Raw genomic sequence first — 110818 nt, forward strand, 5'->3', positions numbered from 1 at the left:
CAAGCCCCTCGACCTCGACCTGATCGCGCGCCTCGCGCGCGAGCACGAGGTGCTGATCACGATCGAGGAGGGCTCGATCGGCGGCTTCGGCTCGTTCGTCATGCACGCGCTCGCCGAGAGCGGCGCGCTCGATCGCGGCCTCAAGGTCCGCGCCATGGTGCTGCCCGATACCTTCATCGACCAGGACAAGCCCGCCAAGATGTACGCCAAGGCCGGCCTCGACGCGGACGGCATCGTCGAAAAGGTGTTCGCGGCGCTGGGTGGAGCGGAGGCCGCGAAGCACGCGGGTGGTCAGGCGCGCGCCTGACGCGCGCCCTCGCCCGCCGATGGCCCTCAGCCCTCCGACGCGGCGAGGCTCTTGGGCGTCACGAAGCGATCGAGCCGCCCCTCCCGCGGCACGATCTCGCCCCAGCTCTCCGCGTCGAGATCGATGACGGCGATGCCGGCCGTCGAGAATTTCTGCTTCATCCGCGCGAAGGCGTAGCGGTCGCCGAAGCCGATCAGGCTGCGCGCCAGGTCCTCCATGCCGGGATTGTGCCCGACCAGCATGAGCGTGCGCACGCTGTCTGGACCCTCGCGCACGACGCCGAGCAGGCGCTCGGCCGGCGCCTCGTAGATGCGGGGCTCCTCGCGGGTCTCCACCGGCCCGAGCGCGGCACCGGCCAGCGCGAAGGTCTCCTGCGTGCGTCGCGCCGAGGAGACGAGGACGAGATCGGGCAGGAGCGTTTCCGCCGCGAGGTAGGCGCCCATGCGCGGCGCGTCGGCGCGACCGCGCTCGTTCAGCGGCCGGTCGTGGTCGTCGACCCCGTCGGGATAGGCGGACTTGGCGTGGCGAAAGAGGATCAGGCGTCTCATGGGCTCGTTCTAGCACGCGCCTCGTCGGCTCGGCCACCGTGCGCGGGCAGGCTCGCGTAATAGGCGGCGAGCGCCGCGATCTCGGGATCGGTGAGGTCCTCGGCCGCCATGTGCATGACGTGCGCGAACGGCGTCCCGCCGCGGTCACCCGCCCGCCAGGCTTCGAGCTGAAGTGAGAGGTATTCCTCGTACTGCCCTGCGATGAAAGGATAATAGGCGGACGTTCCGGGTCCGTGGCAGCTGTCGCAGGCGGGAATGCCGCGCGCCGGCACGCCGCGGGCCGCGATCTCCGCGCCGAGCGCCCGCGCCTCCTCGGAGCCGACCGCCTCGACGGCGCCGTCACCCGGAGCGAGCGCGGAATAATAGGCGGCGAGGTCGCGCATCTCGGCATCCGAGAGGGCGACAGCCACGGGACGCATGAAGCCGCTCTGGCGCTCGTCCTCGGCATAGGCGCGCAGCGAGGCGTAGAGGTAGGTCTCCTTCTGCCCCGCGAGCTTGGGGAACGCGCCCTCGCCTCCTCCTCCACCCTCGCCGCGCCCGAGCCCGTCGAGGCCGTGGCAGCGGGCGCAGCTCTCCACGAGCTGCTCGCGCGCGCCCTCCCCGACCCTGTCGAGGAGCCCGCGAATCCGCGTGCCGCCACCGGCGGCGGCACCGGTCGAAACCTCCATCTCCGGCGCGGCGCGCCCGGCGTCGAGGCCCGCCATCGCGCGCCATTCCTCGGGCGTCATCCCCGGCAGCCGGCGCAGGAAGGCGACCATGGCCCAGACCTCGTCCTCGCGATGGTCCGCGGGCCAGGCGGGCATGGCGGAGAACTTGATGCCGTTCTGCAGGATCCAGAACAGCTCCTCGTCGGACCAGTCCGGCACTCGCTCCTCGAGCCGCGGCGGACGGGGCGTCATCGCCCGCGCGATCGCCGAGCGTGCCTCCCCCGGCGCGCCGTGGCAGGGCGCGCAGCCGCTGGCGAAATGCGGCGCGCCGCGGAGCGCCAGGACGGGATCGGCGAGGTCCACGTCCGCCGGCTTCTCGACGCCCACCGCCGCGCGGGTCTCGACGCCCTGGCGCATGGCGAAATGCAGGAACCAGGCGGTGACCGACCAGTGCCCGGAGCGCGCCGAGATCGGCGCGAGCCCGGCCCAGGCGTAGAGGAAACCGCCGAGCGCCGCGATCACGAGGAAGGCGAGGATCGTCGTCAGGCGGCGCTTCCAGGACAGGCGCTTTGAGGAGAGGCGCCTGGCCAGCTTGTAGGCGCGCATCTTCATGACCGCGCCTCCTCGCGCAGGAGGTCGGCGAGGAGCCACAGGGCACCGGCGAGATACACGCTCCCGCCGACGGCGAGCATCATCACGCCGCCGACCTGCTGGTCGAAGACGCCCAGGCACGCCTCGTAGAGCGGGCGCGGCGCGAGCGCGAGGAGCACGCCGAGAAGGCCCATATGCATGGAGGTGAGGAGGAGCGCGCCCACACCCCCCGCCGCGCGCTCCCGGCGCACCCGTGCGGCGCCGCCGAGCGCGGACATCCACACGAGGAAACCGACGGCGAGGAACGAGGCCTGCTCGGCCACGAAGATCTCCGGGCGCATGCGCGCGGCGTCGTGCGCCACCGGCGCATGCCAGCCCCAGATCACCACGAGCTCGAGGAACGCCGCCGGCAGCGGCGCGAACAGGAGCGGCAGGCGCGCCGCCGGATCGTAGCGCGACCCCGCGAGCGCCAGCGCGATCAACGGCGCGGCGATCGCGACGACCATGAGATGCATGACCATGTGCGCCCAGAACCGCGTCAGCGCGAGCGCGGGCAGAGGGCCGATCCAGGCGGCCAGCAGGATCGCGATCCCGCCGGCGAGGAGGAGGAGACGCGGCGCGCTCATCGAGATCTCCTCATCGGCACGTCTCCGTGAACACGACGACCATCGCCACGAAGATCACGGCGACGAAGCTCAAGGCCGCGAGCAGGAACGTCGAGAAGCCCAGGAAGCGGTGGCGGTCCGCGGCCGTGTCGAAATCGTGCGGCGCGGTGGCGTCGCCGTAGGAATGGTGGCGAAAGCCCCGGACGCCGATCATGGCGATCGCGACGAGGGCGACGCCCGTATAGCCGGCGAGCAGCCAGCGTGCGCCCTCGAGGCTGCCGTCGCGCCCGGCGATCTTCGCGCACCAGATCGCGGCGGTGACGTAGGAGGCGAGGAAATGCGCCGCCCAGATCGCCGGCGCGGCCGGGATCATGAACATGGTCTCCCGGCGCGCCTGCAGCTCGTCGGGCGCGTCCTCGTTGCGGATCGGGTCGGAGCGTTCGTCCATGGCGCCCCTCACGAGAGCAGCGGGAAGCCGGCGATCGTCGCGACGGTGACGGCGATCGTGGCCAGCATGAAGTGCCAGTAGAGCGCGACGTTGGCGATATCGATGTCGCGGCGCGCGGTGAGGCGCCCGGCGGCGGCGCGGGCGATGCAGTAGAGCTGCATGACGAGCCCGATGGCGCCGTGAATGCCCGTCCAAAGGACGAGCACCCACACCGTCGCCTCGTAGGCGTGGACCGTCGGGTCCATGCCGGTGAGCCAGGGACCGGCCGCGAGGGCCGCGACGCCCGCGATCGTCGAAAGCGCCCCGAGGGCGAGCGCGGCGATGCCGCCGCCGCGATGCTCCCGCCGGATCAGCCCGCGCGCGGCGAGCGTCGCCGCCCAGGCGAGCGCGAGGAGCCCGAGAGAGACGAGCGGCCAGAAGGTCCCCGGCCCGTCCGCGCCCGCGGGCGGGAATTGCGGGTGGACGGTCCAGAAGAAATAATAGCCGAAGACGAGGCCGGCGAAGGCCGTGGCGTCGCCGATCATGGTGATGAACATCGCCCACCAGCCCACCGAGGCCGGCCCGGAGGCGTAGAGCGGGACGGTGACGCCGAGCCCGATGTCCTTCTCCTCCTTCTCGGGCTCGAGCGCGGTGCCGGTCCACAGCCAGATCAGGATCGTCGCGAAGCCGATCGCGCCGCACAGGAGGGCGAGGACGTAGAGCTTGAACGTCGCCAGCACGAAGAGCCCGCCCGCGCCCGCCGCCGCGATCAGCGTCAGCCAGGTCGGGCCCGGCACGCGCAGGCACTGGATCGGCACGGCATCGATGACGGTGGTGATGATGGTCTCGCGCTTCACCTCCTCGGCGTCCGGCAGGTAGAAGCGGCCGTGGTCGTAATCGTCGAGGAAGTTCTCCTGGTCCCACAGCGGATAGCGGCTCGACACGGCGGGGATCGTGCGCGCACCCCAGGGCTCGGGCGGGATCTTCGCCGCCCATTCGATGGTCCCGGCGTTCCAGGGGTTTCGCGGGGAGAGCGGCTGGCGCGATTTCGGCCGCACCACGTCCCACAGGAAGACCGCGAGGCCGGCGGCGAGCGTGAACGCGCCGATTGTCGAGATCATGTTGAGGAGCTCGAGCCCCATCCCCGCCTCGTAGGTGAAGACCCGGCGCGGCATCCCCCGCAAGCCGGAGATGTGCATCGGCCAGAAGGCGAGGTTGAAGCCCACGAAGGCCAGCCAGAACGCGATCGTGCCGAGGCGCGGCGAGAGGCTTTTGCCGTTCACGAGCGGGAAGAAATAGTGGATCGCGCCCAGGATCGGGAAGACGACGCCGCCGACGAGCACGTAGTGGAGGTGCGCCACGATGAAGTAGGTGTCGTGCACCTGCAGGTCGAAGGGCACGAGCGCGACCATCACGCCGGTGAGCCCGCCCAGCACGAAGACGGCGAAGGCGCCCGAGACGTAGAGCAGCGGCACGTTCGTCGTCGCGCGCCCCACCAGCATCGTGGCGATGAAGCAGAAGATCTGCACGCCGGTGGGGATCGCCACCGACACCGAGGCCGCCGAGAAGAAGCCCAGCGACACGTTCGGCAGGCCCGTCGCGTACATGTGGTGGACCCACAGGCCGAACGAGATGAAGCCCGTCCCCACCGCCGCGAGCACGACCCAGGAATAGCCGACGAGCGGGCGCCCGGCGAAGGTCGGGATCATCGTCGCGACGAGCGCGATGGCGGGCAGGAAGATGATGTAGACCTCCGGATGCCCGAAGATCCAGAACAGGTGCTGCCACAGGAGCGGATCGCCGCCGCGATCGGGGTCGAAGAAGGGCCAGTCGAAGGCCCGCTGCATCTCGAAGAGCAGGTCCCCCGCGATCAGGGGCGGGAAGGCGAAGAGGATCATGCCGGCGACGACGAGCACGTACCAGGCGTAGAGCGGCATGAGGTTGATGCGCATGCCGGGCGGGCGCGTCTTCAGGGCGCCGACGATGAGCTCGACGGCAGCCGCGATGGAGGCGATCTCGATGAAGGAGAGGCCGAGCAGCCAGATGTCGGCGCCGTAGCCGTCCTGGTATTCCGTCGTCAGCGGCGGATACATGAACCAGCCGCCCTTTGGCGCGATGCCGAAGAACAGGGATCCGCACACGAACACGCCGCCGATGAGGAAGCACCAGAAGCCGAAGGCGGAGAGACGCGGGAACGGCAGGTCGCGCGCGCCCAGCATCTGCGGCAGAACGAGGATCGAGAACGCCTCGAAGGACGGCACCCCGAACAGGAACATCATCACCGAGCCGTGCAGGGTGAAGATCTGGTTGTACTGGTCCGCGGTGACGAGGTCGTTGTCGGGCACCGCGAGCTGCGCGCGCATGATCAGCGCCAGCACGCCCGCGAAGAGGAAGAAGACGAAGGCGCAGATCGTGTACCAGAGCCCGACCTCGGTGTTGTTGACGGCCGACCAGTAGCGCCAGCCCTTGGGCGTCTCCCACGCCTTGGAGAGCCGGCGCTCCTGCGCCGCCTTCACGCTTTCGCCGGGGCGCGTGCGGGCCCAGTCGAGGAGCTTCGCGCGCGCATTCATGTCAGGCCGTCCAGGTAGGCGGCGAGCGCCGCGAGATCGTCGTCGGGGAGCATGCCGAAGGGCGGCATGTTCGCGTCGGGCTTCACCTCGTGGGTGCGCGCGATCCAGTCCACGTAATCCTCGGGCGTGTTGGGCAGCGCGCCGGCGCCGAGCGTGCGGCGCGAGCCGACATGGGTGAGGTCGGGCCCCACGACGCCGTTCGCCTGCGTGCCGCGGATGGCGTGGCAGGCGCCGCAGCCGTATTCGCGGAAGACCGCCGCGCCCCGCGCTTCGAGCGGGCCCTCGGGTTCCTGCGCGGGCGCGCCCTGGCGGGCGAGCCAGCCCTCGTAGGCGTCGGGCTCGAGCACCAGGACGGCGAAGTTCATGAGCGCGTGCGAGGTGCCGCAATACTCGGCGCACGCCCCGCGGAAGACGCCCGTTCGCGTGGGCTCGAGCACGATGATCGTCTCGCGCCCGGGGATCATGTCGGTTTTGCCCGCGAGCGCGGGAACCCAGAAGGAATGGATCACGTCCGGGCTCGTCAGCCGCAGGACGGCGGGGCGCCCGACGGGGAGCGCGAGCTCGTTCGCGACCTCGGTCGCGCCGCCTTCCTCGGAGGCGTAGCGCACGCGCCACCACCAGCGCAGGCCCTCGACCTCGATCTCGACGGCGCCCTCCGGGATCGGCGGCTTCACCTGCGGCATGAGCCACAGCGAGTAGGCGAGCACGCCCCCGAGCAGGATCGTGGGGAGCACGGCGCCGCCGCCGACGATCATGAGCCGCACCCTGGCGACGTCGTGAGCGCCGGGCCGGACGTAGGCGGCGTAGACCGACAGGCCCAGGACGACGAACCAGATCAAGGTGGCGCTGCCGAACAGCCACCAGGAGAGGTCCGCGATTCGCTCCGCGCTGCGGCCTGCCGGCACCAGGACCGAGGTCTCGCCGAGGAGCGTGGCGATCGAATCTTCGGTTTGCGAGGCCATCCGGTCCTTCCGGGGGGCCGCGCGGCAGGAGCCGGCGGGCGGGACGGGTCGAGTTCGACCGTCAAGCCGCGAGGGCGCCGAACCGTTCCCGAGCTGCTCGCCTCCTGCGAGGCGGACGGATCAGACGACGCCGCTCTCGCGCAGCGCCGCGATCTCCTCGGGCGCATAGCCGGCCTCGGCGAGGACGTCGTCCGTGTGGGCGCCGAGATCGGGCGCGGGGCGCTCGACGCGGCAGGGCGTGCCCGAGAGCTTCACGGGAAAGCCCGTCATGCGCACGGTGCCGTGGCCCGGATGGGGGATGTCGAGCACCATCTCCTGCGCCGCCACCTGCGGATCCTCGACCATCTCCGCCAACGTCTGCACGCGCCCGCAGGGCACGCCGGCGGCGTTGAGGCGCGCGATCCAGGTCTCCTGCGTCTCGCCGCGCATGGCCTCGTCGATGAGCGCGTTCAGCTCGGAGCGGGTGGCGACGCGGTCGGCGTTGGTGGCGAAGCGCGGCTCCGCGAGGAGATGCTCGAGGCCGATCTCGCTCAGGAAGCGGCGCAGCACCGCCTGCGTGGAGGGCGCGACCGCGACGCCGCCGTCGGCCGCTTGGAAGAGGCCGTAGGGCGAGGCGATCGGATGGTCGTTGCCCGTCACCGGCGGTGGCGTGCCGGTGGCGAGCTGGGACGCGGAGAGATAGGCCAGCATGGAGACCATGCCCATCATGAGCGAGGATTCCACCGCCTGCCCGCGCCCGTCGCGGTCGCGCACGCGCAGAGCCGCGAGCACGCCGAAGGCGGCGTAGAGCCCCGCCACGAGATCCGTGATCGGCGGGCCGCAGCGCAGCGGGCCGGTCTCCGGCGTGCCGTTCACCGCCATGAAGCCGGACATGGCCTGGGTGATGAAGTCGAAGGCCGGACGCTCCGCATAGGGGCCGGTCGAGCCGTAGCCGTTGACGCTCGCCACGACGAGGCGCGGGTAGAGCCGCTCGCGCTCGGCGGTGCCGAGACCGAGCTTGTCGAGCACGCCGGGGCGGAAGTTCTCGACGAGCACGTCGGCGCCCGCCACGAGGCGGTGCAGGACGGCTTTGCCCTCGTCGGAGCGCAGGTCGAGCGTGATGGAGCGCTTGTTGCGGTTGAAGCTCGCGAAATACCAGGACATGCCCTCGATGATGGCGCCCTGCCGGCGCACCTCGTCGCCCTCGCGTCCCTCCACCTTGATGACGTCCGCGCCGAGGTCGCCCAGCAGCATCGAGCAGAACGGCCCCGAGAGGATGCGGGTCAGGTCGACGACGCGCACGCCCGCGAGCGGCTGCGCCATCGTGCCGGTCTGCTCTCCCGAGGTACCCCGTGCCATAGCGCTCATCCCGCCGCCGTCGCGACGTCGTCGACGGAATGGCGCGCGAAGCGCGGGCCCGCCTTCATTACCTGCCCGGGCAGCTCGCGGCCGATGGCGCGCTCGGTGCGCTCGGCGGCGGCGATGAGCGCGTCGAGGTCGATGCCCGTCTCGTATCCCGTTTCGTGCAGCAGGTAGACGAGATCCTCCGTGCAGATGTTGCCGGTGGCACCCGCCGCGAAGGGGCAGCCGCCCAGACCGCCGACGGAGGAATCATAGCGCGTCACCCCTTCCGCGAGGCCGACCATGACGTTGGCGAGCCCGACGCCGCGGGTGTTGTGGAAGTGCAGCGTCGGCTTCATCTCGGGCACCGCCTCGCGCAGCGCGGCGAGAACGGCGCGCACCGTGCGCGGCGTCGCCATGCCCGTCGTGTCGCCGAGGTTGAGATCGACGATGCCGAGGTCGCGGTAGAACCGCGCGATCCGCACCACCGCCTGCGGGTCGACCTCGCCCTCGAAGGGGCAGCCGAACACGGTGGCGACGCCGCCCTGCACGCGCTTTCCCGCCGCCGTCGCGATCTCGACGACGGGGGGGAAGCGCGCCAGCGTCTCGTCGATGGAGGCGTTGACGTTCTTGCGCGAATGGGTCTCGGAGGCCGAGCAGAACAGCCCCATCACGTCGACCTGCGTGCGCGCCGCCCGCTCCGCCCCGCGGGCATTGGGCACGAGCGCGGTGAGCACGAGGCCGGGCGTGCGCTCGATGCCGGCCAGCACGTCCTCGGCATCCGCGAGCTGAGGCACGGCGCGGGGCGAGACGAAGGACGTCGCCTGGATCTTCTTGATGCCGGCCTTGGCCAGCGCGTTCGCGATGGCGATCTTCTCCTTCGTGGGGATGAACGCCCGCTCGATCTGGAACCCGTCCCGCGGCCCGACCTCGCACACCTCGACGAAGGCGCCCTCCGGAACGGAGACCGGAGCGGTCGCGGCAGGATGATCGGGAACGGCGTTCGCGGGCACGGCATCGTCTCCCTCTCGATGGTCGGCGCGGGAGAATGACACGGCATGGCCGGACGTCTAAGGGCACATTCGCGCATCCCGTTCGCCCGCGAAAGCCCGACCGTTCCTTCGATAGCCGCGGATCAGGCGGCGACCCGTCGGTAGAACTCGTCCGACTGCGTCGTCTCGATGACGCGCGCAGGGACGAGGAGGCCCAGCCGAGCACCGAGGAGCTGCTTGTCCCGCACGACCGCGACCAGCGCCGGCGGACGCTCGCCCGCCGCTATGTCGCGAAACGCTGTCGAGGCCTTGTTCACGGAATGGGGATGCGTGGTCACGGCCTGGAACGCCGTCGCCGCGCCATCGCTCCTGACGAGCGCGGAAAGGCACCACTTCAGCGTCGACGAGCCCTCGAGGTCCGCCGCCACCTGAACCTGGGCGGTACCGAAGATCGATTGCAGGCGCTGAGCGAGCTCCTCGGCGAGATCGTCCTCGTCCTCGTCGAACGCCCGCGAGGCGACGACGTCGACCACGCGCCAGGACGTCTCTGCAACGTCCCACATGGCGCGCTCGAGCATCTCCTGTCCGCAGACGACGGAGAGCATCCGCTCTCCCACATCGACGTCCCGCTCGTCGGCGATTCGGATCGCCGTCCGGCGGAAAGCACGCGGGCCGGCGAGGTCCTCGCACTCGCGGTAGGCGAACCCGGCGTCGCTCACCCGGAACATGTGCCCCGGAGCAGGCTCCACCCGGACGGTGACGAACGATCCGTCGGCATAGACCATCGGCAGCCCGACGAGAAAGCCGCCACGCTCACGGCGAACGCGCACGAGATCGGCCGCCGCGCGCGTCACGACGGCGTCGAAGGTTTCGGTGGTCGGCTCGCTGATCGTCATGGGAAGAGATCATATGACCACGGAGGCGGCGGGACAACGTGCATGTTGCTGATTCTGAAAGCTTTTCCGACCCATCGGCTGAGATCCTCGAAACTCTGCAGCGGCTCCTCTACCGGCTGAGCGCAGGGGAGCTTTCCGCGGCGCATGCGCTCCTCGGCCTCGACGAAGTTGAGATCGAAAGCGTGGTGATGCGTCTCCGGCACCCGCCGACCAGCCCAGGGGCCGCCGCAGCGACGTGGGTTCGAATGCCCGCCCTTGCGGTCGCGCCAGTCTACTCGCGCGAGCCGGATGCGTCGGGCGCTCGCCTGATCGAGAAACGCCAGCTCGAAGGTCACGTGCCGGTCCGGTAGGCGGGCGTACGCTCCGCCGGATAGCGCCAGCGAAGAATAGACGACGCCGTCGATCTCCACGGGCACGTGGATGCGCGTGTACGCATCCTCCCCGTCCGCCTCCGTCCAGAGCGGTGCGTAGGCGAGACTCTTGTCGGAGAGAACGAGGCGACGCAACGACATGGTAAGTCGATACCGCAGATGCACTTCAGAGTCGATACTCGACAGTCGTTCGCGTGCAGAAGCGGCACCTCGTCGCAGACGGGCTTGACCGCCCGCGACCGCGCATGTCTTCTTCTCGGAACAACGAGCGAGCCGGGGAGAATTCCGGCTCCCACATCAGGGAGGACCATCATGATCGCAAAGCGCCTTGCGCAGGCGGCTCTCGTCGTGCTCGTCGCGACGCCGGCCGTGGCTTTCGAGCCCCAGAACGCCGAGTGCATCGCCCCCGCCAATCCCGGCGGCGGCTGGGACTTCACCTGTCGCACGGTGGGCCGCATCCTCGACGAGCTCGATCTCGTCGACGGCTCCGTCCAGGTGACGAACATGACGGGCGCGGTGGGCGCCGTCGCCTTCGCCAACGTGGCCTCCAAGCGCGCCGACGACCCCAACCTGATCGTCGCGACCTCGACGGTGGGCATCACCCAGATCGCGCAGGGGCGCTATCCCGGCGACGTCGACACGATGCGCTGGCTCGGCATGCTGGGCGCCGACGTCGGCACGCTCATGGTCGGCAAGGACGCCGAATACGCGGACGCCAACGCGCTGCTCGAGGCGGTGAAGGCGGACCCGTCCTCCGTCGTGGTCGGCGGCTCCTCCGCGATCGGCGGCTGGGACCATCTGCGCTTCCTCATGCTCGCGCAGGAGGCCGGCGTGCCGGCCGACCAGCTCGGCGACATCCGCTGGGTCGAGTTCTCCGGCGGTGGCGACGCGGTCACCCAGATGATGGGCGGCCACATCGACGCGGTCCTCACCGACATCGGCGAGATCGGCGGCTTCATCGAGTCCGGGGACGTGAAGGCGCTCGCCGTCATGTCCGACGAGCGGCTGCCGGCCTATCCCGACATCGCCACGGCGACCGAGCAGGGCATCCCGGCGACCGGCTACAATTGGCGCGGCTTCTACATGGGCGGCGACACGTCCGACGAGGCCTATGACGGCTGGGTCGAGATCCTCTCGGACCTCTACGAGAGCGAGGCCTGGCAGGAGGCCGCCGTGAGCTCCGGCCTGACGCCGATCTGGCGCGGCGGCGCGGAGTTCGAGGAGTTCGTCCGCGAGAGCGAGGCCCGCACGCGCGACATCTCCAAGGCCATCGGCGTCATCGACTGACCCGGGAGCGAGGCTCGTGGCGCAGGCTCGCTGGAGCGACCGGATCGCGGGGGTGATCTTCCTCGCCCTCGCGATCTGGCTCTACGTGGAGGCCGGATCCTACGCGGTGCGCTTCGGCGACCCCGCGGGACCGTCCTTCTTCCCGCGCCTCGTCGCGGTCCCCATGGGCCTCCTCGCGCTGGTCCTGATCCTGCGGCCCGACGCGGACCCGACCTGGTTCCGCTGGCCGCAGATCCTCTCTCAGGCGGCGATGCTCGCCGTCCTGTTCGGCTATCCGCTCGCCATCGAGCCGCTGGGCTTCCCGCTCTCGACGCTGATCGCCTCGGCGCTCCTCGCCAAGATCCTGGGCGCCACCTGGCTCCAAGCGCTGGCGCTCGGCGCGGGGCTCGGATTCGGCCTGTTCTTCCTGTTCGACGCGGTCTTCGGCCTTCCGCTGCCGACGGGGCCGCTCCTCGGCTAGGCGACAGCCCGGCCGCTTCCGACGAGGGCCTCCCGCGTGGACATTCTCGGCTATCTGCTCATCGGCTTCTCCGAGGCGCTCACGCCCCAGAACCTGGCGCTGGCGCTGATCGGCTGCTTCGTCGGCACGATCGTCGGCGCGCTGCCGGGGCTCGGCCCGGTGAACGGCGTGGCCGTCCTGATCCCGCTCGCCTTCTCCATGGACCTGCCGCCCGGCTCGGCGCTGATCCTGCTCACGTGCGTCTATTACGGCTGCATGTATGGCGGGCGCATCTCGTCGATCATGCTCAACATACCCGGCGACGAGCCGGCGATGATGACGTGTCTCGACGGCTACCCGATGGCCAAGAACGGCAAGGCGCCGGAAGCGCTCGCCATATCGGGCATCGCCTCGTTCGTGGGCGCCTTCATCGCCACGATCGGCCTGATGCTGTTCGCGCCGCTCCTCGTGCGCTTCGCGATCCATTTCGGCCCGGCCGAATATTTCGCCCTCTTCGTCATGGCCTTCGCCACGATCGGCGGCATCACCGGCGCGAACCCCGCCAAGACCTTGATCGCGGCGACGATCGGGCTCGCGCTCGGGGCGGTGGGCATCGACCCGCAATCGGGCGTGCCGCGCTTCACCTTCGGGTCGTTCCACCTCTTCGACGGCTTCCACCCCATCGTCGCGCTGGTGGGCCTGTTCGCCATCTCGGAAGTGCTGATCATGCTCGAGATGAAGGCGCACGAGCGCTCGCAAGCCATCAAGGTGAACCGCGCCTTCGCCCGCTGGAGCGACATCAAGCCGACCTTCCCCGCGATGCTGCGCTCGTCGGGCGTCGGCTTCGTCGCGGGCGTGCTGCCGGGCGCGGGCGCCTCGCTCGGCTCCTTCCTCGCCTACACGATGGAGAAGCGGTACTCCGACAAGAAGGGCACCTTCGGCAAGGGCGACCCGCGCGGCGTCGCGGCGCCCGAGGCCGGCAACAATTCCGCCGCCGGCGGCGCGCTCGTGCCCATGCTCGCGCTCGGCGTGCCGGGATCGGGCACGACGGCGGTGCTGCTGGCACTCCTCATCTCGCTCAACATCCAGCCGGGGCCGCTGCTGTTCCAGAACCAGCCCGACATCGTCTGGGGGCTGATCGCCTCGCTCTTCATCGCCAACGTCGTGCTGCTGGTGCTGAACCTGCCGCTGGTGGGCCTGTTCACGCGCATGCTGGCGATCCCGCTCTGGGCTCTGATGCCGCTCGTCGTCATGGTGTCCTTCGTCGGCATCTACTCGATCTCGAACTCATCCTTCGACCTTCTGGTGATGGTCTCCTTCGGCGTCGTCGGCTTCGTCCTGCGCAAGCTCGACATCTCCCTGGTCCCCGTGGTGCTCGGCCTGCTGCTGTGCCGCGAGATGGAGAGCGCGCTGCGGCGCGCCCTCTCGATCTCGGGCGGAGACCCGTGGATCCTCGTCGGCAGCGGCATCTCCATCGGCCTCTACGTCGCGACCGCCCTCTTCCTCGTCACCGCGATCGTGCTCTCCATGCGCAAGCGACGCGCGGCGAAGGTGAGCCGCGAGGTGGAGGACGAGTACGTGGGCGACTGACGCACTGCCCCGGTCAGGGCGGCTCGCGGCGTCGGCGCGACAATTCGCGATACAGCGCCTCTCGGGACACGCCGATCTCGGCCGCCACGTCCTGCCAAGCGCCCTTGGCCGGCAGCGCACGGCCCTCGCGCAGCCACGCGTCGAGGCGCTCAGCGACGGTGCGCAGCGTCAGGATCTCGGCGCGCATCCGCGCGGCCTGCACGGCGCGGGCGAGATGCGCGGCCCAGACCTCGGCCAGGAGACGATCAGCCGCGAGCCGCTCCAGGAACCGCGCGACCGGAACCGCGCGGACGACCGTCGCCGTCACGGCGCGCGCATCGCAATGATACCTAGCGGAATAGGCCGACGCTTCGGCCAGAACCTGGCCCGGACGCGCTCTCTGCTGCATCACCGACACGCCTCCATCGGTCAAGCGCGTGAGGTCCACTGCTCCTTCGACGACGAAATACATGATGCGGACAGGATCGCCATCGTGAAACAGCCACGACCCTGCGTGAAGCGGTCGTGTCTCTGCGACATCGAAGAGCGAAGCGAAGGAGTCTGACATGATCGCTATCATAGAGGAATGCGGTCTCGTGTGTCATCCTCACCCTCGACACAACGAGGGACCCTTGCTCATGAAGCTGTTGCGCGCCTTGTCGTTCGGTCTCGTTCTCGCAGTCGGCCCTGGGGTTGCGCTGGCCCAGAGCGGCTCCGCCAGCCCTTCGCCGTATGCGGGATTCGAGACACGGGAGATCAAGAGCCTGTCGGAAACGGACATCGAGGAGCTTCGCAGCGGCGGTGGCTGGGGCCTCGCTCTCCCCGCAGAGCTCAACGGGGTGCCGGGACCGGCGCACCTCCTGGAGCTGCGCGATCAGATTCCGCTCTCCGCCGAGCAGGTGACCGCCATCGAGGAGATCTACGAGACGCTTCTCGTCGAGGCCGCCGCCGCCGGCGAACGCTTGATCGAGGCGGAGGCGGCGATCGAGGACGCATTCCGCACGGGCGGGTTCGACGACGCGACGCTGCGCGAGCTGATCGCCGATGCCGAATCGGCGCGGGCCGAGCTGCGGTACATCCATCTCTCGCGCCATCTCTCCACGCCGCCGCTCCTCAGCGCGCGGCAGGTCGCCCGCTACAACGTGCTGCGCGGATACGGCGTCGACCCCTGCTCCAACGTGCCCGAAGGGCATAACGCCGCAATGTGGAGGCGTCACAACAATTGCAGCTGAGCTGGTGTCCGGCGCCCCCTCGGCACCGGCGCCGCGTCCAGCGGCATAGGTATCGCACTCGATCGCCCTCTTCGGCGCGCGTTTGTACCCGGGAACGTGAGCACGAGAGCGTCGGCGTCGCAATGATGCCGGCGACGTATACCCTCGCCCCGAAACACTACTCTTCATTGCTCTTCGACGCAACCAGAACGGACCGCCGGTTACCGGAAATCGTACGCGGCGTCCCAGCTTCCCGCGGAAGTGAGCACATGATCTGCAAGATCAGGCGCCTGAGGGCGTCGGTAGACGAGTGCGCGATCTTCGATCTCTCGGCAGTCGAGCTTCCGGGACGGTGCTGCTTCATCTACGGCCCGTCCGGCATCGGGAAGTCGACCTTCCTGAAGGGGCTCGCCAGCGGCAACGCCGACGCCGAGTGCGACGGGGTCTCGTTTCGCAAGCTGATCGAGTTCGGCGAGGCGATCCGCACCATCCGCTACGTGCCGCAGCACCCCCCGCGCTTCGACTTCGGGGTCCAGACCTTCCTGCGCAACATCCTCAAGTCGAACCGCAATGTCGTCGGCTGCGAGAGCACCCTCGAGACGGTGGTCCGCGAGTTCGACCTCGAGCCCCTGATGCGCACGCGCATGACCCGCCTCTCGGGCGGTCAGCTGCAGCGCGTCCACCTCGCCGCGGCTCTGGCGTCGAACGCCGAGCTCCTGCTGCTCGACGAGCCCACGGCGGCGCTGGATCGGCGCAACGGCGAGATCCTGACCCGGCTCCTGCGCGAGTACGTCTCGGATCGTGGCGGGCACATCGTCTGCTGCACCCACGACACGCTGCTCGGCTCGCTCTGCGAGTACGACCACCGGTTCCACGCGATCGAGTTTCCCAGCTTCCTACCGATGCCGATCGCCAACGAGGACAAGGTCTACAATGTCTAGGACAGTGCGCGCCGTGCTCCTCGCCGTGCTCCTCGTCGCCCCGCTTTCCGCACGGGCGCAGGTCGACGGGATCACCTTCGGGCTGACGACCACGCAGGAAGCGTCCGGCGTCGCCGCCGCAATCCAGGCAGCCCTGGCCGAGCAATTTCCGCAGACGCGCTTCTCCTACGCGGTTGCGGGGACCTCCTCCACGCTGCGCTCGCTGGAGGAGGGCTTCCTGCCCTTCGCGGTCACGCACAACGCCGCCGCGGAGGAGGCGCTCGCCGCGAAGGGGGGCCACACCCGCTACCCCGTCTTCGCGAACGACTTCCTGCTCGTCGGGCCCGCGAACGCGGATTTCGAGTGCTCGGACGGGATCGCGGCCTGCCTCGGGACCATCGCCTCGCGCCGTCTCTCCTTCCTGTCACGGGGCGACCGGTCGGGCACGCACCTCTACGAGCTGTCGCGCTGGACCGCCGCGGGCATCGATCCCGAGACGCTCGACGGCTACCGGGTCGCCACCGGCGGCGCCGCGAACAGCCTGAGGATCTGCTCCGTCCAAGGCTGCTTCACCATCGCCGACGAGGCGACCTACGACGGCGGCGGCTACGCGCGTCTCGTCGAGATCGCGCGTGATCCCGCCAGCAACGTCTATGCGCTGATGACGTCGGTCGAGGCCGAGACGGGCGAGCTCGCGCCCGTGGTCGAATGGCTGAGGGACGCGCTGCCGGCGCTGTCCACGGGCTACGGCTATCGCGAACTCTCCGCCGATTGAAATCCTACCTGCAGTGGAGGCTGGTGATGCTCACGCAAAGCGAACTGCTCCGATACAACCGTAACATGAAGCTGACCGAGATCGGGCTCGAGGGCCAGGAGCGCCTGCGTTCCTCGCGGGCTCTCGTGCTCGGCGCCGGCGGTCTGGGCTCGCCCACGCTCCTCTACCTCGCCGCGGCGGGCGTCGGCACCATCGGCATCATCGACGAGGACGTGGTCGACGAGACCAACCTCCAGCGCCAGGTGATCCATCGGACGGATCAGGTCGGCCTCAAGAAGGTCGACAGCGCCGCCGACGCCATCCGGCGGCTGAACCCGCACATCACCATCAAGAAGTACGACAAGTTCCTCAACGCGGAGAACGCCGAGGAGATCGTCAGCTATTACGACATCGTCATCGACGGCTGCGACAACCTCACGACCCGCTACGTCCTCAACGATGCCTGCAAGATCGCCGGCATCCCCTTCGTCTACGCCTCGATCTACCGGTTCGAGGCGCAGGTGACGGTGTTCGGCCTCGACGACGGTCCCTGCTACCGCTGCCTGTTCCCGGAGCAGCCCGCCGACGTGCCGACCTGCGGGGACGCGGGCGTGCTCGGCACCTTGCCGGGGATCGTCGGCTGCATGCAGGCGACGGAGGCGATCAAGTATCTCGCCGGCTTCGGCGAGCTGCTGTCCGGCCGCATGCTCAATGTCGACCTCATCAGCCACGAATACGATCACGTCAACGTGCCGCGCCGCGCCGACTGCCCTGCCTGCAACGGCGCGCTCGAGAAGGTCGGCGACCTGCCCACCGACGCGGTCTGCGGCGTCTCTCTGCCGGTGGCGACCGAGCCGGTCGCCGTGCCGGTGATCTCGACGACGGCCCTGCGCAAGAAGATCTCCGCCGGCCGCGCGACCCTGATCGACGTGCGCGACAACTACGAATTCATGTATTCGCACCTGCCGTCCTCGATCTCGCTCCCGATGACGATGATGAAGAAGAACGACGCCAACGGCTCGTATCTGGAGAAGGTGCTCTCTTCCGCCAGGGGCGAGGAAGTAATCTTCTACTGCAAGTCCGGCATCCGCTCCAGGAACGTGCTGCGTGCGCTGAAGGACAAGCTCGATCAACGTGGCATCGCGGCAAGCTCGCTTCAGGGCGGCGTGCTGCAATGGCAGCGCGAGAACCCCGACTTCCCCGTCCTGTGAGGAGCGCCCGATGGCCGAGATCGTTACCGAAGAGCGTTATGTCCGCCAGATCCCGATAATGGGGGTCGAAGGTATCCAGAAGCTCAAGCAGAGCCGCGTCTTCGTCGGACGCTGCGGCGGCGTGGGCGGCACGGTGATCAACTACCTGATCCGATCCGGCGTGGGGCACCTCGTCTGCGCCCACGGCGGCAAGATCGTTCCCGAATACCTCAACCGCATGCAGCTTGCCTACGAGTCCGACGTGGGGCGTCCCTGCGTCGACGCTTTCAAGGACAAGACGGACGCCATCAACCCGGCGGCGAAGATCACCTACGTGCCGCAGAACATCACCGAGATCGAGAACCTGGACGAGATTCTCGGCGGGGTGGACATCGTGATCGACGCGCATCCTCTCTTCGAGGAGCGCTACGCGCTCAACGCAGCCGCCCTCAGGCTGGGCGTGCCGATGGTGAGCGGCGCCATGTACGGCGACGAGGGCTACGTCTTCACGATCATTCCGCGCAAGACCGCCTGCCTGCGCTGTCTCTATCCGGAGCGGCCCAAGTTCTGGAACGACATCAAGGTGTTCCCCGCGCTCGGCATGGGCCCGGGCATCGTCGGCTGCACGATGGCGCGCGAGGCGATCGAGCTGCTGCTGAAAGGAACGAGCCCGCTCAGCGGCAGGATGATGCATTTCGACCTCACGGACATGGATTTCGCGGTGCTCGAGATGCCCAAGACGACCTGCAACCACTGACTACGCGACCAACTACGACCTCAGTCGACAGACCACCGCATCACAGAGGAAAGGACCGGCCAGATGCTCAACGTCAAAGTCGCGACGCGCCTGCGCGAGATCTACGAAATTCCCCCGGGCGCCTACAAGGTCGAGGCCGACACGGTCGACTCGGTCATCGCCAAGCTCGATGCGGACTTTCCCGGCATCCGCGGCGACGTGCTGCTCCAGGAGGGCGGCGTGCGTCCCGACGTCGTGATCTATCTCGACGGCGAGCCGCTCGCGGCGACCGAGACGGCCCGCTCCGTCGCCGGCGTGTCGACCATGCGGATCGTTCAGGCGATGGCGGGAGGCTGATCTTGCTGCAGATCGCGCTCTTCACGATCTTCGTCAGCGCGGCGGCGGCGACCATCGCCGTCGCGCTGGCGATCCTGCTGTCGTTGACCATCATCCGGCAGCAATCGCGTCTGGCGCGTATAGTCCTCGTCACGGCGCAATCGTTGAACGCGATCCCGCCCACGGTCGTCGGGGTCTTCTTCTATTATCTCTGCGCGAATTCCGAGTGGATGGCGAACTTGCTGTTCACGCCCACGGGCATGATCGTCGGCCAGATCATCCTCGGCCTGCCCATCGCATATTTTCTGTTCGCGGCGCTCATCTCCGAGAGCATCATGAAGCTCAGCGACCTCGGGATGCGCGACGTCAACGGCGCGGTGGCGTTCCACCGCCCGGTGCTGTTCCTCACGGTGATCTGGGACATCAAGGCGCGGGTGATCACCAATGCCTTCGTCATCTTCGGACGCCTCGTCGGCGAGGTCGGCGCCATCCTGATCATCGGCGGCGGCATTCGCGGCTCCACCGAGACGCTGTCGACCAACATCGTCATGCAGACGCATATGGGGGACATCGAGACGGCTCTGCAGAGCGGCATGCTTCTGCTCGGCATCGTCGTCGTCACGCGCCTCGTCATTCTCGCTTTCGAGGGGAAGACGGTGTGAGCGCGTCATGACCGAGCTGGCGCTTCTCTTCGCGAGCTGCTTCCTGGTCGCCATCGTGCCGGGGCCGCTGGCCTTGATCACCTTTCACGGCGGGACCGATGGCTGGCGCCCGTTCCTGACCGGTCTCTCCGGCCAGCTGCTCGGTCTCGCTCTGGTGGGAACGACGATCATCGCCGCCGGCTCGGTGACGGACATCCTGGCGAACCCTTGGTTCGAGCGTGCCGCCGCGCTCTGCCTGATCGCCCTCGGGATCATCATCTGGCGCGGCAAGAAAAGCGGCAGGGCAGGCGCGCTGTCGTTCGCGAGCACGTTCGGCATGGCGGCGACGAATCCGAAGGCCATCCTCGGCTTCGGACCGGCTCTGGTTTTGTATCACGGCACCGCCGGCCCGGTCGGTGCCGCCTCCCTCATGCTGACGATCGGGGCGCTCTGGGCCGCGGTCTCCGCGGCGATGGTCATCTACTATATCCTGGGTCGCACCCTGCGAGACGCACGAGCCCTCGTCTGGGTGCGGCGCGGGGCCGCCCTGATCCTCGTCGCGGTGGGCTTGTTGCTGCTGCTTCGCTGAGCGCCCGCCCGGATAATCTGCGCCTCGATCAGCCGTCTTGCCCGGCCTTGTGCGCGAGGCGGATCGGCTCGGGCAAGCGGTATTTCTCCGTCGTGCGCATGACCAGCGCCACCGCGCCGTCGAGATCCGCCCGGTGGCCGGGGGAGATGAACATCGGGTTCATGCGCGTGCGCGTGCGCACCGCCATGCCGATCGTCTCGCCGTCGTCGCTGAGCGGCGCCATGGCGCCCTTGTCCTCCGGCAGGAGGTCGAAGCGCCCGCACAGGCGGGTCTTGCCGCAGCCGATCGTGGGCTTCTCCAGGAAGAGCCCCATGTGGCAGGCGGTGCCGAAGCGTTGGGGATGGGCGATGCCCGCCCCGTCGAACAGGAACACGTCCGGCTCGCGCTCGAGCTTGGCGAGCGCGTCGACGAGGGCGGGGCCCTCGCGGAAGCTCGTCATCGCCGGGATGTTGGGCAGGCGCACCGCGGCGCGCCCGTGCACGGTCTCCACGGGCTGCAGGCCCGGGAAGGTGGCGACGACCACGACGGCGTGCGCCTCGTCGTCCTTGATGACGACGTCGGACCCCGCGATCAGCGTGATGGCGTCGAGGTCGAGCGGCGTCGCGACGTCGATCTCGCCCTTGAGCGCCTCCTGGAGGCGCATGGCGGCGTCGGCGTCGAGATCCCAATCGTGGCGGCGTTCGAGCTTCATGGACGCGCAAACGCCGCGAGGCTTCGCAAAGTTGCGGATGCCCCTCCCGCCGCGACCCGATGCGTCAGGGCGCGAAGCGGAAATGCATGACGTCGCCGTCGTGCACCACGTATTCCTTGCCCTCGAGCCGCATCTTGCCGGCCTCGCGCGCGCCCGCCTCGCCCTTGAGCGCGACGTAGTCGCCATAGGCGATGGTCTCGGCGCGGATGAAGCCCTTCTCGAAATCGGTATGGATGACGCCGGCCGCCTGCGGCGCGCGGGTGCCGTCGACGATGGTCCAGGCACGCGCCTCCTTGGGCCCCACCGTGAAGTAGGTGAGGAGCCCCAGCAGCTGGTAGCCCGCGCGGATGACGCGGTTTAGCCCGGGCTCGGCGAGGCCGACCGCCTCGAGATACTCCGCCTGCTCGGCTTCGGGGAGGATGGCGATCTCGCTCTCGATCTTGGCGGAGACGACCACCGCCTTGGCGCCCTCCTCCTCGGCGCGGGCGAAGACGCGCTCGGAGAAGCCGTTCCCCGCGTCGGCCGAGGCTTCCTCGACGTTGCAGACGTAGAGGACGGGCTTGGCCGTCAGGAGCTGGAGCATGTCGAACGAGCGCCGCTCCTCGGCCTTCACCTCGACGAGGCGCGCGGGCTTTCCGTCGCGCAGGAGCACGAGGGCGCGGTTGACGAGGTCGATCTGCTCCTTGGCCTCCTTGTCGCCGCCCTTGGCGCGCTTCTCCAGGCCGGTGACGCGACGCTCCAGGCTGTCGAGATCGGCCAGCATCAGCTCGGTCTCGATGGTCTCGATGTCGGCGACGGGGTCGATCTTGCCCTCGACGTGGGTGATGTCCTCGTCCTCGAAGCAGCGCACCACGTGGGCGATGGCGTCGACCTCGCGAATGTTGGCCAGGAACTGGTTGCCGAGCCCCTCCCCGCGCGAGGCGCCGCGCACGAGCCCGGCGATGTCGACGAAGGTGAGGCGCGTCGGGATCACCTGCGCGGACTTGGCGATCTCGGCCAGGGCGGAGAGCCGCTCGTCCGGCACCGCGACGTCGCCGACGTTCGGCTCGATCGTGCAGAACGGATAGTTCGCCGCCTGCGCCGCGGCCGTCTGCGTCAGCGCGTTGAAGAGCGTGGACTTGCCGACGTTCGGCAGCCCGACGATGCCCATGCGAAAGCCCATGGCGGTGTTCCTGTCTCGTCGTTCAGATGTCCCGCAGGACGGTGTCGATGTCGGCGGCGAACGGGTCGACGATCAGCATTCCGTCGATCGATCGTCCGTCTTGAAGGTCTTCTGTCAGAACCATCTCGCAGCCGAAGTCCAGCGCAGAGGCGAGCATGACCGAGTCCCACCAAGAAAACCTGTGAAGCAAGAGCAGATCCATCGCGGCTCGCGTCGTGTCTGCATCCATGCGCGCGCGGCAGAACTCGGAATAGTCACGAGCCTTGTCGAGGACGTCGAGAAGCGGGAGGAACGTTTAGCGGCGTGTCAGCACCGAGACGAACTCGTTGATGATCTGCGGGCTGACTACGAGAGCTTCACGCGCTGCGAGCCGCTCAATCCATGCGGTCGCGATCACCGCCTTCGAGGGATCGTCCGCCTGCAGCGGGTAGATCAGGACGTTCGTGTCGACGAAGACGCTCTTCATAAATCTCGTCCCGCTTCGGCAGCGGCCCTCCGCCCAGCTTCCATTTCGGCCCCTTCAGGACGTCGGCGACGACGTCCGCTTGGCTGCGCTTGCGACCGAGCTTCATTTCCACCGTCTCCGACACGAACCGCGACAGGCTCTTACCCTGCTTCGCCGCCTCCACGCGGGCGCGGGCGAGGACGTCCTCGTCGAGGGTGATCGTGACGTTCTTCATGGCCGGCTCCGCTCACGAGGCACGAGGTTCGTGTTCCAGTGATGTCGTGCAATCGCAGTCGGGTGTCAATGCGGGCGCGAGCCGAGCTCCACGCTGGCGAGGCTCACTTCTCCCCCGGCCGCTTCACCTCGCCCCAGCCGCGGCCCTCCATGGCGAGGTGAACCTTGTTCTGGAAGGAGGCGTCGTCGCCCTTCGCCAGGAGCTCGGCGTGGTCCGCGACCGCGCGGCACAGGTCCTCCACCCAGGGCGCCTCGGCCTTGGCGAAGTCGTTGAGCACGTAGCCGTGGACGAGCGCCTTTTCGCCGGGATGGCCGATGCCCAGGCGCACGCGGCGGTACTCGTTGCCGCATTGGGCGGTGATGGAGCGCAGGCCGTTGTGGCCGGCATTGCCGCCGCCCTTCTTCATGCGCAGCTTCGCCGGCGGCAGGTCGAGCTCGTCGTGGAGGACGGCGAGATCGTCGAGCGGGATCTTGTAGAAGCGCATCGCCTCCGAGACCGCACGCCCGCTCTCGTTCATGTAGGTGAGCGGCTTGAGCAGGAGCACGCGCTCGCGCCCGATCACCACCTCCGACGCCTCGCCCTGGAAGCGCCGGCGCCAGGGCGCCGCGTTGTGCACGCGGGCGATCTCGTCGACCGCCATGAAGCCGATATTGTGCCGGTTGCCCGCATAGCGCGCGCCCGGATTGCCCAGCCCGACCACGAGGCGCACGGGACCCTCCCCGGAAAAGACGACGCGCTCCGGCATCTCGGCCGGAGCGCGCGAACCTATCAGACGTGACAGGAGGGCGCGGATCAGCCCTCCTCCTCCTCGCCGCCGGCGCTCTCGGCCTTCTCGGCCGCTTCCTGCTGCAGCGCCTCGCGCACGCCCGCGGGCACGGCGATGGTGGCGATGGTGAAGTCGCGGTCCGTGATCACCGGGGTGACGCCCTTCGGCAGGGTCACCGCCGAGATGTGCAGGCTGTCGCCGATGTCGAGGGTCGCGATGTCGACCTCGATGGCATCGGGGATCTTGTCGGCCGGGACGTTGAGCTCCACCGTGTGGCGCACGACGTTGAGCGTGCCGCCGCGCTTGATGCCGACGGCCTTCTCCTGGTTGACGAAGTGGACGGGCACCTCGACGGCCACCGTCTGGCCCTTCGCGACGCGGAAGAAGTCCACGTGCAGCGGCATGTCCTTGACGGGGTCGAGCTGGTAGTCGCGCGGGATCGCGTGCTCGGTCTCACCGTCGACCGTGATGTCGAACATCGTGGTCATGAAGCCGCCGGCGTAGATCAGCTTCCGCGTCTCGTTGAAGTCGATCTCGATGGCGCGGGGCGGCTTGCCGGCGCCGTAGACGACGGCGGGGATACGGCCTTGACGGCGAGCTTCGCGGGCGGCCCCCTTGCCGACCCGATCGCGCGCCACGGCCGTGAGAGTCTTGGTCTCGGACATGGTCGTGTTCCTATCGTGCTCTGGAAACGCCGAAGGCCGCCATCGCGGCGGCCCGGCGCGCGCCCGTGCCTCCAAGGGTGTCTAGCGGGCGCGAGCGGCTTATAGGCGGCTTCGGCGGGAAGGGCAAGACGCGCGGGCGCGAGGCGGCGCAGGCGCGGGGTTGACGCGCCGCACCCATGCTGCATGTTGTGCGTCCTCACCTTTCGCCACCTGTGCGCTTCGCCGCCAGCGGCACGCGTCGTGATCGGCCGAAGGCATGAATCGATTCAAGGAGCGATTGTGCAGCTTATGACCGCATCCTCCCCGTCATCCGCCCCCAGCCCCATCCCCCTGGCCGCGGCCGTCGCGCTGTCCTTCTTCGTCTGGGGCGTGCTCGGCGTGCTCGTCGGGTCGATCCTGCCGGAGGTCACCGCGGATCTGGCGCTCTCGTCCTTCGAGGCGGGGCTGATCTTCGTCGTCTGGTCCTTCGGCTTCGCCACGGGCTCCGCGGCGGCGGAGCGGCTCCTGCGGCTCGCGGCCGCGCATCGGCTGCTCCTCGTCCTGTCGACGGCGACGGGGATCGCGGCGCTGGCGCAGACGCAGGCGCCGACGTTCCTCGTCTTCGGTGCGCTCTACACGGCGCTGGGGCTGTTCGGGGGGGCGGTGTTCACCGCCTCCCACACACTGTTCGGCACGCTCTTCCCGGCGCGGCGGACGTCCGCGCTCGGCGTGCTGGACCTCGTCTTCAGCGGCGGCAACATCGTGGCGCCGCTCCTCGTCGTCGGGCTCGTGGCGAGCGAGGCGTCCTGGCGCGTCTCCTTCGGGCTCATCGGCGCGGCCTTCCTCGTCTGCGCGCTCGCTTTCGCCTTCGGCGGGCGCGCGGCCGCGGCCGAGAGCGCTGCGTCCGACGCCGACGCGCAGGACACGCCCGGCGCCGAGGCGACGAAAGCGGCGGCGGCGAAGCCGGCGGACAAGGCCCTCCTCGCGGCGCTCGCGGCCGGCGCCTTCGGGCTCGGCGCGACGGAATGGGCGCAGCACGTCTGGTTCGTCACCTTCGCGCTAGAGGCCGGCGCGGACGACGCCTTCGCCCGCATCGCGCTCTCCACCTTCACGGCGGGCATGGTGGCGGCGCGCATCGCCGCGATCGCGCTGGGCGATCGGATGCGCAGCGCGATCGTGGTGCGCGGGCTCCTCGCGCTCGCGCTCGCGGGTCACGCCGCCATGCTGACGGCGCCCGGCGGCGTGCCGCTCCTCGTCGCGAACCTCGCGCTCGGGCTCGGCGTCGGCGCCATGCTCCCCGTCTTCCTCGGGCTCGCCATGGACACGGACCCCGCCCGCGCCGCCGCTTCCTCCGCGGTGATGATCGTGAGCCTCACCATCGGCGGCCAGCTCGCCTCGTTCACGGTGGGCACGCTCGCGGAGTTCTTCGGCGTCCTCGTCGCCTTCCCCGTCGCCTTCGGCGCCGTGGCGATCATGGCCGCCGGGTTCGAGGCCTTCCGCATCCTCGCGGCGCGCAGAAGCGCTGATGCGAGCCGCACGACGGTGACCGCGCGCGGATAGATCGTTCCAAAAAATCGAACGAAACGAGCAGAACAATGAATTTTCCAGATCGCGGATAGGCGGCTATTCCCGAGGCGACGCGCAACTCATCCGCGAGCCTCGAGCCCATGATCCTCGATTTCCTGGCCACCTTCGGCGCCCAGCTCCAGAAGCCCACCCTCGCCTTCCTCATCGGCGGCATGGTGCTCGCGGCTCTGGGCAGCCGTTTCGAGATCCCCGACGCGATCTACCGCTTCGTCGTCGCCCTCCTCCTGCTGCGCATCGGGCTCGGCGCGGGCATCGAGATCCGAGAGGCGGACTTGGCCGAGCTCATCGTGCCGGCGATCCTCGCCATGGTGCTCGGCGCCGGTATCGTGCTGCTCGGCCGGTTCACGCTGGGCAAGCTGCCGGGCGTGCGCGTCGAGGACGGCGTCGCGACGGCGGGCCTCTTCGGCGCGGTCTCCGCCTCGACGCTGGCCGCCGGCATGGTGATGCTCGACGCCGAGAGCGTCGCCTTCGAGGGCTGGGTGCCGGCTCTCTATCCCTTCATGGACATCCCCGCGCTGATCACCGCGATCGTGCTGGCGCAGCTCCACCGCAAGCGCAAGGAGGGCACGGAGGGGCGTGTGGCGCTGTGGCCGATCATCGTCGACAGCCTGCGTGGCGCCGCGCTCTCGGCGCTCCTGCTCGGCCTCGCGCTCGGCCTCCTCGCCCGGCCGGAATCGGTCTACGAGAGCTTCTACGATCCGCTCTTCCGCGGCCTCCTGTCGATCCTGATGCTGGTCATGGGCATGGAAGCCTACAGCCGCCTCGCCGAATTGCGGCGCGTGGCCCACGTCTACGCCGCCTACGCGGTGGCGGCCCCGCTCGTCCACGGGCTGCTGGGCTTCGGCGCCGGCTACGTCGCCCACGTCCTCACCGGGTTCTCCCCCGGCGGCGCGGTGCTGCTGGCGGTCATGGCGGCGTCGAGCTCCGACATCTCCGGCCCGCCGACCCTGCGTGCGGCGATCCCCACCGCCAACCCCTCCGCATACGTTGGCTCCTCCACCGGCATCGGCACGCCCGTGGCGCTGCTCTCCATCCCGCTCTGGCTCGCGCTCGCCGAGACCGTCTTCCCCGCTTGAGAGGTCATCAGCCCATGACGACACCGGCCACCAAGATCTCCATCGTCGCCGAGCGCTTCCTGCTGCCGCAGATCGAGCGCGTCCTCGAGGCCGAGCGCGTGAGCGGCTACTCGATCTTCCCCGGCGGCGGGAAGGGCGCGCACGGCATTCACCCCGTGGACGGGGCCTCGCTGGTGCGCGAGTTCTCCATCGTGAAGCTCGAAGCCGTCATCCTCGATCGCCCCGCCGCCGAGCGCATCGCCGAGGCGCTGGCGCGCGAGAGCTTCCAGCGCCATTCCGGCATCGTCTGGCTCGAGAGCGTGGAGGTGGTGCGGGCGGAGAAGTTCTGAGCGGGTGCGGCAGGCGCGGCTCAGAACGAGCGCGTCAGCCCGCCGTCGATCCGCAGGTTCTGGCCCGTCATGTAGGCGCCCTCCTCCGAGGCGAGCCAGGAGATCAGCGAGGAGACCTCCGCCGCGCGGCCGTAACGCCCCATGGGGATGCGCGCGCGGCGGTCCTCCTTCTCCGGCAGGCTGTCGATGAAGCCGGGCAGGACGTTGTTCATGCGGATACCGTCGGGCGCATAGCGGTCGGCGTAGAGCTTCGTCCAGGCCGAGAGCGCCGCACGGAAGACGGCCGAGGTCGGGAAGACCGGGTCGGGCTCGACGGCGGCGAAGCTCGAGACGTTGACGATCGCGCCGCTCTTCTGCGCCTGCATGATCGGCGTGATCAGGCGCACGGGCCGCACGACGTTGAGGAGGTAGACCTCCATGCCGGCGTGCCAATCCTCGTCGGGGATATCGAGGAGGTCGCCCTTGGGCCCGTGCGCGGCGGAGTTGACGAGCACGTCCACGCGCCCGTAGCGCTCCATGGCGCCGTCGACGAGGCGCTGCAGATCGGCGGTCTCGAGGTTCGAGCCCGTTACGCCGAAGCCGCCCAGAGCCGCGCCGAGCGCCTCGCCCTTGCCGGACAAGGAGAGCACGCCGACGCGAAACCCCTCTGCCGCCAAGCGCTTGGCGGCGTCCGCTCCCATGCCGGATCCACCGGCGGTGACGAGGGCGACCTTCACGTCCGGCATCGGCGTTCCCTCCAGATCAATCGAACAGGCTCGACACGGAGCTCTCCGTCGCCGTGCGCGAGATCGCCTCGCCGAGCAGCGGCGCGATGGAGACCACGCGGATGTTGCGGGCGACCTTCACCGCTTCCGTCGGCTGGATCGAATCGGTGATCACCAGCTCCTTGAGCTTGGAATTCGCGATGCGCGAGACCGCGCCGCCGGAGAGCACGCCGTGGGTGATGTAGGCGGAGACCTCGTTGGCGCCGTTGGCGAGGAGCGCCTCCGCGGCGTTGCAGAGCGTGCCGCCGGAATCGACGATGTCGTCGATGAGGATGCACGAGCGCCCGCGCACCTCGCCGATGATGTTCATCACCTCGCTCTCGCCCGGCCGGTCGCGGCGCTTGTCGACGATGGCGAGCGTCGTCTCGAGGCGCTTGGACAGCGCACGGGCGCGCACCACGCCGCCGACGTCCGGCGAGACCACCATGCGCTCGCCCTCCGGCATGCGCTCCTTGATGTCGCGCGCGAGCACCGGTGCGGCGAAGAGGTTGTCGGTGGGGATGTCGAAGAAGCCTTGGATCTGGCCCGCATGCAGATCGAGCGTCAGGACGCGGTCGGCGCCGGATTCGGTGATGAGGTTCGACACGAGCTTCGCCGAGATCGGCGTGCGGCCCGCGGTGCGGCGGTCCTGCCGGGCGTAGCCGAAATACGGGATCACCGCCGTGATGCGCCGCGCCGAGGAGCGGCGGCAGGCGTCGATCAGGATGAGCAGCTCCATCAGGTGGTCGTTCGCCGGGAAGGACGTCGACTGCACGATGAAGACGTCCTCGCCGCGGACGTTCTCCTGCAGCTCGACGAAGATCTCCATGTCCGCGAAGCGCTTGACCGAGCAGCGGGCCAGCGGGACGTCGAGATAGGCGGCGATCGCCTCGGCGAGCGGGCGGTTGGAATTGCCGGCGAGGAGCTTCATCCGGGGGAGCCTTCGTCTTGGGCGCGATCGTGCGGGCGCGCGCATGCGTCGCGAGCGGTCATATCGGGAAGGATGCCCGCGGGCAAGAAGGCGCGCCGCGCGACCCACGCCGCGCGGCGGGGGAACGGGGGCGCTCGACATGAGAGGGTCGCCGCGGGCGGATGTCAACCCTGGGCTGTTTGTCATTGAACACCCGCGGCATCCGCACCCTTCCCCCCTCGCCTCGGCTCGCATACATCTGCGGCGATGATCGACGAGACCGATTCAGCCGCGACGCCGAGCCCCGACGCGCCCCTCCCCCCGGAGGCCGAGGACGCGGAAGGCACGCGCGCGGCCTTCGACTTCGAGGCGCCCGCCGAGCTGGCCGCCGGCATGTCCGTGATCCGGCGCTTCTGGGAGACGCTGCCCAACGCGCCGGGCGTCTACCGCATGATCGATGCTTCCGGCGAGGTGCTCTACGTCGGCAAGGCGAAGAACCTGAAGTCGCGCGTGGGTTCCTACGCCCGCGGCTACGCGCATTCGAACCGCATCGCCCGCATGATCGTCGACACGGCGGCGATGGAGTTCGTCACGACGCAGACCGAGACCGAGGCGCTGCTGCTCGAGACGAACCTCATCAAGCAGCTCAAGCCGCGCTACAACGTGCTCCTGCGGGACGACAAGTCCCTACCCTACATCCTCGTCACGCAGGATGCCGACCGCGCGCCGCAGCTCGTCAAGCATCGCGGGGCGCGCAACCGCAAGGGCGCCTATTTCGGCCCCTTCGCCTCGGTCTGGGCGGTGAACCGCACGATGACCGCGCTCCAGCGCGCCTTCCTGCTGCGCACCTGCACGGACAGCTATTACGACAACCGCTCGCGCCCCTGCCTGCTCCACCAGATCAAGCGCTGCTCCGGGCCGTGCACGGGCGAGATCTCGAAGGAGGGCTACGCCGCCCTCGCCGAGGAAGCGCAAGCCTTCCTGGCCGGGCGCTCCACGGCGGTGAAGGAGCGCCTCGCTCACGACATGCAGGCGGCGGCGGAAGCGCTCGAGTTCGAGCGCGCGGCGCGCTACCGCGACCGCATCGCCGCGCTCTCGGCCATCCAGGGGTCGCAGGGCATCAACACGCAATCGGTGGAGGAGGCCGACGTCGTCGCCATCGACGAGCAGGCCGGCGCCTATTGCGTCGAGGTGTTCTTCTTCCGCAACTGGCAGAACTGGGGCAACCGCGCCTATTTCCCGAAGGCGGAGAAGGGCCTGGCGCCGGAGGAGGTGCTCTCCTCCTTCGTCTCGCTGTTCTACGCCGACAAGCCGCCGCCACGCCTCCTCCTGCTGTCCCACGACATCGACGAGCGCGAGCTGGTCCAGAAGGCGCTCACCGCGCGCGCCGGCCACAAGGTGGAGGTGCATGCACCCAAGCGCGGCGAGCGCCGCTCGATGGTCGAGGCCGCCTCGCGCAACGCCAAGGAGGCGCTCGGCCGGCGCCTCGCCGAACGCTCCTCGCAGGCCAAGCTGCTCGGCGCGCTCGCCCAGGCCTTCGGCCTGAAGGAGGCGCCGCGGCGCGTCGAGGTCTACGACAACTCCCACATCATGGGCACGAACGCGGTGGGCGGCATGATCGTCGCCGGCGTCGGCGGCTTCATGAAGCAGCACTACCGGACATTCAACATCAAGTCGCAGGACCTCACCCCCGGCGACGATTTCGGCATGATGAAGGAGGTGCTCGGCCGCCGCTTCGCCCGGCTGGTGAAGGAGCATCCCGACCGGCTCACGAAGGCACGCGACGCCGCCGCCGAGGACGAGCCGGAGGCCGCGCGCGAGATCGACGAGGCGCTGCTCGCCGCGGGCGCGGACGAAGCGCCGGACGACGAGATCGGCGGCGAGGAGGAGGAGCTCGAGACCGCCGCGGCGAGCGACGACGAGTTCCCCGCCTGGCCCGACCTCGTCCTCATCGACGGCGGCGCCGGCCAGGTGGCCGCTGCGCGCAAGGCGCTGGCCGAGATCGGCGTCACCGACGTCGCGTTGGTCGGGATCGCCAAGGGCCGCGACCGCGACGCGGGGCGCGAGACCTTCTTCTGCGAAGGCAAGAGCCCCTTCAAGCTGCCCCCGCGCGACCCGGCGCTCTACTTCATCCAGCGCCTGCGCGACGAGGCCCACCGCTTCGCCATCGGCACGCATCGCGCCAAGCGCAAGCGGGCCATGACGCAGAACCCGCTCGACGAGATCGCCGGCATCGGCCCCGCCCGCAAGCGCGCGCTGCTCCACCATTTCGGAACGGTGAAGGCCATCCAGCGCGCCGCGCTCGAGGACCTGATGAAGACGCCCGGCGTCAACGCCGCGACCGCGAAGGCGGTCTACGATCACTTCCACGAATGAGAAAGACCCCGCACGCCGCGCGTGCGAGGCCTTTCATGTCATCGGCGATCAGCCTCACGCGAGCGAGCGCGCCTCGCCGGCCAGCGCCGCCTGGGCCGCCGCGAGGCGGGCGATGGGCACGCGGTAGGGCGAGCAGGAGACGTAGTCGAGCCCCAGCCCTTCGCAGAAACGGATCGAGGCCGGGTCGCCGCCGTGCTCGCCGCAGATGCCGAGCTTGATGTCGGGGCGCGTCGCGCGCCCCCGCTCGGCGGCCATCGCGACGAGCTCGCCCACGCCCTCCTGGTCGAGCGTGACGAAGGGGTCGAACTCGATGAGCCCCTTCTGCACGTAGGGCCCCAAGAAGGAGGCCGCATCGTCGCGCGAGATGCCGAGCGTCGTCTGCGTGAGATCGTTCGTGCCGAAGGAGAAGAATTCCGCGCTCTGCGCGATCTCTCCCGCCCGCAGCGCGGCACGCGGCAGCTCGATCATCGTGCCGACCTGGTACGCGAAGGTCGCGCCCGTCTCAGTCATCACGGCCTTGGCCATGGCGTCGATGCGGCCCTTGACGAGATCGAGCTCCGGCTTGGTCATCACGAGGGGCACCATCACCTCCGGCGTCACCGGCGAGCCGGTGTCGGAGGCGGCCTTCACCGCGGCCTCGAAGATGGCGCGGGCCTGCATCTCGGCGATCTCGGGATAGGCGACGGCGAGGCGGACGCCGCGGAAGCCGAGCATGGGGTTGGCTTCCGACAGCTCGGCGGCGCGCCGCTTGAGCTTCTCCGCCGGCGCGCCGATGGAGCGGGCGACCTCCTCGAGCTCCTCGTCCGTGTGCGGCAGGAACTCGTGGAGCGGCGGGTCGAGCAGGCGGATCGTGACGGGCAGGCCCTTCATGATCGTGAACAGCTCGACGAAGTCCGCCCGCTGCATGGGGAGCAGCTTGGCGAGCGCGGCGCGCCGACCCTCGGCGTCGTCCGCGAGGATCATCTCGCGCACGGCGACGATGCGGTCGCCCTCGAAGAACATGTGCTCGGTCCGGCACAGGCCGATGCCCTCGGCGCCGAAATTGCGGGCGGTGCGGGCGTCGAGCGGCGTCTCCGCATTGGCGCGCACACGCAGGCGCCGCACCCGGTCGGCCCAGGTCATCAGCTTGGCGAAGTCGCCCGACAGCTCCGGCTCGAGCATGGGCACCGCGCCGACGAGCACCTGGCCAGCGCCGCCGTCCACCGTGACGATGTCCCCCTCGCCCAGCGTGCGCCCGGCGACCGTGAGCGTCTTCGCCTTGGCGTCCACTCGGATCGAGCCCGCGCCGGAGACGCAGGGCTTGCCCATGCCGCGGGCGACGACGGCGGCGTGCGAGGTCATGCCGCCGCGGGTGGTGAGGATCGCCTCCGCCGCGTGCATGCCGTGGATGTCCTCCGGCGAGGTCTCCACACGCACGAGGATGCACTTGCGCCCCACCTTCTTGACGGCCTCGGCGGCTTCCGACGTGAACACGATCTCGCCCGACGCCGCGCCGGGCGAGGCCGGCAGGCCGCTGGCGAGGAGGTCGCGCTCCGCCTTCGGATCGATGGTGGGATGCAGGAGCTGGTCGAGGGCCTGCGGCTCGACGCGGCCCACCGCCTCCTGCTCGGAGATGACGCCCTCCTCCACGAGGTCGCAGGCGATCTTCAGGGCGGCGCGCGCCGTGCGCTTGCCGTTGCGCGTCTGGAGCATCCAGAGCTTGCCCTTCTCGATCGTGAACTCGAGATCCTGCATGTCGCGATAATGGCCCTCGAGCTTGCCGCAGATGGCGACGAGCTCGGCATAGGCCTGCGGCATCACCGTCTCCATGGACGGCTTGTCTGCCCCGCTCTCGACCCGCGCCGCCTCGGTGATGTCCTGCGGCGTACGGATGCCGGCCACCACGTCCTCGCCCTGGGCGTTGACCAGGAACTCGCCGTAGAGGCGGCTGTCGCCCGTGGAGGGGTTGCGGGTGAAGGCGACGCCCGTGGCGGACGTGTCGCCCATGTTGCCGAACACCATCGCCTGCACGTTCACCGCCGTGCCCCAGGAGGCCGGGATCTGGTGCAGCTCGCGATACTTGTTGGCGCGCGGGTTCATCCAGGAGCCGAACACGGCGCCGATGGCGCCCCACAGCTGGTCCTTCGGGTCCTGCGGGAAGGGCGCGCCGAGCTTCTCCTGCACGATCGCCTTGAAGCGCTCGATCAGCGACTTCCAGTCCGCGGCGGAGAGGTCCGTGTCGAGCTCGTAGCCCTTGCGATCCTTGTAGGCCTCGAGCGCGTCCTCGAAATCGTGGTGCTCGAGACCCAGCACCACGTTGGAGTACATGGTGATGAAGCGCCGGTAGCTGTCGTAGGCGAAGCGGTCGTCGCCGGCGTCCTGCGCCAGCGCGTCCACCGTCGCATCGTTGAGGCCGAGATTGAGGACGGTGTCCATCATGCCCGGCATCGAGGCGCGCGCGCCGGAGCGTACCGAGACGAGGAGCGGGTTCTTCGCGTCCCCGAAGGCGCGGCCGGCGATCCCCCCGACCTCGGCGAGAGCGGCGTTCACCGCGTCCTCCAGCTCCGGCGGATAGGTGCGGTCGTGGTCGTAGAAATAGGTGCACACCTCGGTCGTGATGGTGAAGCCGGGTGGGACGGGGAGGCCCAGGTTGGACATCTCGGCGAGGTTCGCACCCTTGCCGCCCAGGAGGTTGCGCATCGCAGCCTCGCCCTCGGCCTTGCCGTCACCGAAGGTGTAGACCCATTTCGTCATCGTCCACCTCGTCGTCTGTGCGCGCTGCCTGAGCGGAAACGCGCGACAGCCATAGCCCCCTGAACGGCTTTTGCCAAACAGCTAGGGCGCCCGAAGCGAATTGGCAGTCGGCAAAGGTGGAATGCGCGACACGCCGCCACGCGGGGATGGAACCATCCCGGCGGGCGAGCGGGCGCCGCCTCAGAAGCGCGGGCCGGTGAGGCCCGGGACGTCGAGCCGGCCCGGCGCGGCGTCCGGATCGATCCGGGCGCGCTCCTGCGCCTGTGCCCGGTCGAAGTCGAGGGAGCGATCGACGCGCTGCGCGGGAGCCGGCGCGGTCGATCCGTGTTGCGGCTGCGGCTTCGGCGCGAGCCGGAGATCGGGGCGCAGAGCGGGCTGGTCGGGCGCAGGCCGAGCCGGGCCTCCCGTGACGTCCTGGAACATCGCCTGCCCGAGCGAGGGCAGCCCGTCGTTCGCGGCGAGGGAATCGTAGGCGCCCGGCCCGTCGTCGCCCGGTGCGAACGCGCCAGGCGCGACGGGTGGCGTCGCGACGCCGCGCGCGAGGGCCGAGACCGAGGTGCTGCGCAGCGTCCCCATGCGCGAGGCCGCAGGATCGGACGGGGCGAAGGGCTCGATCGGCGCGAAGCGGAAGGGCGAGGTGTCGAGCACGCCCGTCGCCATGAAGAGCTGGATGCGGTCGCGGACCTCCTCGGGCGTCTCGCGCGAGAGCGTCGGCGGGGCGGCGTTGCGCGCAGACGTGCGAGCGGCTCCGGGCGCGTTCCCGACGAGCGCGGGCTCGCTCGCGGCCGCGCGATCGCCGGCGGCCGTGCGGCTCGCGTCCGGCGGTCCGACGAGCCGTCCGGTCGGCTCCGGCGGCCCCGAATCGACGAGAGCGGCGAGGACGCGCGGGTCGATCGTCACGTGCGGAGAGGCGTCGGCCTGGCCGGGTCGAACGGACGGCGGCGGCATCGCGGAGGAGGGTCGCGGCATGCCGGTCGACGGCGGCTGCTGGGGCGCGCCCACGGGTAGCCGCGTCGCCGCCGGCTGCGACGGTCCCTGCCGCTTCAGACCCTGCGAGGCGCTCGATACGGTATCCTGCAGGGTGCCGGTGGTCGGGGGAGCGTCGAGCCGCGGGCGGGCCCGAGCCTCGGCTGGAAGGTGAGCGGTCGCCTCGGCCTGGACGTGCGCCGGCTGCGGTGGCGTTGGCGCGCGGGCGGGGCCGGGCGGCGTCTCCTCGCTCTGCGGCTGCGGAACGCGACGCTTGCGATTCTGGTCGCGCTCACGATCGCGCGCGACGGCCAGGCGCCGATCGGCATGGAGGACGTCGAGGAAGTCGCGGCTGGCATTGTCGAGGGATTGCGGGTCCCTCGGATCCACAGGAGGTATGGCGGGTGGATTGTAGATGCCTTGAGCGGACAAGAGTACCGTCCCGGAGTCGAACCACGACACCGAGACGATAAGACTTAATTGTAAACGCCGCGACTAGGGAAAAGCCGGATTTGTCAGCCTCCAGAGGATTTTAGTTAATTCTCTTATCTATTGATCCGCTTCTATGACCATACGTAAGTTATAATTCATGCCCTATTGTTATCAATTTCACCCTTGTATCTGCGAAAAATCAGCCACCGCGAGCGTCGCGCGGCGCAGGCTGGCGAGGAGCCGCAGGCGGTTGGCGCGCAGCGCGGGATCGTCCGCGTTCACCGTGACCTCGTCGAAGAACGCATCGACCGGCGCGCGAAGCCGCGAGAGCGCGCGCATGGCGCCGGCGAAGTCCTCCGCCGCCACGGCTGACGCCGCCTCGGCCTCGGCGCTCTCGAGCGCCGCGAGGAGCGCCTTCTCCGCCGGCTCGCCACGCGACGCGACGAGGGAGGCGTCCGGCGCTGCGTCGTAGGAGACGCCGTCCTTCTTCTCCTCGATGCGCAGGATGTTCGCCGCCCGGCGATAGCCGGCGAGCAAGTTCGCGCCGTCGTCGGTCTTGAGGAAGGCGTCGAGCGCCTTCACGCGCTCGACGATCATCAGGAGGTCGTCCTGGCCCGGCAGCGCGAAGACCGCGTCGATCAGGTCGTGCCGCAGGCCCTCCTCGCGGAGATGGACCTTCAGGCGATCGGCGAAGAAGGCGAGGAGGTCGGCGCGGATGGGGGCGTCGAGCGGCGGAAGCACTCGCGCGAGCGCCAGCCGCAGCCTATTCTCCAGCACCAGCCGCACCACGCCCAGCGCCGCCCGCCGAAGCCCGAACGGGTCGCGCGAGCCCGTGGGCTTCTCGTCGATGGCCCAGAAGCCGGCGAGCAGGTCGAGCTTGTCGGCGAGCGCCACCGCCACGGAGACCGGCGCGGTGGGCACGCGGTCGGAGGGGCCGAGCGGCTTGTAATGCTCCTCCAGCGCCGCGGCGACGGCGGCGTCCTCGCCCTGGAGGCTCGCGTAGGTGCGCCCCATCAGCCCCTGCAGCTCGGGGAACTCGCCCACCATCTCGGTAACGAGATCGGCCTTGGAGAGCCGCGCAGCCCGCCCCGCGAGCGCCGGATCGGCGCCGACGACGGGCGCCAGCGCCTCGGCGAGCGCCGCGATGCGCCCCACGCGCTCGGCCACCGTGCCGAGCTTCTCGTGGAAGACGATGGTCTCGAGCTTCGGCAGGCGCGCCTCGAGCGGCACGGCCTTGTCCGTCTCGAAGAAGAAGCGCGCGTCCGACAGCCGCGCGCGCACGACGCGCTCGTTGCCGGCCACGATCGCAGCTCCGCCGTCCGTCGCCTCGATGTTGGCGACGAGCACGAAGGCGTTGGCGAGCCGCCCCGTCTCGCGGTCGCGCAGCACGAAGCACTTCTGGTTGGCGCGGATCGTGGCGCGGATCGCCTCGGGCGGGATCTCGAGGAAGCGCTCCTCGAAGGAGCCCAGCATGACGACGGGCCATTCCACGAGGCCGGCGACCTCCTCCAGCAGCCCCTCGTCCTCGACGAGCGCGAGCCCGCGGGCGAAGGCGAGATCGCGCGCGTCGTGGGCGATGACGTCCTTGCGCTTGTCGGCGTCCACCTCGACCTTGGCCGCGCCGAGCTTCGCCGCCCAGTCGTCGAGGCGGCGCACGCGGATCGGGTCGGGCGCATGGAAGCGATGGCCGTAGGTGACGTCCCCGCTCTCGATGTCGCCGACGGTGAAGCGCACGATCTCGGGCTCCTCGGTCTCCGGCCCGAAGGTGCAAACGATGGCGCGCAGCGGGCGCACCCAGGCGAACGCGCCCGGCTCTACGGAGGCCGCGCCCCAGCGCATGGCCTTGGGCCAGGGGAAGCGGCGCAGGATGTCGGGCAGGATCTCGGCCAGCACGTCGGGCGTCGGGCGCCCGGGGCGCTCGATGTGCGCCACGTAGAAGTCGCCCTTCTTCGGGTCGCTCTCGATCGTCGCCTGGTCGATGGAGCCGAGCCCGGCCGCCTTGAGGAAGCCCTCGATCGCCTTCTCCGGCGCCCCGACCCGCGGCCCCTTGCGCTCCTCGCGCACGTCCTGGCCCTTGGCCGGCAGCCCGGCCACGTGAAGCGCGATGCGCCGCGGACCGCTGAACCCCTTCGCTCCCTCGTAGAGGAAGCCGCGCTCAACCAGCGCATCGGTCACGAGCCGCCGCAGATCCTCCGCCGCCTTGCGCTGCATGCGCGCGGGGATTTCCTCGGAGAAGAGCTCGAGCAGGAGATCGGGCATGAGATCGGCCTCTGGCGCGGCGATGAGATCGGTGCCGTCGCGGATAGAGGGGCGTGGGGCGGGATGCAAGGGGGGAGGATGGTGGGGGCTTCGGGGAGGATGGTGGGGGAGCCTCTCCGGCTCGCCCCCTCCGGTCCGCTACGCGGCCCACCTCCCCTGCGGGGAGATGTCGGCGGCGTGCGCTTCAGGGACGTCGGCGCATGGACGTCGATGCCGAGCGCCACCCCGGCACCGCCCCACGGGGCGGTCGGCGAGCGGAGCGAGACGGGTGGGGGCGAACGATCGCTCCAGCGGCTGCCCCTCCCCCGAGCCCCCCTACTCCGCCGCCACCTTCTCCCGCACGTCCGCCGGCTCGTACAGGCCGCCTTCGCCCATCACCATGTCGACGCGGCGCTCGTGGAAGGCGTTGAGGGTGGAGCGGTGGCCGATGGAGACGATGGTGGTGCGGTCGAGCTCGCGCTTGAGCACGCCGTAGATCGCCTCCTCCGTCGCCTCGTCCATGGCGGCGGTGGCCTCGTCCATCAGGAGCCAGTCGGGCCGGGCCAGCAGCGCGCGGGCGGCGGCGAGGCGCTGCTGCTCGCCGAGCGAGAGGGTCTGGGCCCAGATGCGGTCCTCTGAGAGGAGCGGCGCGAGATGGCCGAGGCGCACCGCCTCGAGGGCGGCGATGATGGTCGCGTCCTCGTAGACGTCCTCGCCCTCCGGATAGGCGACGGCGCCGCGCAGGGTGCCGCCGGGGAGGTAGGGGCGCTGCGGCAGGAGCATGATCGAGGCCCCGCGCGGGCGCTTCACCGCGCCCTCGCCGAAGGGCCAGATGCCCGAGATCGCGCGAAACAGCGTCGACTTGCCCGTGCCCGAGGGCCCCGCGAGCAGCACCGAGGTGCCCGGCGCGAAGGAGAGCCCCTCCGCCCGCACGATGGCCGTGCCGTCGGGCAGGCGCACGACGACGCCGTCGAGGCGCAGGTCCTCGCCGTCGTGGTCGAGGAGCGCGACCTCGCCCGTCTTCTTCGCCGCGTTGCGGGCGCGGTCGATGGAGCCCTCGAAGGAGGTGAGCCGGTCGACGACGGCCTTGTACTCGGCGAGCGTCTGGTAAGCGTTGATGAAGAAGGACAAAGCCCCCTCGACGCGGGCGAAGGCGCCCGCGGTCTGCGTCATCACGCCGAGCTGGATCGTGCCTGCGAAATAGAAGGGCGCGGCGATGACGTAGGGCACGACGGAGTTCGAATAGTCGTAGAACGAGGTGAAGGCGATGAGCCGCTTCGACACGCCGACCTGACGGAAGAAGTTGTCCATCACCAGCCGGAACTGGCGCCCCAGCGAGGCGCGCTCCGCCCGCTCGCCGCGCAGCAGCGAGACCTGCTCGGCGTATTCGCGCATGCGCGCCAGCGAGAAGCGGAAGTCGGCCTCGTACTTCTCCTGCAGGAAGTTTAGCGAGATCAGCGGCCGGCCGATGAGATGCGTCACCCAGGTGGCGACGACGGCGTACACGAGCGCGATCCAGAACAGGAGCCCCGGCACCTCGACGCTGGTGCCCGGGAAGGTGAAGTCCGCCGAGATCGTCCACAGGATCACGGAGAACGAGACCAGCGTCGAGACCTGGGCGAGGATGCCGAGCGTCAGCGAGAGCGTGAGCGAGGTGAACTTGCGCACGTCCTCCTGGATGCGCTGGTCGGGGTTGTCCGTCTGATTCCCGAACACCTGCATCCGGTACTGCGTCGCCTCCGACAGCCAGCGGGAGGTGTAGTGCTCGGTCAGCCAGGCGCGCCAGCGCATGTCGAGGGTCATGCGGATGGCGTATTGGTAGATCGCCATGGTGACGGCGATGACGACCCACATCACCCACACGGTCAGCAGCAGGCGCCAGAACTCCGCCTCGTTGCGCTCCTGGATCGCGTTGAACCAGTCGCGGTTCCAGTAGGAGAGCCGCACCGAGATCGCCACGAGCGCGAACTGCATCGTCACCACGATGGCGAGGATGCCGGTGCCGATATAGCGCTCCTGCGCGCGCACCGTCGGGAACGGCCAGATGCGGACGGTGCCGACCTCGCGGGAGGTGAAGTAGGGGTCCGTCAGGATCGTGATCTGGCGGATGACGGGAAGCCGCCCCACCGCCGCCACCACGGCGGCGAAGACGCCCGCCGCCGCCGGCATCGAGACCGGGGGCACGAACTCCGCCATGAACTCGGGCATCGCGCCGAAGGCGGCTGCGACGTAGAGCGTCGTCAGCAGCACGTGCGCGCCGGCGATGAGCGCGATCAGGATGCGGATGAAGGTCGAGACGTCCCGCGCCAGGTAGAGCACCACCGCGAGCGTGAGCGTCGCGAGCGGCACGAGGGGGGAGACGGGGATCTCGGTCATGAGCGCGAGCCCCATGAGGAGGGCGCCCGCGACGGCGAAGAGTGCGCTGGTCTTGACCATGGACATCCTGATCCGCAGCCGGCTTCACGGCGGTGGACGCGACGCGCGTGAGATGCGCGCCCATCGAAGGTTAATCCATGGCCGCCTAAACCAGAAGCGCGGAACGCCCCCTGCGCGAATCGCCGCAGGGGACGTGCCCGTTTTCAATTCCCGCGTGCGTCTCGCATATAGCCGAGATTAGCGCAGAAGAGCGGCTCCTCCACCAGGGGGTGCTCGCCCGCGAGATAGGCGGCGCAGGCGGCCTTCTCGCCGCAGGCGGCGCAGGTCGCCTCGGCATCCGCGTGCGCGGCGCGCGCCGCCTCGTCCTGCGCCTCGCCGCGCGAGACGCCGAGCCGGCGCATCATCTCCATGATCAGCAGCGTGTGCGTCTCCACCCGCGCGTGGAGCGCACCCGCGCCCGTTTCACCCTCGTTGCGTCGCATGGACCTTCCTCGAACCGCGCCCCACGCGCAGACAGGTAGGCCCGCGCCCGCGCCCCCGCCTTGATCCAGGGCAAGGGCGCGCCCGCTCAGAACCGCACCGGCCGGTGCTGGAAGGCCCAGGTCTCGGTGAGCGGCTCGCCGCCATGCGCGAGGTAGGCGCGCAGCTCGACCGGGCGGTAGGGGTCGCTCGCGTCGGTGTCCGGCACGTCGATGTCGAAGACGAGGCGCCAATGGTCGTGGCCGCGCACCCGCAGGGCATAGACGCCCGACACGGTTCCCGCGCCGGCGGCGACGATCGGCTCGACGCCGTCGCCGGAGCCGAGCTCGGCGAGGCGCCCGCCGGCGAAGTCGACGACGATCTTGTTGCCGCGCGGCGGCCGCACCGAGCCCGGCGCGCCGGGGCGCCCGAGCCGGGTCGCGACGGCGCGGCCGAGGGTCGCCTCCCGCGGCTCGTCGGCGGCCCAGTGCAGGCGATAGGCGAAGGCGCGCTCGTCGCCCGCCGCGGGGAGCCGCTCGGGATTCCAGAAGGCGACGATGTTGTCGTGGATCTCGTCGTCGGTCGGGATCTCGACGAGCTGCACCGCGCCGCGTCCCCATTCGCCCAGCGGCTCCACCCAGACGCTCGGGCGCTTCTCGTAGAAGACGCCGTCGTCCTCGAAATTGGCGAAGGCGCGGTCGCGCTTGACGAGGCCGAAGCCGCGGGGGTTCTCGTCGACGAAGCTCGAGGTGACGACGACGGGCGGATTGTTCAGCGGCCGGATCAGCCGCTCGCCGGCGCCGGTCCACAGAGCGAGGCCGTCGGAATCGTGGATCTCGGGCCGCCAGTCGGTGGCCGCGTGGCGGTTCGTCTCCGAGTACCAGAACATGGAGGTCAGCGGCGCGACGCCGAGCTGACGCACGCCCTCGCGGAAGAACAGGCGCGTGGTGACGTCCATCGTCGTCGCCGCGCCGCGGCGGATCTCGATGCGGTAGGCGCCGGCGACGCTGGGGCTGTCGAGCAGCGCGTCGATGACGAGCACGCCAGCCGGCCGCTGGTCGATCCAGAAGCTCGTGAAGCGCGGGAATTCCTCCGCGCGCCCGGCGACGGTCGTGTCGATGGCCAGCCCGCGGGCGGAGAGGCCGTACTGGTCGAACGGGTCGGAGCTGCGGAAGTAGGAGGCGCCCATGAAGGCGAGCCAGTCGCCGGGCCTGCCGTCGGCGTGCTTCACGCGAAAGCCCGCATAGCCGAGATCGGCGGGGAAGCTCTCCGCCGTGAAGCGCCCGGGCGCGAAGGAGAAGGCGTTCGGCGAATAGAGCACCGCCTGCGCGCCGGCATCGGTGACGACGCTGAGCGTCACCGGCGAGGGCGCGAACTTGTGCAGGTGGAAGAGGCCGATCGGATGGGCGTCCGCCTGTCCCGCGAACAGCGCCGCCTCCTCCCGGAAGCGGATGCGCTGGTAGTCGTCGTAATCGACGCCGGCGACGGTCTCGGCGGCGGGTGTCGGCGGCGGTACGTAGGCGCGCCCGGCGAGCTCGCGGGCCATGCGGGCGAGGCGGTCGAAATCGTAGGCGCGCGGGGGTCCGAGCGGCACGAGGCCGGCCTGGGCCCAGGCCGCACGCGGCAGCGCCGCGAGGCCGGCGAGGCCTGCGAGGCCACGCAGAAACGACCGGCGCGCGGGCGTCGGGGAGGTCGAGGAGAGCTGATCTGCCATGGGAGGTGACGCCTCGGCGCCGATTGGAGGAGAACGGCCGCGGGCTCGCGGGCGCGCTTCCATAGCCGAGGTTCTCGCGCCGCGCCACGGGGTTCGCAGAGGGGATTTCGGATACCGTGCGGCAGGCTTGCGACTCGACGCCGTTCTCGATTTGCTCCATGGTCGCGCGCATGACTCGCATCGAGGAAGACTGGCCGTACGACCCCGGCAGCGGCGCGCCCGGGCGTGATGCCGGCGCGCCGAACGCATCGTCGCTCTCCGCCCGTGCTCGCGCCGGCGCGGCCCCGCGCGCGACCTATCTCGACGGCCTCAACCCCGAGCAGCGCGAGGCCGTGGAGACGACGGAGGGGCCCGTCCTCGTGCTCGCAGGCGCCGGCACGGGCAAGACGCGCGTGCTCACCACGCGCATCGCCCACCTGATCGCGACGGGCAAGGCGCGCCCCTCGGGCATCCTCGCCGTGACCTTCACCAACAAGGCCGCGCGCGAGATGAAGGAGCGCGTCGCCGCCCTCGTCGGCGGGGTGGCCGAGGGCATGCCCTGGCTCGGCACGTTCCACTCGATCTCGGCGAAGATCCTGCGCCGGCACGCCGAGCTCGTGGACCTCACGAGCGACTTCACCATCCTGGGCATGGACGACCAGCTGCGGCTCCTCAAGCAGGTGATCCAGGCCGACGGCGACATCGACGAGAAGCGCTGGCCGGCCCGCCAGCTCGCAGGCGTCATCGACGATTGGAAGAACCGCGGGCTCGAGCCTCACCGCGTCCCGAAGGGCGAGGCCGCCTCCTTCGCCTTCGGCAAGGGCATCGCGCTCTACGAGCAGTACCAGGAGCGGCTGAAGACGCTCAACGCCGCCGATTTCGGCGATCTGCTGCTGGAGGCGCTCAGGCTGTTTCGCGAGCATCCGGACGTGCTCGAGAGCTACCAGGACCGCTTCCGCTACATGCTGGTGGACGAGTACCAGGATACCAACGTCGCCCAATATCTCTGGCTGCGGCTGCTCGCGCAGAAGCGCGCCAACCTCGCCTGCGTCGGCGACGACGACCAGTCGATCTACGGCTGGCGCGGGGCCGAGGTCGACAACATCCTGCGCTTCGAGCACGACTTCCCGGGCGCCAAGGTCGTGCGGCTCGAACGCAACTACCGCTCCACCGGCCACATCCTGGCGGCGGCCTCCCATCTCATCGCCCACAACGAGGGGCGGCTCGGCAAGACGCTGCGCACCGACGACGAGCCCGGCGAGAAGGTGATCCTCACCGGCGCCTGGGATTCGGAGGAGGAGGCGCGGCTCATCGGCGAGGAGATCGAGAGCCTGCACGGCAAGGGGCACAACCTGTCCCAGATGGCGGTGCTGGTGCGCATCTCGGCGCAGATGCGCGAGATCGAGGACCGGTTCGTGCAGCTCGGCCTGCCCTATCGCGTCATCGGCGGCCCGCGCTTCTACGAGCGCGCCGAGATCCGCGACGCGCTGGCCTACCTGCGCCTCGTCGCGCAGCCGGCGGACGATCTCGCCTTCGAGCGGATCATCAACACGCCCAAGCGCGGGCTCGGCGACGCGACGGTGCAGATCCTGCACAACCATTCCCGCGCCGCCCGCATCCCGCTGCTCCAGGCAGCGCGGTTCCTGGTGGAGACCGACGAGCTCAAGCCCAAGCCGCGCGGCGCGATACGCGAGTTCGTGCGCCAGATCGACGAGTGGGCGAAGGCCATCGACGCCCTGCCCCACGCCGAGCTCGCCCGCCGAGTGCTCGACGAGAGCGGTTACACGGAGATGTGGCAGCGCGACAAGTCGGCGGACGCGCAAGGGCGGCTCGAGAACCTCAAGGAGCTCGTGCGCTCCATGGAGGACTTCCCCGACCTCGCCGCCTTCCTCGAGCACGTGTCGCTGGTGATGGACGTCAACGAGGGCGAGGGCGAGGACAAGGTCTCGCTGATGACGCTGCATGCGGCCAAGGGGCTCGAGTTCGACACGGTGTTCCTGCCCGGCTGGGAGGAGGGTCTCTTCCCCTCCCAGCGCGCGCTCGACGAGAGCGGCCGCGCCGGGCTCGAGGAGGAGCGCCGCCTCGCCCATGTCGGCCTTACCCGCGCGCGCCGGCGCCTGATGATCTGGTTCGCCGCCAACCGCCGCATCCACGGCATGTGGAACGCCACCGCGCCCTCGCGCTTCATCGACGAATTGCCAGAGCGCTCGGTGGACGTGCGCGAGGCGCCCGCGCAGTTCTCGGGCGGCGGCTACGGCGGCTCGCGCTTCGACCAGATCGCGGCGCCCTTCGGCTCGACCTATTCGACCCCCGGCTGGCAGCGGGCGCAGGCGAACACGCGCGCCCAGGCCGAGTTCGGCGCGAGCGGCGTGGGGCGCGGCCGCGGCGGCTTCTCCGAGCCCAGGCGCGGGCCCCTCGTCATCGAGGGCGAGCTCGTGGCGAAGTCGACGGGCGCGCCCTCCGCCTTCGCGGTGGGCACGCGCGTCTTCCACGTGAAGTTCGGCCCCGGCTCCGTGGCCGCGGTGGACGGCAACAAGCTGACCGTGGATTTCGACAAGGCCGGGCGCAAGATGGTGCTCGACAGCTTCGTCGAGGCGACGTGAGCGCCGCCGCCCGAATTGCGGCGGCGGAGCGCCTCGGCTAAGCACCGGCTCTCACGATCGCCCGAGGGGGAGCGCGCGGATGCCCGACATGACCGATCAGACCAAGCTCGTCGTGCTCGCGCGCCGCATCGCGGAGGCGCTGGAGCGCCTAGCCCCGCCCCCTCCAGCACCCTTCGATCCGGCGGCGGCCGACGCCTTCGTGTGGAAGCCGGACCGGGCGCACCTCGCGCCGGTGCCGAAGGTCAACCGCGTGGCGCTGCGGCTCTTGCAGGGCATCGACCTCGTGCGCGACATGCTCCTCGACAACACGACGCGCTTCGCCCGCGGGCTGCCGGCGAACAACGCGCTCCTGTGGGGCGCCCGCGGCATGGGCAAGTCCTCCCTCGTGAAGGCCGTCCACGCCGAGGTGAACGCGAGCGGCACGGCGGAGCGCCCGCTCAAGCTCGTGGAGATCCACCGCGAGGACATCGAGAGCCTGCCCGACCTGATGGCCCTCGTGCGCGACGACCCGCATCGCTACGTCGTCTTCTGCGACGATCTCTCGTTCTCCTCCGACGACACGTCCTACAAGGCGCTGAAGGCGGCGCTGGAGGGCGGCGTCGAAGGGCGGCCGGACAACGTCGTCTTCTACGCCACCTCCAACCGCCGCCACCTGATGCCGCGGGACATGGTGGACAACGAGCGCGCCACCGCCATCAATCCCGGCGAGGCGATCGAGGAGAAGGTCTCCCTCTCGGACCGGTTCGGGCTCTGGCTCGGCTTCCACAAGTGCTCGCAGGATGAGTACCTCGCCATGGTCTTCGGCTATCGCGACGCGCTCGGCCTCGACGGTGCCGACCCCGACCAGGTGCGGCGCGAGGCGCTCGAATGGGCGACGACACGGGGCGCGCGCTCCGGGCGCACCGCGTGGCAATACATCCAGGACCTCGCGGGGCGCATGGGTCGCCGGCTCTGAGGAGGGTCGCGCGCAGGGCGCGGAAAGGCTAAGGTACGGGTTCGTATCGAACCCGGCGACATCGTGCGGGTTGATGGTGCCCGCACGCCGACCGGCGTGCTCTCGCGAAAGCACTCGCCCCCATGTACCCCTCAGCCCTCGCTTCCTTCGCCAGCTTCCAGCGTCCCTGGCTCGATCTCTGGCTCGCCTCGGCGCGCCTCGGGATCGAATCGCAGGCCGTCGTGGGGCTGCGCCTCTTCGGCATGGCGACGGGCTCCGTCCCGGCCGCTCACGAGGCGGGCCTGATGGTTCCCGAAAAGCTCGGGGCGCTCGCCGACGCGCAGTACGTCATCGCCCGCGCCGCCCTCACGGGCCGCGGCTCGTACGCGGCCGAGGACGTGGTGCGCCTCTACCGCCGGCGCGTGCGCGCCAACCGCCGGCGGCTGACGCGGCTCGGCTGACTGGCCGGCTCAGGCGGCCTCGAGCGACCAGCGCGTCTCGCCCTCGGAGAAGAGCGGCACGAGCTCGCCGTGCTCCGGCACCTCGAGCGCACGCATGACCGGGCGCGCCCGCTCGACATAGGTGACGCGCCGCTCGGACGGGGCGCGGCCGTAGAAGGCCGGGCCGTTGAGCGAGGCGAAGGCCTCGAACCGATCGAGCGCGTCCTCCTCGGCGAAGACGCCGAGATAGGCCTCGATGGCGACGGGCGCCGAGAACACGCCGGCGCAGCCGCAGGCGCTCTCCTTGTCGTGGCGCAGATGCGGCGCCGTGTCGGTGCCCAGGAAGAACTGCCGCTCTCCGCTCGTCGCCGCCTCGCGCAGAGCCAGGCGATGCTCCTCGCGCTTGAGGATCGGCAGGCAGAACATGTGCGGACGCAAGCCCCCGGCGAAGAGGGCGTTGCGATTGTAGATCAGGTGCTGGGGCGTGATCGTCGCGCCCATGCGCTCGGGATGGGCGCGCACGAAGGCCACCGCCTCGCGGGTCGTGACGTGCTCCATCACCACCCGCAGCTTCGGGTAGCGCGCCACCGTCGGCGCGAGCACGTCGTCGAGGAAGCGGTGCTCGCGGTCGAACATGTCGACGTGCGGACCCACCACCTCGCCGTGGGTGAGGAGCGGGATGCCCGCCTCCTCCATCGCCGCGAGCACGCGATCGAGCTTGCGGATGTCGCTGACGCCGTGGGCGGAATTGGTGGTGGCGTTCGCCGGATAGAGCTTGGCCGCGGTGAAGACGCCGTCCGCGTGCCCGCGCACCAGGTCCGCGGGGTCGGTGTCGTCGGTGAGGTAGCAGGTCATCAAAGGCGTGAAGTCGCAGCCTTCGGGCACGGCGGCGCGGATGCGCTCGCGATAGGCGGCCGCCATGGCGGCGCTCGTCACCGGCGGAGAGAGGTTGGGCATCACGATCGCGGCGTGGACCGTGCGCGCGGTGTAGGGCACGACGGTGCGCAGCATGGCGCCGTCGCGGAAATGGACATGCATGTCCGCCGGCTGCCGGATGGTGATCGTGCGCATGCGTCCCTCCATCATGCCCTGCCGCGAGCGCGGTCGCGGGAAACGGGACGTACGCTCTCCAGGCGGCGCCCGCAATTCGGAAAAGCCGCCGGATGAGCCCGCGGCGGCCCGCATCCCGCCGGGGACGCGATGACGGCGAGCACGACTTGCCCCCGCGCGCGGCTGCGGCCAGGATCGCCGCGAAACGAGAGATGGAGACGCGCCGATTCCGAGCCCCGAACTCCGCGCCGTCACGGACGCCGACGAGACGTCGCCCGCCCCCGAGACCGGCCAGCGCATCCGCCTCTCGGACGTCGGCGCGCGCCTGCGCGCCTTCCGCATGGGCCGCGGGCTCACGCCCGAGGACGTGGCGGCGCGCATCGGCATCTCGCGCGCGGCGCTCTACCGGGCGGAGCAGGGCCAGATCCCCAAGATCGAGACGCTGGCCGGCATCGCCGACGTGCTCGACACCTCGCTCGCGAGCCTGCTCGGGGCCGGCATCGAATACGTACCGACCGCGGTGGCCTTCTTCGAGCGTATGCGCCAGCTCGAGGAGGCCTCGCACGAGGTGGTGGGCCTGTTCGGGCCGGTCTCCTACCTTCTGACGTCGGACGCCTACGACGACATGCTCGCGGAGGTGCTGCGGGAGGGTCCGCGGGCCGGGCGCGGCCCCAACGAGAACGACGGCGCGGCGCTGGAGACGCTGCTCGGCGTCCTGCGCGAGCGCAAGGCGTGGTTTCGCGCGGCAAAGCCGGCGATCGTCAGCCTGATCTCGTCCTCCGACATCGAGCGCTTCCTCGCCCACGGCGCCGTGGGGCGCTACGACCTCGACGAGGCGACGATCCTGCGCCGACGCCGCGACGCGCGCCGCGAGGTCGAGCACATCACCGCCCTCGTCGCCGACCCGCCGTCAAACGTCGAGATCGGCATCGTGCTGGAGCCGACGCCGGCGACGACCTTCCAGATCTTCCGCCAGGCGGACCGCTCCGTGCTGGCGATCTCGCCGTTCCGGCTTGGCGAGCAGCCCAACGTCAGCCTGGGCGTCGCGCTGATCACCTCCGCCCCCGAGCCCATGGCGCTCCACGAGGAGATCGCCGCGCGGCTGCGTGCCAGCGCGCTGCAGGGCGAGGCGGCGCTCGGGCACCTGCGGGCGCTCCTGGATCGGCACGGCGTGCAGCACGCCTAGAAGATGGGCAGACATCTGCTCGTTCGCGCGTCTCATTTTTGAGACTTTTCGGTTGACAGGGGCGCGGCGACGCTCTTCCCTAGTCGCTTCCGGAGCGGAAGAAGCAAGGGAACACCCTCGATGATCTCCAGGCGCACACTCGTCCTCGCGGCCGGCCTCGCCGCCGCCATCGCCGCCGGTCCCGCGGCGGCCCAGGAATTCACCGCCCGCATCGGGCATCTCGAGTCGCCCCAGCAGGCCCGCCATCAGGGCCTCGAGATGGTCGCCGACCTCGTCGCCGAGCGCACCGACGGCGCCGTCGTGTTCGAGCTCTATCCCGCCGGCCAGCTCGGCCAGGCGCGCGAGATGAACGAGGGCGTCCAGCTCGGCGTGATCGAGGGCACCGTCTCCCCCGCGGCATTCCTCGCGGGCTTCAACCCCGCCGTCTCCATCCTCGACGTGCCGTTCGTCTACCCGGCGGACCGCGAAGAGGCGACCGCGCTGCGCACCGGCGCCTTCGGCCAGGCCGTGCTCGACAGCTTCGAGCCGCGCGGCTTCGAGGCCATCGCGATCTGGCCGAACGGGCGCAAGAGCTTCACCTCGAACAAGCCGCTCGAGAGCGTCGAGGCCTTCGAGGGCCAGCGTTTCCGCGTGATGGATTCGCCCGTCCTCATCGAGCAGTTCAACGCGGTCGGCGCTTCCGCCGTCGCCCTGCCCTTCGGCGAGCTCTACACCGCGCTGCAGACGGGCGTCGTCGACGGGCAGGAGAACGCCCTCGATACGATCGCCACCATGAAGTACAACGAGGTCCAGGAGAACCTCCTCGTCTCCGGCCACGGCGCCAACGAGGACATCGTCCTGTTCAATCCCGGCTGGTGGGCCTCGCTCCCGCAGGAATACCGCGATGTGATCGTCGCGGCCTTCGACGAGGTGCGCCCGCAGGTCGAGGAGATCAAGGAGGCGTCCCAGGAGGCCGCTCTCCAGCGCCTCACGGAAGCCGGCATGAACGTGCGCGAGCTCACCGACGAGGAGCGCGCCGCCCTGCGCGAGACGATGTATCCCCGCGCCCGCGACGCCTATCTCGAGCTCGCCGGCGAGGCCGGCCAGACCATCGTCGACACCTACGAAGAGCAGTACGCGGACGTCACCGGCGAGTGATCGCCGAAGGCGGGCCTCCTTCCCTGTAGGGGAAGGTGGCTCGGCGAAGCCGAGGCGGATGGGGCGCGCGGGACGCGCGTTCCGCGGAGCGGAAGCCTCGGTGTCCGCTCCGCACCGGTCATTTCGGCTTCGCCGAACGCTTCGCGCCCCATCCGTCACGCCGCTTCGCGGCGCGCCACCTTCCCCTACAGGGAAGGAGGAAAGTCGAGCCGCTTGAAACCGGGAGCCACCCTTCGCGGGGCCCCGAGCCGGAGACCGAGAGACGTGATAGCGTTCCTGCGGGCGATCGCGACGGTGGAGCGGGTGCTCCTCGCGTCGATCATGATCGCCATGACGCTCCTCTACAGCGGCGCCGTCCTCGTGCGCGAGGTCTCCGACGAGCTCTATCGCGAGCTCGCCTGGGTGGACGAGGCCACGCGCTGGCTGATGGTGTGGATGGTCTTCCTCGGGCTCGGCCTCGCGCTCGAGCAGGGCAAGCACGTGGCCATGACCTCGCTGCTCGCGACCTTCTCGCAGGGCACGCGGCGCATGGTGCGCCGGGCGATCGACCTCGTCGGTCTTCTCTTCTCGCTCGCCATCGTCTGGTTCGGCTGGGACATCACCCGCCTCGTGCTCGGCACCGGCCAGGTCAGCCCGACGCTGGGGCTGACGACCGCGATCCTCTATCTCGCCCTTCCCGTCGGCTTCGGCCTCCTCGCGCTGCGCTACCTCGCGGGCCTTCTCGGCATCCAGGAGCGCGCGCTGGAGCACGAGCATCCGGAGCGTCCGTCATGATCGTCGCCGGGCTCTTCGCGCTCGCGATCCTCCTCCTCGTCCTGGGCTTCGAGATGCTGCTCGTGCTCGGGCTGCCGGGGCTGATGATCAAGGAGATCTGGTTCGACCGCCTGCCGGACATCGTCATCGGGCAGAAGATCGTCGGCGGCATCAACCATTCGACGCTCCTTGCCATCCCCTTCTTCATCTTCGCCGCCGAGCTGATGGCGAGCGGGCGCATCGCGCGCGACCTCACCACGCTGGTGAAGGCCTTCCTCGGCCACCGCGCCGGCGGCATTGGCCACACCACGATCGGCGCCTGCGCCGCTTTCGGCGCCGTCTCGGGCTCCGCGCCCGCCACCGTCGCGGCGCTCGGGCGCATCATGTATCCGGAGCTGATCAAGTCCGGCTACAAGGACCGCTTCGCGCTGGGCCTCATCGTCTCCTCCGCCGAGACCGCGCTCCTCATCCCGCCCTCGATCACGCTGATCATCTACGGCTGGCTCACGGGCACCTCGATCACGGGTCTCTTCGCCGGCGGGCTCGTGATCGGGCTCGTGCTGGCCTTCGCTTTCGCGCTCTACGTGATGTGGGATTCGTACCGCATGGGCCGCGAGGCGACGCCAGCGCCGTCCCTGCGCGAGCGCATGCGCGCCACCGGCGCCGCCGGCTGGGCGCTGGGGCTGCCCGTCATCATCCTGGGCGGCATCTACGGCGGCATCTTCACGCCCACCGAAGCCGCCGCCGTGAGCGTCGTCTACGCGGTCTTCGTAGAGGCCGTGGTGTACCGCGAGCTGACCTTCTCGGGCCTCTTCGGCGTCGCGGGGCGCGCGGCGGTGACGAACACGGTGATCTTCATCCTGCTCGGGATGGGGAGCCTCGTGTCCTACTTCATCACGCTCGCCCAGCTGCCTGGGCTCGTGATCGACTTCATGCAGACGATCGAGGCGAACTGGATCGTCTTCCTGATGATCGTCAACGTGCTGTTCCTCGTCGCCGGCATGTTCATCGACCCGAACTCGGCGCTGCTCGTCCTGGTGCCGGCGCTCTATCCCGTGGCGATGACCTTCGGCATCGATCCCGTGCATTTCGGGCTGATCGTGTGCCTCAACATCTGCATCGGGATGATCACGCCGCCCTTCGGGCTCGACATCTTCGTCGCGTCCTCCACCCTCGAGAAGCCGGTTGCGACCATCATCGCGGGCGTCTGGCCCTTCGTGCTGATCAACCTCGCGACCCTGATGGTCGTCACCTACGTGCCCCAGCTCTCGACCTTCTTCCCCGAGCTGATCCTCGGCTGAGGAGAGCGCTTCCCATGATGATGCCCATGCTCGATCACGACGTCGTTCCCCCGGCGGCCCCCGCGCATCCCGCGCCGGGCCGCCCCGTGGAGCTCGAGGCGGTGGTGCGCGAGCACGTCGCCGTCAACGACGAGTACCGCTACCTCTCCCTCGACCTGCCAGAGGGCGCGCCGCACGCGAAGCCGGGGCAGTTCTACCACCTGCTGTGCCCGACAGGCGACGGGCTCGAGCCCTTCTTTCGCCGGCCGATGAGCGTCTACCGCGTCGAGCCCGAGAAGAACCGCCTCGGCTTCCTCTACAAGGTGACCGGCACCGGCACCGCCGCCATGGCGCGGCTGTGGCCCGGCGACACGTTCAACCTCTTCGGCCCCCTCGGCATCGGCTTCACCCTGCCGGCGGACAGAGCGCCGATCGTGCTGCTCGGGCGCGGCGTCGGGCTCGCCACGATGGGCCCGCTCGTGCCCTTCGCCCGCGAGAACGGGCACCGCGTCACCGCGATCCTGAGCGCGCGCGCCCCCGATCTCGTGATGTCGGTGGACGAGATGCGCGCCGCCGGCGCCGACGTGATCACCGTGACGGACGCCGAGGGCACCTCCGCCGTCCCGCACGTAGAAGGCATTCTCGAGGATCTCGTGGCGAAGGGCGCCTGCGCGGCGCTCTACGTCTGCGGCTCGAGCCGGCTTACGCGCCTCGCGCAGGCGGTGGCGGCGCGCCACGACCTGTTCGGCGAGGTCGCGCTCGAGCAGCAGATGGCCTGCGGCGTCGGCGTGTGCTTCTGCTGCGTCAGGCCCTTCCGGGAGAACGGCGAGACGGTGCACCGGCGGGTGTGCTGCGAGGGCCCGGTCTTCCCGCTGGCGGAGGCGCTCGCATGATCGATCTCTCCGTCTCCTGCGGCGGCCTCGCCCTCGCGAACCCGGTGATGCCCGCCTCGGGCACGTTCGGGCTGGAGCAGGCCGGCATCTTCGATTTCGAGCGCCTCGGCGCCTTCGTCACGAAGACGATCACGCCCGACAAGCGCATGGGCAACCCGACGCCGCGCGTGTCGGAGGTGCCCAACGGCATGCTGAATTCCATCGGCATCCCCTCGAAGGGCGCCGCCGCCTTCGTGCGTGACGTCATCCCGCGCTTTTCGCAATGGCGTCCGCCCCTCGTCGTGTCGATCTCGGCGAACACGCCCGACGCCTTCGCCGACCTCGCCCGCACGGTGAGCGTGGAGGGCGTCGCCGCGATCGAGATCAACATCTCCTGCCCGAATCTCGAGGACGACGGCAAGGCCTTCGCCATGCGCCCGGAGAGCACGCGCGAGATCGTGCGACGCCTGCGCGACGCGACCGCCCTTCCCCTCTGGGCGAAGCTGACGCCCAACGCGGGAGACGTCGCAGCGGTGGCGCAGGCGGCGCAGGACGGCGGGGCGGACGCGCTCGTCGTGGCCAACACCATCCTCGCCATGAGCGTCGACGTGACCACCCGCCGCCCCAGCCTCGGCAACGTCATGGGCGGGCTCTCGGGGCCGGCGGTGAAGCCGATCATCCTGCGCATGGCCTATCAATGCGCGCGTGCCGCGACGATCCCCGTCATCGGCTGCGGCGGCATCTCCACCGCGAGGGACGCGCTGGAATTCCTGATCGTCGGCTGCCGCGCGGTGCAGGTGGGCACGGCCTCCTTCGTCCATCCGAGCGCGCTCGTCGACGTCGTCGACGGGCTCGAGGCGCATTGCCGCGAGACCGGCATCGCACGCATCGAGGACGTGATCGGCTCCCTCGACCTCACCCAGGCCGAGCACGACATGATGGGCGGAGCCGCGCCGGCGAGCGATCCCGCGGCCTATGCGGAGGCGCACGCATGAACCTGCGCACCGACCCCGCCGCCACGGCGAGCGATCTCGCGAGCCTCGATCCGCGCGCGCTCGCCGAGCGCATCTTCGCCGATGCGGCCGCGATGTCGCCCGACCGCGTCGGCCTCTCGCGCCCGGCCTACAGCGCCGTCGAGAGCCGCATGCTCGCCTATCTCGAGGAGACCGCCCGCGGGCTCGGCCTCGAGACCTGGCGCGACCCCGGCGACAACCTCGTCGTCGCAGCGCCCGGCGACACGGACCGGGCGGCGCGGGCCGGCTATCTCGGCTCGCATGTCGACACCGTGCCGGAGGGCGGCAATTACGACGGTCTCGCGGGCGTCGTCGCGGGGCTCCTCGCGCTCCTCGCGAACGTGCGCGAGGGCACGAGCGCCGGGCGCGTGCCGCTGCGGGTGCTGGCTCTGCGCGGCGAGGAGAGCGCCTGGTTCGGGCGCGCCTACATGGGCTCGCTCGCGCTCTTCGGCCGCCTCGGCGGCGGGGCGCTCGCGGCCAAGCGCCGCGACGGCGTCGGCACGCTCGCCGATGCCATGCGCGAGACCGGGCTTCCCGTGGAGCGCATCGCGGCGGGCGAGACGCTCGTCGACCCGAAGGCCTTCGCCTTCTTCGTCGAGCTCCACATCGAGCAGGGTCCCGTGCTCGTCGAGCGCAAATGGCCGGTGGCCGGCGTCACCGGCATCCGCGGCAACATCCGTCACCGCGAGATCCGCTGCCTCGGCGAAGCCGGCCATTCCGGCGCGATCCCCCGCTGGCTGCGGCGCGACGCCGTCTTCGCCATGTGCGAGCTCGTCATGCGCATGGACGAGCATTGGGCGACGATCCAGCAGCACGGCGGCGACCTCGTGCTGACGACGGGCATCGTCCAGACGGACGCCGCCCACCACGCCATGTCCCGCATCCCCGGCGAGGTCTCCTTCAGCTTCGAGGCGCGCAGCCTCGACGCGGGCACGCTGGAAGCCGTCGAGCGCCTCGCGCACGCGGAAGCGCGCGCCATCGAGCGCGACCGCGGCGTGCGCTTCGAGTTCGACGCCCCCGTGCGCTCCGCGCCCGCGAGCCTCGATCCCGCGATCCTCCAGGCCATCCTCGCCGAGATGGAGGCGCAGGGCCTGGCGGCGGAAACCGTGCCGAGCGGCGCCGGCCACGACGCGGCCGTGTTCTCCCAGGCGGGCGTGCCGAGCGGCATGCTCTTCGTGCGCAACACCAAGGGGTCTCACAATCCACACGAGCACATGGAGATCGACGACCTCATGGTCGCCGTCGGCGTCATGAGCCGTCTGGGCCGGACGCTCGTGGAGCGCGCGAAATGATGCGTGGGCAAAGCGCACGGGGCGTTGGACGTCCCTCGGTTCAGCGGCTAGATGAGGCGCCGCGCGCCGATGGAGGGACGATCCCGTGACGAATTTCACCGACAAGGCTCTGATCGCCGAGCTCACCGCCAAGATGCTGCTCGAGGTGCAGGCGGTGCATTTCCGGGCCGACGAGCCCTTCCGCTTCACGTCGGGCTGGGCGAGCCCGGTCTACATCGATTGCCGCAAGCTGATCTCGTACCCGCGCATCCGCAACACGCTGATGGACTTCGCGGCCTCCGTGATCCTGCGCGACATCGGCTTCGAGTCGCTCGACGCCATCGCCGGCGGCGAGACCGCGGGCATCCCCTTCGCCGCCTGGATCGCCGATCGCCTGTCGATGCCCATGCAATACGTCCGCAAGAAGCCCAAGGGCTTCGGGCGCGACGCTCAGATCGAGGGCGACTTCCGCGAGGGCGCGCGCATCGTGCTCGTCGAGGACCTCTCGACGGACGGGCGCTCGAAGATCCGCTTCTGCGAGGCGCTGCGCGCCGCGGGGCTGACGGTGGAGCACACCTTCGTGATCTTCCACTACGACATCTTCCCGCAGACCAAGGAGACGCTCAGCGAGCACGGCATCACCATGCACTCGCTCGCCACCTGGTGGGACGTGCTCGCGGTGGCACGCAAGCAGGGCTACTTCGCTGCCGAGACCCTCAACGAGGTCGAGGCCTTCCTCAACAGCCCGATGGAATGGTCGGCGGCGCACGGCGGGGCGAGCAGCTTCCCGCAGAGCTGACCCTCAGGAGCAAGACACCATGCTGGACGACGTCAAGCGCATCCTCGTCGACGGTCCCCTCGGCGTGCACACCGCCGAGGAGTTCATCCAGGCCTGCCTCGCGCGCGCGGCAGGCCCCGGCGACACGGACGCCGTCCCCCTCTTCGTCCTGGCCCGCCTCGCCCAACCCTTCTGCGACTTCTACGCGGACCAGGCGCTGAGCGAGGCGACCGCGCGCGCGTTCCGCGACCGCATGGTGGCGACGATCGACGCCTGCGACGCGGCCGCCGACCCCGCCGCCCGCGACGCCGCCCTGGGGAACGCCATCCGCGAGGCGCTGGCGAGCGCCTGAGCCAGACCGCCCGCCCCGTCCTGCGCGACCCACACCCCCGACCCCTCTCCACAAGGGAGAGGGGGGAACCGCTCGCGCGTCCTCGCTACCCGCCGCCCTCACAATTCGCTGAGCCGGATGCTCGTCTCCGAATGGGCGATCCCGGGCACGGCGCGGATGTCGTTGATGACGGCGTCCAGCGCCGCGAGGTCGCCCGTGGCGATCTCGCACACGAGGTCCCAGCGGCCGTTGGTCGTGAAGATGCGCACGACGGAGGGCAGGCGCTTGAGGCGGGCGACGACGGGCTTCAGGTCGCCCGCTCGGACCTCGAGCGTCATGAAGGCGCGCACCGCCGCCGTCTCCACGTCCTCGCGCAGGCGCACGGTGAAGCCGAGGAGCACGCGCCGCTCGATCAGCTTGTCGATGCGGTTCTGCACCGTGCCGCGCGACACGCGCAGCCTCTGAGCCAGGCTCGCCACCGGCAGGCGCGCGTCCGCGCGTAGCAGCGCGATGAGCGCGCGGTCGAGATCGTCGAGGCTCTCCATGGCCGCCCTCCTCCTCCCCTCGGCTGGCAAATCGCGCAGTGCGGCTGGCGATCTGCTCGCTCGGGGGAACATGTTTGACACATCTCTGTCTTTCTGTTGAGCCACCCTCGTCGGATAGTCGGCGCGACCGGAGAAGAGACATGGCCCACCCGCTGGGGGCGATCGAGATCGCCCGCACCGAGATCACCCTGATCGGATGCCCGTTGGAGGCCGGCGCCGGCGTGCGCGGTTCCGTGATGGGGCCCGCCGCCTATCGCGTCGCGGGCCTCGTCGAGGCCCTTCGCGGGCTCGGCCACGCGGTGCGCGACGAGGGCGACATCCCGACGCCCCGCCCGGTGGGCGGGGAGACCGCGCTCAACCGCCTGGCGGAGACCTGCCGAAACGCTCGCGAGATCGCCGGCTGGACCCGCGCGATCCACGATCGCGGCTACGCGCTGATGAAGCGCGGCGGCGTGCCGGTCTTCCTCGGCGGGGACCACGCGCTGTCGATGGGCTCCGTCGCCGCGGCGGCGCGCATCGCCGAGGAGCGCGGGCAGGACCTCGTCGTGCTCTGGCTCGATGCGCACGCCGATTTCAACACGCCCGCGACCTCGCCATCGGGCAACATGCACGGCATGGCGCTCGCCTACCTCACCGGCGAGCCGACGCTCGCGCCGGTCATGGAGGACATCACCCCGGTCGACCCGACGAACGTGCATCTGTTCGGCCTACGCTCGATCGATGCGCAGGAACGCCAGATCGTCGACGAGAGGGGCGTCACCGTCTCCGACATGCGCATCATCGACGAGTTCGGTGCCGCCGCCCTCATGCGCGACTTCCTGGCGAGCCTGGAAGCGGACCGTACGCACCTGCACGTCTCGCTCGACGTCGACTTCCTCGACCCGAGCCTCGCGCCGGGCGTCGGCACGACCGTGCCGGGTGGGGCGACCTATCGCGAGGCGCATCTCGTGATGGAGCTCCTCCACGAGAGCGGCCTCGTCGCGTCCGTCGACCTCGTCGAGCTCAACCCCTTCCTGGACGATCGCGGCAAGAGCGCGCGGCTGATGACGGAGCTCGTCGCGAGCCTGTTCGGCCGCACCATCCTGGACCGCAAGCCGATCCGCGCCACGCCCTGAGGCCAGCCATGACGGAGACCGCCATGACCCACCATGCCCGCGACCTGATCGCCATCGAGACGCGCCTGGGCGCGCACAATTACAAGCCGCTCGACGTCGTCATCGAGCGCGGCGCGGGCGTGTGGGTGTGGGACGTGGAGGGGCGGCGCTATCTCGATTGCCTCTCGGCCTATTCCGCGGTCAACCAGGGCCATTGCCACCCGAAGATCCGCGAGGCGATGATCGCGCAGTCGGAGAAGCTGACGCTGACCTCCCGCGCCTTCCGCAACGACCAGCTGCCGCTCTTCTACGAGGAGATCGCGGCGCTCACCGGCGCGCATACCGTGCTCCCGATGAATTCCGGCGCGGAGGCCGTCGAGAGCGCGGTCAAGGCGGTGCGCAAGTGGGGCTACGAGGTCAAGGGCGTGCCCGCCGGGCAGGCCGAGATCGTCGTCGCGCGAGAGAATTTCCACGGGCGCACGCTCGGCATCGTGGGCTTCTCCACCGATCCCGACGCGCGCGGCGGCTTCGGCCCCTTCGCGCCGGGCTTCGTCGCGGTGCCCTTCGGCGACGCCGCCGCGCTCGAGGCGGCGATCGGGCCGAACACCGTCGCCGTGATGCTCGAGCCGATCCAGGGCGAGGCCGGCGTCGTCATCCCGCCGGACGGCTATTTCCGCCGCGTGCGCGACCTGTGCACCGCCCACGGCGTGACGCTCGTCCTCGACGAGATCCAGACCGGGCTCGGCCGCACGGGCAAGCTGCTCGCCGAGGAGCACGAGGGCATCGAGGCGGACGTGACCCTCGTCGGCAAGGCGCTCTCGGGCGGGTTCTACCCCGTCTCGGCGGTGCTCTCGAATTCAGAGGTGCTGGGCGTGCTCAAGCCTGGCCAGCACGGCTCGACCTTCGGCGGCAACCCCCTCGCCTGCGCCATCGCGCGCGCGGCGCTGAAGGTGCTCGTCGAGGAGGGCATGATCGAGAATTCCGCCGCCATGGGCGCGCGCATGAAGGCGGGGCTCGAAGCCATTCGCTCGAACCTGGTGCGGGAGGTGCGCGGGCGCGGGCTGATGCTCGCGGTGGAGCTGCATCCCGAGGTCGGCGGCGCGCGGCGCGTCTGCGAGGCCCTGCGCGAGCGCGGCGTTCTCGCCAAGGACACGCACGAGCACACGATCCGCCTCGCGCCCCCGCTCGTCATCACGAGCGAGGAGGTCGACATGGCGGTCGACGTCATGGGCGAGGCGCTGCGCGCGGTCGCCTGATCCTCAGGCGGTGCGGCGCTCGAGCACCGCGTTGAGCGCGATCAGCGCCAGCACCGTCGCGACCAGCATGACCGGGATCGCCTCGAGCGAAAGCACGTCCGCCAGCACGCCGCCGAGCGCGGGGAAGATCACGCCGCCCAGCATGGCGGCGGAGACCTGGAAGCCGACCGCATGCGCGGTCAGCGCTTCGCCGAGGCGTGCGGGCGTGCGCGACATCAGCATCGGGAAGATCGGCGCGCAGGCGAGGCCGAGCAGCACGATGCCGGCGAGCGAGAGCGCCGTCGGCGCGAAGGCGAAGGCGGCGGCGCCGACGGCCATGCCCAGCAGGCCCAGGCGAACCGAGCGGTCCTCCCCGATCCGGTCCGCGAAGAGGCCGAAAGCGACGCGACCCACGAAAAGCCCGCCCCAGAAGAGGCCCGTCATCGTCCCGGCGAGCTCGACGGAAAGCCCCCTGCCCTCGGTCAGGACGGCGAAGATCCACAGGCCCGCGCCGAACTCGACGCCGACATAGAGGCAGAACATCGCGACCTGCAGCTGGACGAGCGGATTGGCCAGCGCCCCGCGCGTCGTCACGCGCGTCTGCGGCGGCGCGCCCTCCGCCGCGATCGGCTCGCCCGCATCCGCGCGCCAGAGGCCCCGCGTCGAGAGGAAGAGCAGCGCCATCGCGCCCATGATGACGGCGATGGCAGCGTAGCCGAGCCGCCAGGTGTCGGTGGCCAGGATCGCGCCCGTCATCAGCAGCGGCCCGCACGCGGCCCCGAAGCCGAAGGCGGCGTGGAGCCAGTTCATGTGGCGCGCGGAAAAGCGCTTGGCCGCGTAGGCGTTCAGCCCCGAATCGATCGCGCCCGAGCCGAGCCCGACGAGGGGCGCCGCCGCGAGGAAGACCGGGAAGGCCGGCGCCGCCGCCACCGCGACGAGGGCCGCCGCGACGAGCCCGGTGCTGCCCGCGAGCAGCCGGCCGACGCCGAAGGCCTCGAGCAGGCGCCCCGCGAAGAACGACGAGACGAAGAAGCCGCTCGCCGTGCCCGCCATGACGAGCCCGAGCCCGCTCTGCGGCAGCCCGAAGGCTTCGCGCACGAAGGGCCAGGAGACGCCGTGGGCGGCGTCCGGCAGAGCCAGCGAGACGAAGCCGAGATAGGCGACGACGACGAGGAGCGCGCGGGGGGCGGCGCGGGCGGACGAGGACACGGGGGAGAGCGCCTTTCGGTCGGGACCGTTCGACACCTAGACCCGCGTGCGGCGCTTGGGAAGCGTCCCGGACGCATCCACGCGGACGTCAGAGGGCGGCGCGCGCCAGCCGCTCGATCGCCGCGGCGGAGCCGGCATTCGCCCCGTGGCGCAAATCGAAGGTGAGGCGCACGCGCCCACCCTCGGCCTCGACGATGGTGCCCGCCAGCGGCGGCACGTCGGCGAGGCGGAAGGAGACCGGCTGGCCGGGCGCGAGCGCGGCCTCGGCATCGAGCTCGACCAGCGCCCCCGTCGTCGAGATGTCCCGCGCGCGCCCGGGGAGAACGCCGGTGGAGACGCGCAAGTCGCAGGCGAGATCCACGGCGACGCGCGCCTGCGCACGCCGCTCGCCGACAGGCGCGGCACGCACCGCCGCGATCAGCCGGTCCGCGAGGTCCCGCACGGCGCGGGCGAGATCCTCCGCCGTCGCCGCGATCCGCCCCGCCACGGCGGCGATCTCGAGGGCGAGGCGGCGCAGGGCGGCCACGTCCCGCGCGCCGCTTTCGGGCGCCGACGCGGAAGCGTCCGCGCCGCGCCGGCGCAGGTCGGCCGCGAGCGCGGCGGTATCGGCCGAACGCTCCTCGATGGTCGCGACCAGCTCCTCGATGCCGGCCCAGGCTTCCGCGAGGATGGCGCCGAGATCGGAGACGCGCCGCGCCGCCTCGCCGAAGCCGCGCGCGGACGCGCCGGCGCGCACGGCCGCGAGCGAGACCGAGAGCGCGGTGGCGGCGACCTCGCCGACGAGGGCCGCGACGGGCGGTGCCGCGAGATCGAGCGCCGGGCGGATGTCGACCTCCGAGAGCCCGTCGAGCGCCTCGGCGATGTCCGCCTCCTCGCGGGCGAGACGGCGGGCCGCGGTACGCGCGCGGGGCGCGAGCTCGTCGAGCGCGTCGGCCTCGCGGCGGATGGCGTAGGCGAGGCGGAACACCGCCTCGCGGGTCTGGGCCGAGACGCCGTCCGCAATCGCGTCCGCCTCGTCGTCGACGCTGCGCCAGGCGACGGCGTGCGCGTCTTCCTGGCGGGTGGGCGTGAGAGTGCTGTCGTCGAGCATCAGGTCGGCGCGGCGCGCCTGCGCCGCCGCGTCGCCGGAAAAGCCGAGCGTCGCGAAGGATCGGCGCATCAGAGCGAACCGGCGTCTGACCTGGAAATCGAGCATGAGGCTCACATGGGGTTTCGGGCGTTGCCACCTTAGCGCCATGACGGTTCCGGAATCCTGAATCGATCGTGGAAAACATCCGATACCGTGCATTTTGTCGCAGATGCACGCCCAGGCAGAAGAGGAGAAAGCCGCCATGCTCACCTTTCCCACCGGCGACGCCCCCGCGCTCACGCGCGACGACGTGAAGACCGGGCTCGCCGAGAACACCATCGCCCTCGTCGACGTGCGCGATCCTCGGGAATTCGCGGAGGGGCACATCCCGGGCGCGATCTCGCATCCGCTCGACGGCTTCGATCCGACCCGCCTGCCGCGGGACGAGCGGCGCATCGTCTTCACCTGCTCGGCCGGCGTGCGCTCGCAGCACGCGGCGCATCTCGCGCAGGCCGAGGGCATCGTCGATGCGGGGCACTATCAGGGCGGCTTCCAGGATTGGATCATGGCAGGGGAGCCGGTGGAGCGCGAGGGCGCCTGAGCCGGCTTTGAATCGTTTCGGTTGACAAGCGCGTACGGTGCGCCACCCTGGGCACATGTTCCCTTTCTCACCGGAGAGTGCCATGCGCCCCATGAAGTTCGGCGTCGGTCAGGCCGTTCGTCGCGTCGAGGACGTGCGCTTCGTCACCGGGACCGGCCGCTACACGGACGACATCGCGCCCGCGGGCCAGCTCCACGCCGTGATGGTCCGCAGCCCCTATGCGAGCGCGACCCTGCACGTCGGCGATCTCGCTGCCGTCCGCGCCATGCCCGGCGTGAAGCTCGTCCTCGCGGCGGGCGACGTCGAGGCGCTCGGCCCGATGCCCTGCCTCGGCCCCGCCCGCAACGCCGACGGCACGAAGATGGGCCTGCCGACCTATCCCGTGATCGCCACCGACCGCGTGCGGCACGTGGGCGACGTCGTCGGCATGGTGGTCGCGCAGACGCTGGCGCAGGCGCGCGAAGCCGCGGACGCCTTCCCGGCGGAGTACGAGGCCGAGGATGCGATCGTCGGCATCGCCGGCGCGGAAGCACAGGACGCCAAGGCGGTCTGGCCGGAATTCGGGACGAATCTCGCCTACGACGCCTCCGTGGGCGACGCGCCGGGAACGCAGGCCGCGTTCGCGAAGGCGGATCGGGTCGTCTCGCTCACCCTCGTCAACAACCGCCTCGTGACGAACTATCTCGAGCCGCGCGCCTGCCTCGCCGAGATCGAGGAGGGCACGGGCCGGCTCGTCCTCACCGTCGGCTCGCAGGGCAGCCACGACGTCCGCGACGTCGTGGCGCGCGTGATGGGCCGCGATGCCGCGACGATCCGCGTGGTGACGCCGGACGTCGGCGGCGGCTTCGGCACGAAGCTGTTCACGACCCGCGAATACCCGCTGTGCGCCTTCGCCGCCGAGCGTCTTGGCGCGCCCGTGAAGTGGGCGGCCGATCGCGGCGAGCATTTCGTCGGCGACTCGCAGGGCCGCGACAACCGCACCCTGGCCGAGATGGCGCTCGACGCCGACGGGCGCTTCCTCGCCATGCGGGTCACGATCGACGCCGACATGGGCGCCTACCTCTCGCAGTTCGCGCCCTCGATCCCCGTCGGCGGCGCCTACATGACGCCGGGCGCCTACGACATCCCCGTCGTCCACGCCCGCATCCGCGGCTGGTACACGAACACGGTGCCCGTCGACGCCTATCGCGGCGCGGGGCGGCCGGAGGCGGCCTACGTCGTCGAGCGCCTCGTCGATCACATCGCCCGCGAGATCGGCACGACGCCCGACGCGCTGCGGGCGAAGAACTTCATCCGTCCCGAGCAGATGCCCTACCGCACCGCGACGGGGCGCACCTACGACAGCGGCGAGTTCGAGGCCCACCTGCGCGGGGCCATGGAGATCGCCGGCTGGGAGGGCTTCGAGGCACGCGCGGCCGAGGCGCGCGAGCGCGGCAAGGCGCGCGGCATCGGGCTCGCCTCCTACATCGAGGCCTGCGCCTCCGGATCGCCGGAGGACGCGATGGTGCGCATCGAGCCGGACGGGACGGCGCTCGTGACGGTCGGCACGCAATCGAGCGGCCAGGGGCACCTGACCGCCTACGCGCAGCTCGTCTCGCAGCATCTCGACCTGCCGGTGGAGAAGATCCGCGTGCTGCAGGGCGACACCGATGTCGTCGCGACCGGCGGCGGCACGGGCGGCTCGCGCTCGATCCCCGTCGGCGGCGCGGCGGTGGCGGGCGCCTCCGAGCTCGTGGCGAACCGTCTGCGCGAGCTCGCCTCAGAGGCGCTGGAGGCCTCCGCGGCCGACCTGGAGATCGCCGAGGGCACCGTGCGCGTCGCGGGCACCGACCGCGCGATCGGCTTCGCCGAGCTCGCCGCCAAGGCGCCCGACGGGATCGCGGCGACGCACGGCTACAAGCCGCCCGCCGCGACCTATCCCAACGGCACGCACGTCTGCGAGGTCGAGGTCGACCCCGACACGGGCACGGTGGACGTCGTCGCCTATTCCATCGTCGACGATTTCGGCGTGACCCTGAACCCGCTCCTCCTCGCCGGCCAGGTTCACGGCGGCGTCGTGCAGGGCATCGGCCAGGCGCTGCAGGAGCACGTCGTCTACGACGAGGGCGGCCAGCTCGTGACCGCCTCGTTCATGGACTACCAGATGCCGCGCGCGGCTGACGTGCCGAACTTCGTCTTCGAGACCCGCAACGTACCCTGCGCCACCAACGTGCTCGGCGTGAAAGGCGCGGGCGAGGCGGGCACGATCGGCGCGGCGCCCGCCGTCATGAACGCCCTCGTCGACGCCCTCGCCCGCGGCTTCGGCGTGACGCATATCGACATGCCGGCGACCCCGCAGGCCGTGTTCGCGGCGATCCACCGGCGCTGAGGCGCTCAGCCGGCGCCCGAACCGCGGGCCCGCGCCGACGAGGCGCGGGCCCGCTTTGCTTTCGTTCGTGCCGGCGCGTCAGCGCTCGGCCAGCGCGAGGCGCAGGCCCAGCAGCCCGAAGGCGCCGGCGAAGCCGCGCTTGAGCCAGGTGACGACCCTCGGCTTCGCGATCACGTAGGAGCGCGTCGCCGAGGCGAAGGCGCCGTAGCCGACGAAGACGATGAAGGTCAGCGCCATGAAGACGAGGGCGAGACCCAGCATCGTCAGCGTCGCGTTCGGCGTGCCCGCCGGCACGAATTGCGGCAGGAAGGCGAGGAAGAACAGCGACAGCTTCGGGTTGAGGATGTTCAGGAGAAAGCCGTTGCGGACGATCTTCAGCGCGGGCGTCGGCGCCTTGTTCTCGGAGACCTCGAGCGCTCCGCCCTCGCGCAGCATGCTGAACGCCATCCACAGGAGATAAGCGACGCCGAGATACTTCACGATCTGGAAGGCGAGCGCGCTGGTGTGCAGGAGGGCCGCGAGGCCGACGATGCTGGCTGCGATGTGCGGGACGATGCCCAAGGTGCAGCCGATCGCGGCCAGCACGCTCGCGCGCCAGCCGCGGCCGAGGCCGTAGGCGAGCGTGTAGAGGACGCCCGTCCCGGGCAGGAGGATGACGATCAAGGAGGTGAGGAGATAGTCGAGGCTCACGAGGCGCGCTCCCGTTGCGGATACGCCAGCTGATCACGTGCGGGCTGCTTCTGCAACGCGACCGTCGTGCGCTACGCGTTTTCCCACCCCTCCCCTCGCCTCGCCTCGCTCGCTCGTCCCGCTCAGCAGCCGATGGCGCGGCGGATCTCGTCCACCTGGCGGCGGGACCGGCAGACGGTCTCGCAGGGAATGCCGTCGCCGTCGCCGTCGGCGCGCCGATAGCCGTCGCACCACATGATGACGGCCTCCTCGCAGGTTCGCGCGGAGCTGCAGGTCCGGCGCTGCGCGAGCAGCATGGGAGCGCTCTCGCCGGCGGCGCGCAGAGTCATCGGGGCGGAGACGTCGGTCGCGGTGCCGAGAGAGGCGGCGGAGACGGCCGACGGAGCGGCCAACAGTGCGAAAGCCGCCAAGGCGAACGCGCAGGAGATGTATCGCATGAGAGAACCCCCAGGTTTTTGACACCAGAGGTTTTATCAAGTCGCGTTCTTCGCACAACCAGTAAATCTACCTACGCGCGAAACGCCTCGCCTGCGCAACCTCGGCCGTGGCGGGTACCAGCGCCTCGACGATGTCGGCCGGCGTCGCGAACAAACGAACCGGGCGGGTGGCACGCAGGATCGCGTCGGGGTCGTTGTATCCCCACGACACGGCGCCGAAGGCGAGGCCGGCGGCGGCCGCCGCCTCGCCGTCGCGGATCTCGTCGCCGATGCAGATCACGCGCTCCGGCGCGACCCGCGCGCGCCGCGTCACCGCGCGGAACACGCGCGCCTTGCCGAAGAGCTTCGCGCCGCAGGCGAAATGCGTGACGAGGGCGGCGTCCCGTGGCCCCAGCGCCCGCCGCACGGCGGCTTCGCCGTTGGAGCTGACGAGTGCGAGGACGATCCCCGCCTCGTGGAGCGTGCGCAGCATCGCGCTCGTCCCCGGGAAGAGGGAGATCTGCGTCTCGGCGGCGCGGGCGTGGACGTGGCGGGCGATGAGCGGCAGCTTCCAGGCGGGGATGCGCAGGCGTGCGACGATCTCGCGGGCCGAGAGCCCGCGCATGGCCTCTACGTCGAGCGGTCGTGGCAGCTCCACGTCGAATCGCGCGGCGAGCTCTTCCAGGATGCCGAGAAACCACGGCAGCGTGTCCGCCAGCGTCCCGTCGAAGTCGAAGACGGCGAGCGACCACGGTGCTCGCGCGAGCGGAGCGACGGCGTCGGCGGGGATCGGTCCCGTCTGCATGGCGGCCTCCTGCGACGATTGTGCGCCGCACAAGGTATTCGCGCAAGAACACGCCGCATCCGGACGGACCCCGACCGGCGAGAAGACTTTGCACCGATGCAATTGATTCGACCGAACTGGAGGCGCATTATCCGCACATCGGCAACCAACCAAGCGGATGCCCACCATGTCCAGCGCAGTTTCACACGAGGCGAGCGCCGCGCTCGCACCCATCAGCCCGGCTCCCGAGCCCATCGCCGCGGGCGCACGGATCGGGCACGTGCACCTGAAGGTCTCCGACCTCGACCGGGCGCTCACCTTCTATCGCGACGTGCTCGGCTTCTCGCTGATGCAGCGCTACGGCCGCGACGCGGCCTTCGTCTCGGCCGGCGGCTACCATCATCACATCGGGCTCAACACCTGGCAGAGCCGCGGCGGCGGACGTCCGGCGCCGGGCACGACGGGGCTCTTCCACGTCGCGATCCTCTATCCCACCCGCGCGGACCTCGCGCGTGCGGTGCGACGCATCGTGGAGGCCGGCGTGCCGCTGGCGGGCGCCTCCGATCACGGCGTCAGCGAGGCGGTGTACCTGGAGGATCCGGACGGCAACGGGATCGAGCTCTACGTCGATCGCGCACCCGACGAATGGCCGCGCGACGAGACCGGCGCGCTCGCCATGACGACGCGCCGGCTCGACATGGAAGATCTGCTCGCGCAAGCGGAGTGAGGGCGCCTCAGCCCTCCCCGCGGCCCTCTTCCGGCTCGCCCGCGGGCGCGGGCAGCGCGCTCGCGGCGGCGGCGGCCTCCGCCTCCTCGCTCGGCACGGCCGGCGGCGGCTGGTTCGCCGCCTCCTCGGTCTTGGGACCGACGCGCCGGTCGAGATAGAGGCCGACCTCTTCCATCAAGGTCTCGATCTTGCCGTCGAAGAAGTGGTTCGCGCCGTCGATCACGGCGTGCTCGATCTGGATGCCCTTCTGGGTCTTCACCTTCTCGATGACGGCCATGACCTCCTTGACCGGAGCGACGCGATCCTCCGAGCCGTGGACGAAGAGGCCCGAGGACGGGCACGGGGCGAGGAACGAGAAGTCGTAGCGGTTCGCCATGGCGCCGATGGAGATGAAGCCCTCGATCTCGGGGCGGCGCATCAGGAGCTGCATGCCGATCCATGCGCCGAAGGAGACGCCGGCGATCCAGCAGGAGCGCGCGTCCGGGTTCACCGACTGCGCCCAGTCGAGGGCGGCGGCCGCGTCCGAGAGCTCGCCCGCGCCGTGGTCGAAGGCGCCCTGCGAGCGGCCCACCCCGCGAAAGTTGAAGCGCAGGACGGAGAAGCCGCGCTGCACGAAATCATAGTAGAGGTTGTAGACGATCTGGTTGTTCATCGTCCCGCCGAATTGCGGGTGCGGGTGCAGCACGATCGCGATCGGCGCGCCCTTCTTCTTGGAGGGCTGGTAGCGACCCTCGAGCCGCCCGGCGGGGCCGGCGAAAATTACCTCAGGCATGCATCGTCCTCTCGACCGTGGGCGCGAAGACCGTCGCGAAACGGCTCGCGTCCGCGCGCACCGCGGAACGCGGGAAACCGCGTAGGCGAGCCTTGACTTGGCCGCACACGCCTCCCTAAATCACTCTTAGAATAATTCTAACCGCTTAGAACCGTTCTAAAGTGAGCGTCGCCCGCGGTCCCGGCGGACCGTCGTGATGTGGTGGCGAGCCTGTAGCACGGCAAGCGGGGTGAAGAGCAAGGCTTTCGTCGCGCACCCGCCGCGGCGAACGCCGTCAGGAGCCGAGAGCGAAGACACGCATGCGCGAGCGCCTCTATCTCGACTGGAACGCGACCGCCCCCTTGCGGGACGAGGCGGCGCGTGCGCTCGTCGAGGCGCTGGCGCGCACGGGCAACGCCTCCTCCGTTCACGCCGAGGGCCGCGCCGCGCGCGCGGCGCTGGAGGAGGCCAGGGCCGAGGTCGCCGCGCTCGTCGAGGCGCCGGCGGCGGCAGTGGTCTTCACGAGCGGCGGCTCGGAGGCGAACAATCTCGTCCTCGCGCCGGGCTTCCGCCGGGCCGGCGGCGAGCGGGCCGAGCTCCTGCTCGTCGGCGCGGGCGAGCACCCTTGCGTCCTCGACGGCCACCGATTCCCGGCCGAGGCGGTGGAGCGTATCCCGCTCGATTCGCGCGGCGTGGCCGATCTCGCCTGGCTCGAGGCGCGGCTTTCCGCGCATGGCGGGCGTCCGGCCCTGGTCTCCCTGCAGCTCGCCAACAACGAGACCGGGGTGATCCAGCCGGTCGCAGAGGCCGCACGGATCGCACGCGCCCATGGCGCGTTGATCCACACTGACGCCGTTCAGGCGCCGGGCAAGACGGCGGTCTCCATACGGGATCTCGGCGTCGACGCCATGACGCTCTCCGCCCACAAGATCGGCGGGCCGCAGGGTGCCGGCGCGCTCGTTCTGGCGTCGGAGGGCTACGCGCTCGATCGCCTCGTGCGCGGCGGCGGGCAGGAGCGCGGCCATCGCGCGGGCACCGAGAACGTGCCGGCGCTCGTCGCCTTCGGCGCCGCCGCACGCGCGGCTCGCGAGAACGCAGAAGTCGAGACGGCGCATCTCGCGCGCCTCGGCGACGCCTTCGCCGCGGCGATCCGCGAAAAGGCGCCCGGTGCCGTGATCTTCGGCGAGGGCGCGCCGCGGCTCGCCGGCACGGTGCTCTTCGCAGTCCCCGGCCTTCGGGCCGAGACGGCCTTGATCGCCTTCGACCTCGCGGGCGTCGCGCTCTCGTCGGGCTCGGCCTGCTCGTCGGGCAAGGTGAAGCGCTCGCACGTGCTCGACGCCATGGGCATCGAGCCGGTGCTGGCCGAGGGGGCGATACGGCTCTCGTGCGGTCATGCGACGCGTGAGGATGCCGTGATCCATTTCGCGTCGGTTCTCGAAGACCTAGAGGAAAGACGTGCACGCCGCGCTCGCGCGGCATGATCGATGTTCGAGTTCGAGGAAAAGCCGTTCCGCGGTCCTTGAAACCGTGAGAGGAGGGTGACATGCCGGCAGTTCAGGAGACGATCGATCGCGTCAAGGCGATCGACGTAGATCAGTACAAGTATGGATTCGAGACGATCCTCGAGGTCGACAAGGCGCCCAAGGGCCTCTCCGAGGATATCATCCGCTTCATTTCCGCGAAGAAAGGCGAGCCCGCCTGGATGCTCGACTGGCGGCTCGACGCCTACAAGCGTTGGCAGACGATGCAGGAGCCTAACTGGGCTCGCGTATCCTACGACAAGATCGACTACAACGACATCTACTACTATGCCGCGCCCAAGCTGAATGCAGCGCCCAAGAGCCTCGACGAGGTCGATCCCGAGATCCTCAAGGCCTACGAGAAGCTCGGCATCCCGCTGCGCGAGCAGGAGATCCTGGCCGGCGTCGAGCCGACGAACCGGGTCGCCGTGGACGCCGTGTTCGATTCGGTGTCGGTCGCGACGACGTTCAAGAAGGAGCTCGCCGAGGCGGGCGTGATCTTCTGCTCGATCTCGGAGGCGATCCGCGAGCATCCCGAGCTCGTGCGCAAGTATCTCGGCACGGTCGTTCCCGTGACGGACAACTTCTTCGCGACGCTCAACGCCGCCGTGTTCACGGACGGGACGTTCGTCTACGTGCCCAAGGGCGTGCGCTGCCCGATGGAGCTGTCGACCTACTTCCGCATCAACGAGAAGAATACCGGCCAGTTCGAGCGCACCCTGATCATCGCCGACGAGGGCAGCTACGTCAGCTACCTCGAGGGCTGCACGGCGCCCCAGCGCGACGAGAACCAGCTCCACGCCGCCGTGGTCGAGCTGATCGCGCTCGACGACGCCGAGATCAAGTATTCCACGGTGCAGAACTGGTATCCCGGCGACGCCAACGGCAAGGGCGGCATCTACAACTTCGTGACGAAGCGCGGCGATTGCCGCGGCAAGAACTCCGTCATCACCTGGACCCAGGTGGAGACGGGCTCGGCCATCACCTGGAAGTACCCGTCCTGCATCCTGCGCGGCGACGGCTCGCGCGGCGAGTTCTACTCGATCGCGGTGTCGAACGGCATGCAGCAGGTCGACTCGGGCACCAAGATGATCCATCTCGGCAAGAACACGACGAGCCGGATCATCTCGAAGGGCATCTCGGCGGGTCGTTCCCAGAACACCTATCGCGGCCTCGTCTCGGCGCATCGCAAGGCGTCGGGCGCGCGCAACTTCACCAATTGCGACTCGCTGCTGATCGGCAACCAGTGCGGCGCGCACACCGTGCCCTACATCGAATCGAAGAACGCCTCGGCGGTCTTCGAGCACGAGGCGACCACCTCCAAGATCTCCGAGGACCAGCTGTTCTACTGCATGCAGCGCGGCCTCGACGAGGAGGAGGCGACCGCGCTCATCGTCAACGGCTTCGTCAAGGACGTCATCCAGAAGCTGCCGATGGAGTTCGCGGTCGAGGCGCAGAAGCTGATCGCCATCTCGCTCGAGGGCTCGGTGGGCTGATCGCCGGGCTCGCCGCATCGGCCCGGACGGTGCGGGCGCGCCGGGAGACCTCTCCTGCGGCGCGCCCCCGCCCGAGCCGCTCTCGAAGACATCTGAACGTACGGACGTAACGACATGATCGAAATCAAGAATCTCGTCGCCGAGATCGAGGGCAAGCGCATCCTCGACGGCCTGAACCTCACCATCCACGACGGCGAGGTCGCCGCCATCATGGGCCCGAACGGGTCCGGCAAGTCGACGCTCTCCTACATCATCGCCGGCAAGGAGGATTACGAGATCCTCGACGGCGAGGTGCTGCTCGACGGCGAGAACGTCCTCGAGATGGAGCCCTCCGAGCGTGCCGCGGCCGGCGTGTTCCTGGCCTTCCAGTACCCGCTCGAGATCCCCGGCGTCGCAACGATGACCTTCCTCAAGGCCGCGCTCAACGCCCAGCGCCGTGCCCGCGAGGAGACCGAGCTGACGACGCCCGAGTTCATGAAGGCGGTGCAGGACGCCGCCGGCAAGCTCGAGATCCCGCGCGACATGCTCAAGCGCGCGCTCAACGTCGGCTTCTCCGGCGGCGAGAAGAAGCGCATGGAGATCCTCCAGATGGCGCTGCTCGAGCCGCGCTTCTGCATCCTCGACGAGACCGATTCCGGCCTCGACATCGACGCGCTGCGCGTCGTTTCCGAGGGCGTCAACGCGCTGCGCGCGCCCAACCGCTCCTTCCTCGTCATCACCCACTACCAGCGTCTCCTGCAGTACATCGTGCCGGACACTGTGCACGTGATGGCCAACGGCAAGATCATGCGCTCGGGCGGCAAGGAGCTCGCCGAGGAGCTCGAGGCCAACGGCTACGCCGACTACAAGGCCCAGGAGGCCGCGTGATGGCCGAGATCGCGATGATGAAGACGCAGGCGGAGACGGCGCTCGCCGATCTCTTCGCGCGTTCCAAGAGCCTGCTGCCGGGCGACGCCCGCTCGCGCGAGGACGCCTTCCACCGCTTCGCCGTGAAGGGCCTGCCCCACCGGCGCGTGGAAGAGTGGAAGTACACCGACCTGCGCGCGCTGATGCGCGAGGTCGCGCCGCTGGCGGCCAAGCCCGACGCGGCCGCGATCGAGGCCGCGCTCGCGGTCGAGAGCGTCTTCGCGGCGGCCGAGCCGGCGACGATCGCCTTCGTCAACGGCCACCTCGCCAAGGCCGACGCCATGCCCGACGGCGTGGCCGCCGTGTCGCTGGCCCAGGCTCTGGCCGAGGGGCATCCGCTCCTGTCGAAGCTCGGCGCGGTGAGCGATGCCGAAGGCAACGCCGCTTACGCGCTCAATGCCGCCTTCATGACGGACGGCGTGGTGCTGCACGTCACGAAGCGCGTCGAGGGCCGCGTCGCGCTTCGCTTCGTCACGACCGGCGCCTCCGCCGTCTCGACGGCCACCCGCGTCCTCGTCGTCGTGGAGGAGGACGCCGCGATCTCGCTGCTCGAGACGCACGAGAGCGCGAACGGCCTCGCGCACCAGCCCAACGACGTCGTCGAGTTCGTTGTGGGGGATCGCGCCGAGGTCGCCCACGTACGGCTCAACGCCGAGAGCGACGCCGCGCTCGCGCTCTCGACCGTCACCGCCCATCTCGGGGCGCAGGCCGCGTTCGGCTCGCGCAACATCGTGGCCGGCTCCGGCCTCTCGCGCCACCAGGTGTGGATGACCTTCGCCGGCGCGGACACGAAGGGCGCGGTGCGCGGCGCGACCATGCTCGGCGGATCGCAGCACGCCGACACGACGCTCGTCGTCAACCATCTGGCGACGGGCTGCGAGAGCCGGGAGCTGTTCAAGACGGCGATCGACGGACGCGCGACGGGCGTGTTCCAGGGCCGCATCAACGTCGCGCCGCAGGCCCAGAAGACCGACGGCAAGATGATGTCGGCGGCCGTCCTCCTCTCCGAGGAGGGCACGATGATGAACAAGCCGGAGCTCGAGATCTTCGCCGACGACGTGCAGTGCGCCCACGGCGCCACCTGCGGCGAGCTCGACGACGACCTGCTCTTCTACCTCATGGCCCGCGGCCTGCCGCGGCCGGAGGCGGAGGCGCTGCTCATCGAGAGCTTCCTCGGCGAGGCCGTGGAGGAGGATCTCGACGACGCGATCGTCGGCGAGGCGCTCATGGGCATCGTCGAGGCCTGGCTGAAGAAGCGGGGCTGATCGCTCCGCACCCTCACCCCTGCCCTCCTCCCTTTTCGGGAGGAGGGTCACGGAGGCTATCCATGGACACGAAGACGACCGCCCTGCCCTACGACGTCGAGGCCGTGCGCCGGGATTTCCCCATCCTGTCGCAGCAGGTCTACGGCAAGCCGCTCGTCTATCTCGACAACGCCGCCTCCGCGCAGAAGCCGAAGGCCGTGATCGAGGCGATGACGAACGCCATGGAGACGGGCTACGCCAACGTCCATCGCGGCCTCCACTACATGGCGAACGTCGCCACCGAAGGTTTCGAGGCCGCGCGCGAGACCGTGCGCGAATATCTCGGCGCGGCTTCCACGGACGAGATCGTCTTCACCCGCAACGCGACGGAGGCCTACAACCTCGTGGCCGACTGCTTCGGCCGGATGGGCGGCGCGCACGGCATCGGCGAGGGCGACGAGATCGTGCTCTCCATCATGGAGCACCACTCGAACATCGTGCCCTGGCACTTCCTGCGCGAGCGCAAGGGCGCCGTGATCAAGTGGGTGCCGGTGTCGGACGAGGGCGAGTTCCTGTTCGAGGAATACGAGAAGCTGCTTTCGCCGCGCACCAAGATGGTCGCGATCACCCAGATGTCGAACGCGCTCGGCACGGTGACGCCGATGGGTGCGATCATCGAGGCGGCGCACGCCCGCGGCATTCCCGTGCTCGTGGACGGCGCGCAATCGGCCGTGCACATGAACGTGGACGTGCAGGCGCTCGACGCCGACTTCTTCGTCATGACCGGCCACAAGCTCTACGGCCCGACGGGCATCGGCGTCCTCTACGGCAAGAAGGCCTGGCTCGACCGCATGCCGCCCTTCCTCGGCGGCGGCGAGATGATCGACACCGTCACGACCGACAGCGTGTCGTACAACCAGCCGCCGCATCGGTTCGAGGCGGGCACGCCGGCGATCCTCGAGGCGATCGGCCTGGACGCGGCTTTGCGCTACATAATGGCGCTCGGACGCGACACCATCGCCGCCCACGAGGCGATGCTGCGCGACTACGCGCAGGGACGGCTCGGCGAGATGAACTCCATCCGCCTCATCGGCCAAGCCAAAGAGAAGGGCGCGATCTTCTCCTTCGAGATGAAGGGCGCGCACGCCCACGACGTCGCCACCGTCATCGATCGCCAGGGCGTCGCCGTGCGCGCGGGCACGCATTGCGCCATGCCGCTCTTGCAGCGCTTCGGCGTCACCTCCACATGCCGGGCATCGTTCGGGCTCTACAACACGCGCGAGGAAGTCGATATTCTCGTGGATGCCCTGCGCAAGGCCGAAACGTTGTTCGCCTGATCCGAGAGCCATGAATCCCCCGACGAGCGAGACCGCCGTGACCGATATGTCCACTCCCAACGAGCCGCAGGTCGCCACCACGGGCGAGGTCGGCGGCGCCGGCCTGCCTCCGGAGGAGATCGATCGCCTGACCGACGATATCGTCGCGGCGCTCAAGACGGTCTACGACCCCGAGATCCCCGCCGACATCTACGAGCTCGGCCTGATCTACCGCGTGGAGATCTCCGACGAGCGCAAGGTGTCCATCGACATGACCCTCACCTCCCCCGGCTGCCCCGTGGCGGGCGAGATGCCGGGCTGGGTCGAGAACGCCGTCTCCGCCGTGCAGGGCGTGCAGGAGGTCGACGTGCAGATCGTCTTCGATCCGCCTTGGGACCAGAGCCGCATGTCCGACGAGGCTCGAGTCGCCCTCGACATGTGGTGAGCGGGAAGCGGGAGGTGTGGGCGCGGGAGCGGGCCTCATGAGCGATACCAAGCCAGACATCACGCTGCTGTCACGGGCGCTGGAGCGCCTGATCGAGGGATGGGCGCGCTACGAGGCGGATACGAGCGACATCCAGATTCGCGACGGGCTCGTGCAGCGCTTCGAGTTCACCTACGAGATCGCCCACAAAAGCCTCAAGCGCTATCTGGAATACGCATCGCCGAACCCCGAAACCGTCGATGCGATGACGTTTTCCGAGCTGATCCGCACGGCGTCGGAGCAGGGCCTCCTGCTGGGGGAATGGCCGGAATGGCGGACGTTCCGCGAGATGCGCGGCAAGACCAGCCACGCCTATTCGGAACGCGTGGCGCTCGAGGTGGTGGCCGGCATCCCTCGCTTCATCGACGAGGCGCGCGTGCTGCGCGACAGGCTGGCGGGGCGGCTCGCATGATTGTGGATGAGCGCGTCCTCGATCTTGCGCCGGCGCATGCGAAGATCGTCCGCGCGATCCTCGCCGACCACGTTCCCGATCGCACGGTGCTCGCCTTCGGATCGCGAACGCGCGCGACGTCCAAGCGCTATTCGGACCTCGATCTCGTCGTCATGGGCGACGAGCCGCTTCCTCTCGCGGAAATGGCTGCCTTGGCGGAGGCCTTCGACGTGTCGGACCTGCCGTTCAAGGTGGACGTCGTGAGCTGGGCGACGATGGAAGACGGGTTCCGCGCCGTGGTGAGTCGCGACGCGGTGCCGGTGCACCGGCCTGCCGGCGTGAACACTCAATAAGGAAAATGGTGGGCCCGGCAGGACTCGAACCTGCAACCAGACCGTTATGAGCGGCCGGCTCTAACCATTGAGCTACGGGCCCCCGAGGGGTGGGAGAACCCCTCTACACCAGCGTGGGCGCGCCGTCACCACTCGCGATGCGCTGAAATCGTGCGTCGCGCTTTCCGGGACGACGCGCCTCTCTCAGCGCAGCTTCATGGGGTAGGCCCGCTGCACGCCGCGGGCGACGAGCACCGCCACGATCGCCTTGACGGCGTCTCCCGGCAGGAACACGGCGCTGCCGGCGGCCGCCTGGACGAGGTCCATGCCGGTCACCACGGCGAGCCACGGGATGCCGATCGCGTAGACCGCGACGACGCCGCCGGCGAGGCAGGCGAGCAAGGCGAAGGCGAGGTCGCGGGCGCCCCACGAGCCGACCCGCGTCGTGCGCTGCGCGACGAGCCCCGTGACGAAGGCGCCCACGATCCAGCCGACGATGAAGCCGCCCGTGGGCCCGAGCAGCACGCCGAAGCCGCCGCGCCCGCCGGCGAGCACCGGCAGGCCGATCGCCACGAGCAGCACGAGCAGCGCGAGCGCGAGCCCGCCGCGCACCGGCCCGAGCATCAGCCCCGCGAGCATGACGCCGAGCGTCTGCAGCGTGATCGGCACCGGCAGGAAGCCGACGCTGATCGGCGGCATCAGCCCCATCGCGGCGGTGATGGCGGCGAACAGGGCGATCAGGACGAGGTCACGGGTGCTCATGCGGAACGGCTTTCTTGCGGCTCTCTTGCAGGCCATGGCTGGCCTCTGCGGGGGAACGGGGACCGCCGCGCGCCTCGATGGCGGCGGCGATGGCGTCGGCGTTGACGAGCGTGCGCACGACGAGGGGCACGACGAGGGCGACGGGGCCGACGCGCATGCCGCGCGCGGCCCGCGCCTCGCGGATGGCGCGGCTCTCGGCGAGGATCTCGGGCACGAAGCGCAGGACGAGGGCGATGGCGAGCGCCACGTCGGCGGAGCGCACCAGGCCGATGCGGTCGAGCGGCGCGAGCAGGCGCTCGAGCGTCTCGAGCAGATCCGAGACGCGCGTCGTCGCCGTCACCACGATCCCGAGGAGGACGAGCGCGGCGACGCGCAGACCCGCAGCCGCGGCCTCGCGCCAGCCGTCGAGCCAGACGCTCGCGGCCACGACGAGCGCAACGAGGATCGCGGTCGTCGTCAGCTGACCGCGCAGCTGCGAGACCGGCACGCGCGAAAGCAAGAGGAGGGCGAGCGCGAGCGCGGCGAAGCCCGCGAGGATCGCGGGCTCGTCGACGAGGACGAGGGCGAGGCCCGCCGTCGCGAGCCCCGCGAGCTTCGGCCCCGGCGTGAGCCGATGGAGCGGGCTCTCCCCCGGCACGTAGAGCGAGAGCGTCACGAGAACGCCTCCACGTAGCGGCGGATCGCCGGCTCCGGCCGGTCGTCGTAGGCGATGCGGCCGTCGGCGACGACGAGCACCCGGTCGAAATCGCTCAAGAGGTCGAGGTCGTGGCTCACGACGATCGCCGGCTGCTCCAGCGCGGCGACGGCGTCGCGGATGCGGTTGCGGTTCCTCAGGTCGAGGAGCGTCGTCGGCTCGTCCATGACGACGATCCCCGGGCGCGTCACCAGCACCGAGACGAGGGCGACCATCTGCTTCTCCCCGCCCGACAGCGTGTGCGCCGCCCGCTCCGCCAGGTGCCCGAGGCCGTAGGCGTCGAGCGCGGCGGCGGCGCGCTCCCGCGCCTCGCTCTTGGAGTGCCCGCGATTGCGCAGCCCGAAGGCGACGTCCTCGACGACGATGGGGAAGACGATCTGGTTGTCCGGGTTCTGGAAGACGAAGCCGACCTCGCGCCGCACCGCCTTCACGTCGCGCGTCGTGTCGAGCCCCTCGACGACGACGCGCCCCTCGTCGGGCAGGACGAGGCCGTTGAGAAGGCGCGCGAACGTGCTCTTGCCCGACCCGTTCGCCCCGACGATCCCGATTCGGCGCTCCGTGAGAACGCAATCGATCCCGCGCAGGATCGGGCGATCCTGCGCGCGCACGACGACGTTCTCGAGAAGGATGTGCATGGGATCGGCGTCTCGCGTCAGGTCCGCGCGGGCGCGGCGGCCCGTCGGGCGAGCGAGATAGCACCGGGTCGAACGGTCGGATAGTGCCGGAGCACGGCGATGCACACGAAGATCGCCGAGGCAACCTCAAGACACGCGAGGGTAGACGGCATCTACGCTAGCGCCCCTGACGAAGGTCGTGCCCCCTCCCCGCCCGCACGCCGCTCGCGCGCGTTGCCTCCCCCCGCACCCATCCTGTAGGAGTGACGCACGATCGAACCTGGAGGTCGAACGACCATGAAGAAGGTCTATCCCGACGCGACGGCGGCGCTCGCGGGTCTCTTGAAGGACGACATGACGATCATGGCCGGCGGCTTCGGCCTGTGCGGCATTCCGGAGACGCTGATCGACGCGATCAAGCTCTCGGGCGCCAAGGGGCTGACCGTCATCTCCAACAATGCCGGCGTCGACGGCATCGGGCTCGGCGTGCTGCTGGAGACGCGCCAGATCCGTAAGATGATCTCGTCCTACGTCGGCGAGAACAAGACCTTCGCCCAGCAATACCTCGCGGGCGAGCTCGAGCTCGAGTTCAACCCGCAGGGCACGCTCGCCGAGCGCATCCGCGCCGGCGGCGCGGGCATCCCGGCCTTCTTCACCAAGACGGGCGTCGGCACGCTGATCGCCGAGGGCAAGGAGGTGCGCGAGTTCGACGGCGAGCGCTACGTGATGGAGCGCGGCCTGTTCGCCGACCTCGCCATCGTGCACGCGCATACCGGCGATACCGAAGGCAACCTCGTCTACCGGAAGACCGCGCGCAACTTCAACCCGATGATGGCCACCGCCGCGGAGGTCACCGTCGCCGAGGTGGAGCACCTGGTCCAGGCGGGCGAGATCGACGCCGACCACATCCACACCCCCGGCATCTTCGTCCAGCGCATCATCCACGTGGCGGACGCCAAGAAGCACATCGAGCAGCGCACCACCCGCCCGCGGGCGGCCTGAGGGAGGCACGACCATCATGCCCTGGACCCGTGAGCAGATCGCCGCGCGCGCCGCCAAGGAATTGCGCGACGGCTTCTACGTCAATCTCGGCATCGGCATCCCCACGCTCGTGTCGAACTACATCCCCGAGGGGATGACGGTGCAGCTGCAGAGCGAGAACGGCATGCTCGGCATGGGCCCCTTCCCCTACGAGGGCGAGGAGGATCCGGACCTGATCAACGCCGGCAAGCAGACAATCACCGAGCTGCCGACGACCTCCTACTTCTCCTCCGCCGATTCCTTCGGGATGATCCGCGGCGGGCACATCGACCTCTCCATCCTGGGCGCCATGCAGGTCGCCAGGAACGGCGATCTCGCCAACTGGATGATCCCCGGCAAGATGGTGAAGGGCATGGGCGGCGCCATGGACCTCGTCGCCGGCGTGAAGAAGGTCGTCGTCGTGATGGAGCACGTCGCCAAGGCCAAGGACGGCACGGAGAGCCCCAAGCTGCTCGAGGCCTGCGACCTGCCGCTCACCGGAACCGGCGTCGTCGACATGGTGATCACGGATCTGGGCGTCTTCACGATCGACAAGCACGGCGACGGCGGGATGACGCTGATCGAGCTCGCCGAGGGCGTGACGCTCGACGAGATCGCCGCCAAGACCGCCGGCGCCTACACGGTGGCTCCGTCGCTGAAGGCCGCCTGACGTCACCGCCCGCTCGGCGGAAGGTGCGGCGGTGGCGGCCGGAACCCCGCCCGCCCCGCCGCGCGTTTCCCCGCACGGCATCGACGCCGGGCGCCCACGCGCTATCTGCCATGATGCCGCATGCGAGGAGACAGCCGTGAGCACGACCGATTTGACGCCCGCCGTCTCCGGCGAGCGCCGAGAGACCGCCCGCCGCAGCGGGCGGCTCTCCTACTACGTCGCCGGCGAGGGCGCGCCGCTGCTCCTGATCCACTCCATCAACGCCGCCGCCTCCGCCTACGAGATGCGCCCGCTGCACGAGCGGCTGGCGACGAGCCGACGGGTCTATACGGTGGACCTTCCCGGCTACGGCTTCTCCGATCGCTCCGCGCGCACCTACGACATCCGCCTCTTCACCAACGCCGTGCTCGACATGGTGGACGTGATTCGCGAGGCGCACGGGCCGCGGGCCATCGACGCCGTGGCGCTCTCGCTGTCGTGCGAGTTCCTCGCCCGCGCCGCGCGCGAGGTGCCGGACGCCTTCGCGAGCCTCGCCTTCGTGACGCCCACGGGCTTCGCCAAGGGCTCCCACCGCAAGCGCGGCACGCCGGAGACGTCGATGCGCATCCCCGGCATGCGCGGCTTCCTGAATGCCCCGTGGGGCCGCGGCCTCTACCGGCTCCTCACATCGGAGCGCTCGATTCGCTACTTCCTGCAGCGCACCTTCGGGCGAAAGGACGTGCCGGCGGAGATGGTCGCCTACGATTGGCGCTCCACTCGCCAGCCGGGCGCTGAGCACGCGCCTTTCGCCTTCCTGTCGGGCGAGCTCTTCGCCCGCGACGTGCGCGACCTCTACGAGGATCTCGACCTGCCGATCTACGTGCTGCACGGCACGAAGGGCGATTTCCGGGACTTCTCGGAGGCGAACTGGGCCATCGCCCGCAAGAACTGGCTGTTCTCGGCCTTCGACACCGGCGCGCTGGTGCATTGGGAGAAGCCGGAGGAGTTCCTGGGCGCCTACGAGCGCTTCCTCGCCGAGGTGGGCGGTATCCGGGCTGCTGCGAGCTGACGAGCTGTCAAGTTCCTGTTACGCTCTCCGGGCGATGAACGTCTTGACACACCCTCCCCGCGCCGGCCTGCCCGCGCTCGAAGACCGCCCCCACGCGGTGATCGTCGGCTCCGGCTTCGGCGGCCTCGCCGCCGCCGTCCGGCTCGGCGCCCGCGGCTACCGCGTGACGGTGCTGGAGAAGCTCGACCAGCCGGGGGGGCGCGCGCGCGTCTTCCGCGAGGGCGGCTTCACCTTCGATGCCGGCCCCACCCTGATCACGGCGCCGCATCTCTTCGAGGAATTGTGGGAGATCTGCGGGCGGCGGATGGAGGACGACGTCGCGGTGCGGCCGCTCGACCCGTTCTACACGATCCGCTTCGACGACGGCGAGACCTTCCGCTACAGCGGCGACACGGACGCCATGCGTGCCGAGATCGCCCGCCTCGCTCCGGACGATCTTGCCGGCTACGAGACCTTCATGGCCGCGTCCGAGGAGATCTGCCGCGTCGGCTTCGAGGAGCTGGGGCACGTGCCCTTCGCCTCGATCTCCGACATGCTGCGTGTGGCACCCGATCTCGTGCGGCTCGGCGCCCAGCGCTCGGTCTACGGTCTCGTCGCGAAGCATTTCCGCGACGAGCGGCTGCGCACCGTCTTCAGCTTCCACCCGCTGCTGATCGGCGGCAACCCGTTCTCGGCGAGCGCGATCTACGCGCTGATCCATCACCTCGAGAAGAGATGGGGCGTGCATTACGCGCAAGGCGGCATCAACCGCCTCGTCGCCGGCATCGTCGGCCTGATCGAGGGCCAGGGCGGGCGCGTGCGGCTCGGCGCACCGGTGCAGGAGATCCTCCTCGAGGGGCGGCGCGCGATGGGCGTCCGGCTCGAAAGCGGCGAGACGATCCGCGCCGACATCGTGGTCTCGAACGCCGATTCGTCGGTGACTTACGGAAAGCTGCTGCCGCAGGGCACGAGGACGCGCTGGGGCCCCGCCCGCCAGCGCGTCGCGCAATGGTCGATGGGCCTCTTCGTCTGGTATTTCGGCACGAAGCGCCGCTACGAGGACGTCGGCCACCACACGATCGCGCTCGGGCCCCGCTACCGCGCGCTCCTCGACGACATCTTCCGAAAGAAGCACCTCGCCGACGACTTCTCCCTCTATCTCCACCGCCCGAGCGCCAGCGATCCCAGCGTCGCGCCCGACGGCTGCGACGCCTTCTACGTCCTCTCCCCCGTGCCGAACCTGCTCGGCCGGACGAATTGGGAGGCGGAGGCGGAGGCCTATCGGCGCAAGATCGAGCAGCGTCTCGCGGAGACGCTGCTGCCCGGCCTCTCCGACGAGATCGTCGTCTCGCGCGTGCTCACGCCGCAGGATTTCGAGCGCGACTACGCCTCGCTGCACGGCGCGGGCTTCGGGCTGGAGCCGGTGATGTGGCAATCGGCCTGGTTCCGGCCGCACAACAAGTCCGAGAGCATCGAGAACCTCTATCTCGTCGGCGCCGGCACTCATCCGGGTGCGGGCATGCCCGGCGTCCTGTCCACGGCGCGCGTCCTCGACCGCGTCGTCCCCGATCCCGATCAGCTCGTGAGGTCCCATGTCGGCGCGTGATCGCATCGAGCCGGGCGCGCTCGCGGAGCACCCCTCCGCGCAGGCCGATCTGGCCGCCTGCGCCAACCTCCTGCGCGGTGGCTCGCGCTCCTTCCACGCGGCCTCGCGCGTCCTGCCACGGCGGGTGAGCGAGCCGGCGGCGGCGCTCTACGCCTTCTGCCGGGTCGCGGACGACGCCGTCGATCTCGGCCACGACCGCCACGCCGCCCTCGCCCTGCTGCGCGAGCGGCTCGATCGGGTCTATTCCGGCCACCCCGCGCCGCAGGCCATCGACCGCGCCTTCGCCGCGACGGTGGCGCGCTACCGCATCCCGCGCACCCTGCCCGAAGCGCTGCTCGAAGGCTTCGCCTGGGATGCGCAGGAGCGCACCTACGAGACGCTCTCGGACGTCGCCGCCTATGCCGCGCGCGTCGCGGGGACCGTCGGCGCGATGATGACGCTGATCATGGGACGGCGTGAGCCCGCGGTGCTCGCGCGCGCCTGCGATCTCGGCGTCGCCATGCAATTCACCAACATCGCCCGCGACGTCGGCGAGGACGCGGCGAACGGCCGGCTCTACCTGCCGCGGCAATGGCTGCGGGAGGCGGGCATCGACGTCGAGGCCTTCCTCGCCGATCCCCGCCCCTGCCCCGGCCTGTTCGTGGCCACGAAGCGCCTCCTCGCCGTCGCCGACGGGCTCTACGCCCGCTCCATGTCCGGCATCGCCGCCCTGCCCGGCGATTGCCGCGGCGGGATCCTCGCCGCGCGCGCGCTCTATGCCGAGATCGGCCACGTCGCCCTGCGCCGCGGGCCGACGCGCACGCTCGAGCGCGCCGTCGTCCCCCGCTCCCGCCAGATCGCCCTCGTCGCCGGCGCCCTCGCCCGCGCGCCCTTCCTCTCCGGCGCCGCCGACGACACCCCGCCCCTCCCCGAGGTCGCCTTCCTCGTCACCGCCGCCGCAAGATCCGGCCGCGCGGAGCTGCCCGCCCAGGGGCTGGAGGAACGCATCGCCTGGCTGGTGGACCTGTTCGAGCGCCTGGAGCGCCGGGATGCGCGTTAGCCGATCTCCGCCCGGGTCCGTCCGGCTCGCACGGTAGCGCCGGTACTTCGCCGTAGAGACGTCAGCGACAATCGAGCCAGGACCCCTGCGCCTGACGCAGGGCGTCCTCGTCGAGGCCGAAGCGGGCGAGGAAGCCGGCGTCGGCGGGGCGTCCGCGGGTGCGCAGCGCGCCGACGAGGTCGCGGCGCCAGGCGGCGTAGGGGCCGTGGCACTCGGAATGGTTCTGGGCGGTGCCGACGAGGTAGGCGCCGCGGCAGCCGAGCCGCGCGACCGACGCGCCGTGCGCCTGCGCCGCCTCGGGCCAGACGTTGTGATCGCGCAGCACGAGGAGGGGATTGCGGCGCAGCGGATCGGGGTCGTCGGGGCGAAGGCGCGCCACGACGGACGAGCCGCACAGCGCGTAGAACGGGCGCTCGAACGCGCCGGGGAACGGCAGCGGTGCGATGTGTCCGCTGGCGTAATCGATCATCTCGCCGGCCGGCATCACCCCGCCGATGGCCTCGGGCCCGATCTCGGCACGGGCGCGCGCCACGAGATCGCTGGGCACCCAATCGTCCGCGTCGACGAGCATGAGATGGCCCTCCCCCGCCCGCATGGCCGCCTCGCCGAGCGCGTGCTTCTTGCGGCCGGCATCGTTGTTGGCGGCATCCGGCTCGCCGGCTGGCCAGTCGGCCTCGAGGAACTCCACGCGCGGGTCGTTCGGAAGCGCAAAGGGCCGGTCCTGGCTCATGACGAGGACGCGCAAGCTCGGGTCGGTCTGGGCGAGGATCGAGCGCAGGGTGAGCCCGAGCAGCGCCTCGATGCGGGCGACATCGTCGGTGCCCGCACGCCCGACGAGGGGGATGCCGAAGGTGAAGGGGAGCGTGGAGGTCATCCGCGGGAACGCCTGAGCGCACAGGCCGGTTCGCGGGGCGCCCCGTCATCGGCGCAGACCGTTGCATAGGTATGCAGAGATCGTGAAGACCGACGACGCCGTCTGGCTGTTCCGCTGCGGGGGAACGGGCTGGGCGCGTCGGTCGGGGAGGCGCGGCCGGCGCGAGAGGCGTCGGCCGGTGCTCAGGGGGATCGAGCGGAGGGCGTTCGCCCTCAGACCTCGTTGCCGGCGGCCACGAGGCTCTTGACGGTCTGCAGCGCGGCGCCGCGGAGCGCGGGACGCTTGATCTCGTTGAAGAGCGCGACGAGAGCGATCGCGTCCTCGTCCATCAGGCGAGCCTGGCCCTGCTCGACGCCGCCGAGGAGGGCGGAGGCCGGCTGCTCGAGCACCGCGGCGATCTGCACGAGGCGGGAGGCCGCGACGCGGTCCGTGCCGTTCTCGTACTTCTGCACCTGCTGGTACGTCACGCCGATGGCCTGGCCGAGCTCGCTCTGCGAGAGCTTGGCTTGCTTACGCGCGAGACGGATGCGTTGACCGATCTCGCGGTCGATTTCTGTGGGTGAGCGAGTCATGAGCGGAGTTCCCGTCGTGTTGTTTGTGACATGTGGGTGAGTACTTGCCCCTGAGATCACCGATCGCGAAGCGCTCTTCCCGCAGCGTAAGCGTGGTCGCGATACTTGTGCGAGCCAGTGACATCTCTTTCGACACCAAATGGCAACGGCGACGTCAAGTGGCAAGGGTACTGCGGGTCCCCCTGGGTCACTCTTCTCAGATTGCCATTTACGCACGAAACGTACTTACGGACGCGGCTTACTGTGTACCTATCCACACAAGCAGCCACACCTGAATTTACCCGTGATTGCGAGAGCGCCATCCCGCGCGCAGAGCGCCTACGACTCTCCAGCCATGCCGCCCTGCACCCTACGACCTGCCCGCGAGCGCGCGCAGGGGGCATGCCCGATACGGAGCGGCCTTCATCATTCAACCGGCAGTCCGCGAAGGTCCGGCGACCCGACGCAACGAGCGGGCGGATACCGCCTCCCCGGCGCCTGCTCGGCGCCTTCATTTCCCATGATCCTGACGCAATTACGAGATGTCGCAGTTTTACGGCCTGTGGAAAATGTCCCAAGGGTAAAACAATTTTTGCCCACGCCCTCTCGATCGGCAACGCCCGGAGGCCAGAGGCAACCGAAACGTTCATGAGGACCTGGCGATCGTCGACGGCGCCGCCGCGATTCGAGGGCGACGGGCACCCGCTCATCTCAGCTACGCAGCGCCGCGACCATACGGTCGAGGGCGCTCTCCAGCTGGACGGGGTCGCGGGCGACGCACATGCGCAAGTACGGCCGCGCCGGGGCGCCGAAGAACCAGCCCGGTGCGAGGCCCACATGCGCCTCCTCCAGGATGCGGCGGCAGGCGATCGCGGAATCGGGCTCGGAAGCCAGCGAGAAGAAGACGTACATGCCCCCGCGCGGCTTCGTCGGCAGGCGCACGTCCGGCACCTGCGAGAGCGCCGCGTAGGCGAGGTCCACGCCCTCGCGGCAGCGCTCGCGCATGGTGGCGACGAGCTCCTCGCCTTGCTCGATCGCCACCGTGGCACCGGCCTGGATCGTCGCCGCGATGCCGCTGTTCATGTATTGCGTCATGGCGGCGAGCTGCGGCGCGACGGAGAGCGGGTGGACGAGCCAGCCCACGCGCCAGCCCGTCATGGCCCAGGCCTTTGAGAAGCTGTTGATCGACAGGACGAGGTCCTCGTCCTCGGCGATCTCCAGGATCGAGGGCGCGGACGGCCCGTCCCAGTAGAGCCGATTGTAGACCTCGTCGGAGACGATCCAGATCCCGCGCTCGCGCCCGAAGGCGAGGAGCGCCGCGAGATCCTCGCGGCTCGCGGTCCAGCCCGTGGGGTTCGCAGGGGTGGAGAAGACGATGGCGGTCGTGCGCGCGTCGCAGGCGGCGATCACCGCGTCCATGTCGAGGCGCCAGTCGCCGTCGCGGAAGGCGAGCGGGACCGCCCTGCCCTCCCCGCCGCTCAGGTGGATGAGGTTCGCGATGTTCGGCCATTGCGGCTCGAGGTAGACGACGTTGCGCCCCGGATCGAGGACGAGCTGGAGCGCGAGCGCCAGAGCCTGCATGCCGCCGGGGGTCACCGTCGAGCGCTCGCGAGCGATCGGGCGTCCGTGCAGGCGCGTCTGGTAGGCGGCGAGCGCCTGCGTCAGCGCCGGCGCGCCGCGCATGTCCGGCACGTAGAAGGTCTGCCCGGCATCGAAGGCGGCCTTCGCAGCATCTCGGATGAAGGCCGGCGTGACGAGGTCGCCCTCGCCGTACCAGAGCGGGATCACGTCGCCGATCTCCCGGGCGCGCACGGCGAGCTCGGCGATGTTCTCCGTGGAGAGATCGCGGATCAGCGGACGCACGCGCTCGGCGGCGGGCGGTCGCGGCAGGTTGCGGGGGTAGCCGGCCGGCGCCCCGGTGTCGCTCGTCATCTGTCGCTCGTCATCGCTCTGGGCCCCCTCGGCCCGCACGGGCGCGCGCCCGCTGGAGCGCCGCCCTCTTCGTCACCGGGTGACATCTTCCCCCGTATTTGCATTCACTTCAAGCGTGAAAGGATGCGGATTTCTGCCGCCCGATACGCGAATTCGTGCGTGTGCACTACTCCACCGTTGGTTTGACGGACGCCGCAGTTCTGCATACTGTATGCAGAACCAACAAAGGTTAGGATTGTATCGCGCATGGCAGGCAACGGGACGAGCCGACGGGAGAGCTTCCGCGAGCGGATCTACGCCGACCTGCGTCGGCGGCTGCAACGCTCGGAATTCGGCCCCGAGGACAAGCTCGTGGACGTCGAGATCGCCGGCGCCTACGGCGCGTCCCGCATGCCGGCCCGCGAGGCGCTGCTGCAGCTCGTCAACGAGGGCTACCTCGTCGGCACGACCCGCGGTTTCGCGGTTCCGACGCTCACCCTGCAGGACGTGCGGGACATCTTCGAGGTGCGCAAGCTGCTCGAGCCGCGCGCCGCCGCCCAGGCCGCGCGCAATCTCGACGACGCCACGGAGGCCGCGCTCGGCGTCGCCCTCGCCGAGGCGAGAGCCGCGACCGGGGAGGACGACGTCGAGCGGCTCATCCTCGCCAACATCGACTTCCGCGCGGCCTGGACCGGACGCATCGGCAACGCGCGCCTCGCCGACACGCTGGCGCGCTTCGCCGACCACATCCAGACCGTCCGCCTGGAGACCCTGCGTCGGCCGGCCACGCGCCAGGTCGTGGTGGAGGGGCTCGAGGACATCCACGCCGCCTTCGTCACCCGCGATCCCATCACCGCCGGCGACCGCATGGCCGCCTTCGTCGGCGCCGCCGAGCAGGCCTTCTTCGCCGCCCGCAAGGCGCAGATGGAGCCCGCCGCGGAGGATGCGGAGGCGGCGCTGCCGCTCGCGGCGCGAAGCCTGCGGCTCGTCTGAGGAGCGCGCCATGCCTCATCCCTCCATGCCTCATCTCTCCATGCCACATTCCTCCGTGCCTCATCCCCTCTCCGGACCCAACCGCTTCAAGCTCGGCATCTTCTCGACGAACGCCGACGGCGGGCTCGCCATCACCACGGTGCCGGAGCGCTGGGGCGCCTCGTGGGCGGACAATCTCGCGGCCGTGCGCATCGCCGACGAGGCCGGGCTCGAGTTCGCGCTGCCCATCGCGCGTTGGCGCGGCTTCGGCGGCGAGACGCGGGTGCGCGAATGGTCGTTCGAGACCTTCACCTGGGCCGCCGCCCTCGCCGCCGCGACGCGCCATATCGGGCTGTTCGCGACCGTCCACGTGCCCCTGGTCCATCCGGTCTACGCGGCCAAGGCGCTCGCGACCGTCGATCACGTCTCGGGCGGGCGCGCGGGCCTCAACCTCGTGTGCGGCTGGAATCCCGACGAGTTCGCCATGTTCGGCGCGAGCATCGACGAGGATCCGTACGCGCGCGCCGGCGAATGGATCGAGATCGTCGAGCGCGCCTACGCCTCGGACGAGCCCTTCGACTATCCCGGCCGCTACTACGACCTGAAGGGCGTCGTCAGCCGCCCCGCCTCCGTGCAGGTGCCGCGCCCGGTGACGATGAACGCCGCCTTCGGCCCGCCCGGGCGCGCCTTCGCCGCGCGCCATTGCGACTACCTGTTCTCGACCTTCTCCGACATCGCCGACGGCGCGCGCCACGTCGCCGACATCGGCGGGCGCGCCGCCGCGGAGGGGCGCGAGGTCGGCCTCTACACCGTCTGCCACGTGGTCTGCCGCGAGACGCAGGAGGAGGCCGAGGCCTTCTACACCCGCTACGCCGTCGACGAGGCCGACCACGCGGCGGTCGACGAGCACATGGCGAAGAAGAAGGCCTTCGCCAATTCCCACGACCCGCACGCCTTCGCCCTCTACCGCCAGCGCTTCGCAGGCGGTGCGGGCTCCTATCCGCTCGTCGGCACGCCGGAGCGCATCGTCGAGGACCTGATCCGCATCTGCGATCAGGGCTGGCAGGGTGCGGCGCTCAGCTTCGTGAACTACACCGACGAGCTGCCCTTCTTCTGCGCGCGCGTGCTGCCTCTCCTGCGAGAGGCGGGCCTGCGCACCACCTGAGGCGCGCCGGCCGTGCGCGCCCGATCCCGGAGCCGAATGTCCATGCCGTCACCCGCCCGCGCGACCCGAGCCGCCCCCGATCGAGCGAGCTGCCGCGCCCGCCTCGAGAGCGGGGACAGCCTCGCCTGCGCCTGGCTCGCCATGGGCTCGCCCGCCCTCGTGGAGGCCGCGGCCCATGCCGGGCCCGACCTCCTGGTGCTCGATCTCCAGCACGGCCTCTTCGACCGCCGCGACCTCGAAGCCGCCATCGGCGCCGTGCGCGGCGACGTGCCCGTGCTCGTGCGCGTCGCCGAGAACCGCCCGCTCGCCATCGGCACGGCCCTCGACGCCGGCGCCGAGGGCGTCATCGTCCCCCTCGTCGAGAGCGCCGAGGAGGCCGCGGCCGCCGTGAGCGCCGCGCGCTACCCACCCCACGGTATCCGCTCCGGCGGCGGCGTGCGCCCGCTCGCCGACTTTGCCGCCTACGTCGCCGGCTGCGCGCGCGACACGCTCGTCGCCGTGATGATCGAGACGAAGGCCGGCCTCGAGAACGCCGCCGCCATCGCGGCCGTGCCGGGCGTCGACCTCGTCTTCATCGGCACGGGCGATCTCGTGCTCTGCCTGGGGCCCGACGGCGACGTCAAGGCGCGCTGCGAGGAGGCCTGCGCGGCGATCCACGCCGCCTGCGAGGCGGCCGGGACGCCCTGCGGGATCTTCACGCCGGACGTGGACGCGGCGCTCGCGCGCCGCGCGGAAGGCTACCGCCTCGTCGTCGCCGCCAACGACATCGCGGTGGTGAACGAGGGCTTCCGCCGCGCCGCCGCGGCCTTCGCACCGGCGGAGGCGCGTCGATGAGCGCCGTTCTCGATGACCTGCATGCGGCGCTCGGCGCCGACTGCGTGCGTGCCGGCGCCGACATCCCGGCCCGCGCGCACGCCGACGCGAGCGGCGTCGCCCCCACGCGCCCCCTCGCCCTCGTCCTGCCCCGCGACGTCGAGGGCGTCTCGCGGGCGCTCGCGATCTGCCACGCGCACGGCCAACCGATCGTGACGCAGGGCGGCATGACCGGCCTCGCCGGCGGCGCGCATCCCTACGAGACCGACGTCGCGCTGTCGCTGGAGCGGCTTACCGGCATCGAGGAGATCGACGTCGAGGCGGGCACGCTCACGGCGCGCGCCGGCACGCCGCTGCAGGTGCTGCAGGAGGCCGCCGAGGAGGCCGGCTTCATGCTCGGCATCGACCTCGGCGCGCGCGGATCGTGCACGATCGGCGGCAACGTCTCCACCAATGCCGGCGGCAACAACGTGCTGCGCTACGGCATGACCCGGCGCAACGTGCTGGGCCTCGAGGCGGTGCTGGCGGACGGGACGGTCGTCTCCTCCCTCAACAAGATGCTCAAGAACAATTCCGGCTACGACTGGACGCAGCTGATGATCGGCTCGGAGGGGACGCTGGGCGTCGTCACCCGCGTCGTCCTCGCGCTGCAGCCGCGGCCGGAGGGCGTGCGCACCGCATTGTGCGCCGTTTCCGACACGCGCGCCGCGCTTCGCCTCCTGCGCGTCCTCGAGCGCCGCTTCGCCGGCGGGCTCCTCGTCTTCGAGGGCATGTGGCGCGACTTCATGGAGGCGGCGACCCGCGAGGTCGGCCTCGCGCCGCCCTTCGCCGAGCCCCACGAGCTCCTGATCCTCGTCGAGGCCGCCACCGGCGAGGGCGAGGCCGGCACGGCCCGCTTCGAGGAGGTGCTCGGCGCGGTGCTGGAGGACGGCCTCGTCGTCGACGCGATCGTCGCCCAGTCCGAGAGCGACCGCGCGCGGCTGTGGGCGTATCGGGAATCGCCCTACGAATACCAGCCGAAGCTGCCGGTCTTCGTCTCCTTCGACGTGAGCTTCCCGCGCGGACGCATCGGCGAGGCGGTGGCGGACATGCAGCGGGCGGCGCGGGCGCATTGGCCCGACGCGCTGAGCGTCGTCTTCGGCCACATCGCCGATTCGAACCTCCATCTGATCGTCGGCGGTCCCGGCATCGACAAGAAGGCGGTGGAGGAGCGCGTCTACGGCATCGTCGCCTCCTATGGCGGCGCGGTGTCGGCGGAGCACGGGATCGGGCGCAACAAGCGCGCCTATCTCGCGCTGTCCCGCTCCGAGCCGGAGCTCGCGCTGATGCGCACGATCAAGCGCGCGCTCGACCCCGCCGACATCCTCAACAGGGGGCGCGTCCTCTGAGATCCGCGGGGAGGCCCGCGGCGCCCTTCGTCGCCTACCGACTGACGTAAGGTCACAAGGCGACGCAGAGTTCGAGCCACGCAACGGCTCGTGAACACCTCCCGAGCGCCGGGCGCACGGGCAACAACAGCGGAGCCCGGGCGAACCGGGCCCGGACCGGCGAAAGAGACCGGTCGCACCGCCACAGGACCCGTGCCCGGGCAGGCCCGCGCGCACGGTCGCGAACGAACGAAGAGAAGGGGAACCACAGATGAAGATGACGCTCGCCACCCTCGCGGCTCTCGTCGGCCTCGCCGCCTTCGCCGCCCCCACGCTCGCCCAGCCGCTCCAGGTCGGCGCCTATCCCGCGAACCCGCCCTGGGAGGTCAAGAACGAGCGCGGCGAGTTCGAGGGCTTCGAGGTCGACCTCGTGCGCGCCATCGGCGAGAAGCTCGGCCGCGAGGTCGTGATCCAGGATCTCGGCTTCCAGGCGCTGTTCGCGGCGACCTCGTCGGGGCGCATCGACATGGCGATCTCGACGATCACGATCACGCCGGAGCGCCTCCAGAGCCAGTCCTTCACCCAGGGCTACTACGACAGCGACATGGCGCTCGCCACCGCCGAGGGCTCGGACATCGACAGCCTCGAGGACATGAACGGCAAGATCGCCGGCGCGCTGGCCACCTCCACCGGCGAGAAGTGGGCCCGCGAGAACCAGGAGCGCTACGGCTTCTCCGAGATCAAGACCTACAACGCCCAGCAGGACCTCCTGCTCGACACCCGCAACGGCCGCGTCGACGGGGCGATCTCCGACATCGCCGGCCTGCAATTCACCTTCATGAAGATGCCCGGCCTCGAGATCGCCGCGCGCATCGAGACCGGCGACCAGTACGGCATCATGATGCCCAAGGATTCGCCGCTCCTCGAGGAGGTGAACCAGGCCATCTCCGAGCTGAAGGAAGAGGGCGTCCTCGCCGAGCTCCACGAGAAGTGGCTCGGCGCGCCCGCGGGCGAGGGCACGAGCACGGTCACCGTGCAGCCGATCCCCACCGCCACGCAGTGAGCGCGCACGCCGCCTGATCGGCCGCTCCCGCACGCGGGGGCGGCCCCACCCTTCTCCGGCGCCGCCTCGGCGCCCCGCCCGCGCATCGCCCCGGCCAGGACGGACAAGAGCCCCCATGGACCTGATCGAGACCTTCTTCAACGCGGACGTCCTCGTCCGCGCGCTCCCGCTCTTGACCACGGGGCTGATCACCACGCTTCAGCTCGGCGTGACGAGCATCGCCGCCGGCTCGATCGTCGGGCTCGTGCTGGCGCTGCTGCGGCTCTACGCGCCGCGCCCGTTGAGCATCGCGGCGGTCGTCGTCATCGACGTCTTCCGCGCCGTGCCGGTGCTGGTGCTGCTGATCCTGATCTATTACGCCCTGCCCTTCCTGGGCATCCGCCTCTCCTCCTTCGTCTCGGCCTGGTTCGCGCTCTCGCTCGTCTTCGGCGCCTTCACGGCGGAGGTGCTGCGCTCGGGCATCGAGGCGATCCCCAAGGGCCAGTTCGAGGCCGCCGCGGCCATGGGGCTCTCCTTTCCCCAGACGATCCGCCTCGTGATCCTGCCGCAGGCGACGAAGATCGCGATCCCGCCGCAGACCTCGAACTGCATCTCGCTCCTGAAGGACACCTCGCTCGCCTCCGTCGTCGCCATGCCCGACCTCCTCAAGCAGGCGACGGACGCACAGGCCTTCTTCGGCAACCCGACGCCGCTCATCGGCGCGGCGCTCGTCTATCTCGCAATCCTGTGGCCGCTCGTGCGCCTCGTCGGCGTGCTAGAAGAGCGTTCGAAGCGCTCCGCCGCCCGCTGATCCTCCAGGGAGGAGGCCCCTCATGCCCCGCACCGCGCCCCGCCAGACGCTCGCCCCCGACGACATCGTCGGCATCCTCGGCATCGTGCCGACCCCCGCGACGCCGGATGCCGGCCACTGGTCCTGCACCGCCTCCGTCGACCTCGACGAGACGGCGCGCATGACGGCGATGATCCGCGCGGCCGGCATCTCGATCTTCATGACCGGCGGCTCCTTCGGCGAGGGTGCGAGCCTGCTTCCCGAGGAGACGGAGGCCTACATCGACGCCATCGTGAGCACGCTCGACCGCGACGGCCTCGTCTTCGCGGGGGTGACGACGCTCAACACCCGCGAGACCATCCGCCGGGCGCGCCGCCTCGTCGAGATCGGCGCCGACGGGCTCTTCCTCGGGCGGCCCATGTGGATGGCGCTCGATGCGCCCGGGATCGTGCGCTACTACCAGGACATCGCCGAGGCGCTGCCGGGCGTCCCGATCGTCGTCTACGACAACCAGTTCGCCTTCAAGGGCAAGATCGACACCCCGACCTACGCGGCGCTCTCGCGCATCCCCGAGATCATCGCGACGAAGCACATCGGCGGGCCCTCGATGTCGGACGATCTCGCCGCCGCAGAAGGGCGGATGCGGGTGCTGCCGGTCGATTCGCAATGGGCGGCCTTCGCGAGGAAGCACCCGGACGAGGCGAGCGCCTGCTGGACCGGCAATTGCGCCGACGGCCCGGAGCCCCTCGTCGCGCTCGCCGCGGCCGTCGCCGCGCGGGATTTCGATCGCGCGGACGTCATCTGCGAGCGCATGGCGTGGGCGCAGGCGCCGATGTTTCCCGGCGGCAAGCTCGAGAACTTCGTCGACTACAACGTCCCCATCGCCCACGGCCGGCTGCAGGGCTCGGGCCTCGTGCGCTCCGGCCCGCCGCGCCCGCCCTACTCGATCGCGCCCGAGGGCCATTGGGAGGGCGGTCGCGAGACCGGCCGGCGCTGGGCGAGCCTGCGGGAGATGTTCTAGGCTCCGCCATCGAGCCGCCGAATCTGTCCCCTGGAGCCGCCGCATGTCGCACCCGCCGATCCTCCCTCTCGTCTCCGACGAGGACGCTTCGCCCGACGTGAAGGCGGTCTTCGACGACATCCGGGCGACGCGCCGCTCGGACTTCGTCAACAATTTCTGGCGCGCGCTCGCCCACGATCCCGCGCAGCTGCGGCGGACCTGGGAGAGCGTGAAGGCGGTGATGGCGCCGGGCGCGCTCGATCCGCTCACGAAGGAGCTGATCTACATCGCCGTCTCGGCGACGAACAATTGCGAGTACTGCACCTATTCGCACACCGCCGGGGCGCGGGCGAAGGGGATGACCGACGCCATGCTGATGGAGGTGCTCGCCGTCGCCGCCAAGGCGAACGAGACGAACCGTCTCGCCAACGGCCTGCGCGTGCCCGTCGACGAGGCGTTCCTGCCGCCGAGAGCCTGACGCGTCGCCTCAGGCGTCGTCGGTGAAATAGTCCGGATGCGCGCCGAAGGCCTCGGCGATGAAGCCGTGGATGTTGTTGAGATGCGCGCGTACCGCCGCCGTCGCCGCCTGCGGGTCGCGGGCGTCGATGGCGTCGAGGATCGCGGTATGCTCGCGGATGATGCGCGCGTAGGTCTCGTCGCGCTTGAGGCTGAGCACGCGGATGCGCACGCCGTGCGCCTCCTCCGCCTTCACCAGCGCCGCGATCCGGCCGTAGCCGGTGGCTTCCGCCAGCACCTGGTGGAAGCGATCGTCCGCCTCGTTGAAGGCGAGCGAATCGCGCGCCTGCGCCAGCTGCTTCATCCGCGCGAGCAGGTCGCGCGCGGCGCGCAGCGCCCCCTCCTCGCCCTGCGCCGCCCCCTGCTCGGCGAGGCGCGTGACGACGGCGACCTCGAGCGCCTCGCGAATGAAGCGCGCCTCCAGGATGCGCCGCCGGTCGAGCTTGGCGACGAAGGTCCCACGATGGGGCCGCACCTCGATGAGCCCCGCTTCGGCCAGCCGGATGAAGGCCTCGCGCACCGGCGTGCGCGACGCGTCGAGGGCGCGTGCCGTCTCGACCTCCGAGAGCCGCATGCCCGGCGTGAGCCGCATACGCACGAGGGCGGCGTAGAGCCACTCGTAGATCTGGCTCGCCGCCGAGCGGCTGAAATCGAGCGTGCGCCCGGCCTCGAGGAGGCTCCGCAGCTCGGTCTCGTGGATCACGTCGCTCATCGCGCGGCTCTCGTATCGGTCGTATCCGGTCCCGGGAGCCGCGATGGGCGCCCGGCGATCTCGGGACAGATTGACACGTTTCTCGCCCGCGCACTAGTATACCGGTACTTCGAGACGTCGACGGGGCGCGGCGAACGCTGCGTCACGATCGGCGCGACGGCCGGCGGCAGACCGGTGGACGAAACGCGATGGGAGGACGCGTGGCACGGGACGGACCGCTTGCGGGCCGCGCGTGCTTGCGCTGACATCCACCCGACACGATGAGCTGATCCGATCGCGGACGCCGTCTTCGAGCCGGCCTGCGACGGGCAAGACGGACCGGGCCCGAGAGAGCCCGGCTAATCTCGGGAGGAGAGACATGACGAAGCTTATCACCACGCTGATGACCGGCGCCGCGGCGCTGGCGCTGTCCGCCGGCATGGCGGCCGCGCAGCAGACGGAAGTCCGCATCGCCTGGTACAACGACGGCAACGAGGGCGAGGTGCTCGCCGACCTCATCGAGCGTTTCGAGGAGGCCAACCCCGACATCGACGTCGTCATCGACACGGTGGCGTACCAGGCGATCCTCGAATCGCTGCCGGTGCAGCTCGCCGCCGGCGAGGGCCCGGACATGGCCCGCGTCACCGACCTCGGCGGGCTCGCCGAGTACTATCTCGACCTGCGCCCCTATCTCGAGGATCCGGCCTATTGGGAGGCGAGCTTCGGCCCGTTCCTGAACTGGCTGCGCGTGCCGGGCAACGAGGACGCGATCCACGGCTACATGACGCAGCTGACCGTCACCGGTCCCTTCGTCAACAAGACGCTGTTCGAGCAGGCCGGCGTCGAGCTGCCGGGCGCGGGCGCGACCTGGGAGGACTGGGCGGAGGCCTCGCGGCAGGTCGCCGAGGCGACGGGCGTTCAGATCCCGATCGCCATCGACCGCTCCGGCCACCGCATCGCCGGCCCGGCGATCTCGATGGGCGCGGCCTATTTCGACGAGGCCGGCGAGCCGGCGGTCGTCGACGAGGGCTTCGAGAGCTTCGCGCAGATGCTCTACGACTGGCATCAGGACGGCACCATGGCGAAGGACATCTTCGTCGCGGGCTCGGGCGGCACCTACGTGCCGGCCAACCAGGAATTCGTCAACGCGCAGACGGTGTTCTACTATTCGGGCTCCTGGCAGATCGGCCAGTTCGCCCAGAACATCGGCCAGGACTTCGACTGGTGGGCGGTGCCCAACCCCTGCGGCCCGGCCGCCTGCTCGGGCATGCCCGGCGGCGCCGCGCTCGTCGCGCTCGAAGGGACTGAGCATCCCGAGGAGGTCGCGCGGGTGATGGAGTACCTCGCCTCCCCCGAGGTGATCGCCGAGTTCGCCGGCCGCACGCTCTTCCTGCCGGGCCACCTGCAGCTGAACCCGACGGCCATCGACTTCCAGACGGACAACCCGCTCGCCGAGCACGCGCTGCAGACCTTCGCGGCGGAGGTGCCGAAGGTGGCGTCCGCGGCCTACGCGCTGCAGGGCTACACCAACAACCGAATCGTGTTCAACGCCACCATCGCGCGCATCTCCGAGGCGATCGGCGGCGAGATGTCCCTCGAGGACGCGTTCGGGCGCATCGAGACCGACATCGAGAACCAGCTGACCGAAGCCGCGCGCTGAGCGCGTCCGACTTGGAAGGGCCGCCGGCGGAGCACGCTCCGCCGGCGATCCCCGCATTTCCCGTGCCGCTACGGTGAAGGACGAAAGAGAGCGATGTCGCACGCGTCGACCGGACCGGCGCCCGCCGAGGAGCGCCGCAGCCTCAAGGAGCTCGCCGGCGCCGGCGTCGGGATCCTGTGGGCCGCGCTGATGCGGCTGTTCGAGCCGCCGATGGCCGCGCTCCAGCGCGTCCTCGGCATCGGCCGCATGCCCTATCTCTTCCTCCTGCCGAACCTCGCCTTCTTCGGCCTGTTCGTGATCACGCCGCTGTTCATCAACCTCGGCTACTCGGTCACGGGCGGCACGGACCTCTACCTGACCGAGCGCCCCTTCGTCGGCGCCGAGCAATACGGCTTCCTGTTCGAGTGCGGCAATTATCTCGACCCGACCTCCTGCCGCGAGGACCGTTTCTGGCGAGGCGTCTACAACACGATGACCTTCGTGACCTTCCAGGTCGCGTTCATGGTTCTGTTCGCGCTCGTCACCGCGCTCGTTCTCAACCAGGAGATCCGCGCCCGCGGCTTCTTCCGCGCGGTGTTCTTCTTCCCCGTCCTGCTCTCGCCGGTCGTCGTCGCCCTGATCTGGAAGTGGATCCTTTTGCGCGACGGGCTGCTGAACGCAATGCTGCTGGAGATGGGGCTCGAGCGCATCCTCTGGCTCGCGAACGCCAATTGGGCGATGTTCTGGTCGGTCTTCGTCTCGGTCTGGGCGCATATGGGCTTCTACACGCTCATCCTGCTCGCCGGCCTGCAGGCGATCCCGCCGGACCTCTACGAGGCGGCGGAGATGGACGGCACGAGCCGCTGGCGCGCCTTCTGGCGCATCACGCTGCCGCTGCTCTGGCCGAACCTCCTCGTCGTTCTCGTGCTGGCGCTGATCCGCGCCGTGCAGATCTTCGACGAGGTGTACGTGCTCACCGGCGGCGGGCCGGGCACCGCGACGCAATTCCTGGTGCAGTACATCTACAATACGGGCTTCGCCAACCGGGTGCAGAATTTCGGGCTCGCGTCCGCGGCCTCCGTCGTGCTCGGCGTCGTCCTGTTCGCGCTCACCATCACGCAGCTCGCCCTCGCGCGTCGGCGCGACGGGGCGGCCTGAAACGGGCTCGGGAGATCCGCTCATGACCACCGAGACCGCCGCCTCCACCACCGGCCAGGGCCGCGCGCCCCAGAAGGGCGTCCTGATGGGCTTCCTCACGCGCCGTCGCGGAGGCAAGCGCCTGCATTGGACAGACTGGGCGACCTACGCCTACCTCGCCTTCGGCATCCTCTTGATGTTCGGGCCGATCGTCTGGCTGCTGATGTCGTCCTTCAAGACGCAGGCGGGCCTGCAGGAATTCCCGCCGACCTTCCTGCCGCTCTCGCAGGTCACGGTGGAGGTCGAGGGCAACGCGCGCCCGCTCCCCCTCTTCCGCGTGACGATGGAGGACGGCAGCGTGCGCGAGCTCGCCGAGGTGCGCCGCATCGGCATCGTCGCCACCATGATCGACCCGGCGAACCCGGACGAGCGCCTCTCCGTGCCCATCGACGCGCGCGAGCCGATCCGCGAGTTCCAGCTCGCCACCGAGAACTACACCACGCCGTTGGAGCAGTTCGAGTTCGGGCGCTACCTGTGGAACTCGGTCTTCGTGACCGTGATCGCGACGATCATCACGCTCGTCATCAACTCGATGGCGGCCTTCGCGCTGTCGATCTACGAGTTCAAGGGCCGCAACCTGGCCATGGGCTTCATCATCTCGACCTTGATGATCCCCATCACCATCGTGCTCGTGCCGACCTACGTCGTGGTGGCTTCGCTCGGCATGGTCAATTCGCTGTGGGGCGTCATCATCCCCGGCGCTGCGACGCCCACCGGCGTGTTCCTGCTGCGGCAGTACATGCTGACGCTGCCCAAGGAGCTGATCGAGGCCGCGCGCATGGACAAGGCGAGCGAGTGGCAGATCTACTGGCGCATCGTCCTGCCGCTGTCGCTGCCGGCGCTCGCCGTGCTGGCGATCTTCTCGATCATGTGGCGCTGGAACGACTTCCTCTGGCCGCTCATCGTGCTCAACCAGACCGAGGTCTACACGCTCCAGCTCGGGCTCAACGCCTTCCAGGGCGAGCTCAACACGCAATGGAACTACGTGCTGGCCATGACCGTGGTGACGCTCCTGCCCGTCGCCCTCGTCTTCGCCTTCCTCCAGCGCTTCATCACGACCGGCATCGCGTCGAGCGGGATGAAGTGATGAGCGCGTCGCCCATTCCCACGACGCAGATGACGCGCTGCGCCTCCCTCCTTCCCTGTAGGGGAAGGTGGCGCGCCGCCGGAGGCGGCGTGACGGATGGGGCGCGGCGCGCAGCGACGCGTTCCGCGAAGCGGAAGACCCGGCATCCCGTCCCGCCGCCGCATGTCGGCTTCGCCGAACGCGCGTGCCGCGCGCCCCATCCGTCTCGGCTGCGCCGAGCCACCTTCCCCTCCAGGGAAGGAGGAGGTGGGCTGCGCCGACAGACACAGACCGACACCCGGAGAGCCTGACATGGCCACGATCGAGCTTCGCGACATCCGCAAGTCCTACAGCGACGTCGCGGTGATCCACGACATCTCGCTGACGGTGGAGGACGGGTCCTTCGTCGTGCTCGTCGGCCCGTCGGGCTGCGGCAAGTCCACCCTGCTGCGCATGATCGCCGGCCTGGAGGAGATCTCCGGCGGCGAGCTCGTCATCGACGGGAAGGTGGCGAACCACGAAGGCGCCGCCGATCGCGGGCTCGCGATGGTGTTCCAGTCCTACGCGCTCTACCCGCACATGACGGTCTACCAGAACATGTCCTTCGGGCTCGAGAACACGAGCATGCCCAAGGCCGAGATCGACCAGCGGGTGCGCCGCGCCGCCGAGATGCTGCGCATCACCGATTACCTCAAGCGCCGGCCGAAGGCGCTGTCGGGCGGGCAGCGCCAGCGCGTCGCCATCGGGCGCGCGATCGTGCGCGACCCCAAGGCCTTCCTCTTCGACGAACCGCTCTCGAACCTCGACGCGGAGCTGCGCGTCGCCATGCGCAAGGAGCTCGCCGCGCTCCACCGCGAGATCGACGCGACGATGGTCTACGTCACCCACGACCAGGTCGAGGCGATGACGCTCGCCGACAAGATCGTGGTGCTCAATGCCGGGCGTGTCGAGCAGATCGGCGCGCCGCTCGACCTCTACAACAAGCCGGCGAACCGCTTCGTGGCGGGCTTCATCGGCTCGCCGAAGATGAACATGCTGGAGGGCGCCCTCGCCGAGCGCGTCACCGGCGGCAGCGTCGTGGCGCTCGACGGCGGGCACCGCCTGGTGCTTCCCTTCGAGGTGCCGGGCCTTTCGCAGGGCCAGCGCCTGACCGTGGGCGTGCGTCCCGAGCACGTCGACATCGCGGCGCCGGGCACGGACGCCCCGCTCGCGGCGAGCGTCGACATCAACGAGCAGCTCGGCGGCGAGACCTACCTCTACTGCACCCTCCCCGGCCAGGAGCCGGTGACGGTGCACCAGCCCGGCCAGCGCAACGTGCGCCACGGCGATCCCGTGGGCCTGAGCGTGCGGTCGGCCAGCGTCCACCTGTTCGCGCCCGACGGCAGCGTCGTCGCCCACGGCGCCGACCACGCGCCGGCGGACGCGCTCGCCGCCGCCGCGCACTGAAGCTTTCAAAGTCGCCACAAAAGAGCGCCACACCCCACAGGATGCGCCGACCATGAAGCTCCTCGCGCGCGCGGACGCGGTCCGCGAGATCCCCCACGGCGTCGAGGTCGAGACCGACCACGGCGCGCGCCTCACGATCGTCCTCGCCGGCCCCGACCTCGCCCACGTCTCCCTCGTGCGCAGCGCGGGCTGGCGCCTCGATCGCACCTGGACCATCGCGCCCGACGGCCTCGAGCCGCCCGACGAGGGCCGCGCGCGAGACGCGCTCGACGGCTTCGCACCGCCGAACACGCAGGTGAGCCAGGCGGACGGTGTCGTCACGCTCTCGGGCGGCGACATCGCGGTCGCGATCCGCGCGAACCCGCTCCATCTCGCCTTCCACCGCGACGGCGAGAGCGCACCCTTCGCCTCGGACAGGCCGAGCGGCGCCTACATGCTCTCGCGGCGCACGAACGCCTTCGTCCACCACATGGCGCGGCGCGCGTCCGAGCGGCATTACGGGCTCGGCGACAAGGCGGGCGCGGTCGACCGCACCGGCCGGCGCTTCCGGCTGGAGGCGGTGGACCCGTGCGGCTACGACGCGGAGACCTCCGACCCGCTCTACAAGGTCGCGCCCATCCTGATCTGCGACGACCGCGAGACGGGGATCGCCTACGGCATCCTCTACGACAACCTCGCCGCCGCGGACCTCGATCTCGGCGCGACGATCGACAATTACCACGCGCCCTTCCGCAGCTACCGCGCCGAGGACGGCGACCTCGACTACTGGATCGTGCTCGGCCGCTCGGTGCTCGACGTCGCGCGCAAGATCGACAAGCTCGTCGGCGGCCAGGCGCTGCCGCCCAAGTGGGCGCTCGGCTTCGGGCTGACCTCCATGAGCATCGCCGATGCGCCGGACGCGGATGCGCGCATCCGCGAGATCATCGCCGATTTCGCGCGCCACGACCTGCCTTGCGACACGTTTCACTTCGGCTCGGGCTACACGCTGCACGGCGGCAAGCGCCACACCTTCCGCTGGAACGAGACTAAATTCCCCGATCCCGCCGGCACCCTCGCCGCGCTGCACGAGGCGGGGCTTCGCACCATCACCAACATCAAGCCCTGCCTCCTCGACGATCACCCGGATTACGAGCCGGCGGCGCAGGCCGGCATTCTCGTCAAGGACGGCGACGGCGCGGACGCGCCCCCCGCCGTCTCGCTGTTCTGGGACGGGCCTGGCGGGCATCTCGACTTCACCAACCCCGACGGCGTCGCCTGGTGGCGGGGGCGCATGCGCGAGCGGCTCCTCGCGATCGGCGTCGACACGGTGTGGAACGACAACAACGAGTACGAGATCTGGGACGAGGACGCGCGCTGCGCCGGCTTCGGGAAGCCCTTCGACCTCGCGCTCGCGCGTCCGCTGCAGCCGCTGCTCATGACCCGCGCCTCCTTCCGCGAGCAGCAGGAGATCGCGCCCGGCAAGCGCCCCTACGCCATCACCCGCGCGGGCGGCCCCGGCATCGGGCGCTACGGCCAGAGCTGGACGGGCGACAACACCACCGCCTGGAAGACGTTGCGCTGGAACATCGCGCAGGGCCTCTCCATGGGCCTGTCGGCCATGGGCAACACGGGCCACGACGTCGGCGGCTTTCTCGGCCCGGAGCCGACGCCGGAGCTGCTCGTGCGCTTCACCGAGATGTGCAGCCTGTGGCCGCGCATGGTGATGAACTCGTGGAAGTCGTCCGGCATCACCACCCTGCCGTGGATGTTCCCGGACGTGATCCCGCAGATGCGCGAGGCCATGCGCCTGCGCTACCGGCTGATGCCCTACCTCTATTCCGCGATGTGGCGCGCGGCGCGCGACGGCACGCCCGCGGTGAAGCCGCTCTTCACGCTCTTCCCCGACGATCCGCTGGTCGCGACGCGCGACGACCTGTTCCTGCTGGGCGACGACCTCCTCGTCGCGCCGGTCCTCGTCGAGGGCGAGACGCGCCGCTCCGTGCCGCTGCCGGCCGGGACGGCGTGGATCGGCTTTCATGACGGCGCCCGTTTCGAGGGCGGGCGCGAGGTCGAGATCGAGGCGCCGCTCGGGCGGCTCCCCGTCCTCGTGCGCGAGGGCGCGATGATCCCGCTCTCGCGCCAGCTCACCCGGATCGACCCCGCGCGCGAGACCTGGCGCGGGCTTCGCGTCCACCCCGGCGCGGACGGCGCGTCCGAGACGGTGCTCTACGAGGACGACGGCGAGACCGCCGATTGGCGCGGGGACGGCTCGTGCCTGATCCGCGTCGCCATGCGCGTCGAGGGCGAGCGCCTGTCCCTCGAGGCCAGCCGCGAGGGCGCCTGGCGCCCGGCCTACGACGCGCTGGAGATCGAGATCGCCGGCGGGCGGACGTTCCGCGAGATCATGCTCAATGGCACGCCCGCCACGGCCGGCGCGCCGCTGCGGCTCGGCTTCGGGGGTTGAGGGAGCGCCGATGACGGATGCGACCGCGATACCTCCCAGCAGGGGAGGTGGGCCGAGCGAAGCGAGGACCGGTGGGGGCGAGCTTTCGAGCCCGCTCGCCCCCACCCGTCGGCCTGCGGCCGCCGACCTCCCCTGCGGGGAGATTTCGCGCCGGCGCGACCGCCTCGTCCGCCACGTCTACGGCGCGATTCCCCCTGCCCCCGAGCGGCTCGACGTCACCGCCCGCCCCTGGCCGGAGGCCGGCGGCGAGATCCTGACGCTCGTGATGAGCCATGCCGGCCGGACTCACGAGGTCGACGCGGCGCTCTTCCTGCCGCCGAACGCGGCGGGCCCTGTGCCCCTGATCGTCGGCCTCTGCTTCACGGGCCCGCTCGGGGCCGTCGCTGCACCGGGCTTCCCCGTCGATCCGCACGCGATCGTCGAGGCGACGAGCGCCGGCTTCCCCGACGGGCGCCTCGACCCCGCCATGCGCGGCCGCCACGCCGGACGCTGGCCGCGCGACCTCTTCCAGGCCGCTGGGTGCGGCCTGCTGCTGGCGTGCTACGGATCCTTCACGCCGGACGATCGGAACGCCGCGTTCGCTTACGGCATTGCGCCGCTCATGGGCACACCCGAGCGGCCGATGCCGTCTCTCCCCTCTCCCTCGTGGAGAGGGGCCGGGGGTGTGGGGCGTTCAGAAGAAGGCATTGCCGTCGATGCAGGCGATTGGCGTGCGGGGGACCGGCGAGCCCCTCACCCGACGCCCCTCACCCCCGACCCCTCCCCACGAGGGGGAGGGGAGCCCGTCGAGCATGTCACCAGCACCGGCGCCATCGCGCTGTGGGCGTGGGCGTATTCCCGCCTCGTCGACGTCGCCCTCGCCCGTCCCGAGATCAATCCCCGCCGGATCGTCGTCGCCGGGCATTCGCGGCTCGGCAAGGCGGCGCTCCTCGCCGCCGCGCACGACACCCGCATCGCGGGCGTCTTCGCCAACAATTCCGGCTGCCTCGGCGTGCGGCCCTCCGCCATCCGCCGCGGCGAGACGCCGGAGGCGCTCGTCGCGCGCTTCCCCCATTGGGTGACGCCCGCCTTCGCCGCCGATCCGCGCCCGCCGGAAGACCTCGACCAGCAGGACCTGCTGGCAGCCATCGCCCCGCGCCGGCTCTGCGCCGCGAGCGCGGCCGAGGATGCCTGGGCCGATCCCGCGGGCGAGCGCGCCGGCCTCGTCGCCGCGGCGCCCGCCTGGCGCGCGCTCGGCGTCGACGTTCCCGAGATCGACGCCGATGCACCCCTCGTCGCCGGTGCGGCGTTCTCTGCAGGCCCCCTCGGCTGGCACCTGCGTGCCGGCGCCCACGACCTGACGCGCGCCGATTGGGAGCGCGCCCTCCCCCACCTCCTGGAGCCGCCCCGATGACGACGCCCCTCCTCGATCCGGATCGCCTCCTGCCGATCGCCGAGCCCGCGCGGGGTCTCGCCCGCGAGCTCTACGCGCGGGTGCGCGACCTCTCCCTCGTCTGCCCGCACGGCCATACCGATCCCGCCTGGTTCGCCACGAACGAGCCCTTCAGCGACGCGGCCGAGCTGCTGCTCTGGCCCGACCATTACCTCATCCGCATGCTGCAGAGCCGCGGCGTGCCCTACGAGGCGCTCGGCATCGCCGGCACGCGCGACCGCGGCATCCCCGTCGCCTCGCCGCGCGAGGGCTGGCGGACCTTCGCCGCGCATTACGGCCTCTTCCGCGGCACGCCGTCACGTCTGTGGCTCGACCACGCGCTCCACGAGGTGCTCGGCCTGGAAAAGCGGCTGTCTGCCGAGACCGCCGACTGGGCCTACGACGCCATCAACGAGCGCCTCACCGACGACGCCTTCCGCCCGCGGGCGCTCTACGAGCGCTTCGGCATCGAGGTGATCGCGACGACGGACGCCGCCACCGACACGCTCGACCATCACCGCGCCATCCGCGACAGCGGCTGGGGCGGGCGGGTGATTCCCACCTTCCGCCCCGACGCCGTCACCGATCCCGAGCACGAGGCCTTCCAGGCCTCGATGTCGGAGCTTCGCCGGCTCACGGGGGCCGACGTCGCGCGCTGGGGCGACTACCTGGAGGCGCTGCGCCAGCGTCGCGCCGTCTTCGCGGACCTCGGCGCCACCGCCACCGACCACGGCCCGCCCTCGGCCATGACCGTGGATCTCGACGAGGAGACCTGCCAGAAGCTGCTGGCCGGCGCGCTGGCGGGTGCGCTCACGCCGGAGGACGCGGCTCTGTTTCGCGCGCAGATGCTCACGGAGATGGCGGGCATGTCGGCGCAGGACGGCCTCGTCATGCAGATCCACGCGGGCTCCTGGCGCAACCATGCGGGTGCGATCTTCGAGGCGTTCGGGCGCGACAAAGGCTTCGACATGCCGCTGAAGGTCGACTGGACCGGCGGGCTCCACGCGCTGCTCGAGCGCCACGGTTTCGCGGAGCGCCTCAAGATCATCCTCTTCACGCTCGACGAGACGACGCTGACCCGCGAGATCGCGCCGCTGGCCGGCGCCTATCCCTCGCTCCTGATCGGCCCGGCCTGGTGGTTCTTCGATGCGCCGGAGGGCATGCGCCGGCACCGCCGGCTCGTGACGGAGACGGCGGGCTTCTACAATCACGCCGGCTTCAACGACGACACCCGCGCGCTGCTCTCGCTGCCTGCGCGCCACGACATGTCCCGGCGCGTGGAATGCGGGCTCCTCGCCGAGATGGTCTGCGAGGGCGTCCTCCACCGCGACGAGGCGGAGCCGCTCGCCGAGGAGATGGCGGTCGGCCTCGCGCGTCGTGCGTACAATCTCTGAAGCATCTCAACCAATTGCAGAGCGGACTTCACCCATGCTCGAAAGCTGGCGCTGGTTCGGCCCCAACGACGTCGTGAGCCTTACCGACATCGCCCAGGCGGGCGCGACGGGGATCGTCAGCGCGCTCCACCACGTGCCCACCGGCATCGCCTGGTCGGACGCGGAGATCGCCGCGCGCAAGCGCATGATCGAGACGCATCCCGACGGCCGGCCGACGGGGCTGCATTGGGCGGTCGTCGAGAGCGTGCCGGTGTCGGAGGACATCAAGACCCAGACGGGCGAGTGGCGCGGGCATCTCGACGCCTACCGGGAGACGCTGGCGGCGCTCGGCCGGGCCGGCATCGGCGTCGTCTGCTACAATTTCATGCCGGTGCTCGACTGGACGCGCACGGACCTCGCGCGCGCGACGCCCACCGGCGCCACCGCCATGGTGTTCGACGCGATCGACTTCGCCGCCTTCGACCTGCATCTCCTCGCCCGCGCGAACGCCGCCGAGGACTATTCGGAGGCCGTCCGCGAGGCCGCCGCGCGCCGGATCGCCGGCATGAGCGAGGCCGCGAAGCGCGCGCTCGCCGACAACGTGCTCGCGGGCCTGCCCGGCGCCGCCGAGCATTGGGACGTCGAGGGCGTGCGCGCCCATCTCGCGCGCTACGACGCCATCGGGCCCGAGCGCCTGCGGGCGAACTTCTTCGCCTTCCTGGAAGCGGTCGTGCCGGCCGCGGAGGAGGCCGGCGTGCGGCTGTGCTGCCACCCGGACGACCCGCCCTTCCCGCTGCTCGGCTTGCCGCGCATCGTCTCGACGCTCGCCGACTACCAGGCGATGCTCGCCGCCGTCGACAGCCCGGCGAACGGCGTGACGTTCTGCACGGGCTCGCTCGGCGCGCGCGCCGACAACGACGTGCCTGCCATGGCGCGGACGCTCGCGCCGCGGATCGTCTTCGCGCATCTGCGCAACGTCTCCCGCGAGCCGGACGGTTCCTTCGCCGAGGTGAACCACCTCGAAGGCGACGTCGACATGGTCGCCGTCATCGCCGCGCTCCTCGGGGAGGAGGCGCGCCGGCGCGACGTCCGCGATCCGCACCCAGTCATCCCCATGCGCCCGGACCACGGGCATGTCATGCTCGACGACTTCAAGCGCCCGAGCCAGCCGGGCTATCCCGCCATCGGCCGCCTGCGGGGCCTCGCCGAGCTGCGCGGCGTGGCGACGGCGCTGAGCCACCGGTCCGCGAGCCAGGGAGGAACGCCATGACGAGGCTGAACGACGCGGCGCTCGCCGCCCTGCCGGCCGATATCGCGAAGCCGGCTTACGATCGTTCGGCGCACGGCGTCGGCATCGTCCATCTCGGGGTGGGCGCCTTCCACAAGGCGCACCAGGCGATCTACACCGAGGACGCGCTCGCGGCGCAGGGCGGCGATTGGCGCATCGCGGGCGTGAGCCTGCGCCGGGCGGACGCCGAGGAGGCGCTCGCGCCGCAGGACGGGCTCTACACGCTGATCGAGCGCCGTCCCGAAGGGCCGAGCGCGCGGGTCGTCGGCATCCTCGCGGAGGTGGTCACGGCCCCGAACGATCGCGAGCGCACGCGTGCCTTGCTCACGGCGCCGGCGACACGGATCGTGAGCATCACCGTGACCGAGAAGGGCTACGGGATCGATCCGGCGAAGGGCGGCCTCGACGCCGCGCGCGCCGACATCGCCGCCGACCTCGCGTCGCCGCAAGCACCGCGCACCGTCGTCGGCTGGATCGTCCACGCGCTGGCGCTGAGGCGTGCGGCAGGCGTCGCGCCCTTCACGCCGCTGTGCTGCGACAACCTCCCGGAGAACGGCCACGTCCTCGCGCGCCTCGTGCGGGACTTCGCGGAGCGGATCGACCCCGACCTCGCGGCCTGGATCGCGGCCGAGGTGCCCTTCCCCTCGACCATGGTCGATCGCATCACGCCGGCGACGACGCCCGAGACGCACGAGACCGCGCGGCGCCTCACCGGCTTCGACGACGAGGCGGCCACCGAGACCGAGCCGTTCTCGCAATGGGTCGTCGAGGATCGCTTCTGCGCCGGCCGCCCCGCCTGGGAGGAGGCCGGCGTCGTGCTCGCAGCCGACGTTCGCCCCTACGAGGCGATGAAGCTTCGCCTCCTCAACGGCGCGCATTCGCTGATCGCCTATGCGGGCGCGGTGGCGGGGCTCGCCTACGTGCGCGACGTCATGGCGGAGGAGACCCTCGCCGCCCTCGTCGCCGCGCATCAGCGCGACGTGGCGCGCACCCTCGATCCAGTACCGGGCATCGATCTCGATGCCTACCAGCGCGATCTCCGGGAGCGCTTCGCGAACCCGGCCATGGCGCATCGCACCGTCCAGATCGCCATGGACGGCAGCCAGAAGCTGCCGCCGCGCATCGTCGCGCCGGCGATGGAGGCGATCGAGGCGGGGCTGCCGTGGCGAAGCTGCGCCTTCGTCGTCGCCGCCTGGATGCGCTTCCTCTCCGGCCGCGACCAGGCGGGTGCCGAGCTGCCGCTCTCGGACCCGCTCGCCGATATGCTGCGCGCGGCCTACGCCTCTTCCGGTGACGACCCCGATGCGCGGGTAAAGGCGCTTCTGAGCGTCGAGGCGATCTTCCCCCGTACGCTCGCCAGCCATTACGGCTTCGCGCGCGCCGTCACGACCGACTACCGGCGCATTCTCGCGGGGGGCGTGATCCCGGCGGCGCGCGCGGCGCTCGCCGAGATCGGGTGACCGCGATCGCCGCGGCTCAGCCCAGCACCTCCCTCACGGCGCCCGTGGCGGCCGCGACGATCGTGTCGGCCTCCTCCTTGGTGAGGCACAGCGGCGGCGCGAAGCCGAGGATGTCGCCCTGCGGCATGGCGCGGCCGATGACCCCGCGCGCAGCGAGCGCGGCGGCGACCTTCGGGCCGATTCTGTGCTCGGCGTCGAAGAAGACGCGCTTGTCCTTGTCGGCCACGAATTCCACGGCGGCGAGGAGCCCGTCGCCGCGGACCTCGCCCACGTTCCTGTGCCCGGCGAGAGCGTCCGTCAGCGCGCCGCGCAGGTAGGCGCCGACCTCGCGGGCGTTGTCGACGAGGCCGAGCTCGTCGATGAGCGCGAGGTTCGCCACCCCCGCCGCCGCGCACAGCGGATGGGCGGAATAGGTCCAGCCGTGGCCGATGGGGCCCATGGCGTCCGAGCCCTGGACGAGCACGTCCCAAATGTCCTTCGACACGATGGAGCCCGAGAGCGGCGCATAGGCCGAGGTCAGGCCCTTGGCGATCGTGATGAGGTCCGGCTTCAGCCCGTAATGCTCCGAGCCGAACATGGTGCCCAGCCGCCCGAAGCCCGTCACCACCTCGTCGGCGATGAGCAGGATGTCGTGGCGGGCGAGAACGGCCTGGATCTTCTCCCAATAGCCGGCGGGCGGGGGCACGATGCCGCCGGTGCCGAGCAGCGGCTCGCCGATGAAGGCGGCGATCGTGTCCGCACCCTCGCGCTCGATCAGCGCCTCGAGCTCGGCGGCGCAGAAGGAGGAGAAGTCCTCCTCGCTCATGTCGAGATCCGGCCGGCGGAAATAGTACGGCGCCTGCGTGTGCAGGATCGGCGCCAGCGGCAGGTCGAACGCCTTGTGGAAGAGATCGAGCCCGGTGAGCGAGCCGGTCATCACGCCCGAGCCGTGATAGCCGCGCCAGCGCGAGATGATCTTCTTCTTCTGCGGCCGCCCGCGGACGTTGTTGTAGTACCAGACGAGCTTGATGTTGGTCTCGTTCGCGTCCGAGCCGGAGAGCCCGAAATAGACCCGGCTCATGTGTGCCGGCGCGCGCTCGACGATCATCTTCGCGAGCCGGATCGCCACCTCGGACCCGTGGCCGACATAGGCGTGGTAGTAGGCGAGTTCGTGCGCCTGGCGCGAGATCGCCTCGGCGATCTCGGTACGGCCGTAGCCGACGTTGACGCAATAGAGCCCCGCGAACGCATCGAGCGAGCGGCGCCCGTCACGATCGACGATCGTGCAGCCCTCGCCCCCCGTGACGATCCGGTTCGGGCTCTCGCCGCGGGCGTGCTGTCCCATATGCGTCGAGGGATGGAAGAAATGATCCCGATCCCAGGCGGTCAGCTCGTTGTCGTGGGCATTCATGATGCGGTCTCCTGAAGGCTCGTGATCGGTCGCCTCACCCGAGATCGAGGCAGGCGTATTTCAGGTCGGTGAAGGCCTCGAGGCCCGCGCGCGCACCCTCTCGGCCGAGGCCGGATTGCTTCACGCCGCCGAAGGGGATGGGCGCGCCGGTGATCTTCACGCGGTTGAGCGCCACCATTCCGAAGCGCAGCGCCTTCGTCGTGCGCAGCGCGCGTCCGACGTCGCGGGTGACGACATAGGCGACGAGGCCGTATTCGCCGGCATTGGCGCGGGCGACGACCTCCGCCTCCTCGGTGAAGGACGTGACGGCGGCCAGCGGGCCGAAGGTCTCCTCGCGCATGACGAGGGCGTCGTCCGGAACGTCGGCGAGGAGGGTGGGCGCGACGAAATTGCCGCCGGCCGGATGCGGCGCGCCGCCGACGAGGACGCGCGCGCCCCGCGCGCGGGCATCCGCCACCTGCGCCTCGATCTTCGCGACCGCGCGGGCGTGCATCATCGGGCCGATCTCGACGCCGGGCTCCAGCCCCGGCCCGACGCGCAGCGCCGCGATCCGCTCGGCGAAGCGGGCGAGGAAGGGCTCGTAGAGCCGCTCGTGCACGAAGATGCGATTGGCCGCCAGGCAATCCTGGCCGGACGTGGCGAACTTGGCGTCCATGGCGATCGCCACCGCGCGCTCGACGTCCGCATCCTCGAAGACGATGAGCGGCGCATGCCCCCCGAGCTCCATCACGAGCCGCTTCATCGTGGGGGCGCAGCGCGCGGCGAGGGCGCGCCCGATCTCGGTGGAGCCCGTGAAGCTGAGCGCGGCGACGCGAGGATCGTCGCACAGGCGCCCGACGACGATCTCGGCGTCTCCCGTCACGAGGTTGAGGACGCCCGCCGGCAGGCCGGCGCGCTCGGCGAGCTCGGCCAGAGCCAGCGCGGAGAACGGCGCATGGTGGGAGGGATGCGCCACCACGGTGCAGCCGGCGGCGAGCGCCGCGGCGGCCTTGCGGGTGAGCATGGCGCAGGGGAAGTTCCACGGCGTCACGAGCGCCACCACGCCCACGGGCTCGCGGGTGACGAGCATCTGCGCGCCCGGCAGGTGGCTCGTGAGCGTCTCCGCGCCCATCCGCTCGGCTTCCGCCGCGTACCAGGCGACGAAGGAGGCGGCGTAGTCGATCTCGCCGCGCGCCTCGTCGAGCGGCTTGCCCTGCTCGAGCGTCATCAGGAGCGCGAGATCCTCGCGCGCGCCGCGGATCAGCGCATGCCAGTCCATCAGCCGCGCGCCACGCTCCTGCGGCGTCAGCGCCGCCCAGGCCGGCTGCGCGGCCTCGGCCGCCATCACGGCGAGGGAGGTCTCCTCCGCGTCGAGGGACGTCACCCAGCCGAGCCCGGCCCCGCTCGCGGGATCGGTCACGGGAAAGCCCGCGCCGCGCGCGCCGGCGACCCAGCGGCCGTTCACGTAGGAGAGCTCGCGCAGGAGGCGCTTGTCGGCGAGGCCGGCGAGAGCCGGGTGACGGTCCGGTCGCGAGACGTGCGCGGTCATGAGGGCCTCCTTCGCGTGGGGTCGATGCTGCGGACAGCATGGGCGAGGAGACGGGGAGAGGGAGGCCGTTTCGCCCGCCCGCGCGAGAGGGACGGACCGTTCGGGACGTCCTTCGGAGAGAGACTCTCTTCTTCCCGCGCGGCCTCGCGCTCAGCCGGCGTCTTCGATGGCTGCGAGCGCCGCGAGGTCCGGCCCGGGCTCCTCCTTCACCGTGCGCGTGACGATGTAGGTGAAGTAGCGGTCGATGCCGATCTGGCGCTCGAGCAGCGCGTCGACGAGGCGCTGATAGGCGTCGATGTCGCGGGTGACGACCTTGAGCACGTAGTCCACCCCGCCGCCGACGGACCAGCAGGCGACGATCTCCGGCAGCGCCCGCACGGCGCGCTCGAAGCGCTCGAAATCCGCCTGCCGATGCGAGCCGAGCGTCACCTCCATCAGCACGCTCGCCATGGAGATCCCCAGCGCCTTCGCCGAGAGCCGGGCGTGGTAGCCCGCGACGATCCCCGCCTTCTCGAGCCGGTTCAGCCGGTTCCAGCAGGGGGTGGGCGAGAGCCCCACCTCCTCGGCGAGCGCGAGCTTGGTGATCCGCCCGTCGCGCTGGACGGCGGCGAGGATGCGCAGATCGATGGCGTCGAGCTTGAGCGGCTTCATCGTCTCTCGTTTTTCCTTGCCGATTGTCCCGACTTAAACGACAAGTGAACTCATGACAATCTGGCGCCCCGATCCGTCAACGCTCAAGCGTCCCGTCTATGCCTCGCTCGCCGAGCAGATCGCCCGCGCCATCGCGGATGGCTCCCTGCCGGACGGGACGCAGCTCCCCGTCCAGCGCAAGCTCGCCGACGAGCTCGGCATCGCCGT

The 110818-nt window shown here is 70.4% G+C and carries 108 protein-coding genes and 1 tRNA gene (1 of these 109 cut by a window edge); 64 read left to right on the plus strand and 45 right to left on the minus strand.

All coding sequences use genetic code 11. From position 1 onward, the window contains the following. Window positions 1-307: transketolase C-terminal domain-containing protein (locus IEX89_RS02335; protein WP_280513902.1), on the plus strand; the 307-nt coding region annotated here is incomplete at its 5' end. A 26-nt stretch (window positions 308-333) separates the two neighbouring features. Here the strand turns inward: IEX89_RS02335 and IEX89_RS02340 are convergent. The 10 genes from IEX89_RS02340 to IEX89_RS02385 all read right to left on the minus strand — a co-directional run bounded on the left by IEX89_RS02340 (window position 334) and on the right by IEX89_RS02385 (window position 10377). Next, on the minus strand, window positions 334-855 hold the full coding sequence (locus IEX89_RS02340) for a SixA phosphatase family protein (RefSeq protein WP_188909154.1): 522 nt from the start codon (window positions 853-855) through the stop codon (window positions 334-336). Further along, window positions 852-2114 (minus strand): c-type cytochrome, encoded by a 1263-nt coding sequence (locus tag IEX89_RS02345; RefSeq protein WP_188909156.1) that lies wholly within the window; start codon window positions 2112-2114, stop codon window positions 852-854. Before IEX89_RS02345 ends, IEX89_RS02340 begins: the two co-directional genes overlap by 4 nt. After that, entirely contained in the window at window positions 2111-2719 is a 609-nt protein-coding gene (locus IEX89_RS02350; RefSeq protein WP_188909158.1) for a cytochrome c oxidase assembly protein, read from the minus strand. Before IEX89_RS02350 ends, IEX89_RS02345 begins: the two co-directional genes overlap by 4 nt. Before the next feature lie 10 nt (window positions 2720-2729). Then, complete coding sequence (locus IEX89_RS02355; RefSeq protein WP_210317564.1) at window positions 2730-3146, minus strand: MASE1 domain-containing protein; 417 nt, start codon at window positions 3144-3146, stop codon at window positions 2730-2732. A gap of 8 nt (window positions 3147-3154) precedes the next feature. Beyond that, window positions 3155-5695, minus strand: coding sequence for a cytochrome c oxidase subunit I (ctaD, locus tag IEX89_RS02360; protein WP_188909160.1), 2541 nt, complete (start codon window positions 5693-5695; stop codon window positions 3155-3157). Then, entirely contained in the window at window positions 5692-6657 is a 966-nt protein-coding gene (coxB, locus tag IEX89_RS02365; protein WP_188909162.1) for a cytochrome c oxidase subunit II, read from the minus strand. Before coxB ends, ctaD begins: the two co-directional genes overlap by 4 nt. A 120-nt stretch (window positions 6658-6777) precedes the next feature. Beyond that, the gene (locus tag IEX89_RS02370) at window positions 6778-7995 is read right to left on the minus strand and encodes a CaiB/BaiF CoA transferase family protein (RefSeq protein WP_244645066.1); all 1218 of its coding nucleotides are present in this window, start codon (window positions 7993-7995) and stop codon (window positions 6778-6780) included. A 5-nt stretch (window positions 7996-8000) separates the two neighbouring features. Then, window positions 8001-8990, minus strand: coding sequence for a hydroxymethylglutaryl-CoA lyase (locus IEX89_RS02375; protein ID WP_188909164.1), 990 nt, complete (start codon window positions 8988-8990; stop codon window positions 8001-8003). Between the two features lie 122 nt (window positions 8991-9112). Beyond that, window positions 9113-9865 carry a hypothetical protein gene (locus IEX89_RS02380; RefSeq protein WP_188909166.1) on the minus strand — a complete coding sequence of 251 codons (753 nt, stop codon included), beginning with the start codon at window positions 9863-9865 and terminating at the stop codon, window positions 9113-9115. Next, complete coding sequence (locus IEX89_RS02385) at window positions 9862-10377, minus strand: hypothetical protein (RefSeq protein ID WP_188909168.1); 516 nt, start codon at window positions 10375-10377, stop codon at window positions 9862-9864. Before IEX89_RS02385 ends, IEX89_RS02380 begins: the two co-directional genes overlap by 4 nt. Before the next feature lie 171 nt (window positions 10378-10548). Between IEX89_RS02385 and IEX89_RS02390 the strand changes: the two genes are divergently transcribed. Genes IEX89_RS02390 through IEX89_RS02400 form a run of 3 tightly spaced genes read left to right on the plus strand, consistent with a single transcriptional unit; the run spans window position 10549 to window position 13552 of the window. Continuing rightward, window positions 10549-11523 (plus strand): Bug family tripartite tricarboxylate transporter substrate binding protein, encoded by a 975-nt coding sequence (locus IEX89_RS02390; protein WP_188909170.1) that lies wholly within the window; start codon window positions 10549-10551, stop codon window positions 11521-11523. A gap of 16 nt (window positions 11524-11539) precedes the next feature. Beyond that, window positions 11540-11983 (plus strand): tripartite tricarboxylate transporter TctB family protein, encoded by a 444-nt coding sequence (locus tag IEX89_RS02395; protein WP_188909172.1) that lies wholly within the window; start codon window positions 11540-11542, stop codon window positions 11981-11983. Between the two features lie 36 nt (window positions 11984-12019). After that, window positions 12020-13552 carry a tripartite tricarboxylate transporter permease gene (locus IEX89_RS02400; RefSeq protein ID WP_188909174.1) on the plus strand — a complete coding sequence of 511 codons (1533 nt, stop codon included), beginning with the start codon at window positions 12020-12022 and terminating at the stop codon, window positions 13550-13552. Between the two features lie 13 nt (window positions 13553-13565). On the opposite strand, the gene IEX89_RS02405 is transcribed toward IEX89_RS02400, so the two are convergent. Then, window positions 13566-14111: a Crp/Fnr family transcriptional regulator gene (locus tag IEX89_RS02405; protein WP_188909176.1), complete on the minus strand. Its 546-nt coding sequence runs from the start codon at window positions 14109-14111 to the stop codon at window positions 13566-13568. A 58-nt stretch (window positions 14112-14169) separates the two neighbouring features. Between IEX89_RS02405 and IEX89_RS02410 the strand changes: the two genes are divergently transcribed. From IEX89_RS02410 to IEX89_RS02445, 8 genes are all read left to right on the plus strand, one after another. After that, the gene (locus IEX89_RS02410) at window positions 14170-14763 is read left to right on the plus strand and encodes a hypothetical protein (RefSeq protein WP_188909178.1); all 594 of its coding nucleotides are present in this window, start codon (window positions 14170-14172) and stop codon (window positions 14761-14763) included. A 248-nt stretch (window positions 14764-15011) separates the two neighbouring features. Next, window positions 15012-15683 (plus strand): energy-coupling factor ABC transporter ATP-binding protein, encoded by a 672-nt coding sequence (locus tag IEX89_RS02415; protein ID WP_188909180.1) that lies wholly within the window; start codon window positions 15012-15014, stop codon window positions 15681-15683. Continuing rightward, window positions 15676-16437 carry a substrate-binding domain-containing protein gene (locus IEX89_RS02420; RefSeq protein WP_188909182.1) on the plus strand — a complete coding sequence of 254 codons (762 nt, stop codon included), beginning with the start codon at window positions 15676-15678 and terminating at the stop codon, window positions 16435-16437. Before IEX89_RS02415 ends, IEX89_RS02420 begins: the two co-directional genes overlap by 8 nt. Window positions 16438-16463: 26 nt before the next feature. Next, window positions 16464-17627, plus strand: a complete 1164-nt coding sequence (gene moeB, locus IEX89_RS02425; RefSeq protein WP_210317565.1) for a HesA/MoeB/ThiF family protein — start codon at window positions 16464-16466, stop codon at window positions 17625-17627. Window positions 17628-17637: 10 nt separating this feature from the next. Beyond that, window positions 17638-18363, plus strand: coding sequence for a HesA/MoeB/ThiF family protein (locus IEX89_RS02430; RefSeq protein WP_188909186.1), 726 nt, complete (start codon window positions 17638-17640; stop codon window positions 18361-18363). Between the two features lie 63 nt (window positions 18364-18426). Next, window positions 18427-18699 (plus strand): ubiquitin family protein, encoded by a 273-nt coding sequence (locus IEX89_RS02435; RefSeq protein WP_188909188.1) that lies wholly within the window; start codon window positions 18427-18429, stop codon window positions 18697-18699. 2 nt (window positions 18700-18701) lie between these two features. Then, window positions 18702-19340: an ABC transporter permease gene (locus IEX89_RS02440; RefSeq protein ID WP_188909190.1), complete on the plus strand. Its 639-nt coding sequence runs from the start codon at window positions 18702-18704 to the stop codon at window positions 19338-19340. A 7-nt stretch (window positions 19341-19347) separates the two neighbouring features. Continuing rightward, window positions 19348-19908: a hypothetical protein gene (locus IEX89_RS02445; protein ID WP_188909192.1), complete on the plus strand. Its 561-nt coding sequence runs from the start codon at window positions 19348-19350 to the stop codon at window positions 19906-19908. 28 nt (window positions 19909-19936) lie between these two features. Here IEX89_RS02445 and IEX89_RS02450 read toward each other — a convergent pair whose 3' ends face one another. From IEX89_RS02450 to IEX89_RS02475, 7 genes are all read right to left on the minus strand, one after another. After that, complete coding sequence (locus IEX89_RS02450) at window positions 19937-20599, minus strand: endonuclease V (protein ID WP_188909194.1); 663 nt, start codon at window positions 20597-20599, stop codon at window positions 19937-19939. Between the two features lie 64 nt (window positions 20600-20663). Next, window positions 20664-21761, minus strand: a complete 1098-nt coding sequence (gene ychF, locus IEX89_RS02455; RefSeq protein ID WP_188909196.1) for a redox-regulated ATPase YchF — start codon at window positions 21759-21761, stop codon at window positions 20664-20666. A 22-nt stretch (window positions 21762-21783) separates the two neighbouring features. Further along, complete coding sequence (locus tag IEX89_RS02460; RefSeq protein ID WP_188909198.1) at window positions 21784-21963, minus strand: PIN domain-containing protein; 180 nt, start codon at window positions 21961-21963, stop codon at window positions 21784-21786. Window positions 21964-22056: 93 nt separating this feature from the next. Further along, window positions 22057-22158, minus strand: coding sequence for a hypothetical protein (locus IEX89_RS24710; protein WP_373290545.1), 102 nt, complete (start codon window positions 22156-22158; stop codon window positions 22057-22059). Next, on the minus strand, window positions 22136-22441 hold the full coding sequence (locus IEX89_RS24320; protein WP_244645067.1) for a hypothetical protein: 306 nt from the start codon (window positions 22439-22441) through the stop codon (window positions 22136-22138). The genes IEX89_RS24710 and IEX89_RS24320 overlap by 23 nt, the downstream gene beginning before the upstream one ends. A gap of 103 nt (window positions 22442-22544) precedes the next feature. Continuing rightward, window positions 22545-23150: an aminoacyl-tRNA hydrolase gene (gene pth, locus IEX89_RS02470; protein WP_188909208.1), complete on the minus strand. Its 606-nt coding sequence runs from the start codon at window positions 23148-23150 to the stop codon at window positions 22545-22547. Between the two features lie 83 nt (window positions 23151-23233). After that, window positions 23234-23872 (minus strand): 50S ribosomal protein L25/general stress protein Ctc, encoded by a 639-nt coding sequence (locus tag IEX89_RS02475; protein ID WP_188909210.1) that lies wholly within the window; start codon window positions 23870-23872, stop codon window positions 23234-23236. 288 nt (window positions 23873-24160) lie between these two features. Between IEX89_RS02475 and IEX89_RS02480 the strand changes: the two genes are divergently transcribed. The 3 genes from IEX89_RS02480 (at window position 24161) to IEX89_RS02490 (ending at window position 26843) form a co-directional block, all read left to right on the plus strand. After that, window positions 24161-25411 carry an MFS transporter gene (locus IEX89_RS02480; protein ID WP_188909212.1) on the plus strand — a complete coding sequence of 417 codons (1251 nt, stop codon included), beginning with the start codon at window positions 24161-24163 and terminating at the stop codon, window positions 25409-25411. Between the two features lie 107 nt (window positions 25412-25518). Next, the gene (locus tag IEX89_RS02485; protein WP_188909214.1) at window positions 25519-26514 is read left to right on the plus strand and encodes a sodium-dependent bicarbonate transport family permease; all 996 of its coding nucleotides are present in this window, start codon (window positions 25519-25521) and stop codon (window positions 26512-26514) included. Window positions 26515-26528: 14 nt separating this feature from the next. Beyond that, entirely contained in the window at window positions 26529-26843 is a 315-nt protein-coding gene (locus IEX89_RS02490) for a P-II family nitrogen regulator (RefSeq protein ID WP_188909216.1), read from the plus strand. Window positions 26844-26863: 20 nt separating this feature from the next. Here IEX89_RS02490 and IEX89_RS02495 read toward each other — a convergent pair whose 3' ends face one another. Together IEX89_RS02495 and IEX89_RS02500 are read right to left on the minus strand one after the other, a co-directional pair. Beyond that, window positions 26864-27568 carry an SDR family oxidoreductase gene (locus IEX89_RS02495; protein ID WP_188909218.1) on the minus strand — a complete coding sequence of 235 codons (705 nt, stop codon included), beginning with the start codon at window positions 27566-27568 and terminating at the stop codon, window positions 26864-26866. A gap of 16 nt (window positions 27569-27584) precedes the next feature. Continuing rightward, window positions 27585-28517, minus strand: coding sequence for a ribose-phosphate pyrophosphokinase (locus tag IEX89_RS02500; RefSeq protein WP_188909220.1), 933 nt, complete (start codon window positions 28515-28517; stop codon window positions 27585-27587). 246 nt (window positions 28518-28763) lie between these two features. Between IEX89_RS02500 and uvrC the strand changes: the two genes are divergently transcribed. Continuing rightward, window positions 28764-30872 carry an excinuclease ABC subunit UvrC gene (gene uvrC, locus IEX89_RS02505; RefSeq protein ID WP_188909222.1) on the plus strand — a complete coding sequence of 703 codons (2109 nt, stop codon included), beginning with the start codon at window positions 28764-28766 and terminating at the stop codon, window positions 30870-30872. Between the two features lie 54 nt (window positions 30873-30926). On the opposite strand, the gene ppdK is transcribed toward uvrC, so the two are convergent. The 6 genes from ppdK to IEX89_RS02535 all read right to left on the minus strand — a co-directional run bounded on the left by ppdK (window position 30927) and on the right by IEX89_RS02535 (window position 41790). Next, window positions 30927-33605: a pyruvate, phosphate dikinase gene (ppdK, locus tag IEX89_RS02510; protein ID WP_188909224.1), complete on the minus strand. Its 2679-nt coding sequence runs from the start codon at window positions 33603-33605 to the stop codon at window positions 30927-30929. Between the two features lie 180 nt (window positions 33606-33785). Beyond that, a complete protein-coding gene (locus IEX89_RS02515) occupies window positions 33786-34505 on the minus strand; it encodes a hypothetical protein (RefSeq protein WP_188909226.1) in 720 nt (239 codons plus the stop codon). 675 nt (window positions 34506-35180) lie between these two features. Then, window positions 35181-37262, minus strand: coding sequence for a glycine--tRNA ligase subunit beta (gene glyS, locus IEX89_RS02520; RefSeq protein ID WP_188909233.1), 2082 nt, complete (start codon window positions 37260-37262; stop codon window positions 35181-35183). A 315-nt stretch (window positions 37263-37577) separates the two neighbouring features. Then, window positions 37578-39677: an ABC transporter ATP-binding protein/permease gene (locus IEX89_RS02525; RefSeq protein WP_188909235.1), complete on the minus strand. Its 2100-nt coding sequence runs from the start codon at window positions 39675-39677 to the stop codon at window positions 37578-37580. Window positions 39678-39820: 143 nt separating this feature from the next. Beyond that, window positions 39821-40099, minus strand: a complete 279-nt coding sequence (locus IEX89_RS02530; RefSeq protein ID WP_188909236.1) for a DUF6455 family protein — start codon at window positions 40097-40099, stop codon at window positions 39821-39823. Between the two features lie 86 nt (window positions 40100-40185). Beyond that, on the minus strand, window positions 40186-41790 hold the full coding sequence (locus IEX89_RS02535) for an OpgD/OpgG family glucan biosynthesis protein (protein ID WP_188909238.1): 1605 nt from the start codon (window positions 41788-41790) through the stop codon (window positions 40186-40188). A gap of 170 nt (window positions 41791-41960) precedes the next feature. Here IEX89_RS02535 and IEX89_RS02540 point away from each other — a divergent pair, with 170 nt between their 5' ends. From IEX89_RS02540 to IEX89_RS02550, 3 genes are all read left to right on the plus strand, one after another. Beyond that, window positions 41961-44372 (plus strand): ATP-dependent helicase, encoded by a 2412-nt coding sequence (locus IEX89_RS02540; protein ID WP_188909240.1) that lies wholly within the window; start codon window positions 41961-41963, stop codon window positions 44370-44372. Window positions 44373-44460: 88 nt separating this feature from the next. After that, window positions 44461-45327: an ATP-binding protein gene (locus tag IEX89_RS02545; RefSeq protein ID WP_244645068.1), complete on the plus strand. Its 867-nt coding sequence runs from the start codon at window positions 44461-44463 to the stop codon at window positions 45325-45327. Between the two features lie 122 nt (window positions 45328-45449). After that, window positions 45450-45767, plus strand: a complete 318-nt coding sequence (locus IEX89_RS02550; RefSeq protein ID WP_244645069.1) for a hypothetical protein — start codon at window positions 45450-45452, stop codon at window positions 45765-45767. Between the two features lie 9 nt (window positions 45768-45776). On the opposite strand, the gene pyrC is transcribed toward IEX89_RS02550, so the two are convergent. Further along, the gene (pyrC, locus tag IEX89_RS02555; RefSeq protein WP_188909244.1) at window positions 45777-46817 is read right to left on the minus strand and encodes a dihydroorotase; all 1041 of its coding nucleotides are present in this window, start codon (window positions 46815-46817) and stop codon (window positions 45777-45779) included. A gap of 304 nt (window positions 46818-47121) precedes the next feature. Between pyrC and IEX89_RS02560 the strand changes: the two genes are divergently transcribed. From IEX89_RS02560 to IEX89_RS02600, 9 genes are all read left to right on the plus strand, one after another. Continuing rightward, the gene (locus IEX89_RS02560) at window positions 47122-47982 is read left to right on the plus strand and encodes a helix-turn-helix domain-containing protein (protein WP_280513907.1); all 861 of its coding nucleotides are present in this window, start codon (window positions 47122-47124) and stop codon (window positions 47980-47982) included. Window positions 47983-48102: 120 nt separating this feature from the next. Next, on the plus strand, window positions 48103-49119 hold the full coding sequence (locus tag IEX89_RS02565; protein ID WP_188909249.1) for a TRAP transporter substrate-binding protein: 1017 nt from the start codon (window positions 48103-48105) through the stop codon (window positions 49117-49119). 264 nt (window positions 49120-49383) lie between these two features. Beyond that, on the plus strand, window positions 49384-49893 hold the full coding sequence (locus IEX89_RS02570; protein ID WP_188909251.1) for a TRAP transporter small permease: 510 nt from the start codon (window positions 49384-49386) through the stop codon (window positions 49891-49893). Continuing rightward, window positions 49890-51173, plus strand: coding sequence for a TRAP transporter large permease (locus IEX89_RS02575; protein ID WP_188909253.1), 1284 nt, complete (start codon window positions 49890-49892; stop codon window positions 51171-51173). Before IEX89_RS02570 ends, IEX89_RS02575 begins: the two co-directional genes overlap by 4 nt. Before the next feature lie 14 nt (window positions 51174-51187). Then, the gene (locus tag IEX89_RS02580) at window positions 51188-52045 is read left to right on the plus strand and encodes a dihydroorotate dehydrogenase electron transfer subunit (RefSeq protein WP_244645070.1); all 858 of its coding nucleotides are present in this window, start codon (window positions 51188-51190) and stop codon (window positions 52043-52045) included. After that, a complete protein-coding gene (locus tag IEX89_RS02585; protein WP_188909261.1) occupies window positions 52042-53019 on the plus strand; it encodes a dihydroorotate dehydrogenase in 978 nt (325 codons plus the stop codon). The genes IEX89_RS02580 and IEX89_RS02585 overlap by 4 nt, the downstream gene beginning before the upstream one ends. Beyond that, window positions 53016-54329: a hydantoinase/carbamoylase family amidase gene (locus IEX89_RS02590; RefSeq protein WP_188909263.1), complete on the plus strand. Its 1314-nt coding sequence runs from the start codon at window positions 53016-53018 to the stop codon at window positions 54327-54329. Before IEX89_RS02585 ends, IEX89_RS02590 begins: the two co-directional genes overlap by 4 nt. Before the next feature lie 85 nt (window positions 54330-54414). Continuing rightward, window positions 54415-55107 (plus strand): orotate phosphoribosyltransferase, encoded by a 693-nt coding sequence (locus IEX89_RS02595; protein ID WP_029031233.1) that lies wholly within the window; start codon window positions 54415-54417, stop codon window positions 55105-55107. Between the two features lie 19 nt (window positions 55108-55126). After that, a complete protein-coding gene (locus IEX89_RS02600) occupies window positions 55127-55438 on the plus strand; it encodes a hypothetical protein (RefSeq protein ID WP_188909266.1) in 312 nt (103 codons plus the stop codon). Between the two features lie 98 nt (window positions 55439-55536). Here IEX89_RS02600 and IEX89_RS02605 read toward each other — a convergent pair whose 3' ends face one another. Then, the gene (locus IEX89_RS02605; RefSeq protein ID WP_188909268.1) at window positions 55537-55962 is read right to left on the minus strand and encodes an Lrp/AsnC family transcriptional regulator; all 426 of its coding nucleotides are present in this window, start codon (window positions 55960-55962) and stop codon (window positions 55537-55539) included. A 140-nt stretch (window positions 55963-56102) separates the two neighbouring features. On the opposite strand from IEX89_RS02605, the gene rocF reads away from it, so the two are divergent. Both rocF and rocD read left to right on the plus strand, forming a co-directional pair. Then, window positions 56103-57077: an arginase gene (gene rocF, locus IEX89_RS02610; RefSeq protein ID WP_188909270.1), complete on the plus strand. Its 975-nt coding sequence runs from the start codon at window positions 56103-56105 to the stop codon at window positions 57075-57077. Between the two features lie 23 nt (window positions 57078-57100). Then, on the plus strand, window positions 57101-58312 hold the full coding sequence (rocD, locus tag IEX89_RS02615) for an ornithine--oxo-acid transaminase (protein ID WP_188909272.1): 1212 nt from the start codon (window positions 57101-57103) through the stop codon (window positions 58310-58312). 3 nt (window positions 58313-58315) lie between these two features. Here rocD and IEX89_RS02620 read toward each other — a convergent pair whose 3' ends face one another. Then, window positions 58316-59536: an MFS transporter gene (locus tag IEX89_RS02620; protein WP_188909274.1), complete on the minus strand. Its 1221-nt coding sequence runs from the start codon at window positions 59534-59536 to the stop codon at window positions 58316-58318. A 52-nt stretch (window positions 59537-59588) separates the two neighbouring features. Then, window positions 59589-60659: a PilZ domain-containing protein gene (locus IEX89_RS02625; protein WP_188909276.1), complete on the minus strand. Its 1071-nt coding sequence runs from the start codon at window positions 60657-60659 to the stop codon at window positions 59589-59591. Window positions 60660-60831: 172 nt separating this feature from the next. Between IEX89_RS02625 and IEX89_RS02630 the strand changes: the two genes are divergently transcribed. Together IEX89_RS02630 and IEX89_RS02635 are read left to right on the plus strand one after the other, a co-directional pair. Next, the gene (locus IEX89_RS02630; protein WP_188909278.1) at window positions 60832-61170 is read left to right on the plus strand and encodes a rhodanese-like domain-containing protein; all 339 of its coding nucleotides are present in this window, start codon (window positions 60832-60834) and stop codon (window positions 61168-61170) included. A gap of 82 nt (window positions 61171-61252) precedes the next feature. Further along, window positions 61253-63538: a xanthine dehydrogenase family protein molybdopterin-binding subunit gene (locus IEX89_RS02635; RefSeq protein WP_188909280.1), complete on the plus strand. Its 2286-nt coding sequence runs from the start codon at window positions 61253-61255 to the stop codon at window positions 63536-63538. A gap of 78 nt (window positions 63539-63616) precedes the next feature. Here the strand turns inward: IEX89_RS02635 and IEX89_RS02640 are convergent, their stop codons facing one another. The 3 genes from IEX89_RS02640 to IEX89_RS02650 form a co-directional block, all read right to left on the minus strand. Continuing rightward, the gene (locus IEX89_RS02640; RefSeq protein ID WP_188909282.1) at window positions 63617-64228 is read right to left on the minus strand and encodes a LysE family translocator; all 612 of its coding nucleotides are present in this window, start codon (window positions 64226-64228) and stop codon (window positions 63617-63619) included. Between the two features lie 122 nt (window positions 64229-64350). After that, a complete protein-coding gene (locus IEX89_RS24325) occupies window positions 64351-64524 on the minus strand; it encodes an excalibur calcium-binding domain-containing protein (RefSeq protein ID WP_244645071.1) in 174 nt (57 codons plus the stop codon). A 208-nt stretch (window positions 64525-64732) separates the two neighbouring features. Then, window positions 64733-65449, minus strand: a complete 717-nt coding sequence (locus tag IEX89_RS02650; protein WP_188909286.1) for an HAD hydrolase-like protein — start codon at window positions 65447-65449, stop codon at window positions 64733-64735. Between the two features lie 166 nt (window positions 65450-65615). Between IEX89_RS02650 and IEX89_RS02655 the strand changes: the two genes are divergently transcribed. Further along, a complete protein-coding gene (locus IEX89_RS02655) occupies window positions 65616-66155 on the plus strand; it encodes a VOC family protein (protein WP_188909287.1) in 540 nt (179 codons plus the stop codon). A 7-nt stretch (window positions 66156-66162) separates the two neighbouring features. On the opposite strand, the gene IEX89_RS02660 is transcribed toward IEX89_RS02655, so the two are convergent. Continuing rightward, window positions 66163-66927 carry an alpha/beta hydrolase gene (locus IEX89_RS02660; RefSeq protein WP_188909288.1) on the minus strand — a complete coding sequence of 255 codons (765 nt, stop codon included), beginning with the start codon at window positions 66925-66927 and terminating at the stop codon, window positions 66163-66165. 299 nt (window positions 66928-67226) lie between these two features. On the opposite strand from IEX89_RS02660, the gene IEX89_RS02665 reads away from it, so the two are divergent. From IEX89_RS02665 to IEX89_RS02700, 8 genes are all read left to right on the plus strand, one after another. Then, complete coding sequence (locus IEX89_RS02665) at window positions 67227-68387, plus strand: cysteine desulfurase family protein (protein ID WP_188909290.1); 1161 nt, start codon at window positions 67227-67229, stop codon at window positions 68385-68387. Between the two features lie 62 nt (window positions 68388-68449). Then, window positions 68450-69922, plus strand: a complete 1473-nt coding sequence (gene sufB / locus IEX89_RS02670) for a Fe-S cluster assembly protein SufB (protein ID WP_188909292.1) — start codon at window positions 68450-68452, stop codon at window positions 69920-69922. A 114-nt stretch (window positions 69923-70036) separates the two neighbouring features. Further along, window positions 70037-70789: a Fe-S cluster assembly ATPase SufC gene (sufC, locus tag IEX89_RS02675; protein WP_188909294.1), complete on the plus strand. Its 753-nt coding sequence runs from the start codon at window positions 70037-70039 to the stop codon at window positions 70787-70789. After that, complete coding sequence (sufD, locus tag IEX89_RS02680) at window positions 70789-72093, plus strand: Fe-S cluster assembly protein SufD (protein ID WP_188909296.1); 1305 nt, start codon at window positions 70789-70791, stop codon at window positions 72091-72093. Before sufC ends, sufD begins: the two co-directional genes overlap by 1 nt. Window positions 72094-72155: 62 nt before the next feature. Further along, window positions 72156-73409, plus strand: coding sequence for a cysteine desulfurase (locus tag IEX89_RS02685; RefSeq protein ID WP_188909298.1), 1254 nt, complete (start codon window positions 72156-72158; stop codon window positions 73407-73409). A gap of 46 nt (window positions 73410-73455) precedes the next feature. Then, window positions 73456-73833 (plus strand): SUF system Fe-S cluster assembly protein, encoded by a 378-nt coding sequence (locus IEX89_RS02690; protein WP_188910029.1) that lies wholly within the window; start codon window positions 73456-73458, stop codon window positions 73831-73833. A gap of 37 nt (window positions 73834-73870) precedes the next feature. Next, window positions 73871-74284, plus strand: a complete 414-nt coding sequence (locus IEX89_RS02695; RefSeq protein ID WP_188909300.1) for an HI0074 family nucleotidyltransferase substrate-binding subunit — start codon at window positions 73871-73873, stop codon at window positions 74282-74284. Beyond that, window positions 74281-74616, plus strand: a complete 336-nt coding sequence (locus tag IEX89_RS02700; protein ID WP_188909302.1) for a nucleotidyltransferase family protein — start codon at window positions 74281-74283, stop codon at window positions 74614-74616. The genes IEX89_RS02695 and IEX89_RS02700 overlap by 4 nt, the downstream gene beginning before the upstream one ends. A gap of 6 nt (window positions 74617-74622) precedes the next feature. Here the strand turns inward: IEX89_RS02700 and IEX89_RS02705 are convergent. The 4 genes from IEX89_RS02705 to IEX89_RS02720 form a co-directional block, all read right to left on the minus strand. Then, window positions 74623-74698, minus strand: a tRNA-Ile gene (locus IEX89_RS02705). A gap of 101 nt (window positions 74699-74799) precedes the next feature. Beyond that, window positions 74800-75357 carry a biotin transporter BioY gene (locus tag IEX89_RS02710; RefSeq protein ID WP_188909304.1) on the minus strand — a complete coding sequence of 186 codons (558 nt, stop codon included), beginning with the start codon at window positions 75355-75357 and terminating at the stop codon, window positions 74800-74802. After that, window positions 75344-76012, minus strand: a complete 669-nt coding sequence (locus tag IEX89_RS02715) for a CbiQ family ECF transporter T component (protein ID WP_188909306.1) — start codon at window positions 76010-76012, stop codon at window positions 75344-75346. The genes IEX89_RS02710 and IEX89_RS02715 overlap by 14 nt, the downstream gene beginning before the upstream one ends. Further along, a complete protein-coding gene (locus tag IEX89_RS02720; protein ID WP_188909308.1) occupies window positions 76009-76686 on the minus strand; it encodes an energy-coupling factor ABC transporter ATP-binding protein in 678 nt (225 codons plus the stop codon). Before IEX89_RS02720 ends, IEX89_RS02715 begins: the two co-directional genes overlap by 4 nt. A gap of 276 nt (window positions 76687-76962) precedes the next feature. On the opposite strand from IEX89_RS02720, the gene IEX89_RS02725 reads away from it, so the two are divergent. From IEX89_RS02725 to IEX89_RS02740, 5 genes are all read left to right on the plus strand, one after another. Beyond that, the gene (locus IEX89_RS02725; RefSeq protein ID WP_188909310.1) at window positions 76963-77667 is read left to right on the plus strand and encodes a CoA transferase subunit A; all 705 of its coding nucleotides are present in this window, start codon (window positions 76963-76965) and stop codon (window positions 77665-77667) included. Window positions 77668-77683: 16 nt separating this feature from the next. Beyond that, a complete protein-coding gene (locus tag IEX89_RS02730; protein WP_188909312.1) occupies window positions 77684-78355 on the plus strand; it encodes a 3-oxoacid CoA-transferase subunit B in 672 nt (223 codons plus the stop codon). 136 nt (window positions 78356-78491) lie between these two features. Next, window positions 78492-79403, plus strand: coding sequence for an alpha/beta fold hydrolase (locus tag IEX89_RS24215; protein WP_210317567.1), 912 nt, complete (start codon window positions 78492-78494; stop codon window positions 79401-79403). A gap of 43 nt (window positions 79404-79446) precedes the next feature. Beyond that, window positions 79447-80988 carry a phytoene desaturase gene (locus IEX89_RS02735; protein WP_373290546.1) on the plus strand — a complete coding sequence of 514 codons (1542 nt, stop codon included), beginning with the start codon at window positions 79447-79449 and terminating at the stop codon, window positions 80986-80988. Continuing rightward, the gene (locus IEX89_RS02740) at window positions 80975-82027 is read left to right on the plus strand and encodes a phytoene/squalene synthase family protein (RefSeq protein WP_188909316.1); all 1053 of its coding nucleotides are present in this window, start codon (window positions 80975-80977) and stop codon (window positions 82025-82027) included. Before IEX89_RS02735 ends, IEX89_RS02740 begins: the two co-directional genes overlap by 14 nt. Before the next feature lie 61 nt (window positions 82028-82088). Here the strand turns inward: IEX89_RS02740 and IEX89_RS02745 are convergent, their stop codons facing one another. From IEX89_RS02745 to IEX89_RS02755, 3 genes are all read right to left on the minus strand, one after another. Further along, entirely contained in the window at window positions 82089-82901 is an 813-nt protein-coding gene (locus IEX89_RS02745) for a glycosyltransferase family A protein (RefSeq protein WP_188909318.1), read from the minus strand. Window positions 82902-83113: 212 nt separating this feature from the next. Further along, entirely contained in the window at window positions 83114-83473 is a 360-nt protein-coding gene (locus IEX89_RS02750) for a helix-turn-helix domain-containing protein (RefSeq protein WP_188909320.1), read from the minus strand. 690 nt (window positions 83474-84163) lie between these two features. Next, window positions 84164-85384: a pyridoxal phosphate-dependent aminotransferase gene (locus IEX89_RS02755; protein WP_188909322.1), complete on the minus strand. Its 1221-nt coding sequence runs from the start codon at window positions 85382-85384 to the stop codon at window positions 84164-84166. A gap of 246 nt (window positions 85385-85630) precedes the next feature. Here IEX89_RS02755 and IEX89_RS02760 point away from each other — a divergent pair, with 246 nt between their 5' ends. The 8 genes from IEX89_RS02760 to IEX89_RS02795 all read left to right on the plus strand — a co-directional run bounded on the left by IEX89_RS02760 (window position 85631) and on the right by IEX89_RS02795 (window position 92990). Further along, window positions 85631-86356 carry a GntR family transcriptional regulator gene (locus tag IEX89_RS02760; RefSeq protein ID WP_188909324.1) on the plus strand — a complete coding sequence of 242 codons (726 nt, stop codon included), beginning with the start codon at window positions 85631-85633 and terminating at the stop codon, window positions 86354-86356. A gap of 10 nt (window positions 86357-86366) precedes the next feature. Next, a complete protein-coding gene (locus tag IEX89_RS02765; protein ID WP_244645072.1) occupies window positions 86367-87500 on the plus strand; it encodes an LLM class flavin-dependent oxidoreductase in 1134 nt (377 codons plus the stop codon). Window positions 87501-87542: 42 nt separating this feature from the next. Beyond that, window positions 87543-88334, plus strand: a complete 792-nt coding sequence (locus IEX89_RS02770) for an HpcH/HpaI aldolase family protein (RefSeq protein ID WP_188909326.1) — start codon at window positions 87543-87545, stop codon at window positions 88332-88334. Further along, window positions 88331-89701 (plus strand): FAD-binding oxidoreductase, encoded by a 1371-nt coding sequence (locus tag IEX89_RS02775; protein WP_188909329.1) that lies wholly within the window; start codon window positions 88331-88333, stop codon window positions 89699-89701. Before IEX89_RS02770 ends, IEX89_RS02775 begins: the two co-directional genes overlap by 4 nt. Before the next feature lie 250 nt (window positions 89702-89951). Further along, the gene (locus IEX89_RS02780) at window positions 89952-90743 is read left to right on the plus strand and encodes an ABC transporter substrate-binding protein (RefSeq protein WP_188909331.1); all 792 of its coding nucleotides are present in this window, start codon (window positions 89952-89954) and stop codon (window positions 90741-90743) included. A 115-nt stretch (window positions 90744-90858) separates the two neighbouring features. Then, on the plus strand, window positions 90859-91533 hold the full coding sequence (locus tag IEX89_RS02785; RefSeq protein ID WP_188909334.1) for an amino acid ABC transporter permease: 675 nt from the start codon (window positions 90859-90861) through the stop codon (window positions 91531-91533). Window positions 91534-91555: 22 nt separating this feature from the next. Then, window positions 91556-92533 carry a dihydrodipicolinate synthase family protein gene (locus IEX89_RS02790; RefSeq protein ID WP_188909336.1) on the plus strand — a complete coding sequence of 326 codons (978 nt, stop codon included), beginning with the start codon at window positions 91556-91558 and terminating at the stop codon, window positions 92531-92533. Between the two features lie 43 nt (window positions 92534-92576). Continuing rightward, window positions 92577-92990: a carboxymuconolactone decarboxylase family protein gene (locus IEX89_RS02795; RefSeq protein ID WP_188909338.1), complete on the plus strand. Its 414-nt coding sequence runs from the start codon at window positions 92577-92579 to the stop codon at window positions 92988-92990. A gap of 9 nt (window positions 92991-92999) precedes the next feature. On the opposite strand, the gene IEX89_RS02800 is transcribed toward IEX89_RS02795, so the two are convergent. Then, window positions 93000-93740, minus strand: a complete 741-nt coding sequence (locus tag IEX89_RS02800) for a GntR family transcriptional regulator (protein WP_188909340.1) — start codon at window positions 93738-93740, stop codon at window positions 93000-93002. Between the two features lie 358 nt (window positions 93741-94098). On the opposite strand from IEX89_RS02800, the gene IEX89_RS02805 reads away from it, so the two are divergent. From IEX89_RS02805 to IEX89_RS02845, 9 genes are all read left to right on the plus strand, one after another. Continuing rightward, on the plus strand, window positions 94099-95379 hold the full coding sequence (locus IEX89_RS02805; protein ID WP_188909342.1) for an ABC transporter substrate-binding protein: 1281 nt from the start codon (window positions 94099-94101) through the stop codon (window positions 95377-95379). A 189-nt stretch (window positions 95380-95568) separates the two neighbouring features. Then, window positions 95569-96516, plus strand: a complete 948-nt coding sequence (locus IEX89_RS02810) for a carbohydrate ABC transporter permease (protein ID WP_244645086.1) — start codon at window positions 95569-95571, stop codon at window positions 96514-96516. Between the two features lie 85 nt (window positions 96517-96601). Next, on the plus strand, window positions 96602-97642 hold the full coding sequence (locus tag IEX89_RS02815; RefSeq protein WP_188910033.1) for a carbohydrate ABC transporter permease: 1041 nt from the start codon (window positions 96602-96604) through the stop codon (window positions 97640-97642). Window positions 97643-97933: 291 nt separating this feature from the next. Continuing rightward, window positions 97934-99067, plus strand: a complete 1134-nt coding sequence (locus tag IEX89_RS02820; protein ID WP_188909347.1) for an ABC transporter ATP-binding protein — start codon at window positions 97934-97936, stop codon at window positions 99065-99067. A gap of 52 nt (window positions 99068-99119) precedes the next feature. Beyond that, on the plus strand, window positions 99120-101510 hold the full coding sequence (locus IEX89_RS02825) for a glycoside hydrolase family 31 protein (protein WP_188909349.1): 2391 nt from the start codon (window positions 99120-99122) through the stop codon (window positions 101508-101510). Window positions 101511-101520: 10 nt separating this feature from the next. Further along, a complete protein-coding gene (locus tag IEX89_RS02830) occupies window positions 101521-102903 on the plus strand; it encodes a glucuronyl esterase domain-containing protein (RefSeq protein WP_188909351.1) in 1383 nt (460 codons plus the stop codon). Next, window positions 102900-104315, plus strand: coding sequence for a glucuronate isomerase (uxaC, locus tag IEX89_RS02835; protein ID WP_188909359.1), 1416 nt, complete (start codon window positions 102900-102902; stop codon window positions 104313-104315). Before IEX89_RS02830 ends, uxaC begins: the two co-directional genes overlap by 4 nt. A 34-nt stretch (window positions 104316-104349) precedes the next feature. Further along, window positions 104350-105564 carry a mannonate dehydratase gene (gene uxuA, locus IEX89_RS02840; protein WP_188909361.1) on the plus strand — a complete coding sequence of 405 codons (1215 nt, stop codon included), beginning with the start codon at window positions 104350-104352 and terminating at the stop codon, window positions 105562-105564. Next, on the plus strand, window positions 105561-107042 hold the full coding sequence (locus tag IEX89_RS02845; RefSeq protein WP_188909363.1) for a mannitol dehydrogenase family protein: 1482 nt from the start codon (window positions 105561-105563) through the stop codon (window positions 107040-107042). Before uxuA ends, IEX89_RS02845 begins: the two co-directional genes overlap by 4 nt. Window positions 107043-107058: 16 nt before the next feature. Here the strand turns inward: IEX89_RS02845 and IEX89_RS02850 are convergent, their stop codons facing one another. The 3 genes from IEX89_RS02850 to IEX89_RS02860 all read right to left on the minus strand — a co-directional run bounded on the left by IEX89_RS02850 (window position 107059) and on the right by IEX89_RS02860 (window position 110611). After that, on the minus strand, window positions 107059-108432 hold the full coding sequence (locus IEX89_RS02850) for an aspartate aminotransferase family protein (RefSeq protein ID WP_188909365.1): 1374 nt from the start codon (window positions 108430-108432) through the stop codon (window positions 107059-107061). A gap of 34 nt (window positions 108433-108466) precedes the next feature. Beyond that, the gene (locus tag IEX89_RS02855; protein WP_188909367.1) at window positions 108467-109960 is read right to left on the minus strand and encodes an NAD-dependent succinate-semialdehyde dehydrogenase; all 1494 of its coding nucleotides are present in this window, start codon (window positions 109958-109960) and stop codon (window positions 108467-108469) included. 150 nt (window positions 109961-110110) lie between these two features. Beyond that, entirely contained in the window at window positions 110111-110611 is a 501-nt protein-coding gene (locus IEX89_RS02860; RefSeq protein ID WP_188909369.1) for an Lrp/AsnC family transcriptional regulator, read from the minus strand. 52 nt (window positions 110612-110663) lie between these two features. On the opposite strand from IEX89_RS02860, the gene ehuR reads away from it, so the two are divergent. Then, window positions 110664-110818, plus strand: partial view of a MocR-like ectoine utilization transcription factor EhuR gene (gene ehuR / locus IEX89_RS02865; RefSeq protein ID WP_188909371.1) — the 5' end (the start) only. The gene runs 1231 nt beyond the window's last position; only the first 155 of its 1386 coding nucleotides appear in the window; its start codon is at window positions 110664-110666; its stop codon lies off the right edge, out of view.

This window comes from Salinarimonas ramus (assembly GCF_014645695.1).
GTDB lineage: Bacteria > Pseudomonadota > Alphaproteobacteria > Rhizobiales > Beijerinckiaceae > Salinarimonas > Salinarimonas ramus.

What these genes read in the sequence shown, in the direction of transcription:
- IEX89_RS02460 (WP_188909198.1), bottom strand. Translation starts at nt 21,963, where the DNA reads ATGGATCTGCTCTTGCTTCACAGGTTTTCTTGGTGGGACTCGGTCATG.
- uxuA (WP_188909361.1), top strand. Translation starts at nt 104,350, where the DNA reads ATGCTCGAAAGCTGGCGCTGGTTCGGCCCCAACGACGTCGTGAGCCTT.
- IEX89_RS02600 (WP_188909266.1), top strand. Translation starts at nt 55,127, where the DNA reads ATGCTGGACGACGTCAAGCGCATCCTCGTCGACGGTCCCCTCGGCGTG.
- IEX89_RS02790 (WP_188909336.1), top strand. Translation starts at nt 91,556, where the DNA reads ATGCCCCGCACCGCGCCCCGCCAGACGCTCGCCCCCGACGACATCGTC.
- moeB (WP_210317565.1), top strand. Translation starts at nt 16,464, where the DNA reads ATGCTCACGCAAAGCGAACTGCTCCGATACAACCGTAACATGAAGCTG.
- IEX89_RS02450 (WP_188909194.1), bottom strand. Translation starts at nt 20,599, where the DNA reads ATGAAGCTCGAACGCCGCCACGATTGGGATCTCGACGCCGACGCCGCC.
- IEX89_RS02585 (WP_188909261.1), top strand. Translation starts at nt 52,042, where the DNA reads ATGATCGATCTCTCCGTCTCCTGCGGCGGCCTCGCCCTCGCGAACCCG.
- IEX89_RS02830 (WP_188909351.1), top strand. Translation starts at nt 101,521, where the DNA reads ATGACGGATGCGACCGCGATACCTCCCAGCAGGGGAGGTGGGCCGAGC.
- IEX89_RS02850 (WP_188909365.1), bottom strand. Translation starts at nt 108,432, where the DNA reads ATGAATGCCCACGACAACGAGCTGACCGCCTGGGATCGGGATCATTTC.
- IEX89_RS02485 (WP_188909214.1), top strand. Translation starts at nt 25,519, where the DNA reads ATGATCCTCGATTTCCTGGCCACCTTCGGCGCCCAGCTCCAGAAGCCC.
- rocD (WP_188909272.1), top strand. Translation starts at nt 57,101, where the DNA reads ATGACCCACCATGCCCGCGACCTGATCGCCATCGAGACGCGCCTGGGC.
- IEX89_RS02720 (WP_188909308.1), bottom strand. Translation starts at nt 76,686, where the DNA reads ATGCACATCCTTCTCGAGAACGTCGTCGTGCGCGCGCAGGATCGCCCG.
- IEX89_RS02710 (WP_188909304.1), bottom strand. Translation starts at nt 75,357, where the DNA reads ATGAGCACCCGTGACCTCGTCCTGATCGCCCTGTTCGCCGCCATCACC.
- ychF (WP_188909196.1), bottom strand. Translation starts at nt 21,761, where the DNA reads ATGGGCTTTCGCATGGGCATCGTCGGGCTGCCGAACGTCGGCAAGTCC.
- IEX89_RS02545 (WP_244645068.1), top strand. Translation starts at nt 44,461, where the DNA reads ATGACCGATCAGACCAAGCTCGTCGTGCTCGCGCGCCGCATCGCGGAG.
- IEX89_RS02810 (WP_244645086.1), top strand. Translation starts at nt 95,569, where the DNA reads ATGCGGCTGTTCGAGCCGCCGATGGCCGCGCTCCAGCGCGTCCTCGGC.
- IEX89_RS02385 (WP_188909168.1), bottom strand. Translation starts at nt 10,377, where the DNA reads ATGTCGTTGCGTCGCCTCGTTCTCTCCGACAAGAGTCTCGCCTACGCA.
- IEX89_RS02685 (WP_188909298.1), top strand. Translation starts at nt 72,156, where the DNA reads ATGGACACGAAGACGACCGCCCTGCCCTACGACGTCGAGGCCGTGCGC.
- IEX89_RS02480 (WP_188909212.1), top strand. Translation starts at nt 24,161, where the DNA reads ATGACCGCATCCTCCCCGTCATCCGCCCCCAGCCCCATCCCCCTGGCC.
- IEX89_RS02725 (WP_188909310.1), top strand. Translation starts at nt 76,963, where the DNA reads ATGAAGAAGGTCTATCCCGACGCGACGGCGGCGCTCGCGGGTCTCTTG.
- IEX89_RS02415 (WP_188909180.1), top strand. Translation starts at nt 15,012, where the DNA reads ATGATCTGCAAGATCAGGCGCCTGAGGGCGTCGGTAGACGAGTGCGCG.
- IEX89_RS02665 (WP_188909290.1), top strand. Translation starts at nt 67,227, where the DNA reads ATGCGCGAGCGCCTCTATCTCGACTGGAACGCGACCGCCCCCTTGCGG.
- IEX89_RS02695 (WP_188909300.1), top strand. Translation starts at nt 73,871, where the DNA reads ATGAGCGATACCAAGCCAGACATCACGCTGCTGTCACGGGCGCTGGAG.
- IEX89_RS02635 (WP_188909280.1), top strand. Translation starts at nt 61,253, where the DNA reads ATGCGCCCCATGAAGTTCGGCGTCGGTCAGGCCGTTCGTCGCGTCGAG.
- IEX89_RS02855 (WP_188909367.1), bottom strand. Translation starts at nt 109,960, where the DNA reads ATGACCGCGCACGTCTCGCGACCGGACCGTCACCCGGCTCTCGCCGGC.
- IEX89_RS02770 (WP_188909326.1), top strand. Translation starts at nt 87,543, where the DNA reads ATGCCGTCACCCGCCCGCGCGACCCGAGCCGCCCCCGATCGAGCGAGC.
- IEX89_RS02760 (WP_188909324.1), top strand. Translation starts at nt 85,631, where the DNA reads ATGGCAGGCAACGGGACGAGCCGACGGGAGAGCTTCCGCGAGCGGATC.
- IEX89_RS02340 (WP_188909154.1), bottom strand. Translation starts at nt 855, where the DNA reads ATGAGACGCCTGATCCTCTTTCGCCACGCCAAGTCCGCCTATCCCGAC.
- rocF (WP_188909270.1), top strand. Translation starts at nt 56,103, where the DNA reads ATGGCCCACCCGCTGGGGGCGATCGAGATCGCCCGCACCGAGATCACC.
- IEX89_RS02350 (WP_188909158.1), bottom strand. Translation starts at nt 2,719, where the DNA reads ATGAGCGCGCCGCGTCTCCTCCTCCTCGCCGGCGGGATCGCGATCCTG.
- IEX89_RS02525 (WP_188909235.1), bottom strand. Translation starts at nt 39,677, where the DNA reads ATGGTCAAGACCAGCGCACTCTTCGCCGTCGCGGGCGCCCTCCTCATG.
- IEX89_RS02625 (WP_188909276.1), bottom strand. Translation starts at nt 60,659, where the DNA reads ATGCGCCGATCCTTCGCGACGCTCGGCTTTTCCGGCGACGCGGCGGCG.
- IEX89_RS02410 (WP_188909178.1), top strand. Translation starts at nt 14,170, where the DNA reads ATGAAGCTGTTGCGCGCCTTGTCGTTCGGTCTCGTTCTCGCAGTCGGC.
- IEX89_RS02750 (WP_188909320.1), bottom strand. Translation starts at nt 83,473, where the DNA reads ATGACTCGCTCACCCACAGAAATCGACCGCGAGATCGGTCAACGCATC.
- IEX89_RS02475 (WP_188909210.1), bottom strand. Translation starts at nt 23,872, where the DNA reads ATGTCCGAGACCAAGACTCTCACGGCCGTGGCGCGCGATCGGGTCGGC.
- IEX89_RS02420 (WP_188909182.1), top strand. Translation starts at nt 15,676, where the DNA reads ATGTCTAGGACAGTGCGCGCCGTGCTCCTCGCCGTGCTCCTCGTCGCC.
- sufC (WP_188909294.1), top strand. Translation starts at nt 70,037, where the DNA reads ATGATCGAAATCAAGAATCTCGTCGCCGAGATCGAGGGCAAGCGCATC.
- IEX89_RS02380 (WP_188909166.1), bottom strand. Translation starts at nt 9,865, where the DNA reads ATGACGATCAGCGAGCCGACCACCGAAACCTTCGACGCCGTCGTGACG.
- IEX89_RS02500 (WP_188909220.1), bottom strand. Translation starts at nt 28,517, where the DNA reads ATGAAGCTCCTCGCCGGCAATTCCAACCGCCCGCTCGCCGAGGCGATC.
- coxB (WP_188909162.1), bottom strand. Translation starts at nt 6,657, where the DNA reads ATGGCCTCGCAAACCGAAGATTCGATCGCCACGCTCCTCGGCGAGACC.
- IEX89_RS02575 (WP_188909253.1), top strand. Translation starts at nt 49,890, where the DNA reads ATGATCGTCGCCGGGCTCTTCGCGCTCGCGATCCTCCTCCTCGTCCTG.
- IEX89_RS02795 (WP_188909338.1), top strand. Translation starts at nt 92,577, where the DNA reads ATGTCGCACCCGCCGATCCTCCCTCTCGTCTCCGACGAGGACGCTTCG.
- IEX89_RS02805 (WP_188909342.1), top strand. Translation starts at nt 94,099, where the DNA reads ATGACGAAGCTTATCACCACGCTGATGACCGGCGCCGCGGCGCTGGCG.
- IEX89_RS02845 (WP_188909363.1), top strand. Translation starts at nt 105,561, where the DNA reads ATGACGAGGCTGAACGACGCGGCGCTCGCCGCCCTGCCGGCCGATATC.
- IEX89_RS02590 (WP_188909263.1), top strand. Translation starts at nt 53,016, where the DNA reads ATGAACCTGCGCACCGACCCCGCCGCCACGGCGAGCGATCTCGCGAGC.
- IEX89_RS02800 (WP_188909340.1), bottom strand. Translation starts at nt 93,740, where the DNA reads ATGAGCGACGTGATCCACGAGACCGAGCTGCGGAGCCTCCTCGAGGCC.
- IEX89_RS02345 (WP_188909156.1), bottom strand. Translation starts at nt 2,114, where the DNA reads ATGAAGATGCGCGCCTACAAGCTGGCCAGGCGCCTCTCCTCAAAGCGC.
- IEX89_RS02655 (WP_188909287.1), top strand. Translation starts at nt 65,616, where the DNA reads ATGTCCAGCGCAGTTTCACACGAGGCGAGCGCCGCGCTCGCACCCATC.
- IEX89_RS02650 (WP_188909286.1), bottom strand. Translation starts at nt 65,449, where the DNA reads ATGCAGACGGGACCGATCCCCGCCGACGCCGTCGCTCCGCTCGCGCGA.
- sufD (WP_188909296.1), top strand. Translation starts at nt 70,789, where the DNA reads ATGGCCGAGATCGCGATGATGAAGACGCAGGCGGAGACGGCGCTCGCC.
- IEX89_RS02430 (WP_188909186.1), top strand. Translation starts at nt 17,638, where the DNA reads ATGGCCGAGATCGTTACCGAAGAGCGTTATGTCCGCCAGATCCCGATA.
- IEX89_RS02820 (WP_188909347.1), top strand. Translation starts at nt 97,934, where the DNA reads ATGGCCACGATCGAGCTTCGCGACATCCGCAAGTCCTACAGCGACGTC.
- IEX89_RS02740 (WP_188909316.1), top strand. Translation starts at nt 80,975, where the DNA reads ATGTCGGCGCGTGATCGCATCGAGCCGGGCGCGCTCGCGGAGCACCCC.
- sufB (WP_188909292.1), top strand. Translation starts at nt 68,450, where the DNA reads ATGCCGGCAGTTCAGGAGACGATCGATCGCGTCAAGGCGATCGACGTA.
- IEX89_RS02690 (WP_188910029.1), top strand. Translation starts at nt 73,456, where the DNA reads ATGTCCACTCCCAACGAGCCGCAGGTCGCCACCACGGGCGAGGTCGGC.
- ppdK (WP_188909224.1), bottom strand. Translation starts at nt 33,605, where the DNA reads ATGACGAAATGGGTCTACACCTTCGGTGACGGCAAGGCCGAGGGCGAG.
- IEX89_RS02535 (WP_188909238.1), bottom strand. Translation starts at nt 41,790, where the DNA reads ATGGCAGATCAGCTCTCCTCGACCTCCCCGACGCCCGCGCGCCGGTCG.
- IEX89_RS02815 (WP_188910033.1), top strand. Translation starts at nt 96,602, where the DNA reads ATGGGCTTCCTCACGCGCCGTCGCGGAGGCAAGCGCCTGCATTGGACA.
- pyrC (WP_188909244.1), bottom strand. Translation starts at nt 46,817, where the DNA reads ATGCGCACGATCACCATCCGGCAGCCGGCGGACATGCATGTCCATTTC.
- glyS (WP_188909233.1), bottom strand. Translation starts at nt 37,262, where the DNA reads ATGCCCGATCTCCTGCTCGAGCTCTTCTCCGAGGAAATCCCCGCGCGC.
- IEX89_RS02355 (WP_210317564.1), bottom strand. Translation starts at nt 3,146, where the DNA reads ATGGACGAACGCTCCGACCCGATCCGCAACGAGGACGCGCCCGACGAG.
- IEX89_RS02530 (WP_188909236.1), bottom strand. Translation starts at nt 40,099, where the DNA reads ATGCGACGCAACGAGGGTGAAACGGGCGCGGGTGCGCTCCACGCGCGG.
- uxaC (WP_188909359.1), top strand. Translation starts at nt 102,900, where the DNA reads ATGACGACGCCCCTCCTCGATCCGGATCGCCTCCTGCCGATCGCCGAG.
- IEX89_RS02630 (WP_188909278.1), top strand. Translation starts at nt 60,832, where the DNA reads ATGCTCACCTTTCCCACCGGCGACGCCCCCGCGCTCACGCGCGACGAC.
- IEX89_RS24320 (WP_244645067.1), bottom strand. Translation starts at nt 22,441, where the DNA reads ATGAAGAACGTCACGATCACCCTCGACGAGGACGTCCTCGCCCGCGCC.
- IEX89_RS02860 (WP_188909369.1), bottom strand. Translation starts at nt 110,611, where the DNA reads ATGAAGCCGCTCAAGCTCGACGCCATCGATCTGCGCATCCTCGCCGCC.
- IEX89_RS02605 (WP_188909268.1), bottom strand. Translation starts at nt 55,962, where the DNA reads ATGGAGAGCCTCGACGATCTCGACCGCGCGCTCATCGCGCTGCTACGC.
- IEX89_RS02745 (WP_188909318.1), bottom strand. Translation starts at nt 82,901, where the DNA reads ATGACCTCCACGCTCCCCTTCACCTTCGGCATCCCCCTCGTCGGGCGT.
- IEX89_RS24325 (WP_244645071.1), bottom strand. Translation starts at nt 64,524, where the DNA reads ATGCTGCTCGCGCAGCGCCGGACCTGCAGCTCCGCGCGAACCTGCGAG.
- IEX89_RS02775 (WP_188909329.1), top strand. Translation starts at nt 88,331, where the DNA reads ATGAGCGCCGTTCTCGATGACCTGCATGCGGCGCTCGGCGCCGACTGC.
- IEX89_RS02540 (WP_188909240.1), top strand. Translation starts at nt 41,961, where the DNA reads ATGACTCGCATCGAGGAAGACTGGCCGTACGACCCCGGCAGCGGCGCG.
- IEX89_RS02660 (WP_188909288.1), bottom strand. Translation starts at nt 66,927, where the DNA reads ATGCCTGAGGTAATTTTCGCCGGCCCCGCCGGGCGGCTCGAGGGTCGC.
- IEX89_RS02730 (WP_188909312.1), top strand. Translation starts at nt 77,684, where the DNA reads ATGCCCTGGACCCGTGAGCAGATCGCCGCGCGCGCCGCCAAGGAATTG.
- IEX89_RS02700 (WP_188909302.1), top strand. Translation starts at nt 74,281, where the DNA reads ATGATTGTGGATGAGCGCGTCCTCGATCTTGCGCCGGCGCATGCGAAG.
- IEX89_RS02495 (WP_188909218.1), bottom strand. Translation starts at nt 27,568, where the DNA reads ATGCCGGACGTGAAGGTCGCCCTCGTCACCGCCGGTGGATCCGGCATG.
- IEX89_RS02370 (WP_244645066.1), bottom strand. Translation starts at nt 7,995, where the DNA reads ATGGCACGGGGTACCTCGGGAGAGCAGACCGGCACGATGGCGCAGCCG.
- IEX89_RS02765 (WP_244645072.1), top strand. Translation starts at nt 86,367, where the DNA reads ATGCCTCATCCCTCCATGCCTCATCTCTCCATGCCACATTCCTCCGTG.
- IEX89_RS02580 (WP_244645070.1), top strand. Translation starts at nt 51,188, where the DNA reads ATGATGATGCCCATGCTCGATCACGACGTCGTTCCCCCGGCGGCCCCC.
- IEX89_RS02565 (WP_188909249.1), top strand. Translation starts at nt 48,103, where the DNA reads ATGATCTCCAGGCGCACACTCGTCCTCGCGGCCGGCCTCGCCGCCGCC.
- IEX89_RS02755 (WP_188909322.1), bottom strand. Translation starts at nt 85,384, where the DNA reads ATGACGAGCGACACCGGGGCGCCGGCCGGCTACCCCCGCAACCTGCCG.
- ctaD (WP_188909160.1), bottom strand. Translation starts at nt 5,695, where the DNA reads ATGAATGCGCGCGCGAAGCTCCTCGACTGGGCCCGCACGCGCCCCGGC.
- IEX89_RS02490 (WP_188909216.1), top strand. Translation starts at nt 26,529, where the DNA reads ATGACGACACCGGCCACCAAGATCTCCATCGTCGCCGAGCGCTTCCTG.
- IEX89_RS02445 (WP_188909192.1), top strand. Translation starts at nt 19,348, where the DNA reads ATGACCGAGCTGGCGCTTCTCTTCGCGAGCTGCTTCCTGGTCGCCATC.
- IEX89_RS02435 (WP_188909188.1), top strand. Translation starts at nt 18,427, where the DNA reads ATGCTCAACGTCAAAGTCGCGACGCGCCTGCGCGAGATCTACGAAATT.
- IEX89_RS02785 (WP_188909334.1), top strand. Translation starts at nt 90,859, where the DNA reads ATGGACCTGATCGAGACCTTCTTCAACGCGGACGTCCTCGTCCGCGCG.
- IEX89_RS02390 (WP_188909170.1), top strand. Translation starts at nt 10,549, where the DNA reads ATGATCGCAAAGCGCCTTGCGCAGGCGGCTCTCGTCGTGCTCGTCGCG.
- IEX89_RS02825 (WP_188909349.1), top strand. Translation starts at nt 99,120, where the DNA reads ATGAAGCTCCTCGCGCGCGCGGACGCGGTCCGCGAGATCCCCCACGGC.
- IEX89_RS02550 (WP_244645069.1), top strand. Translation starts at nt 45,450, where the DNA reads ATGTACCCCTCAGCCCTCGCTTCCTTCGCCAGCTTCCAGCGTCCCTGG.
- IEX89_RS02405 (WP_188909176.1), bottom strand. Translation starts at nt 14,111, where the DNA reads ATGATAGCGATCATGTCAGACTCCTTCGCTTCGCTCTTCGATGTCGCA.
- uvrC (WP_188909222.1), top strand. Translation starts at nt 28,764, where the DNA reads ATGATCGACGAGACCGATTCAGCCGCGACGCCGAGCCCCGACGCGCCC.
- IEX89_RS02780 (WP_188909331.1), top strand. Translation starts at nt 89,952, where the DNA reads ATGAAGATGACGCTCGCCACCCTCGCGGCTCTCGTCGGCCTCGCCGCC.